The sequence below is a fragment of the Weissella oryzae SG25 genome, assembly GCF_000691805.2.
GTDB classification, from domain to species: domain Bacteria; phylum Bacillota; class Bacilli; order Lactobacillales; family Lactobacillaceae; genus Weissella; species Weissella oryzae.
In genome coordinates this window covers 1-87,060 of the sequence record NZ_DF820493.1, presented here as the reverse complement: position 1 = coordinate 87,060, position 87,060 = coordinate 1, and the positions used below count along the sequence as shown (strand labels likewise).

The 87,060-nt window shown below is 39.7% G+C and carries 85 protein-coding genes, 4 tRNA genes, 1 other RNA gene and 2 pseudogenes; 82 read left to right on the top strand and 10 right to left on the bottom strand.

The annotated features are described in order from the left end of the window. Nucleotides 1-281 (bottom strand): hypothetical protein (locus TT13_RS11540; protein ID WP_027699488.1); only part of this gene is annotated, 281 nt, incomplete at its 3' end. Between the two features lie 480 nt (nucleotides 282-761). Here TT13_RS11540 and arcA point away from each other — a divergent pair. From arcA to TT13_RS07930, 6 genes are all read left to right on the top strand, one after another. Beyond that, nucleotides 762-1,994, top strand: a complete 1,233-nt coding sequence (gene arcA, locus TT13_RS07955) for an arginine deiminase (protein ID WP_027699487.1) — start codon at nucleotides 762-764, stop codon at nucleotides 1,992-1,994. 58 nt (nucleotides 1,995-2,052) lie between these two features. Continuing rightward, the gene (gene argF, locus TT13_RS07950; protein ID WP_027699486.1) at nucleotides 2,053-3,093 is read left to right on the top strand and encodes an ornithine carbamoyltransferase; all 1,041 of its coding nucleotides are present in this window, start codon (nucleotides 2,053-2,055) and stop codon (nucleotides 3,091-3,093) included. Nucleotides 3,094-3,118: 25 nt separating this feature from the next. After that, nucleotides 3,119-4,597: a basic amino acid/polyamine antiporter gene (locus tag TT13_RS07945; protein ID WP_027699485.1), complete on the top strand. Its 1,479-nt coding sequence runs from the start codon at nucleotides 3,119-3,121 to the stop codon at nucleotides 4,595-4,597. A 31-nt stretch (nucleotides 4,598-4,628) separates the two neighbouring features. Further along, nucleotides 4,629-5,576: a carbamate kinase gene (arcC, locus tag TT13_RS07940; protein WP_027699484.1), complete on the top strand. Its 948-nt coding sequence runs from the start codon at nucleotides 4,629-4,631 to the stop codon at nucleotides 5,574-5,576. 100 nt (nucleotides 5,577-5,676) lie between these two features. Then, nucleotides 5,677-6,801 carry an aminotransferase gene (locus TT13_RS07935; RefSeq protein ID WP_027699483.1) on the top strand — a complete coding sequence of 375 codons (1,125 nt, stop codon included), beginning with the start codon at nucleotides 5,677-5,679 and terminating at the stop codon, nucleotides 6,799-6,801. Between the two features lie 106 nt (nucleotides 6,802-6,907). Next, complete coding sequence (locus TT13_RS07930; RefSeq protein ID WP_027699482.1) at nucleotides 6,908-7,399, top strand: YbaK/EbsC family protein; 492 nt, start codon at nucleotides 6,908-6,910, stop codon at nucleotides 7,397-7,399. A 146-nt stretch (nucleotides 7,400-7,545) separates the two neighbouring features. Here the strand turns inward: TT13_RS07930 and TT13_RS07925 are convergent. Both TT13_RS07925 and TT13_RS07920 read right to left on the bottom strand, forming a co-directional pair. Next, nucleotides 7,546-7,619, bottom strand: a tRNA-Arg gene (locus tag TT13_RS07925). Between the two features lie 63 nt (nucleotides 7,620-7,682). Continuing rightward, the gene (locus tag TT13_RS07920; protein ID WP_027699481.1) at nucleotides 7,683-8,315 is read right to left on the bottom strand and encodes a YigZ family protein; all 633 of its coding nucleotides are present in this window, start codon (nucleotides 8,313-8,315) and stop codon (nucleotides 7,683-7,685) included. Between the two features lie 265 nt (nucleotides 8,316-8,580). On the opposite strand from TT13_RS07920, the gene TT13_RS07915 reads away from it, so the two are divergent. The 8 genes from TT13_RS07915 to TT13_RS07880 all read left to right on the top strand — a co-directional run bounded on the left by TT13_RS07915 (nucleotide 8,581) and on the right by TT13_RS07880 (nucleotide 14,339). Then, complete coding sequence (locus tag TT13_RS07915; RefSeq protein ID WP_052348594.1) at nucleotides 8,581-9,651, top strand: helicase-related protein; 1,071 nt, start codon at nucleotides 8,581-8,583, stop codon at nucleotides 9,649-9,651. Between the two features lie 148 nt (nucleotides 9,652-9,799). Beyond that, the gene (locus TT13_RS07910) at nucleotides 9,800-10,321 is read left to right on the top strand and encodes a ComF family protein (protein WP_052348593.1); all 522 of its coding nucleotides are present in this window, start codon (nucleotides 9,800-9,802) and stop codon (nucleotides 10,319-10,321) included. Between the two features lie 147 nt (nucleotides 10,322-10,468). Beyond that, on the top strand, nucleotides 10,469-11,032 hold the full coding sequence (gene hpf, locus TT13_RS07905) for a ribosome hibernation-promoting factor, HPF/YfiA family (RefSeq protein ID WP_027699479.1): 564 nt from the start codon (nucleotides 10,469-10,471) through the stop codon (nucleotides 11,030-11,032). A 110-nt stretch (nucleotides 11,033-11,142) separates the two neighbouring features. Continuing rightward, nucleotides 11,143-11,586 (top strand): hypothetical protein, encoded by a 444-nt coding sequence (locus tag TT13_RS07900; RefSeq protein WP_027699478.1) that lies wholly within the window; start codon nucleotides 11,143-11,145, stop codon nucleotides 11,584-11,586. 3 nt (nucleotides 11,587-11,589) lie between these two features. Continuing rightward, nucleotides 11,590-13,770, top strand: a complete 2,181-nt coding sequence (locus TT13_RS07895; protein ID WP_045476986.1) for a Tex family protein — start codon at nucleotides 11,590-11,592, stop codon at nucleotides 13,768-13,770. 126 nt (nucleotides 13,771-13,896) lie between these two features. Continuing rightward, nucleotides 13,897-13,980: transfer RNA gene (locus TT13_RS07890), tRNA-Leu, on the top strand. 183 nt (nucleotides 13,981-14,163) lie between these two features. Beyond that, nucleotides 14,164-14,253 (top strand) — tRNA-Ser (locus TT13_RS07885). Nucleotides 14,254-14,265: 12 nt separating this feature from the next. Further along, a tRNA-Met gene (locus TT13_RS07880) sits at nucleotides 14,266-14,339 on the top strand. A 123-nt stretch (nucleotides 14,340-14,462) separates the two neighbouring features. Here the strand turns inward: TT13_RS07880 and TT13_RS07875 are convergent. Beyond that, nucleotides 14,463-15,667, bottom strand: a pseudogene (locus TT13_RS07875) (NADH-dependent flavin oxidoreductase). A 113-nt stretch (nucleotides 15,668-15,780) separates the two neighbouring features. On the opposite strand from TT13_RS07875, the gene TT13_RS07870 reads away from it, so the two are divergent. From TT13_RS07870 to ssrA, 10 genes are all read left to right on the top strand, one after another. Next, nucleotides 15,781-16,665 carry a LysR family transcriptional regulator gene (locus tag TT13_RS07870; protein ID WP_027699476.1) on the top strand — a complete coding sequence of 295 codons (885 nt, stop codon included), beginning with the start codon at nucleotides 15,781-15,783 and terminating at the stop codon, nucleotides 16,663-16,665. A gap of 96 nt (nucleotides 16,666-16,761) precedes the next feature. Beyond that, entirely contained in the window at nucleotides 16,762-18,357 is a 1,596-nt protein-coding gene (locus tag TT13_RS07865; RefSeq protein ID WP_027699475.1) for an HAD family hydrolase, read from the top strand. 192 nt (nucleotides 18,358-18,549) lie between these two features. Further along, the gene (gene rny / locus TT13_RS07860; RefSeq protein ID WP_027699474.1) at nucleotides 18,550-20,112 is read left to right on the top strand and encodes a ribonuclease Y; all 1,563 of its coding nucleotides are present in this window, start codon (nucleotides 18,550-18,552) and stop codon (nucleotides 20,110-20,112) included. 391 nt (nucleotides 20,113-20,503) lie between these two features. Beyond that, nucleotides 20,504-21,163, top strand: coding sequence for a uracil-DNA glycosylase (locus TT13_RS07855; protein WP_027699473.1), 660 nt, complete (start codon nucleotides 20,504-20,506; stop codon nucleotides 21,161-21,163). Nucleotides 21,164-21,238: 75 nt separating this feature from the next. Next, on the top strand, nucleotides 21,239-21,898 hold the full coding sequence (locus TT13_RS07850; RefSeq protein WP_027699472.1) for a GTP pyrophosphokinase: 660 nt from the start codon (nucleotides 21,239-21,241) through the stop codon (nucleotides 21,896-21,898). Then, entirely contained in the window at nucleotides 21,891-22,283 is a 393-nt protein-coding gene (locus TT13_RS07845; protein WP_082816210.1) for a response regulator transcription factor, read from the top strand. The genes TT13_RS07850 and TT13_RS07845 overlap by 8 nt, the downstream gene beginning before the upstream one ends. 20 nt (nucleotides 22,284-22,303) lie before the next feature. Beyond that, nucleotides 22,304-23,662: a sensor histidine kinase gene (locus TT13_RS07840; RefSeq protein ID WP_027699471.1), complete on the top strand. Its 1,359-nt coding sequence runs from the start codon at nucleotides 22,304-22,306 to the stop codon at nucleotides 23,660-23,662. A 51-nt stretch (nucleotides 23,663-23,713) separates the two neighbouring features. Continuing rightward, entirely contained in the window at nucleotides 23,714-23,851 is a 138-nt protein-coding gene (locus TT13_RS11330; RefSeq protein WP_190279647.1) for a hypothetical protein, read from the top strand. A gap of 372 nt (nucleotides 23,852-24,223) precedes the next feature. Continuing rightward, the gene (locus TT13_RS07835; RefSeq protein ID WP_027699470.1) at nucleotides 24,224-24,727 is read left to right on the top strand and encodes a hypothetical protein; all 504 of its coding nucleotides are present in this window, start codon (nucleotides 24,224-24,226) and stop codon (nucleotides 24,725-24,727) included. 168 nt (nucleotides 24,728-24,895) lie between these two features. Continuing rightward, nucleotides 24,896-25,262: a transfer-messenger RNA gene (gene ssrA / locus TT13_RS07830) on the top strand. A gap of 176 nt (nucleotides 25,263-25,438) precedes the next feature. Here ssrA and TT13_RS07825 read toward each other — a convergent pair. Further along, the gene (locus tag TT13_RS07825; RefSeq protein WP_027699469.1) at nucleotides 25,439-25,699 is read right to left on the bottom strand and encodes a zinc ribbon domain-containing protein; all 261 of its coding nucleotides are present in this window, start codon (nucleotides 25,697-25,699) and stop codon (nucleotides 25,439-25,441) included. A gap of 339 nt (nucleotides 25,700-26,038) precedes the next feature. On the opposite strand from TT13_RS07825, the gene TT13_RS07820 reads away from it, so the two are divergent. From TT13_RS07820 to TT13_RS07810, 3 genes are read left to right on the top strand one after another with little or no spacing between them, the layout of a single operon-like run. Then, on the top strand, nucleotides 26,039-26,317 hold the full coding sequence (locus tag TT13_RS07820; RefSeq protein WP_027699468.1) for a hypothetical protein: 279 nt from the start codon (nucleotides 26,039-26,041) through the stop codon (nucleotides 26,315-26,317). 17 nt (nucleotides 26,318-26,334) lie between these two features. Continuing rightward, a complete protein-coding gene (locus tag TT13_RS07815; protein ID WP_027699467.1) occupies nucleotides 26,335-26,934 on the top strand; it encodes a TrmH family RNA methyltransferase in 600 nt (199 codons plus the stop codon). A gap of 31 nt (nucleotides 26,935-26,965) precedes the next feature. After that, nucleotides 26,966-27,253, top strand: a complete 288-nt coding sequence (locus TT13_RS07810; protein WP_052348592.1) for a helix-turn-helix domain-containing protein — start codon at nucleotides 26,966-26,968, stop codon at nucleotides 27,251-27,253. A gap of 63 nt (nucleotides 27,254-27,316) precedes the next feature. Here the strand turns inward: TT13_RS07810 and codA are convergent, their stop codons facing one another. Next, a complete protein-coding gene (gene codA, locus TT13_RS07805; protein ID WP_027699466.1) occupies nucleotides 27,317-28,552 on the bottom strand; it encodes a cytosine deaminase in 1,236 nt (411 codons plus the stop codon). Between the two features lie 507 nt (nucleotides 28,553-29,059). Here codA and TT13_RS07800 point away from each other — a divergent pair. From TT13_RS07800 to TT13_RS11635, 14 genes and pseudogenes are all read left to right on the top strand, one after another. Continuing rightward, nucleotides 29,060-30,649, top strand: coding sequence for a bifunctional metallophosphatase/5'-nucleotidase (locus tag TT13_RS07800; protein ID WP_027699465.1), 1,590 nt, complete (start codon nucleotides 29,060-29,062; stop codon nucleotides 30,647-30,649). Nucleotides 30,650-30,841: 192 nt separating this feature from the next. Next, on the top strand, nucleotides 30,842-32,227 hold the full coding sequence (locus TT13_RS07795) for a cytosine permease (protein WP_027699464.1): 1,386 nt from the start codon (nucleotides 30,842-30,844) through the stop codon (nucleotides 32,225-32,227). A gap of 77 nt (nucleotides 32,228-32,304) precedes the next feature. Next, nucleotides 32,305-33,477, top strand: coding sequence for a DUF2075 domain-containing protein (locus tag TT13_RS07790; protein ID WP_027699463.1), 1,173 nt, complete (start codon nucleotides 32,305-32,307; stop codon nucleotides 33,475-33,477). Between the two features lie 329 nt (nucleotides 33,478-33,806). Further along, a complete protein-coding gene (locus TT13_RS11070) occupies nucleotides 33,807-34,661 on the top strand; it encodes a LysM peptidoglycan-binding domain-containing protein (RefSeq protein ID WP_027699462.1) in 855 nt (284 codons plus the stop codon). A gap of 264 nt (nucleotides 34,662-34,925) precedes the next feature. Continuing rightward, the gene (locus TT13_RS07780) at nucleotides 34,926-35,669 is read left to right on the top strand and encodes a response regulator transcription factor (protein WP_027699461.1); all 744 of its coding nucleotides are present in this window, start codon (nucleotides 34,926-34,928) and stop codon (nucleotides 35,667-35,669) included. A 59-nt stretch (nucleotides 35,670-35,728) separates the two neighbouring features. Beyond that, nucleotides 35,729-37,147, top strand: coding sequence for a sensor histidine kinase (locus tag TT13_RS07775; protein WP_027699460.1), 1,419 nt, complete (start codon nucleotides 35,729-35,731; stop codon nucleotides 37,145-37,147). Nucleotides 37,148-37,280: 133 nt separating this feature from the next. Beyond that, nucleotides 37,281-38,624 (top strand): glucose-6-phosphate isomerase, encoded by a 1,344-nt coding sequence (locus TT13_RS07770; protein WP_027699459.1) that lies wholly within the window; start codon nucleotides 37,281-37,283, stop codon nucleotides 38,622-38,624. A gap of 169 nt (nucleotides 38,625-38,793) precedes the next feature. After that, nucleotides 38,794-39,360 carry an elongation factor P gene (efp, locus tag TT13_RS07765; RefSeq protein WP_027699458.1) on the top strand — a complete coding sequence of 189 codons (567 nt, stop codon included), beginning with the start codon at nucleotides 38,794-38,796 and terminating at the stop codon, nucleotides 39,358-39,360. 98 nt (nucleotides 39,361-39,458) lie between these two features. After that, nucleotides 39,459-39,896, top strand: coding sequence for an Asp23/Gls24 family envelope stress response protein (locus TT13_RS07760; RefSeq protein WP_027699457.1), 438 nt, complete (start codon nucleotides 39,459-39,461; stop codon nucleotides 39,894-39,896). After that, a complete protein-coding gene (gene nusB / locus TT13_RS07755; RefSeq protein ID WP_027699456.1) occupies nucleotides 39,896-40,312 on the top strand; it encodes a transcription antitermination factor NusB in 417 nt (138 codons plus the stop codon). Before TT13_RS07760 ends, nusB begins: the two co-directional genes overlap by 1 nt. Nucleotides 40,313-40,487: 175 nt before the next feature. Then, nucleotides 40,488-41,021: a translation initiation factor IF-3 gene (infC, locus tag TT13_RS07750; RefSeq protein ID WP_082816211.1), complete on the top strand. Its 534-nt coding sequence runs from the start codon at nucleotides 40,488-40,490 to the stop codon at nucleotides 41,019-41,021. Nucleotides 41,022-41,047: 26 nt separating this feature from the next. After that, nucleotides 41,048-41,242, top strand: coding sequence for a 50S ribosomal protein L35 (gene rpmI / locus TT13_RS07745; RefSeq protein ID WP_027699454.1), 195 nt, complete (start codon nucleotides 41,048-41,050; stop codon nucleotides 41,240-41,242). Nucleotides 41,243-41,304: 62 nt separating this feature from the next. Beyond that, nucleotides 41,305-41,718, top strand: a pseudogene (gene rplT, locus TT13_RS07740) (50S ribosomal protein L20); the annotation flags it as partial. After that, nucleotides 41,707-41,862, top strand: a complete 156-nt coding sequence (locus tag TT13_RS11635; protein WP_278279343.1) for a HeH/LEM domain-containing protein — start codon at nucleotides 41,707-41,709, stop codon at nucleotides 41,860-41,862. The pseudogene rplT and the gene TT13_RS11635, both read left to right, overlap by 12 nt. A 41-nt stretch (nucleotides 41,863-41,903) precedes the next feature. On the opposite strand, the gene TT13_RS07735 is transcribed toward TT13_RS11635, so the two are convergent. Continuing rightward, nucleotides 41,904-42,281 (bottom strand): prepilin peptidase, encoded by a 378-nt coding sequence (locus TT13_RS07735; RefSeq protein WP_027699452.1) that lies wholly within the window; start codon nucleotides 42,279-42,281, stop codon nucleotides 41,904-41,906. Nucleotides 42,282-42,600: 319 nt separating this feature from the next. On the opposite strand from TT13_RS07735, the gene rpsL reads away from it, so the two are divergent. The 8 genes from rpsL to TT13_RS07695 all read left to right on the top strand — a co-directional run bounded on the left by rpsL (nucleotide 42,601) and on the right by TT13_RS07695 (nucleotide 50,011). Next, a complete protein-coding gene (gene rpsL, locus TT13_RS07730; RefSeq protein ID WP_027699451.1) occupies nucleotides 42,601-43,017 on the top strand; it encodes a 30S ribosomal protein S12 in 417 nt (138 codons plus the stop codon). A 19-nt stretch (nucleotides 43,018-43,036) separates the two neighbouring features. Further along, the gene (gene rpsG / locus TT13_RS07725; protein ID WP_027699450.1) at nucleotides 43,037-43,507 is read left to right on the top strand and encodes a 30S ribosomal protein S7; all 471 of its coding nucleotides are present in this window, start codon (nucleotides 43,037-43,039) and stop codon (nucleotides 43,505-43,507) included. Between the two features lie 112 nt (nucleotides 43,508-43,619). Beyond that, nucleotides 43,620-45,740 carry an elongation factor G gene (gene fusA, locus TT13_RS07720; RefSeq protein ID WP_027699449.1) on the top strand — a complete coding sequence of 707 codons (2,121 nt, stop codon included), beginning with the start codon at nucleotides 43,620-43,622 and terminating at the stop codon, nucleotides 45,738-45,740. 132 nt (nucleotides 45,741-45,872) lie between these two features. Continuing rightward, nucleotides 45,873-46,082, top strand: coding sequence for a hypothetical protein (locus TT13_RS07715; protein ID WP_027699448.1), 210 nt, complete (start codon nucleotides 45,873-45,875; stop codon nucleotides 46,080-46,082). Nucleotides 46,083-46,208: 126 nt separating this feature from the next. After that, nucleotides 46,209-47,315: an ABC transporter ATP-binding protein gene (locus TT13_RS07710; protein ID WP_027699447.1), complete on the top strand. Its 1,107-nt coding sequence runs from the start codon at nucleotides 46,209-46,211 to the stop codon at nucleotides 47,313-47,315. Next, entirely contained in the window at nucleotides 47,305-48,114 is an 810-nt protein-coding gene (locus TT13_RS07705) for an ABC transporter permease (protein WP_027699446.1), read from the top strand. Before TT13_RS07710 ends, TT13_RS07705 begins: the two co-directional genes overlap by 11 nt. After that, a complete protein-coding gene (locus tag TT13_RS07700; RefSeq protein WP_027699445.1) occupies nucleotides 48,114-48,926 on the top strand; it encodes an ABC transporter permease in 813 nt (270 codons plus the stop codon). The genes TT13_RS07705 and TT13_RS07700 overlap by 1 nt, the downstream gene beginning before the upstream one ends. Further along, nucleotides 48,926-50,011, top strand: a complete 1,086-nt coding sequence (locus tag TT13_RS07695; RefSeq protein WP_027699444.1) for an ABC transporter substrate-binding protein — start codon at nucleotides 48,926-48,928, stop codon at nucleotides 50,009-50,011. Before TT13_RS07700 ends, TT13_RS07695 begins: the two co-directional genes overlap by 1 nt. Nucleotides 50,012-50,135: 124 nt before the next feature. Here TT13_RS07695 and TT13_RS07690 read toward each other — a convergent pair whose 3' ends face one another. Both TT13_RS07690 and TT13_RS07685 read right to left on the bottom strand, forming a co-directional pair. Further along, nucleotides 50,136-50,954 carry a peptidylprolyl isomerase gene (locus tag TT13_RS07690; protein ID WP_027699443.1) on the bottom strand — a complete coding sequence of 273 codons (819 nt, stop codon included), beginning with the start codon at nucleotides 50,952-50,954 and terminating at the stop codon, nucleotides 50,136-50,138. 81 nt (nucleotides 50,955-51,035) lie between these two features. Then, on the bottom strand, nucleotides 51,036-51,485 hold the full coding sequence (locus TT13_RS07685) for a universal stress protein (protein ID WP_027699442.1): 450 nt from the start codon (nucleotides 51,483-51,485) through the stop codon (nucleotides 51,036-51,038). Between the two features lie 194 nt (nucleotides 51,486-51,679). Here TT13_RS07685 and TT13_RS07680 point away from each other — a divergent pair, with 194 nt between their 5' ends. The 19 genes from TT13_RS07680 (at nucleotide 51,680) to TT13_RS07590 (ending at nucleotide 71,212) form a co-directional block, all read left to right on the top strand. Beyond that, nucleotides 51,680-53,086 (top strand): MFS transporter, encoded by a 1,407-nt coding sequence (locus TT13_RS07680; RefSeq protein WP_082816207.1) that lies wholly within the window; start codon nucleotides 51,680-51,682, stop codon nucleotides 53,084-53,086. A 618-nt stretch (nucleotides 53,087-53,704) separates the two neighbouring features. Next, nucleotides 53,705-53,875: a type II toxin-antitoxin system RelB/DinJ family antitoxin gene (locus TT13_RS07675; protein WP_190279646.1), complete on the top strand. Its 171-nt coding sequence runs from the start codon at nucleotides 53,705-53,707 to the stop codon at nucleotides 53,873-53,875. A gap of 126 nt (nucleotides 53,876-54,001) precedes the next feature. Next, on the top strand, nucleotides 54,002-54,376 hold the full coding sequence (locus TT13_RS07670; RefSeq protein WP_190279645.1) for a phage holin family protein: 375 nt from the start codon (nucleotides 54,002-54,004) through the stop codon (nucleotides 54,374-54,376). A 14-nt stretch (nucleotides 54,377-54,390) separates the two neighbouring features. Next, entirely contained in the window at nucleotides 54,391-55,332 is a 942-nt protein-coding gene (gene hprK / locus TT13_RS07665; RefSeq protein WP_027699438.1) for an HPr(Ser) kinase/phosphatase, read from the top strand. Between the two features lie 121 nt (nucleotides 55,333-55,453). Continuing rightward, entirely contained in the window at nucleotides 55,454-56,473 is a 1,020-nt protein-coding gene (locus tag TT13_RS07660) for an NAD(P)H-dependent glycerol-3-phosphate dehydrogenase (protein ID WP_027699437.1), read from the top strand. Between the two features lie 7 nt (nucleotides 56,474-56,480). Then, nucleotides 56,481-57,356, top strand: coding sequence for a UTP--glucose-1-phosphate uridylyltransferase GalU (galU, locus tag TT13_RS07655; protein WP_027699436.1), 876 nt, complete (start codon nucleotides 56,481-56,483; stop codon nucleotides 57,354-57,356). A 167-nt stretch (nucleotides 57,357-57,523) separates the two neighbouring features. Continuing rightward, the gene (gene trxB / locus TT13_RS07650) at nucleotides 57,524-58,489 is read left to right on the top strand and encodes a thioredoxin-disulfide reductase (protein WP_027699435.1); all 966 of its coding nucleotides are present in this window, start codon (nucleotides 57,524-57,526) and stop codon (nucleotides 58,487-58,489) included. Nucleotides 58,490-58,511: 22 nt separating this feature from the next. Then, entirely contained in the window at nucleotides 58,512-59,483 is a 972-nt protein-coding gene (locus TT13_RS07645) for a beta-ketoacyl-ACP synthase III (RefSeq protein WP_027699434.1), read from the top strand. Between the two features lie 71 nt (nucleotides 59,484-59,554). Beyond that, a complete protein-coding gene (locus TT13_RS07640; RefSeq protein WP_027699433.1) occupies nucleotides 59,555-59,734 on the top strand; it encodes a hypothetical protein in 180 nt (59 codons plus the stop codon). A 155-nt stretch (nucleotides 59,735-59,889) separates the two neighbouring features. Next, entirely contained in the window at nucleotides 59,890-60,156 is a 267-nt protein-coding gene (locus TT13_RS07635; RefSeq protein ID WP_027699432.1) for a phosphocarrier protein HPr, read from the top strand. Nucleotides 60,157-60,181: 25 nt separating this feature from the next. Then, the gene (gene ptsP / locus TT13_RS07630) at nucleotides 60,182-61,906 is read left to right on the top strand and encodes a phosphoenolpyruvate--protein phosphotransferase (protein WP_027699431.1); all 1,725 of its coding nucleotides are present in this window, start codon (nucleotides 60,182-60,184) and stop codon (nucleotides 61,904-61,906) included. A 175-nt stretch (nucleotides 61,907-62,081) separates the two neighbouring features. After that, nucleotides 62,082-63,221, top strand: coding sequence for a polysaccharide pyruvyl transferase family protein (locus tag TT13_RS07625; RefSeq protein WP_045476979.1), 1,140 nt, complete (start codon nucleotides 62,082-62,084; stop codon nucleotides 63,219-63,221). A gap of 101 nt (nucleotides 63,222-63,322) precedes the next feature. Next, nucleotides 63,323-64,102, top strand: coding sequence for a triose-phosphate isomerase (gene tpiA / locus TT13_RS07620; RefSeq protein ID WP_027699429.1), 780 nt, complete (start codon nucleotides 63,323-63,325; stop codon nucleotides 64,100-64,102). 95 nt (nucleotides 64,103-64,197) lie between these two features. Then, nucleotides 64,198-65,553, top strand: coding sequence for a phosphopyruvate hydratase (gene eno, locus TT13_RS07615; protein WP_027699428.1), 1,356 nt, complete (start codon nucleotides 64,198-64,200; stop codon nucleotides 65,551-65,553). Between the two features lie 155 nt (nucleotides 65,554-65,708). After that, on the top strand, nucleotides 65,709-65,945 hold the full coding sequence (gene secG, locus TT13_RS07610) for a preprotein translocase subunit SecG (protein WP_027699427.1): 237 nt from the start codon (nucleotides 65,709-65,711) through the stop codon (nucleotides 65,943-65,945). Between the two features lie 76 nt (nucleotides 65,946-66,021). Further along, nucleotides 66,022-68,361, top strand: a complete 2,340-nt coding sequence (gene rnr / locus TT13_RS07605) for a ribonuclease R (RefSeq protein ID WP_027699426.1) — start codon at nucleotides 66,022-66,024, stop codon at nucleotides 68,359-68,361. A 14-nt stretch (nucleotides 68,362-68,375) separates the two neighbouring features. Next, on the top strand, nucleotides 68,376-68,849 hold the full coding sequence (gene smpB, locus TT13_RS07600) for an SsrA-binding protein SmpB (protein WP_027699425.1): 474 nt from the start codon (nucleotides 68,376-68,378) through the stop codon (nucleotides 68,847-68,849). 174 nt (nucleotides 68,850-69,023) lie between these two features. Then, a complete protein-coding gene (locus TT13_RS07595) occupies nucleotides 69,024-70,475 on the top strand; it encodes an ABC transporter substrate-binding protein/permease (RefSeq protein WP_027699424.1) in 1,452 nt (483 codons plus the stop codon). Further along, nucleotides 70,475-71,212, top strand: coding sequence for an amino acid ABC transporter ATP-binding protein (locus tag TT13_RS07590; protein ID WP_027699423.1), 738 nt, complete (start codon nucleotides 70,475-70,477; stop codon nucleotides 71,210-71,212). Before TT13_RS07595 ends, TT13_RS07590 begins: the two co-directional genes overlap by 1 nt. A 54-nt stretch (nucleotides 71,213-71,266) precedes the next feature. On the opposite strand, the gene TT13_RS07585 is transcribed toward TT13_RS07590, so the two are convergent. Continuing rightward, nucleotides 71,267-71,797: an LURP-one-related/scramblase family protein gene (locus tag TT13_RS07585; RefSeq protein ID WP_052348591.1), complete on the bottom strand. Its 531-nt coding sequence runs from the start codon at nucleotides 71,795-71,797 to the stop codon at nucleotides 71,267-71,269. Between the two features lie 220 nt (nucleotides 71,798-72,017). Here TT13_RS07585 and pta point away from each other — a divergent pair, with 220 nt between their 5' ends. The 14 genes from pta to TT13_RS07515 all read left to right on the top strand — a co-directional run bounded on the left by pta (nucleotide 72,018) and on the right by TT13_RS07515 (nucleotide 86,826). Further along, on the top strand, nucleotides 72,018-72,992 hold the full coding sequence (gene pta / locus TT13_RS07580) for a phosphate acetyltransferase (RefSeq protein WP_027699422.1): 975 nt from the start codon (nucleotides 72,018-72,020) through the stop codon (nucleotides 72,990-72,992). Nucleotides 72,993-73,146: 154 nt separating this feature from the next. Next, complete coding sequence (gene tsaE, locus TT13_RS07575) at nucleotides 73,147-73,629, top strand: tRNA (adenosine(37)-N6)-threonylcarbamoyltransferase complex ATPase subunit type 1 TsaE (RefSeq protein WP_190279644.1); 483 nt, start codon at nucleotides 73,147-73,149, stop codon at nucleotides 73,627-73,629. Further along, entirely contained in the window at nucleotides 73,619-74,140 is a 522-nt protein-coding gene (locus TT13_RS07570; RefSeq protein ID WP_027699420.1) for a GNAT family N-acetyltransferase, read from the top strand. Before tsaE ends, TT13_RS07570 begins: the two co-directional genes overlap by 11 nt. A 1-nt stretch (nucleotide 74,141) precedes the next feature. After that, nucleotides 74,142-74,675 carry a 3'-5' exonuclease gene (locus TT13_RS07565; RefSeq protein WP_027699419.1) on the top strand — a complete coding sequence of 178 codons (534 nt, stop codon included), beginning with the start codon at nucleotides 74,142-74,144 and terminating at the stop codon, nucleotides 74,673-74,675. Between the two features lie 13 nt (nucleotides 74,676-74,688). Next, nucleotides 74,689-75,585, top strand: coding sequence for a UDP-N-acetylmuramate dehydrogenase (gene murB, locus TT13_RS07560; RefSeq protein WP_027699418.1), 897 nt, complete (start codon nucleotides 74,689-74,691; stop codon nucleotides 75,583-75,585). 21 nt (nucleotides 75,586-75,606) lie between these two features. Continuing rightward, nucleotides 75,607-77,679, top strand: a complete 2,073-nt coding sequence (locus TT13_RS07555; RefSeq protein WP_027699417.1) for a Na+/H+ antiporter — start codon at nucleotides 75,607-75,609, stop codon at nucleotides 77,677-77,679. An 11-nt stretch (nucleotides 77,680-77,690) separates the two neighbouring features. Then, entirely contained in the window at nucleotides 77,691-78,506 is an 816-nt protein-coding gene (cdaA, locus tag TT13_RS07550) for a diadenylate cyclase CdaA (protein ID WP_027699416.1), read from the top strand. Nucleotides 78,507-78,508: 2 nt separating this feature from the next. Continuing rightward, nucleotides 78,509-79,477, top strand: coding sequence for a CdaR family protein (locus tag TT13_RS07545; protein ID WP_027699415.1), 969 nt, complete (start codon nucleotides 78,509-78,511; stop codon nucleotides 79,475-79,477). A 5-nt stretch (nucleotides 79,478-79,482) separates the two neighbouring features. After that, the gene (gene glmM, locus TT13_RS07540) at nucleotides 79,483-80,841 is read left to right on the top strand and encodes a phosphoglucosamine mutase (protein ID WP_027699414.1); all 1,359 of its coding nucleotides are present in this window, start codon (nucleotides 79,483-79,485) and stop codon (nucleotides 80,839-80,841) included. A gap of 95 nt (nucleotides 80,842-80,936) precedes the next feature. Next, nucleotides 80,937-81,248, top strand: coding sequence for a hypothetical protein (locus TT13_RS07535; protein ID WP_027699413.1), 312 nt, complete (start codon nucleotides 80,937-80,939; stop codon nucleotides 81,246-81,248). 95 nt (nucleotides 81,249-81,343) lie between these two features. Further along, nucleotides 81,344-82,591 (top strand): glycosyltransferase, encoded by a 1,248-nt coding sequence (locus TT13_RS07530; protein ID WP_027699412.1) that lies wholly within the window; start codon nucleotides 81,344-81,346, stop codon nucleotides 82,589-82,591. Beyond that, nucleotides 82,584-83,609 carry a glycosyltransferase family 4 protein gene (locus TT13_RS07525; protein WP_027699411.1) on the top strand — a complete coding sequence of 342 codons (1,026 nt, stop codon included), beginning with the start codon at nucleotides 82,584-82,586 and terminating at the stop codon, nucleotides 83,607-83,609. Before TT13_RS07530 ends, TT13_RS07525 begins: the two co-directional genes overlap by 8 nt. Before the next feature lie 4 nt (nucleotides 83,610-83,613). Then, nucleotides 83,614-84,612, top strand: coding sequence for a lysylphosphatidylglycerol synthase transmembrane domain-containing protein (locus tag TT13_RS07520; protein ID WP_027699410.1), 999 nt, complete (start codon nucleotides 83,614-83,616; stop codon nucleotides 84,610-84,612). An 84-nt stretch (nucleotides 84,613-84,696) separates the two neighbouring features. Continuing rightward, complete coding sequence (locus tag TT13_RS07515; RefSeq protein ID WP_027699409.1) at nucleotides 84,697-86,826, top strand: LTA synthase family protein; 2,130 nt, start codon at nucleotides 84,697-84,699, stop codon at nucleotides 86,824-86,826. Nucleotides 86,827-87,060: the final 234 nt, after the last annotated feature.

Genomic DNA, 87,060 nt, shown 5'->3' with positions numbered 1-87,060 from the left:
AAGCTCAGTAGCGCCAAAAGTAGTTGGAGGATCGCCTCCTGCGAGGATAGGACATCGCGATGCAAAGTAAAGGCACCCGCAAGGGTGTCTTTTTTTTGCGCTATTATAATTGTGTCGCCATTATAGTTATTTTTTCCAAGTAAGTGACTAAGATTTATTATACATTTATATTGACTTTGCCTAGTAATAATCACTAAAGTTAAAGTGGATAAAAATTGAATAAAATGAATAAGATAGACAACATCTGATTTTTGTAAAAACTTTTTGATAGCTATGCTCATAAATTAGGTCAACAATTTATTGAATCCTGTGTGAACTTAAAAAATAAGTCGAATTATCTTGAATAATAAAATTTAAAAATGATTAGTGATTTATTATAGAAAAATGATACACTGATGAAAGTTACATAAATTAAAAAAGTTAATTTAAGCTAGTGTTATCTAATGAAAACGAAAAAAACCTAATCTTTGAAAATTTAATAATTTGTGAAAATGAGAAGCATTGTTTTCTTAAATTTTGTCTTGAATTAATCAAGAGAAATTCAAAACACCTTGGCATAATAACCTTTGTACCCATAAATAAGTTTAATTGCATATTTGAAAATTTATGCAACTATCTATGATAAAGGTAAATCTATGAAAAGAGAGGTGTTGATTTTTGAAAGCATAATCCTATAATAATATCTGTAAGCGGTTACAGATGGCGATCACTTAACATACTACTTAATAATTAATTTTCATATTGAAAGGATGTACTAAATCATGGCTCAAGCAATTAACGTTAACTCAGAGATTGGTAAGTTGAAGTCAGTTCTTTTGCACCGTCCAGGAGCAGAAGTCGAGAACATCACACCTGATACAATGGAGTCATTGTTGTTCGATGATATTCCATTTTTGAAGATTGCACAAAAAGAACATGATTTCTTTGCCCAAACTCTTCGGGATAATGGAGCAGAAACGCTTTATATTGAGGATTTGGCAACAGATGTTTTTGCTAAGGATACCGCAGTTAAGGACGAATTCTTGACCCGTTTCCTTACTGAAGCAGGCTACAAGCATGGCCGTACTTTTGATAGTTTGAAAGAGTATCTAGAGGGTCTAGAGACTAAGGAGATGGTCGACAAGATTTATGCCGGAGTTCGTAAGAATGAACTTGATTTGCAACGTTCAGTTTTGTCAGACTTAGCTGGATCAGATGCAGCCAACCCATTCTACTTGAATCCACTACCAAACGCATACTTCACTCGTGACCCACAAGCATCTATGGGTGCTGGTATGACGATTAATCGTATGACATTCGCTGCTCGTCAGCCTGAGTCAATGATTACTGAATACATTATGAAGCACCATGAGCGCTTTGCTGGTACACCAATCTGGCGTGACCGTAACCACACAACGCGGATTGAAGGTGGTGACGAATTGATTTTGAGCAAGAACGTTGTTGCAATTGGAGTTTCACAACGTACTTCATCAAAGTCAATCCAAGCTTTGGCTAAGGAACTATTCAGTAACCCACTATCAACCTTTGACACAGTATTGGCAGTTGAGATTCCTCATAACCACGCAATGATGCACTTGGATACAGTGTTCACAATGATTAATTATGACCAGTTCACAGTCTTCCCAGGAATCTTCAGTCAAGATGGTAATATTAACGTCTTTGTCCTAAAGCAAGGTAAGGATGGCGAAGTTGAGATTAACCGGATGTCAGACCTTGGTAAGGCTTTGAAGCAAGTTTTGAATTTGTCAGAGCTTGATTTGATTGAGACTGGTGATGGTGATCCAATCGTTGCCCCACGTGAGCAATGGAACGATGGTTCAAACACATTAGCAATTGCTCCAGGTGAGATTGTAACTTACGATCGTAACTATGTATCAATTGAATTGTTGAAGCAACACGGTATCAAGGTTCACGAAATTCTTTCTTCAGAATTGGCTCGTGGTCGTGGTGGTGCTCGTTGCATGTCACAACCATTGTGGCGTGACGAAATCTAACCAGCTTAGTATTAGATAAATTTACCCAGATAAAACAAACAATAGGAGATATTTAAAAATGACAGAAGCAAAGATTAACTCAGTTTTCCAAGGTCGTAGTCTACTAGCAGAAAAGGATTTTACACCTTCTGAGATTCAATATTTGGTTGATTTTGGTCTTCATTTGAAGGCTTTGAAGCAAAACCACATTCCACACAAGTACCTTGAGGGTCAGAATATTGCTTTGCTTTTTGCTAAGACGTCAACGCGTACACGTTCAGCCTTTACAACTGCAGCAATTGATTTAGGTGCTCACCCTGAATACCTAGGTGCAAATGATATCCAACTTGGTAAGAAGGAATCAGTTGAAGATACTGCGATTGTTCTAGGTTCAATGTTTGATGCAATTGAATATCGTGGCTTTGCCCAAGAAACTGTTGAAGGTTTGGCAAAGCATGCTGGTGTACCAGTTTGGAATGGTTTGACTGATTTGTGGCACCCAACTCAAATGATTGCCGACTTTATGACAGTTAAGGAAAACTTTGGTCACTTAAAGGGTGTAACTTTGGTTTACGTAGGTGATGGTCGTAATAACATGGCTAATTCACTTTTGGTTACTGGTTCAATGTTGGGTGTAAACGTGCACATCGTTGCCCCAGATTCATTGCACCCAACTCAAGAAATCATGGATCTTGCTAACGGTTACGCAGAGAAGTCAGGCGCAAAGCCATTGGTTACATCTGATATTGCTGAGGGTGTTAAGAACGCCAACGTTATTTACACTGATGTTTGGGTATCAATGGGTGAGTCAAACTGGGAAGAACGTGTTGAGTTGTTGACACCATACCGTGTAACAATGGATATGTTGAAGTTGACAGGAACACCTGACGAAGACTTAATCTTTATGCACTGCTTGCCAGCCTTCCATGATACTGAGACTGAGTATGGTAAGGAAATCAAGGAGAAGTACGGTCTAACTGAGATGGAAGTTACTGATGAGGTCTTCCGTTCAAAGTACGCACGTCAATTTGAAGAGGCTGAGAACCGGATGCACTCAATTAAGGCAATCATGGCAGCAACCGCTGGAAACCTATTCATTCCAGCAGTTCCTGAAATCTAAAACAGCATAAGAATGGAGTAGGCAGATGGATACAGAGAACAAAAATGGTATTGGTCTCCTCTCCTTGGTAGCCCTGATTGTTTCAGGTGCTATTGGAGGTGGAGTATTTAATCTATCAAATGACTTGGCAACAGGTGCAACGCCGGGCGGTGTGATTATTTCTTGGATGTTCATTGGATTTGGGATTCTAATGTTAGTTTTGAGTTTGAATCACCTTGTTGTTAATAAGCCTGAATTATCAGGGGTGTCAGATTATGCGAGGGCAGGTTTCGGTGACTTCGTTGGATTCTTATCCGGTTGGGGTTACTGGCTATCAGCTTGGGCTGGAAATATTGCCTTTGCGGTCTTAATGATGACATCATTTAACTACTTTTTCCCTGGCATCTTTGCCAATTCAAATGGTAGTTTGACCTTGTTTGCCGTGGTCTTTGTATCGATTATCTCTTGGCTTTTGACAATCTTGGTTATCCAAGGAGTTGAATCAGCCGCAGTAATTAACGCAATCGTTTTGATTGCTAAGTTGATTCCATTAGTAGTCTTCATGATTACTGGAATTATCCTCTTTAAAGCCGGTGTTTTTGGCGCTCACTTCTGGCAGAACTTTAGCACAAACGTGAACGCTGATGGTGTGATTAAGAGTTTGTCATTTACTGGAATGACTGGTGGTGACTTATTCAAGCAAGTACAAAGTTCAACAATGGTAATGATTTGGGTCTTCGTTGGTATTGAAGGTGCTGCAATGATGGGTGACCGTGCAAAGCGTAAGTCTGATGCTGGAAAGGCAACAATCTTAGGCTTGGCTAGCTTGCTCTTCATCTATGTATTACTCTCACTACTACCATTTGGTTTCTTAGATCAAAAGGACTTGGCTAACATGGGTCAACCTGGTTTGGTTTATATTATGAAGTCAATGGTTGGTGGCTGGGGTGGTTCATTGATGGCCGTCGGGTTAATCATTTCATTGCTCGGGGCATGGCTATCATGGACAATGCTACCAGTTGAAGCAACTTCGCAATTAGCTGACCAAAAGCTACTACCAAAGTGGTTCGGTCAACTAAACAAAAACAATGCGCCAGCGCATTCATTGTGGTTGACTCAAGTTTTCGTTCAGATTTTCATCATTATTACCTACTTCGTTGCGGGTGCTTACAACGTCTTTGTATATCTATGTACAGCGGCGATTATGATCTGCTACGCCTTAGTTGGGGCGTATATGATGAAGGTGGGAGTTGAGGAACGCTCAACTTCACGGACTTTGATTGGATTCTTTGCTTTGGCCTTCCAAGTGCTTGCATTGTATCTATCAGGTTGGCAGTTTGTTTGGATGGCATCAATCCTTTACACGATTGGAATTGTCTTCTATTACCGGGCCAAAAAGGAAAATCAACGGACCATCTCACAAGGTGAATGGATTGCGATTGTGATTGTAATCATTTTAGCCTTAACAGCTTTGTATGGTTTGGTTGCTAACGAATTTGGTTTGCGAGCATTACTTGGTTTGTAAAAATTACTTTATAAATAGTAGGTGAATAATCATGGTTAGACGTATAGTTGTTGCCCTAGGTGGTAACGCGATTTTAACAGACGATCCTTCAGCAGTGGCACAAGAGCATGCTTTGGATTTGACAGCTGAGCAACTTATTCCATTAATCAAGAATAACGATGTTGAAATGGTTGTTACACATGGTAACGGTCCACAGGTTGGTAATTTGTTGCTACAACAATTAGCAGCTGACTCACCAAAGAATCCAGCGATGCCACTTGATACTGACGTTGCAATGACTGAGGGTCAAATTGGTTTCTGGATGAGCAATGCCTTTACTAAAGCATTGAACAAGAATGGTATGGGTCAAGTTCCAGTAGCTGCGGTCGTGACACGAGTAGTCGTCGATAAGAATGATCAGGCTTTCGAGAATCCAAGCAAGCCAATTGGTCCTTTCTATACGGAAGCTGAGGTAGCTGAGTTAAAGGCTGCGCATCCTGATTGGCAAATGGTTGAAGATGCAGGTCGTGGCTATCGACGTGTCGTTCCATCACCAAAGCCAGAACGGATTGTTGAGGCTGAGGCGATTAAGCCAATGATTGCTGCTGGAGTGTTGACGACAGTTTCTGGTGGCGGAGGAACACCTGTCATTGAAGTTGAAGACGGCTTTGCCGGTGTTGAAGCAGTTATTGATAAGGATTTCTCAGCAGCAAAGTTAGCTGAGTTGGTCGAAGCCGACGATCTTTTGATTCTAACTGCGGTAGATAATGTGTTTGTTAATTTCAACAAGCCAGATCAAAAGAAGCTCGAAAAGGTGACCATTGCCGAAGCTGAGGCGTACATTGCTGAGGGACAATTTGCTAAGGGTTCAATGTTGCCTAAGGTTCAAGCCGCAATTGAATTTGTAAAGCGTACGGGTAATCCAGCAACAATTACGTCTTTGGAAAATGTTGAAGACTTTATTGCTAACGGAACTGGTACACAAATTATTCCAGGCTAAGAGGAATACTAACATAAAGGTTGGGGTAAGACCCAACCTTTTTTGTATTATTATGATTTTTACTGTATATTTATACTAAATAACCGATTGGAGTAGTCTTATGGAAATTGCAGGTTTTGGTGTAGAAGAATGGTTGAATGTTTGGGAGAAGTCAGCAAAGTACGATATTGCACAATCGACAATCGCATCAATGAAATTGGCCGATATATTAGCTTTGGAGCCTGACCAAGGCGCAGCTTTCTTAGATAAAATGATGCAAACTAAATTTAACTATGGTTGGATTGAAGGGTCACCTGATTTTAAAACGGAAGTTGCAAAGTTATACAAAAAGATGCCAGCGGATAATATTTTAGCAACTAATGGTGCGACTGGTGCCAATCATTTGGTGTTATACAGTCTAATTGAGCCCGGTGACCATGTGATTGCTGAGTATCCTAGCTACCAACAACTCTATGATATTCCTAAGTCTTTGGGTGCAGAAGTGGACTACTGGAATATCTATGAAGAAAATGACTGGTATCCACGAATTGAAGAGTTAAAGGCGATGATTCGCCCTAACACAAAGATGATTACTTTGAATAATGCAAATAATCCAACCGGAACAATTCTAGATGCGGACTTCTTAAAAGAAGTGGTGGCGATTGCCCGCGAAGTTGGAGCATATGTGCTAGTTGATGAAGTCTACTTACCTTTGGAAGAAAACAGTAACTATCTACCAATTGTTGATCTTTATGAAAAGGGTATCTCAACTAATTCGATTTCAAAGACTTACTCAGTACCAGGAATCCGGTTAGGTTGGGTTGCTGCAAATGCTGAATTGGCTGATATATTCCGTAAGTATCGAGATTATACAATGATTTGTGCGGGGGTCTTTGATGATGCACTAGGTGCGTTAGTACTTAAGCACCGAGACCAAGTGTTGGAGCGTAATACGGCCCTAGTTAGCCACAACCTCGAAATCCTTAAAGAATGGGTTGAAAATGAGCCAGCAGTTTCAATGATTTATCCTAAGTCAGTTTCAACAAGCTTTGTAAAGTTTAATGATTTAGATCCAGATAAGACTGAGGACTTTGCAATTAAGTTGCTACAGGAAAAGGGTGTCCTAATTGTGCCAGGTAATCGCTTTGACCTGCCGGGACATGCGCGAATTGGCTATTGTACTGATGAAGCAACCTTGCGAAAGGGGCTTACTGCTTTATCAGAGTTTTTACATGAGTACAAGTAATTGCTGCGTATAATAATAAGAGGCGTAGCAGAAAAAAGTGTATAAAAATTAATTTATTTGTCCTTGGGTTTAGAAGTAGACAATAGTTTGAGAGGTTGAGGAACATATGCGTAGTTTTGCAGAGGTTGAAGCATTAATGGCAAAGCTGGAAATACCATATGAAATTGTGGAACATCCAGCTAGTCATTCAACAGCGGAGTCAGATTCATATATTGTAGGACATGAAGGATCGCGTTCAAAAAGTTTAGTTTTGGCTAATAAGAAGTCAACGCAATTTTATATGTTGATTATGGACGATGACCGTGAAGTAAACATGGAAGAAATGGGTGAGCGGTTGGACGTAAAGCGGCTCCACCTAGCTTCGGAACAACGATTACAGGACATGCTCGGCTTAACACCAGGGATTGTATCATTCTTTGGCCTTGCGGGCACTAACTATGATAATTTCCATATTTATTTTGATCGGTCAATGTTGGAGCAGAATAAGATTATAACGTTTCACCCAAATGATAATACCAAAACGATATTTTTTGCGATGGATGATTGCTTTAAAATCTTAGATGCTTTTGGATATGCTTACGAGATTATTGATTTTTAAGGTATAGCCAGCGGTAGCGATATGCTACCGCTGTTTTTATTTGGTTGAGTTTGTATTTATGTATAAAAATACGGTGAAGCGTTTGATATTTTAATTAGTTTAAATAAAAAAAGAGCCGACCAATTGGTCAGCTCTTTTCTATATTATGCACCTAGCAGGAGTCGAACCTGCAACCTTCTGATTCGTAGTCAGACACTCTATCCAATTGCGCTATAGGTGCAACACTTAACAACAGAATTAATTATACACGAGAAATGAATAATAACAAGTGTTTTTTGAAAATTTATTCATTATATGGTCGCTCAGCGAATATTTCATCGCCCAACGTGAATTTAATTTGTCCCTGTGTCAAATTGGTTAGAGCGTTTTGGACGGCCGCAACTTCACTATCGGTGACCGCAATTGTCAGCTCAACTTGATCAGTGTAATTGATTGTAGGGGTGCTTGGTTGATGTTCACTGAGCCAGTACTGTACTTTGTCGATAAGATTATAGCCAATCGTGAAGTGGAGCTCACGCTGTAAAATACGTTCAACTAACCCGACATTGGCAAGCGTATCAGCAGGCGCACCCGCGTAAGCGCGGATAAGCCCACCAGCACCAAGTTTAATCCCACCAAAATAGCGGGTAACAACGGCGACAACATCATGAACTTGATTCTTTTTAAGCACTTCTAAAATTGGAACGCCAGCGGTACCTGAAGGTTCGCCATCATCTGACATGCGCTGGATTTCATCGTTATCACCTAGCACGTAGGCAAAAACGTTGTGATTGGCACGGTAATGTTCTTTACGAATCTGAGCGATAAAGGCTTGGGCTTCTGCCTCATTATGGATGCGGGCAAGGTGCGTAATGAAACGGGATTTTTTGATAATTAGTTCTTGGGTAAATACGTTTTGGGAAATCGTTAGATACATTTTTAGCCTCTTTTTAGAAAATGGAGTCTTGTTAATTTGTGGAAGGGAGGTGGTGTCTTTGGACCGTCAATTATTATCGGGGCGTTTAGTTGCTGTTAATTCATTATACCTAAAAGCTTTGTTTGACCCAAATGTTGAAATTACACCTGCAATCAGGGGTGGGATTTGCCAGCGCTGTTGGACAAAATTAGACAAGGCTTGGTGTTTACCAACAAACATAAGTTATTGTTGAACTTGTGCTAATCTTGGTCGGCTCGATAGTACGATGTATTTATTACATCATGCAGAGTTACATGATTTTTCATCTGAACCAATTCTAAAGAATTGGTCAGGCCGGCTAACCGAACAGCAAGAACTTGCAAGTAAGCAATTGAGATTAGCAGTTAGTGAACAAAGAGCTAGCTTAGTAGAAGCAATTACTGGTGCCGGTAAGACTGAAATATTGTTTGAAAGTCTAGATTATAGTCTTAAAATTGGCTGGCGTATTGCACTACTATCACCAAGAATTGATGTTTTATGCGAATTAGCACCGCGATTACTGCAAGCCTTTAAAGGTCTTGATATTTGTTTATTACACGGTAAAAGTAGTCAGCCCTATCACTATAGTCAGTTATTATTAGCGACAACACATCAAATTTTACGTTTTAAAGCAGCATTTGACTTGATTATTATTGATGAAGCTGATGCCTTCCCATTGATAAATAATCAAACTTTATGGCGAGCGATTGAAAGGGCTAAATTGCTAGGTGCTTGTACGGTCTACCTCACGGCAACCCCTAATTGGCAGCTTAAACAAAGCGCTGATAGACGGATTAAACTTTTCCGGCGTTATCATGGATATCCATTAGTAAAGCTTGAAGTTTTTATTACTAGCGATTGGCGAAAGGCCCTGCCAGTTAAGCTAAAGGAATATTTAATTGATAACCAAGCAAGTGCACAGCAGCTATTACTATTTGTACCAACGATTGCGGATATTCGTTTGGTTTTAGAACAATTGAAGGAGCAATATGGTGAGCAGATAGTAGGTTTACATGCGGCTGATACAGAGCGGTTAGAAAAGGTTGCTGCCTTTCGATTAAAAGAAATAACCATATTAGTAACAACGACAGTGCTTGAAAGAGGGGTAAGTTTTTCAAATGTTGACGTTATAATTTTGGGTGCCGATGAAGCTGTATTTAATTCGGCAACCCTAATGCAGATTGTTGGTCGTGTCGGCCGGCATCAAGATTATCCCAATGGTCGTGCATGGGCTTTTGTTAAGGAACATACCTGGCGTTTAAAACAGGTATGCAACAAAATAAGAAGGATAAATCGAATTGGTCGGCAAAATCTGTGAGTTATGTAAGAATCCATTATTAATTGATTGGAATTTGACAGATTTTTTTAAATTAAAAGCCACTAAGTTACCGCTAATTTGCCAAACTTGTCAGCAAAGCTTTCAAAAAATCACACCACCATTTTGTGAATTTTGTAGGGGTCAATTAATGGCAGAACGGCAAGTCTGTCATGACTGTTTAATTTGGCAAAAGAAGGGTAGACAGTTATTTATAAATCATGCCTTATACCAGTACAATGAAACAATGCGCCAATATTTTCAATACTATAAGTTTCAAGGTGGGTATCATTTGAATCAAGTTTTTAAAAATGAGCTGCAGACCGTAGTTCAGACCATTGGCGCTGATTTGATTATTCCAATTCCAATAAGTGCAAACACCTATTTGCAAAGAGGTTTTAATCAAGTAATTGGTTTGTTAGCTGACCTTGAATTGCATGAGTATCTGCTATGTAAAGCAGATAAACAAACACAAGTACAAAAAAGTCGCATCGAGAGACTAAAAAGTTCACAACCTTTTTTTATAGTAGAAAGAGTAAAGAAACAACTTAGTGGCAAGAAAGTTTGCCTAGTTGACGATGTTTACACAACGGGAACCACTTTACATCATGCTGCTAAATTATTAGATTTAGCAGGAGCAAAGACTATCTACACAGTAACTTTAGCGCGTTAGTTTCTTTGAAAATAGTTGAAAAGGCTTTCAAGAGAAGCGAATTTGCCTTATAATATAGTTACAAAAGGAAGCAGATAGTACTTTTGAAAGCCGGCGGTATTATGTTATTTGTAGTAGCCCGGTAAAAAAATGACAGGAGAGAGTATTATGCTAGAATTTAAGGTACGCGGAGAAAACATTGAAATCACTGATGCAATCAATGATTATATCGTAAAGCGTTTGTCACGCTTGGAGCGTTATTTGAACGACGATGCTAACTACATCGCACGAGTAAATGTACGTTCATATAAGGAGCGGACATTTAAAATCGAGGTAACAATCCAATTACCTTACCTTTTGTTGCGTGCCGACGATACACAAACAGATTTGTATCAAGCAATTGACTTTGTACTTGATAAGTTGCAACGTCAAATTCGGAAGCATAAGACAAAGGTCAACCGTAAGTCACGTGAGAAGGGCTACAAGGGAATTGAGAGTGCTGTTTTCCCTGAGTTAGAAGATGACTCACCAGCAGAAGATGAGGATAATTTGGAAATTGTCCGGACCAAGCATATTGCGTTAAAGCCAATGGATGCTGAGGAAGCAGTTTTGCAAATGGAATTGCTAGGTCACAATTTCTTTATCTTTGAAGATGCTGAGAGCGGTTTGACCGAAGTTGTTTATAAGCGTCGCGATGGTAAGTATGCCTTGCTTGATACAAGCGCAGAATAATTAATCTTAAAAATTAAAGCCAGCCTAATTTTGGTTGGCTTTTTACTTTGTATTTATCGCTTAATGTATAATACTAATTGGACAAATTTTATTAATGAGGAATATAACAAATGGTTAAATCAAAGTTTTTATCAATGCAACAATATCTACAACAACTAACTGGCCTAGTTCAGGAGACAGAGAAAGCAGGAGAGCACGTTGCACCTTTCTTTGAAAAGCTTGATGCAGCGATTAAGGCAGATAGTCTTAGTGAAATGCCTGCAGCTGAATTTAAAGAAATCGCAGCTGAATTCGATGATGTAGTTGAGCTTTACCAAACAACTAGTCAGCAAATGGCTGCCTTAAAGGCGCCAGCACGTTTGTTGGGTAGCCATGCCAGTTTGACTAAAGTTTTTACACAGTATACCGCAGCTACAGAAATGATGGCAGCTGCTTTGGATGTAAAGGACCAAACCGTTGATATGTCAGCTTTTAATCAATCAGAAGCTGATCAAGATGCATTAATATCAAAGTTTTATGGGCAAGTGCAACGTTTAATGAGTACAGGAGTTTAAATTATGGTGGAAATCAATCAAGATTTAGTGATTGATGTCGTAAAAACAGTTGCGGCTGAATTGACTTTGCCATTTAAGTCAGTTGAAGCTACTAGTACAATGCTAGCTGATGGAAATACAGTGCCTTTTATTGCGCGTTATCGTAAAGAGGCAACTGGAAACTTAGATGAAGTACAGATTCGTGATATTCAACTGGTAACCAAACGATTGAATGAACTAGAAGCACGTAAACAAACCGTCTATCGAGCAATTGTCGAGCAAAATGCAGTTACACCAAGTTTAATGCAGGGCTTAATTGCAGCTAGTGATTTACAAACTGTTGAGGATTTATATTTACCCTACAAACAAAAACGGCGGACTAAAGCTACGATCGCTAAAGAAGCTGGTTTAATGGGCTTGGCAAACTTTATTCAACGTTTTCCAGCAAGTGGAATTGAGGCTGAGGCTGAGAAATATCTTAAGCCTGAGACAGATATTAATACAGTTGAAGATGCTTTAGCAGGCGTCCATGAGATTTTTGCAGAAGTAATTGGTGAAAATGCTGGGCTAAGGGATTGGGTCCGTAAATTTACACGTAATAACGGACGCTTAATTGCTAAGCAAAAGCGGGCGAGTGCGGATAAAGATCCACAAGCAATTTTTCAATTATATTATGACTTCAGTCAAACGATTAAGAATGTAGCTAATCACCAAGTCTTGGCGATTAATCGTGGCGAAAAAGAAGCGGTCCTTACAGGTAGTATTGATGTAGATAGTGATGCTATTTTACGCTACCTTAAGATGCGGCTTGTTGGTGTTAAGACTGGCCAAGCGGCTGATATTTTATTAGCGGCAGCTAAAGATGCTTATAAACGTTTTATTGGTCCCGCCATTGAACGGGAGCTCCGCAAGGAGTTACTAGAACGCGCCGAAGTTGATGCAATCAAGGTTTTTGGTAAAAACCTGTATCATTTGCTAATGGCGGCACCTTTACGTGGCCGTGTGGTCTTAGGCTTTGACCCAGGTATTCGTACTGGGTCAAAGTTAGCAGTTGTTGACCCGAACGGTAAGTTTTTAGCTAAGGCAACAATTTATCCACATAAGGCTCAAAAATATGATCCTAAGGCAGCCCGCCAAACGATTATTGATTTGGTCAATAAATATCAAGTTACCTTGGTAGCAATTGGTAATGGAACCGCTTCGCGTGAATCACAACAGTTTATCGCTGACATTATTCAGCATGATTTACCAAAGTTAAATTATGCAGTTGTCAATGAATCTGGTGCATCAGTTTATTCGGCATCTGATTTAGCACGGGCTGAATTTCCAGAACTTCAGGTGGAACAACGTTCAGCAATTTCAATTGCCCGCCGGCTACAAGATCCAATGGCTGAATTGATTAAAATTGATCCGCAGGCTGTTGGTGTAGGACAATATCAACACGATTTACCAGTAAAGGAATTGAGCACGGAGTTAGATGCTGTACTTGAAACAGCGGTAAATCAAGTTGGCGTTAATCTAAACACAGCTTCACCACAGTTATTGACACATATTGCTGGATTAACGAAGACTACTGCGGCTAATATTGTGGCTTATCGAGATGAACACGGCCAGTTTGACTCACGGGTGGAATTAAAAAAGGTTGCAAAATTGGGACCAAAGGCTTTTGAACAAGCCGCTGGCTTTTTGCGAATTCCAGACGGTAAAAATCCGTTAGACAACACGGATATTCACCCAGAGTCTTATCCAATTGCTAAGGCCTTGTTGGCAGAAGTGCAGGGTGATGTGAAGGCATTGAATCAATTAGTAACAGCTCAAAAAGCAGCTGAATTTGGCATTGGTTTGCCAACGCTAACGGATATTGTGCAATCACTAAATAATCCGGGCCGTGATTTACGGGATGCTGCGCCAGAAGTGATTTTGCGGTCAGATGTACTAACAATTGCTGATTTGAAGTTGGGGATGCAATTACAAGGAACAGTACGCAATGTTGTAGACTTTGGCGCCTTTGTTGATATTGGTGTGCATGAAGATGGGTTGGTACACATCTCAAAAATGCCGTTTGAAAAGAAGGCCGGACGTAACCGCCAAAAACTGGATCCACAGCAACTGGTAGCAGTTGGTGATATTGTAACTGTATGGGTTACCGAAATTGACCCACAACGTGGTCGGATTGGTCTATCAATGATTAAGCCTAAAGATTAGGCGCAAAGTATAAATTAAACCAGTTAGGCTTACAGTAATGTGTCTAGCTGGTTTTTTTAATAAAAAAGCTGATTGTCAAAGTTAAATAAATTTGATAAGATAATAGACGTGTTGTTAAGACATTTAGCGGACGTGGCGGAATTGGTAGACGCGCAGGATTAAGGATCCTGTGGTAGCAATACCGTGTGGGTTCGACTCCCACCGCCCGCATAAAGTTGACTCCTAGCTGACCTACGTTAGGAGTTTTTCTTTTGGGCTAGTATGAGAAGTTTACGAACGGGTTAGTAGCTAGTTACTTACCGATTAATATAATTATTTATGTTAGCAATTATTGATGTTGACAAGTAATCAATAAAACTGTATTATTAGTTTTGTTGGTTACGAAAAACTAATGGAGATATACCCAAGTCTGGCTGAAGGGAACGGTCTTGAAAACCGTCAGGTCGGGAAACCGGCGCGGGGGTTCGAATCCCTCTATCTCCTTTTCTTTATTATCGCGGGTTGGAGCAGTCTGGTAGCTCGTCGGGCCCATAACCCGAAGGTCGTAGGTTCAAATCCTACACCCGCAATCAGCAAGGACTATACATTTATGTATAGTCCTTTTTTATTTAAAACGAAAGGACGCATAATTGCTAGATCAAAATCTAACGATTATGCGCCCTTTATAGGTAATGAGCTTTTTGGCAGTTTAATTAGTCATTTCCTAAATATGTTTTACTGCGTTTAGTTGTTTCATAGGGTGCCATTGTTTTTGAATAGTCAGCCTGTTCTTTAGGGTCAGTTGAGATACGTAAAGCTTTACGGAAGCCAACTAATAAGAAGCGTAGGAAGGGTGACTGAATACCAACAACTCAGCATCAGCTAGTGAAAATTCATAGCGAATACTTTGCTCATCATTGGCAATCACCTTACGCACCCAATTAGGTTCACGAATCATTTCCAAGCCCATAACAGCGAAAGTGGCCCCATCTGCTAAAGCCCGGTCTGCATCGGCAGGAGTTACAATTTGACCAGCAATGAAAAGTGGCATCGCATCGCCAACTTGTTTAACAAACTTACTTAGAATGGTTTCTTGATCAGCCTGGTTAAGCAAAGAGGTCCGCCAAGCATAGCCAAGCGAAATACTTAGATAATCAAGGGGTAGTGCTTTTAACTTTTCGACCAAAGCAAAAGTGTCTTCTAAGGTGATGCCAGGCTCTTCAACCTCTTCAGGTGAAATTCGGTAACCCATGATAAAGGGACGGTCAGCCTTAGCTGCGATGACTGATTGTACTTCTGCAATTACAGCTAGTGGGAAGCGCATCCGGTTTTCTAGATTACCACCCCACTCATCATCACGTTGGTTTGAGTTAGGTGAAAAGAATTGTTGAATTAGGTAAGTATTGGCGCCATGAATTTCAACACCGTCCCATCCAGCTTCGATTGCCCGACGCGTTGCTTCACCAAAGTTTTTGATGGTCTCTAAAACTTCTTGTGCATCAAGTGCACGAGGAGTTTCATAGCCATCGCGAGGTGCACGATTGGCTGAGGCACTTACAATTGAACGACCACGAAGAATTTTAGTTGATGAAATTCGGCCAGCATCAAAAATTTGCAAGATGGCCTTTGAACCACGGCTCTTGATTGCGGCCGCTGCATCACGAAGGCTGGGGATAAAACGGTCATCATAAGCGCCAAACTCACCTTCAAAACCTTTTCCAAGTGCTGAAACATGTGAAGAACCAGTAATAATCATGCCAGCGTCGCCGGAATGAAGGCGATACCAGGCTAATTCAGCTGGTGAGACGGTTTCATCTTGATTACCCATTGTTTGGGTCAAGGGCGCCATTACGATTCGATTACTAACGGTTACGCCACTTTTGAAAGTGTAAGCCTTTAAAAAATTATGTTCGGTCATTGTCATAGTCCTTTTAAATTAATTTAACAATCATATTGTGCACTTTATCGCAAAATATGTGAAATTCCGAATTAGTTATATAATTATGCTATCTGAAACAGGAGGTTTAGCTGATGGATCAAGGACAGATGCGCCAAGTACTGACCTTAGTAAAAGAGGTTGGAAATTTATCAGTTGTAGCAGCACGTTTATATCTTACGCAGCCTTATATTACCCGTTCAATCCGGCAGGCTGAAGAACAGTTGGGTAATGAAATTTTGCAACGGACACATCAACCATTAACCTTAACTTACGCTGGTGAACAATATTTAGCGTATCTAATTGAGGCTGATCAACAAGCACACAACTTTACACTACGTATGCAGCAGTTAAATAGCAGGGCTAAGCAAGTTTTACGAATTGGCATGAATGAGGCCCTAGGTGAATTACTGCTACCTAAAGTGGTTGCAGATTTACGGACTAATTATGCGGGCTTACAGATTATTGTTGAAGAATTAACAACAAGACATGCACAAAATAAATTGTTAGCTGGTGAACTGGATATTTTTATTGGGATGCCAGTTGAAACGAATCAAAAGTTGGCTCAATTAAAGTTAATTGATGACCAAGTTTATTTTGTTGCTGCGCAAAAGTGGTTTTTAGACCATACGGTGAGAGATGCACGACTTTTTGAATTAGTTACCCTACCAAGCATAACTAATTATCAAAAAATTATTGATCGCTACTTAGCTGAGAAAGGGCAGTTACGCGTCAGTTTAATTGAGGTACCTAATTTTATAACTGCGGCAAAAGTTGTTATGGGTGGTACTGGCACAGCAATTTTACCAGGCATCTATATAAAGAACTTTGCTAGTCAATTAGCTGCCAATCAATTTAGCTTCCAAGCGTTTCCTGATTTTAAAATGCCATTAGGGTTAGCATATCAAGCAAATGCAATTCCCTTAGTTAAAGAATGGGCGCAAGCAATTCAAACAAGCTTAGTGCCAACAATTAAATAAAGTTTTGCCCCTGACGGCGGGCTTGATTTGGGGAATACTATTTTTTTTGGTATGCTTGTAATAATTAAAACTGGTTGGAACCAGAGGAGCACAATTATGAAACGAATAGGTCAAATTAAATTTATCTGGACGGCAGTTATTGCTATTATTTTAGCGATTGGTGCAGCCTTAGTTTTGCCATTATTGTTAAACCAAGCTCCTTTAATTCAACTTCCTTGGCCAAATACAAAGTATCTAGTCTTTGCTTTAGCTTTCATACTGAATTTGTATTTTGACTATGAATTATATAAGGCGGTTCGGGTACAACGCTCAGTTTTGGGCGGTACAAGTTTAATTGCAAGTTTAGTGTTACAATTTGCTTGGTTATTGGCAGTCGGCTACTTGTTGTTAGTTCAGCCAATGCGCCAATTTATTTTGGTAACGATGACCTTGCCACTTTACCTTCTAGGAATCTTTGTATTAGCGATTACCTTGGGGATTATGCAAAGCCAATTGGGACAGATTAAAATCACTTCCGCACAAACGCATTCTTTGCAACGGTGGAACTACATAATTATGTTGTTTTGCCTTTATGCACTAATATTTTTTGGCTTAACAACTAACTGGATTACGGGTGTAACAATTGCAATTGCCACTGGTTTAATTGTTGATCCGGCTTGGACTGCTCAAACAGCAGGGGCATACCGCCAATGGGTCTTTAATGGGCTTGCCCGTAAAGGCGTTGTTTTAAAGGATGATCAAGATTTAATTACCGACTTACGTAAGGTAAAAAATGTGGTCATTGAAAAATCGGGTCTTTTAACCTCACCAGGTGTGTTAATTCGAACCGTACAAAGTTATGATGACCGTTATTCCGATTTTGATATTTTAGGAATTGCTACAGGTCTAGTTAGTGATAAAAGAAATTATGATTATCGGTCGCCCCTAGCGATTGCAATTAAGGCTTATGCGGATGCTAAGGGAGTTTTTGCCAGCCAAGTTTCTGAGCCCGAGTACCTACCAGAAATTGGTGTAAGAGGAGTTATTAATAATCAGCGATTTGCTTTCGTATCAGCGACTTACGCCAAAGGACGTTATGATATTAATGAACGCCATTTTGGTCAGATTAACGCCTTGGGTAATTCAGTGAGTTATGTAATTGAAGGTGAGCGGGTAATTGGGGTAGTGGCCTTTCATGCACCAGCTAACTATTCAATTATGACTTTGGATAAATTTTTCTTGGCACGTGGAATGCAACTGCATGTAATTTCGGCGGATACACGTGGTTCAGTTGAAGAAGTTACCCAGATTATGAACTCTGTGGTTGAGGCGGAAGCCAATATGGCACCGGCAGATAAGCTTGCTAAGTATCAAGAATTGTTAGCTGTTGAGAATACAATTTTAATTACTAACCAAGAAACCACCGGTGATTTACCAAATGCTTTGGTAATTGGGGTTGGGGATGCACCACAAAAGCCAGATATTAAAATCTGGGCAATTGAAGATTTACCTAGTTTATGGGATGCCAGTGATCAATTGTTACGTGCTGATCGAACTGTTATGTATCGGGTAGCGGTATTAAACCTAGTGCTGTTAATTTTAGCGGCTGGCGTGGGTATCTTATTAGTCAATTGGTTCTTTATTGCGCCAATTGTTGCTGTAATCGTGCGCTTAATCATTACAATTTTTTGGCGATTAACTGCGAAAAAATAATTTAAAAATTAATAAAAGTAATATATGTCGTTAGACGGAGCAAAAGCCGATTTAACGGCATTTTTATATGTTCTTAAGCCTGTGTATAAGTTGACAGGACTATACTTTAAGCCTAAAATAAAATTTGTGTTAATAAGCGCAAAATTTATAAAATACATTTCATGATGACATGAGAATGACAGGAGCAAAATGATGGATATTTCATTTGTGATTCTGCTGTCGCTTGTCGCAATCGTAATCGGTGGGGTGCTTGGCGCACTTGTGACGAAAGTCCGCACAAACCATGCTTTGGAGCGTGCCCACCAAACTGCTTCAGATATCACGAGTCAAGCTGCATTAGATGCCGAAAACAGTAAAAAAACTGCTTTGGTTGAGGCGCGTGACGAAAGCCAACGTTACCAAGATCGCATTGAGCGTGAATTACAAGAACGCCGTAGTGAGGTGAAAGCCTCTGAAGAGCGCTTGGTAAGTCGTGAGTCTGTTTTAGATCGAAAAGATGCTTCGCTTCAAAAGCGTGAAGAAGTTATTTCCGCAAAAGAAGTGAAGCTAGATCAGCAACGGCAAAGCGTTACTGATCAACAAAAACATGCGGAAAAGTTAGTTGCTGAACGGGAAGAAACCTTGGTTAAGGTGGCAAGTATGTCACATGACGAGGCCCGTGAGCTAGTTTTGACAGAAACGCGCGATGCCTTGTTAAAGGAGCGTGCGGTTCTAATTAAAGAGAGCGAAGAGCAAGCTAGTGCAGAGGCGGAAAAGCGTGCAAAGAACCTTGTTGTGCAAGCAATTCAACGATCTGCAGCTGATATGGTTGCTGAAACAACCGTGTCTGTTGTTACTTTACCTAACGATGATATGAAGGGACGAATTATCGGCCGTGAAGGTCGAAATATTCGAGCGATTGAAACGGTTACTGGAATCGATTTGATTATCGATGATACGCCAGAGGCCGTGGTGTTGAGTGGATTTGATCCAGTCCGACGTGAAATTGCTAAGAACGCCTTGGAAAAATTGATTGCTGATGGACGGATTCATCCTGCTCGTATCGAAGAGATGGTTGAGAAGGCTCGTAAAGAGATGGATGAGCATATTCGTGAAGTCGGTGAACAGACAGTCTTTGACTTGGGCATTCATAATTTGCATCCGGACTTAATCAAAACCGTTGGTCGTATGAACTATCGAACTAGCTACGGTCAAAATGTGTTAGTTCACTCAATCGAAGTCGCAAAACTCACTGGCATGTTGGCTGCCGAGTTGGGCGAAGATGTTACGCTTGCTAAGCGCGCAGGATTATTACACGATATTGGAAAGGCGATTGACCATGAAGTTGATGGCTCGCACGTTGAACTTGGTGTCGAATTGGCTACTAAGTACGGCGAGCGACCTGTTATCATCAATACAATTGCATCGCACCATGGTGATGTTGAACCTGAGTCAGTAATCGCTGTCTTGGTTGCAGCAGCTGATTCGATTTCAGCAGCTCGACCAGGAGCACGTTCAGAGTCACTAGAAAATTACGTACAACGGCTACAACAACTTGAAACTATTGCTAATGGATTTAGTGGGGTCGAAAAGTCGTTTGCAATTCAGGCCGGACGTGAAGTACGCGTGATTGTTGAACCAGCAGCTGTTTCTGATTTGGAAACAACAGTAATTGCACGTGATATTAAGAATCAAATCGAACATGATCTTGATTATCCAGGTCATATTAAGGTTACAGTTATTCGCGAATCACGTTCAGTTGAATACGCTAAATAAATTTTAAGCTCTTAGTAGGTAGTTTAACTTACTAAGAGCTTTTTATTTTTAAAAGTTGTTTACAAATTTGTAGAAAGCGCTTACAATAATAAGTGTAATTTTATAGCACTTACAAATTAAGAATTGTCTTTAGACAAGCGTACAGTATATTGATTCTGTGAAACGAAATACTTCTCCTTCAGATCTGATTAACCGTGTATGGCGTATCAGAATCATATATCTCAGCTAAAAATATGACAGTTCACAAAAACATAGTAAACAACACTCTTTCACGTAATTTGTAAGATTATGGCTATTAAAATACTAAAGCGCCCGCAAAACATGTGGACGCTTTTTTTAGTATAATAGATAAAAGTATCATGGTCAGACGAGCATGAGTTAAGGGGTAATCATGGAAAAGTTAGACTGGACAGGTCCTTTGCGTGCAAAATTAGACGCAACGTATTTTGAAAAATTGGTGGAGTTTATTAATCAACTTTATCATAGTCAGAAAATAGTTTATCCAGCGGAACAAAATATATTTAAAGCAATTGAAATCACAGCCTTAGCTGATACGAAGGTGATAATTGTCGGCCAAGATCCGTATCATCAGGCTGGTCAAGCCCAAGGACTGGCTTTTTCAGTTCCAGACACAATGATCGCGCCACCTTCTTTACGCAATATTTTGACTGAATTAGCCAGTGATTTAGGACAGGAGCGTAATCATCATGATTTGACTCCTTGGGCCGAGGAGGGAGTCTTGCTTTTGAATACGGTTCTAACGGTTGAAGACTCTAAACCCAATATTCATCGTGGCAGGATATGGGAGCCGTTAACAGATGCGATTATTGAAGCTGCATCAGATGATGATAGACCAAAAGTCTTTATCTTATGGGGGCGACAAGCTCAAGATAAAGCACGGTTAATTAATCAACATAAACATCTAATTGTAAAATCGGCGCATCCATCGCCTTTGTCGGTATATCGTGGCTTTTGGGGCTCACAGCCTTTTTCAAAAACTAATCAGTTTTTACAAACGCATGGACAAAAGCCGATTGATTGGTTGCGATAAAAGCTAGAATTACAATTTATTTTAAGTTTTCTCTGGCAATATGAATAAAATGAAGTAGTTAAGAGATAGGATAATATGGAAAAAGAATACTTAAATGCACGTTTCAAACCGGAAGAATTTGAACGCTTGAAACGTGATATGGTCCAGTATGAGAGTGCCTTGGCGGTTGTTAAAACACAACTTGATAATATTAATGCTTATTATAATGCTTACGAAACAATTAATCCCATTGAACATATTAAGGCGCGAATCAAGGCGCCAGAATCAATTGCGGGTAAGTTAATGAAAAAAGGCTTACCAGTTACCGCTGATGCAGCGCAAGCAGAATTATCTGACATTGCTGGGATTCGGATTATTAGCTCATACGCTAAAAATATCTATGAAATTGCAGAAGTGATTAAAAACCAGCCTGATTTTACAGTTATTAGCGAAAAGGACTATGTGACTAACCCTAAACCAAGTGGTTATCGAAGTTATCATTTGATTGTTGAGGTGCAATTAGGCAGTCTCTTTAATAACCAACGGCGACGAGTTGAAATTCAATTGAGAACACAGGCAATGGATTTTTGGGCAACCTTGGAGCATAAAGCTCGGTATAAGTATCGGGGTGAAATGCCAGCGCCACTTGCTGAAGAATTACAAAATTCAGCTGGCCAAATTCATGAACTTGATGAGCGGATGTACTTAATCCATGAATTACTTGATTTGATTAATGAGGGAGAAAATAATGACTAAGAAAATTTATATTGCAGATGATGAAGACAATATTCGCTTAGCAATTAAAGCCTTTTTGGAAAAGGCTGACTTTGAAGTTATGGACTTTGCAACTGGGGATGCCCTGTTAGAACAATTTAAAGTCGAACCTAGTGATTTTGTGATTTTAGATGTGATGATGCCTGGCTCAAATGGCTTTACAATATTACGGGCTTTACGTGAACAATCAACAGTACCAATTATTATGCTAACAGCTCGCGATAGTGATTTAGATTATGCGACTGGGTTAGATTTGGGATCAGACGATTACTTTACAAAGCCTTTCAGTCCAATGGAGTTAGTAATGCGCGTAAAAGCAATTTTTAGACGCATTGAATTTGAGGAAGAGAAGCATAGTAAAGCTTAATTTAATGAAGCGAGGGAATTATGCCTAAGAGAAGAATTCAAAGCCTTAAAGCACGAATGCTAATGGTCAATATTGGTTTCGTGCTATTAGCGTTTGCGATTGTAATCGGCGCTTTTAATGTGGTCATGGATACTTATATTAAGAGTACAACGACCGAGCAACTTTTAACGGTGGTTAATTACGCAGATACTAGCACAACGGAAGCCCAGCCAAATCAAAATGTTGTAGATAATGCGCCACGTGGAATTTTTAATACACATCCCTCATCATTTACGATTAAGCAAGACAATACAGTTACGACTCCGACGGGAACTTCAAAATTGGACCAAACAATTTCAAAGCAAATTGCTGACGCTCTTGAGACGGATAATGTTAATTTGAATCATTTGCATAATTATCGTTTTGTAGTTAATAACCGGACTTTTTATCTTGAATCAAGTAAAACTACTAATAATGAGACCCTGATTGTATATCTTGATATTTCGGGAATCACTAACTTTTCAAGAATGGTCAACTTTATTTTGATTTCAGTTGCTGGTGTGGTAATTCTTTTGCTTTCCTTAGCAGTGACGTTAATTACTGGTAGAATTGTTAAGCCTTTGTCTGACTTGGCACAATTTGCTAGCCGAATTGGTAAGGGTGATTTTACCCCTCTAGATGAAAATTTTGATAGCCAAGAGTTAGCAACCTTGGCAACCGCTATGAACACGACGGCTAGCGAATTAAAAAATAGTGAACAAAATCAACGAACTTTTTTTCAAAATGCTTCTCATGAACTGCGCACGCCACTCATGGCAGTTAAAAGTTACGCCGAAGGTATTGCCTATGATGTAATGGAGCCTAAAATGGCGGCGAAGGTTATCATGACCGAAACTGATCACATGAGCGAATTAGTCGAGGATCTTTTGGCAAGTTCGCGACTAGCTGATTTAAGCCATGAGCAAAAAATGGTCATGACTGACTTACGTGAATTAGTTAAAGATGCAGTTATGGAACAACAACCAATTGCAGAGAAGGGAGCTTTGAAATTGGCTTTCAAGGTTCCTAATCGTGTAGTTAAGCTGCCAATTAATTATAAAGCGATGTATCGAGCTCTAAGTAATCTTCTATCAAATGCTCTGAGATATGCTGATACAACAATTGAGGTAACTTTACAGCAAACAAAAAAAGAAATTACGCTGTCAGTGGCCAATGATGGTGCAGCAATTGATCCAACTGAGTTGCCACATTTATTTGAGCGTTTTTATAAAGGCCGAGGTGGACTACATGGAATCGGGTTAGCAATGGTTAAGTCAATTGTTAATCAACATGCTGGTGAAATTACAATTGAACGTCATGATGACAAAACGTATTTTATAATGCACTTTAATCGTGACTAGCGAAATAATACAGGCACTTATGAACTGGCTTATAAAAGAAAGTGATGAAGAATGAAAGACCAACGTATAATGGATTGGCTAGCTGCAATTGAAAATCCTAAAAATCAAGCACATTTGAGTGAAATATTTACTTGGATTAATAAGAGCTATCCACAACTTGAAGATGCCTTTAAATGGCGAATGGCATAATTCCTTGACCATGGTGTTTTTATTATTGGTTTTGATTGTGCGAAAAATTGGCTGACGGTTTCATTAGAAGACGAGTTTGATCATTTTGCCCATGAAATTGACCAGTCTGGGTATCATCAGACGCCGAAATTAATGCGGATTGGTGCTGATGAACAAGTTGATTATCAACTCTTGGCTAAGATGATTGATTGGCAAATTGAGGGTAAAAAGGATATGCAGTCTTTTTGGCGACCAAAGCATTAAGGGAAGTTGTATCAGCTAGGTAGCTTGCTAAATTCTGATATTAGTCAATTTAAGTAAGAACTTTCGTTAGTAGTAAAACGAGTGTATAATTACGAAGTTTTTAAATCTACCTAGAGAAGAGTAATTTTTATGAATTTGAATAATGTTAGCCTAGCTAATTTATTTTTGGGTTTATTATTTCTATTATGGATGGTACGACGTCAGTTAACTGCCCAAATTTTAACTTTTAAAAGTCGAACATTCATTATTATCATGATTATTGGGGTCTATGAATTTCTCCAAGTGAAGCATTTGACGTTTAATCAGGGGTTTTATTGGTTTTTTGCACTATCGTTAGTTAATGTTATTGTTTTTGGCTTTCTTAGAGCGTTATCAACTCATTTTTGGATTAATGATGATGGTTTAATCATGCGCCAAGGTAACTGGATAACCCTAGTTTTGTGGATTTTAACGGTTACTGCACATCTGGGAATTGATCGATTATGGACTAGCAGCGGAACTACTGCTTTGATCTATTTGGGAGCAACCTTATTTGTTCAGCGTGGTGTCACTTGGCATCTCGCTAGCAATAAATACCCAGAATTGATTGAGAACAATCGGCAGTTCAATCACAAAAGTGAACCTGCTAAGTAGTAGTAATTACTAAAATAAGTGAATTATAAAAGGCTAGTTAGTGGAGTAATTACGCTAACTAGCCTTTACTATTTAAAAATACGTCAGCTAAATTGTCTGTAATTTCATTGGTGGAGAAAGTTCGCATGATTGTTAAAAATAAGTTATACTATTCAGTACGGTACTAACGGGGTCGTTACGGAATCGACTGGCATTGTTCGTGCTAAAATTGCGTTTAGGGGTTGTGGCCCTATAATCCACTCAGACAGAATAACTGCAAAAAATTCAAACAAAACTTACGCTTTCGCTGCTTAAAAACCAGCAAGTGTTGCCAAAGTTAAAGGTAATCGCCCTTTAATCTTGGTCTAAAATTTTGCGATTTGCGCAAAGTGGCCTTTTGTCTGGAGACACTTTGAAGAGGACAAGCAGACTAGCTAGTGCGATAGCCTTGTTTATCGGCGTACAAACTAGTGAATTTTAAATTGGTAGACTACGAACGTAGATGTTTTAGTTACGAGATGTTAGGACAGGGGTTCAACTCCCCTCGGCTCCATTTTCAAAGGTTTTAGATGTTGATAAATTAACATCTAGAGCCTTTTTTGTTGTTATATCAACGTTTATAGCTAGACAATCAATCAAAATCACCGGATTTCATGAATAAAACCGCCAACTCAAATGGCACTATAAGGTGTATCAATTAAAAAGGTCTAAATAAATTAGACCTCAATTTGCTTATTTGCTGAACCGGTCAGCTTTTTTCAGCATTGATGGATAAAACAGTTTCATGAAGAACTTTGATAATAAGTTTGAATCTGATTCATCAATTCCTTTTTTACCGAGAGCAACCATCTCATTAAAAGTGATATTCGGATTTGTAAATGCGCCTTTTTGGTAGCAAAGGTTGCAATATACAGTGCTCAGTGTTCCGTCTGCATCTGTTCCTTGATTTGTAGTTGATAGTGGCATTGCGCAACTTTGACAAAACTTATTCATAATGACCTCCTAATAGCTTTTAACGTGGTTCACAGTTTTGCACGTAGTAATCAAGGATGCAGACACCATAAAAAACCACCTATCATGCGCGTAATGATAGGTGGTCAAATAGCGCGTTAGTCTTAATTAACAATTATCTAATTACTCTAGCCCGCAGTATTTTGAATAACTCTATTATACCTAACTTTGGCTAAAATGTGGAATTTCCGCTCATTTAATAAATTGATAAAGTAAGCTAGTTGGTTTAAAGCTTATTTTCTAACTTGAAGTTAAACGTTTTTTCCGCTATGCTTACAGCTAGAGTTTTACTAGTATTTTGGCGATTTGTGAGGATCTAAAATGCCGATAACTGTTTTTGCTTTCAGTGTATTCTTAGCTGCTTGTGCAAATTTAATTTTATTCATTAACTTGCCATCCGACATGATGCGTTGGTACGGTTTCTTTGCACAATTAATTTTAATTATGACCGCATTGCTAGTTTTGATTAGCTCTCGTGATTTACCAAAGGTTAAACTAACGGGTGGAAAGCTGCAACGGTTAACTAAAAATGAATGGATTATTGTGATTGAACTGTTATTAACAGTTATAATTGCGCTTTGGATGTTTATTACGCTATAAGAGGAGATGAATAATTAATGGCTGATATTGACCTATCAAGAAGTAACGACTATCGTAATGTAACAGATGAATTTAAGTCCTTTGAAAATGATGAGATTCGGGCCGCTTTGGACGGGCGTCGTGGTAAATTAGTAACAATTTTACAAAATCTATCCCATGATTTTAACAAGGGAACGGCAATTCGAAATACAAACGCTTTTTCTGGTCGTAAGGTGATATTCCTTAATTCTGAAAATCGAACGGTGGTTGATAGTAAGGAGGGAGTCAAAAAATATGACACCCGTGGGGCTGTTGGTGCACATCACTATGAACATATCGAGCACCATGTAATTACGGATTTTCAAACAGTTTTTGATGAATTGCATGGCGAAGGATACACAATTTTTGCAGTCGATAATATACCAGAATACAATCCTGAAAATGTTTTTGATGTTGAATTTCCGGAGAAATCAGCATTTGTCTTTGGTGAGGAGCAGCTAGGGCTAGCGGATGATATTATCAAAGCAGCAGATCGGATGATTTATTTACCGCAGTCTGGTTCAGTCCGTTCGCTAAATGTATCAGTCGCACATGGAATCATCATGGCGTTTTACACTAAACAGCACCGCTATAATTAACAGTTATCACTTTTACTGTAAGGTAGGGAAAATGGCACGAACGTGGAATGAAATAACCGCTGATTACCGATCAAATGCAAATCCCGAAACGATGTTGATTGTTGATGCTTTGACGGAATTAGTGGTTAGAAGGATTGACCTAGGTTTGACCCAAGCTGAGGTTGCAAAGCGAGCAAACGTGCCGCAATCAACAATTGCGCGGATTGAATCATTAAATAAAGGCCTCCCCAGTTTAAAATCATTAGTTAAGTATGCTAATGCAGTTGAAATCGATCTTAGATTGGCTTTGATTCCCTTTGAGGATGAAGCAAAAAATTAAACTGATAATGAATAAAAGGCGGACACATGAATTATGTGTTCGCCTTTTTGCTATGTTCTAATTTTAGAAAAATAGTTGAGTCTGCTTAGGCTGACCTTCAACCAGAATATTACCTTGATGCACAGAGTATAAGAGCTCGGCACGTTCATTAAGCACGGTAAAGAAATTAGCTGCATCAAAAATCAGGAAATTAGCGGGCTTACCAACCTCTATACCATAGTGGTCTTCTATGTGCATTGCGATGGCACCATTATGACTAATAAAACGATATGAATTCATAATTTCACTAAAGCCCATTACTTGGGTTGCGTGTAGTCCCATATGTAAGACATCTAGCATATTTCCGTTTCCCATGGGATACCAAGGATCTTTAATATCATCTTCACCAAAGGCAACATTGATGCCAGCTGCATCAAGCTCTTTGACCCGGGTTAGACCACGACGCTTAGGATATGTGTCAAACCGACCACCCAAATACATATTAACAAGCGGATTAGCAATAAAATTAATTTTTGACATCTTTAATAGGCGCATTAATTTATAAACATAGGCATCATTATATGATCCCATTGCTGTGGTATGTGATGCAGTAACCTTATTACTTAAGCCAGTTTCTAAAGCTAGCGTGGCCATTGTTTCTAGTGACCGTGATTGCTCGTCATCAATTTCATCAGTATGCGCGTCAATTAATAGACCATATTTTTGTGCAACTTCAAAAACAAATTTCATAGATTCAACGGCGTATTCGCGCGTAAATTCAAAGTGTGGAATAGCACCAAGTGCATCAACACCGAGCTCGGCTGCCTGAATCAAAAGCTCCTTCCCCCCAGGAAAAGATAGAATCCCTTCTTGTGGGAAGGCAACTAGTTGAAGCTCCATCCAATCTTTGACCTCTTCACGCACCTCAATTAGCGCTTTTAATGCAACAAGGTCAGAATCGGTGACATCGACATGTGAGCGGACAAACTGAATCCCGTGAGCAGCTTGTAGCCGGAGAGCGCTCAAGGCACGCTCCTTTACATCAGCATGCGAAAGCTTTTGCTTACGAATTGACCAGATCCGAATACCGTCAAATAAAGTCCCAGATTCGTTATATTCTGGATCGCCAGCTGTCATGGTTGAATCAAGGTGCATATGTGGGTCAACGAAAGGTGGTAGCATGAGCTTTCCGGTTAAATCGTGGACAACTTCACCAGTTTTTGGTGTTAGATGCTGACCAATGGCAGTAAAAACACCATTTTCAAAACGTACGTCGGTTAATTCTGCGCTGTTTTCAATGACCAGATTTGTAAATAACATAGTATGATCTCCTGTATACTTTAATGTCGTTAGGCGCCAAATGTTATGGCGCTAAGGTTTATATAAGAATACTAGGGAAAATCTGTGGTGTAAAGATTAAAAAGCAATATACATATGCTGCTCACGTATGAATTACAACTAGTATTTTCTGTCAAAGATTTCTTTACCCAAGAGACGTTGTTGTATCGATAACGGGAAATAGAAGTAATGGCTTGGAATGAAACGGTTAAAAGTTGACTAAATAAATTAATATTCGCGGAATATTAGCATGGTTAAATTTTTTCAAAAATAACTTTTAAGCTAAACTGAACAAACTTATTGTTTTAATCGAATTATTTCTATAACTTTGCTTGGCATACGATATAAATATAACTTTCAAGTGATATATAGTTGGGAAAATACCGCTTAAATACGGATAAATTTAGAGAAAAATACTTTAGACAAAGGTTAATTAGTCAGGATAGAATGACATTATGGAAGAAGGTTATTAAAAGGAGTAGGTACCTTATGAAAGTTTCAATTATATCTTTGTCCGATGTACATGGGTATATTCGGGCAGATGACTTTAGAAAGCCAGTAGTTGCTAAAGATTTTGGTTTGAGTCGGGCAGCAAAAGCAATTAAAGAATACCAACAGGGAAGTAAAACGAATGAAGTATCATTTGTAATTGAAAATGGCGACTTTATCCAAGGATCGCCTTTTACAACTTATATAAAACAAGTGATGCCGGCAGAAGTACCAGTTTTCCAGAATTTTGCTAATGATGTGCAGGCAGATTTTCGGGTCTTAGGTAATCATGAATTTAACTTTGGTCGAGATTACCTTGAAACAGCTTATAAAAATGAAACACGTTTATTAAATGCTAATGTAATTGATCAAAAGACGGGCCAACCTTTTATTGGTAGACCATATCAAATTGTTGAACGCGCAGGTCTAAAGTTTGCCTTTATTGGTTTGACAACTAAATATGTTCCTAAATGGGAGTTAGCAGAGCATATTACTGATTTAACATTTTTGGACCCCGTGCAAGTGGCTCAAAAATTAGTTGATGAACTACGGCCAAAAGTAGATGCAATTATCGTTGCCTACCATGGCGGCTTTGCCGAAAATTTACAAAGTGGTTTAGCTGAGGAGCCATTGACTGGTGAAAATCAAGGTTATCAGCTATTACAAATAGCTGGGATTGATGCATTGATAACTGGGCATCAACATCGTGAAATTGCAACGGTCGTTAATCAAGTGGCAGTTACACAACCCGGCTATCGGGCTAGTCATGTGGGCTTAGTTCAGTTAGATTTTAATAACAAAATTAAAACAGCTGCTCATGCACAATTAATTAAGACAAGCGGTTTTAGCGAGGATGTTGCTGTACTTACTAATTATCAAAAATATCAAACTGGTTTGAATGAGTGGTTAGATCAGCCACTGGGGATCGTTGATGATAAGTTTGCAATTAAAAACCATTTTCTTGCGCGTATTAAGTCACATCCCTTTGTCGAATTTATTAACCAAGTGCAACTCTGGGCGCTTAGGAATAGTCCATATCATGACACTCAAATTGCTGGAACCGCAATCTTCAGTGATGAAATTCAAGGCTTAAGTGGTAGTGTGACATATCGCGATATTCTAACCAACTATCTGTTTTTAAATACAGTGGTCGTTGAACGTTTAACGGGGCTAGAGTTAAAGGCCGCCCTTGAACGCTCAGCTGAATATTTTGCTTTGCGGTCTGATGGTAAGGTTGTAGTTAGCCAAGACTTCTTAGAACCTAAAATTCAGCATTATAATTATGATATTTATAGTGGCATTGATTATACAATTGATTTAGCTAAGCAAAAACACAATCGAGTGACAATTAATCGGGTAGCGGGTCAAAATTTTGACCCAACAGCTAAATACTTAGTGGCTGTTAGTAATTATCGTGGTGTTGGTGCGGGTGAATATCCAATGTTTCAGGCTGATAAGATTTTATTTGAGTCAACTGCTGATATGCCAAGTCTAATTCGTGATTATATAAAAGAAACTGGTAGAATTACCGCTAAGCCGGTCACTAATTTAAAAGTTAAGGGCTACCTATGGACGGATTTTGAGAATTAAGATTAGTTTGATGAAGCAATTGCCTCTTGCGTAATGAGGGTTAATTCTGGTATTATCAAAAAAACCACTTTTTAAGACGGTCCGGAGAGGCCGACAAGAGCAGAAGCAAATGAAGAACAAAGTGGTTCTCGCATTTTTTATGCGGGAACTTTTCTTTTGTCAAAGTTCTTGGGGTGGCAAAGGAGAATTTTTATGGAAACTGATGCAAAAGCAACAAGTGTGAAAACATACGGTCATGTTGAGTCGATTCCCTTGCAGGATCGAAATGCGACTGGTTGGGATATGACAGCAACTTGGATTGGGGCCAACGCTAACAATGGAACCTGGTATATTGGTGGCGTTATTGCAGCTGCGGGAATGTATACAGCATCTACTACCTTGATTATCGTTGGAGTCTTATCTTATGTCTTTTTAGCCATGGCTGGCTTAATGGGTTACCGAACTGGTCTGCCAGCGATGGCACTGACTCGGGCTTCTTTCGGGTTACGCGGGTCATTTATTCCGTCAATAATTAACGTGGTTCAATTTATCGGTTGGGCAGCAGCCAATACTTTCATTGCTGCAATCTCAATTTCAACTATTTTTAATAGTATCTTGGGCTGGCCAGCCTATGGTACGGCTGGTGGTAATACTGGGCTAATGGTTGGAATTGTTATTATGTCAATGCTCCACTTAGCATCAATTTCGTTAGGCGAGCGGTCAATTCGGATGATTGAGCGTGTGGGAATTGTTTTAGTTATCATCTTTGTTGTTTGGGAGTCAGTTGTTGTATTCCGCAATGTCTCACTATCCCAAATTCTTGCTTGGCAGCCCCAAGCAGCAGTGCGCCTTTCATCAGGGTCGGTCGTTGATATTTTGGCAGCCTTCAACTTGGCTTGGGTAACGGCGGCATCTGATTTTACCCGTTTTGCCAAAAAAGAACGCTCAGCAACAGTAATGTCATTCTTGGGTGCTAATATTGGATTATTCTGGTTTGCTTTCATTGGTTTGACTGCAACAATCGCCACGGCAATTGCAATGCGGTCCTTTGATCCAAACGACTCAGATCCTTCAACCATTGCAGTTAAGCTTGGTTTGGGCACAATTGCCCTATTGGTTATTGTTATTACGTCAACCACCGCAAATGCTGTTAATTTAATGGCTGCCGGTTCAGCATTAACTAACATGTGGCATCACTTGAAGTTGAATGTGTCACTTTGGATTGTTACTTTGGCGGCAACTTTGGTATCATTTATTCCACTATGGTTTGCAAACTTTTTAACTGACTTTACAACCTTTTTGAATTTTATTGGGATGTTTCTTGGCCCTGAAATTGCAGTATTCCTAGTTGATTACTTTATCGTTCGTCATGGTAAGTATGATTTAGCAGAATTTGTAAAGATTGATGGTAAATACTGGTATAATGGAGGAGTTAATTGGCTGGCAATTCTAGCCTGGGCTCTAGGATTATTCTCGTATTGGGCCTTGGGCTATGTCGCTTTCATTCAGCAAACAATCGGGGTAACTTTTGTAGCGATGGCAATTGCCGCATTAAGCTACTATCTACTTACTTTGGCTAAAGGAAATAAAGCCAAGTAAGCAAAATTACTAATAATTTGTTTGATATGGGCCAGGGTGTTTAACACCTTGGTCTATTTTTTTAAGGAATAGTGTTAATGGAAAATAGTGCGAAAGAAAAATTTAATGTGACTGATTTAAGTTACGAACAGGTACAACAATTGCAAGCAATTGAACAATATGTATTAAAGGGCTTAACTAGCAGTATCGGGCCCAATGTGGCGGTGATTGAGGGAAGCGCAGGCGTTGGGAAGAGCGTAATTTTAACTAAGTTATTTCAGCGCTTAAAGCAACATCAACAGATAAATAGTATTTTTACGGTTAATCATCCAGATTTGTTGAAAGTATATCAAAGTTTGGCCAGCGATTTACCTGGGATTAAGCAGAAGGATTATGTACGACCAACTTCTTTGATTAATGCTGCACATAAAAATAATCAGCAGTATGACGTAATTTTGGTTGATGAGGGGCATTTACTATTGTCAAAAGCAGAACCATATATTCGGTTTAAGCAGGATAATCAGTTAGCTGAATTGATTAAATTAGCTAAAGTAGTGGTAGTGGTGTTTGATTTTCACCAAATGATTCAAACGAAGATGTTATGGACACCAACAATGTTAAAGCAGGTACTTGCACCATATACACATCAAACATTTAAATTGGATGTGCAATATCGAATGCAGGCCCCTCAAGCAGTCTTAACCTGGTTAAAAAACTTAGCGCAGGGAGCAATTAATCCATTCCCTGTTTTTGAAAATTATGATTTACGGATTTTTGACCGAGCAAGTGAGATGTATACCTTAATTAAACAGCGTAACCAAAGTGAAGGCTTAGCTCGGATGGTTGCTACAACCGGCTTTACTCGTCAGGCTGGGCGCCATAATGTGCACATGGATGATTTTGATTTGCCATGGGATGAGTATGACGGTCAAAAGACGCCTTGGGCTGAACGGTCAGATACAATTAATGAAGTTGGTTCGATTTATACGGTGCAAGGTTTTGACTTGAATTATGTTGGGGTAATTTTGGGGCCACCCTTTGAATATGATGCTAAAAATGATCGAATTACCGTAAACCCAGACAAGGTGACTCATCGGGAAATATATAAGAAGCATCCTGCAATTATGAATGAGCATGAATTTGCGGAAATTAAGCAGACTGTGATGTTTAATGCTTTGAACATCTTGTTGACTAGGGGGATTAAAGGGACTTATTTGACTGCAGCTGATGATAAGTTACGTGAGCGTCTATTGCAGTTAAATCATGGATAATTTACTTAAAAAAGAAAAGCTTATCAGCTAATGATGTGGTTAGTTAAGAGAAAGTTTAGGAATTTTCCCATTTTTTTAAAAGCTTATTTTTTGTTTTTTAATGGGACAGGAGATTGATAATACCAGTCTTGGGCTTAAATTATGTCGATAAAGTCAATTGATGTTTTGGGCAAAAAAACATTGATTTAATGATTTGTTACTGAATTGAAATATATAAATCTTTTGAACTGCTAAACTATAAGCATTAATGGGTGGAAGTCTTGACCCAAAATTTAAACGGTAAATTAACGTGAAGTAATGGACAGAAAAATAGGAGTGAAAGCAATCTTATGAATAAAGTAACACAAGCAGCATTAACGGTTGCCGGTATGGCAACCGTGGCAATTTCAACCCAAGTTTCCGCAAAAGCTGATACCTATAAGGTTAAGGCTGGCGATACTTTGTCAAAGATTGCCCAAGATAATAATACGACGGTAGCAAACTTGGTAACACTTAATAACATTAAGAATGCCAATTTGATTTTTGTTGACCAAGAAGTTGAAACAACTGGGACAGCCGCACCAGTAGTCGAGTCATCAGTCGCACCAGTAGTTGAGTCATCAGCTGCACCAGTAGTTGAGTCATCAGTTGCACCAGTAGTTGAGTCATCAGCTGCACCAGTAGTTGAATCATCAGTTGCACCAGTAGTTGAGTCATCAGCTGCACCAGTAGTTGAGTCATCAGCTGCACCAGTAGTTGAATCATCAGTTGCACCAGTAGTTGAGTCATCAGCTGCACCAGTAGTTGAGTCATCAGCTGCACCAGTAGTTGAGTCATCAGCTGCACCAGTAGTTGAGTCATCAGCTGCACCAGTAATTGAAACACCAGCCACATCAGTGGACACAACAAGTACAGACGTTAGCCAACCAACTGTTAATACAAACACAACGAACACGGGTTCAACTTACGATCAATTTATTAATGCCGGTGGTACGCCAGCATTGTGGAATAGTGTTGTAATGCCTGAATCAGGTGGTAATCCAAGTGCCTCAAATGGTATTTATCATGGTTTGGGACAAACAAATCAAGGTTGGGGTTATGGATCAGTTGCCAGTCAGACAGCTGGAATGATTAATTATGCAGTATCACGCTATGGGTCAATTGATGCTGCAATTGCCTTTAGAGCAGCTAATGGTTGGTGGTAATAAAAAGTTTAGGTTGAAAGCTAGGAATAATTCCTAGCTTTTTTTTAAGCTATTAATGCGTGAAAGCGCTAACGGTTGTATAATTAAAAGTATTAGGTAGTTATTAGCGAAAAATAAGTTTTTTTTTAGTCAATTTATAGCTTGATTCAAATTAAATATAACTATTATATATAAACTGTGTGAAATACGCCCGCAAAGCGACCTAAATCGGGTATTATATATCTATAAGAGATTGCTAAAGTCAAAATTGAGTGAGGAAAACAGATGAACATTTTAATGGTTGAAGATAACACATCAGTTTCAGAAATGATGGGGATGTTCTTTAAAAAAGAAGGCTGGGATGTTACTTTTGCATATGATGGCAATGATGCAGTGACAGAATTTACCAGTAAGCCAGAATTTTGGGATCTAATTATTTTAGATTTAAATTTGCCAGGCTTAGATGGAATGCAAGTTGCGGTCAAAATTCGCGAAATCACCAGTACTACGCCGATTATTATGTTGACCGCGCGGGATTCTGAGTCAGATCAAGTCTTAGGTCTTGAAATGGGAGCGGACGACTATGTAACGAAGCCATTTAGCCCAATTACTCTAATTGCTCGAATCAAGGCTTTACATCGTCGAGCCGAAGTAAGTGGTAGTGCAAGTAAGGGGAACGGTAACGCTGCTAATGATGCTCACGAAGAATTTGATGTGGTTACACGTACTTTCAAGCTCAATTCGAATACACGTGAAGCTTATTTAAACGATAAACTAATCAAAGATTTGACACCAAAAGAATTTGATTTACTAAAGGTATTGGCTAATAAACAACGACAGGTTTTCTCGCGGGAGCAACTGCTACAGTTAGTATGGGATTATGAATATTTTGGTGACGAGCGAACTGTCGATGCTCATGTTAAGAAGTTACGCCAAAAGATTGAAAAGGTTGGCCCTCAAGTTATCCAAACTGTTTGGGGTGTTGGATACAAGTTTGATGATTCAAGTGTTGTTGAGGAGCAGGCCTAGTTAGCTAGGAATTAGATGGGATGGGTTACACAGTCTGTGTAGCCTTTTTGGAATTAACAATGAAATTAATGTATCAACAGGTACTCGCCTTTTTAACTGTTACAATTACAGCTCTAGCAATTGTTGGGGTATTATTTACGCAGTTTACAACAAAAATGGTTGAAGATAATGCTTATTCACAGTTAAATCGTTTTGCAGTTGCTATTGCTGAAGAAACAATGCGCTTTGAAGAAGCAAGTGGCAATTTTGCCTATTTTGACACCAGTAACTTAAAGACTGAATCAACCTTATTAAAAGTGCAGGGAATTAGTTTTACTTTGTACGGAGCGGATCAGCGTACGATTTATCCAACTAAGGAACGAATAAATACAGTTAAAATCACAAATGATGAATGGCAGAGTCTAAAAAATCATAAAATTATTCAAAAGCAAAGTGCTGATGAACGTGGTGCGAGAACTTTGGATGTAATAAAACCTTTTTTTGACAAAAAAGATCGTTTGGTCGCTGTAGTGGTTGCACGTGAAGCAACATCGTCAGTTTCAGATAATTTGGTAATGTTACGAAAAAATCTTTTTGTAGCATTTCTGATTTCAACGATTGCAGTGATTATGCTGAGCTTTATTTTTTCACGTTTAATTGTTAATCGCTTACGCTTAATTCAAATTGTAACCCGCCGCGTTTCAGATGGTGACTATAGTGCACGTGCTCATTTGAAAGGACGCGATGAAGTTGTTGCCTTAGCCGATGATGTTAATTCGATGACGAGTTCTTTGCAGAGCCAAGCTGATGAGATTGAAGAGCAAGAAGAACGACGCAAAGAGTTTATGGCCAATGCTAGTCATGAGATGCGAACACCTTTGACCACAATTTCTGGAATTGTGGAAGGGTTGCAATATGATGTAATTCCAGAGGATGATAAACAACATTCTTATGACTTAATCAAGGCAGAGGCCGACCGTTTGGCACGGTTGGTCAAAGATAATTTGGATTATGAACGTTTACGTCAGAATAAAGTTGTTTTGAAAAAAGAACAATTTGATGCAGTCCAACTCCTACAACGTTTGATGGAGCAGTTACGTCGTAAAGCAAATCTTGCTGGTGATAAACTGATTTTTGAAGGGGAAATGGAAGTATTAACGTATGCTGACCGTGACCGGTTCACGCAAATTATTTTCAATATTATCAATAATGCAATCCAATTTACTGAAAATGGAGAGATAACAGTTAAGGCTCAACGTGAAAATGGGCAAGCTGTGTTTACGATTACCGATACAGGAATCGGAATGAGTGAAGACCAGGTTTCAAAAATTTGGGAACGCTACTATAAAGCGGATGAATCACGGACAAAGCGGGGCGAAACCGGCCTAGGAATGGCGATTATTCGTCAATTAGTAGAAGTGCATGAAGGAACCATCACTGTTAAGTCGGTGCTTGGAAAGGGAACAACCTTCACGGTGACGATACCAGATAAAAAATAATGCATTAAAAAACCAGTTAGCTTTCTTCTTAATGGAAACTAGCTGGTTTTTACTTTATTATGAAGGAGGGCTTTATTTATTATTTATTACAGGTTATAATTGGTCTATACCAAAAATAAAAGGGGTTCAAAAAATGACAACGTTGACGTTCGATACTTCCAAGTTGAAAGATTTTGTACGTGATTATGAACTAGCAATGATGCAACCGATGGTTACCACTGCAGACAAGATGTTGCGTGAGGGAACTGGTGCTGGTAGTGAATATAGCGACTGGCTACATTTACCATCAAATTATGATCGTAAAGAATTTGCGCGGATTCAAAAAGCGGCCAAACAAATTCAAAGTGATTCTAAGGTGTTAGTTGTAATCGGTATTGGCGGATCATACCTCGGAGCCCGTGCGGCGACGGACTTTTTGAATGATTACTTTAGTAATATGTATCCTGAGGATCAACGTGAATTCCCACAAGTTTTATTTGCCGGAAATTCAATTTCACCTCAATATCTAAACTCTTTGATTAAGGTGATTGGTGATCGAGACTTTTCAGTAAATATTATTTCAAAATCAGGTACGACAACAGAGCCAGCGATTGCTTTCCGTATTTTCAAAGCGATGTTGGAGAAAAAATATGGTCAGGCCGGAGCACGTCAACGCATTTATGCAACAACTGATGCTAAGCGGGGCGCTTTAAAGTCATTGGCTGATGCAGAAGGCTATGAAGAATTTGTTGTGCCAGATGGTGTCGGCGGCCGTTTTTCAGTCTTAACAGCGGTTGGCCTATTACCAATCGCAGCTTCTGGTGCGGATATTGAACAATTGATGGCCGGTGCAGCGGCTGGTGAAGCAGCTTACGCATCAGCTGATTTGAATGAGAACCTAGCTTATCAGTATGCGGCTTATCGTAACATCCTTTACCGGAAGGGTTACACAACTGAGCTATTAATTAACTATGAACCAACCTTAGTTCAATTCGGTGAGTGGTGGAAGCAACTACAAGGCGAATCTGAGGGTAAAGATGGTAAGGGGATTTTCCCAGCCACTGGTAATTTCTCAACTGATTTGCATTCCTTTGGTCAATATATCCAAGATGGTCGACGGAATTTGTTTGAGACCTTGGTGCGCGTAACAGAGCCACTATCAGATGTAGTGATTCCAGAGGCCGATGCCGATGATGGCTTGGCCTACTTAGAAGATAAGACGATGAGTTATGTTAACCGTCGCGCCTCTGAAGGAACTATGTTGGCCCACGTCGATGGTGGGGTGCCAAATATGATTGTTGAACTTGACCAACAAAACGAATTTGCCTTGGGACAAATGATTTACTTCTTTGAGGCAGCTGTAGCAATCTCAGGTTATTTGAATGGTATTAATCCTTTTGATCAACCAGGGGTTGAAGGTTACAAGCGGAATATGTTTGGTTTGCTTGGTAAGCCAGGCTATGAAGAATTAACAACTGAACTTGAATCACGGTTATAATGTAAGTGTGGATGGAGGCTTTTGCTAACCTTTAGTTGGCTAAAAGCCTTTTTGTTTGTTATTCACTGCCAAACGATAAATATAACTTTTCAATTTAGAATACTAGTAAGTCAACCTTTATTCTGGTATGATTATTTGAAGAAGATTAAGCATTAGGAGAATTAGATTCATGGCTACTATTGGTATGAACGATTTAAAGACTGGTTTGACAATTTTGTATAACCAATCAATCTGGCGTGTATTGGAATTCCAACACGTTAAGCCAGGTAAGGGAGCTGCCTTTGTGCGCTCAAAGTTGAAGAACTTACGTACAGGTGCGGTTAACGAAATTACTTTCCGACCTGGTGACAAGTTTGAGACAGCAAACATTGCACAAACAACGATGCAATATTTGTATGAAGATGCTGGTAACCACGTATTCATGGATACGGAGACATACGATCAAGTTGAAATCCCAGGAGATAAGATCCAAGGTGCCTTGAAGTTCTTGTTGGAAAACATGGAAGTTAAGATCACAACCTACGAGGGTGAGATTTTAGACGTTGAAGTGCCAAAAACAGTTACGCTAACAGTTACTGAGACACAACCTGGTATTAAGGGTGCTACCGCTAACGGTGGTGGAAAGCCAGCCACAATGGAGACTGGCTTGGTCGTTACTGTGCCAGACTTTATCAACGCTGGTGATAAGCTAATCATCAATACTGATGATGGTGGTTCGTACACTTCACGTGCCTAGTAGCAAAGAATGATTAGATGGAGCGTCGACCGGCTACCGGCCGGCGCTCTTTGAATAAGCACTCTATATACAGAGCGAAGTATAGGAGGACATTTAAGATGGCTGAAGAAACAATCGTTTTGAATCACGAAAGTAATATTGCAGGGGAGACCCGGATTAATTTGCGCGTACTTGAATTGATTGCCGCCCTAGCAACTAGCGAAGTTGAGGGGGTTGCTCGTTTAAGAGAATCATTAACAAATTGGGCACAAGAAGCTTTAGGGCATAAAGTGCACGGTAAGGGCGTCGATTTAAAGCAAACAGAGCATGGTTTAGAAGCTGATGTGTATGTTTTTTTGAATTATGGTGTTAGTGTACCTAAGGTTGCTCGTAATATCCAAGAGCATGTCGCTAATCAGATTGCAGCTATGACCGGTCTTGAATTGGTATTAGTTAATGTCCATGTTCAAGGGATTATATCTAACAAGCCAGCCCTAGCTGTTGATCCAAAGAATCTATTTGGTGAAACTGGGGAGCAAAAAGGAGCAGAGAAATAATGGTAGAACTTAACCGGCATCAAACACGGCAGGCTGCGTTTCAAACGTTGTTTGGCCTATCGGCTAATCCTGATGTCCAAACTGAGGTTTTAGCAGCGCAAGTCTTGGCCGGTGATCCGGAACTTACTTGGGAAGGTGAGTTGCCAAGTGATTTATTGGCCTTGGTTAACGGGGTAACTGAACACTTAGATGAATTAGACTTAACAATCAGTGGCTATCTACAAAGCGGTTGGACGATTGACCGCATTAGTCAACCAGACCTAGGGTTAATTCGCCTAGCATTATACGAAGCCAAGTATGGTAATATTGACGCAAAGATTGCGGTCAATGAGGCCATGGAATTGGCAAAGAATTTTACAGATGATAAGGGACGTAAGTTTATCAACGGGCTTTTAAATAAAGCCTTGACCTTTTAATAATTTATCTGTATAATTTTTATTTGTTAGAGATTTAAGTAATGGCCCCCGCCATTCACCTTAGCGATTTTAATTGCTGGGTAAATAACATTTACATTTATTGTTAAATGGCGGGTTCACGTGTGTCGCGTGGAGCCGTCATTATTTTTTTCAAGTTTTATCGGAGGTAAGGACCATAGCAAACGCGCGCCAACCACAACAACAACAAGATTTGATTAATGATCGTATTCGTGCTCACGAAGTTCGTTTGATAACTGAAGACGGCGATCGTGGCATTATGTCTAAGGCTGATGCCCAACACATTGCTGATGAAGCAGAGTTGGATTTGGTCTTGGTCCAGGCAAATGCTAAGCCACCCGTTGCCAAGATTATGGACTATGGTAAGTTCAAGTTTGATAATCAAAAGAAGCAACGTGAGCAACGTAAGAATCAAAAGATTGTAAGCATCAAAGAAATTCGTTTGAGCCCAACAATTGATGACAACGACTTTAATACTAAAAAGAACAATGCAATTAAGTTCTTAGAAAAGGGTAATAAAGTCAAAGTTTCGATTCGTTTCCGTGGACGTGCTATTACGCACAAGGAAATCGGGCGAGAAGTAATGGACCGCTTAGCAACAGATCTAGAAGAAATCGCTAAGATTGAAGCTAGAGCTAAGATGGAGGGTCGCAGCATGTTTATGGTGCTTGCACCCAAAGAAACTAAGTAATTAAATCAGTTTGGGAGGATATATCAATGCCAAAGTTTAAGACACACCGTGCTTCAGCAAAGCGTTTTAAGAAGACTGCTAATGGTGGTTTGAAGTCAGGTAATGCCTACACTTCACACCGTTTCCATGGTAAGACTAAGAAGCAACGTCGCCAATTGCGTGGAACTTCAATGATGAACAACACGACTTTGAAGACTTACATTCACATGTTGAGCCGTTAATTCAAGTTAACGTTAACTAACAAGTCTCAAATTTACAAAAAGAATTATTGGAGGATTAACCCATGCGAGTAAAGGGTACTAACACTACACGCGCGCGTCGCAAGAAGATGATTAAGTTGGCCAAGGGATACCGTGGACAACGTCACATTAACTATAAGGTTGCTAAGCAACAAGTTTGGAAGTCATGGTTCTATGCTTTCCGTGACCGTAAGACGACTAAGCGTAACTTCCGTAAGTTGTGGATTGCACGTATCAACGCTGCTGCCCGGATGAACGGTTTGTCATATTCACGCTTCATGAACGGTCTTGCATTGATGGGTTCAACTTTGAACCGTAAGATGCTAGCTGACCTTGCAATTTCTGATGCAAGTGCTTTTGCTTCTTTGGCAGAGGCTGCTAAGAAGGCTTTGGCTGATAACGGTCAAATCGTTCACGAAATTACACCTGCTACAACTGAGAAGGAAATCAAAATCAACGTTGTTGAAAAGGCTGTAAAGGTTGCTTCATCTGAGAAGCCAACTGATAAGAACACTGTTGCTGAAATTAAAGCATATTTGTCAGAAAACAACATTGAATTTGCTGCTTCTGCAAAGAAGGCTGATTTGTTGGCATTGGTATAATTCCATATAAAAACCGGGCACTCTGTGTTCGGTTTTTTTGTTTAAACAAAGCGGACTAGTAAATATGCGATCATTAGAAATGGAACAAAAGGAAGGGTTCTTTGTTGGGTGATTTTTCCGAAAAGTATGGCGATTAAGCAAGCAATTAATAGGCAGTAGATCCATTGCTGGTAATTTAAAAAGAGGGTTAAAAGGTAAATGACATCTAAATCACCATTACCAATTTGCGCTTCATGAAAAAATTGATTTACTATTAGACAGCTTAAGTAGATGATGAAGGGGAGGAAATCAAAATTTGTGCTTAAGACTTGAATTGACCATGGAATGATTAATAGATAGGCTGAAATTAATTTTTTTTGCACATCTTCAAACGATAAAAGGTTTAATAAACATAGAAATACACACTCAGCGAGGGTCATAATCCTGCACCTCCTTAGTTTAAACAGAAGCGCGGTTAACTTTAAAGAGGCTAATTTTCGTTAATGATACGCCCGGAATTGTTTGCAGAAAGTTAGCGATTAAATCAGGCTTTATCTTGATGAAAGGCTTGCGCTAAGATAATAATCCTGCTATACTATTCTTTGTGCTTTTGGAGAGCAACTGTTTGTATGATTCATACGACGTGCTGAACTGCGAACCTGAGTGCCAAAACGACGGTTACATTTTGGGTGTTAAATGACACACCTGGATATGTGGACTAAAATAAACTATCGAAATTTGAAAGGAGACTCTTAGACAATGCCTACTATTAACCAATTGGTTCGTAAGCCACGTAAGTCAAAGAGCACGAAGTCAAAGTCACCAGCCTTGAACTTCGGATATAACTCACAATCAAAGCAGACGACTAACTTGTCATCACCACAAAAGCGTGGTGTTGCAACTCGTGTCGGAACTATGACACCAAAGAAGCCTAACTCTGCTTTGCGTAAGTATGCCCGTGTACGTTTGTCAAACTTGATTGAAGTTACAGCATACATTCCTGGAATCGGTCACAACCTTCAAGAACACTCAGTTGTTTTGATCCGTGGTGGACGTGTTAAGGATTTGCCTGGTGTGCGTTACCACATCATCCGTGGTGCTTTGGATACTGCCGGTGTTGATGGCCGTATGCAATCACGTTCAAAGTATGGTGCAAAGCGCCCTAAGAAGAAGTAATTAAGGGAGGACATTAAGAATGCCACGTAAGGGTTATACTAAACAGGCTGAAGTTCTGCCTGATCCAATTTACAACTCAAAGCTAGTTTCACGTTTGATCAACCGCTTGATGCTTGATGGAAAGCGCGGAACTGCTTCAACAATCTTGTACGATGCTTTTGATCGTATCAAGGAGAGCACTGGTCAAGAGCCATTGACAGTTTTCGAAGAGGCATTGAACAACATCATGCCTGTTTTGGAAGTACGCGCACGTCGTGTCGGTGGTTCTAACTACCAAGTTCCTGTCGAAGTTCGTCCAGAGCGTCGTGTTACTTTGGGATTGCGCTGGTTGGTGCAATACTCACGTCAACGCGGTGAGCACACAATGAACGAGCGTTTGGCTAAGGAAATCATGGATGCAGCCAATAACACTGGTGCAGCTGTGAAGAAGCGTGAAGACACACACAAGATGGCAGAAGCCAACCGTGCCTTTGCACATTACCGCTGGTAATAAGAGTAGTGGCTATTGCATGTTTGCACTAGCCACTTTTCTGTAATATACGGTATAATTATTTGTAGCACAGTCTTTTATAGACTGAAATATATTCAAGGAGAAAATTCACATGGCTAACAAGCGTGAATACCCATTGAACCGTACTCGTAACATTGGTATTATGGCGCACATCGATGCTGGTAAGACAACAACGACTGAGCGTATCTTGTACTACACGGGTAAGATTCACAAGATTGGTGAGACTCACGACGGTGCTTCTCAAATGGACTTTATGGATCAAGAAAAGGAACGTGGAATCACGATCCAATCAGCCGCTACTACAGCGGTTTGGCATGGTTTCCATGACCAGTTTGAAAAAGAGCCATACCGTGTTAACATCATCGATACACCAGGGCACGTGGACTTCACAATCGAAGTTGAACGTTCATTGCGTGTTTTGGATGGTGCCGTTGCCGTTTTGGATGGTGCAGCCGGTGTTGAGCCACAAACAGAAACTGTTTGGCGTCAAGCTGAAACTTATGAAGTTCCCCGTATCGTCTTTGTTAACAAGATGGACAAGATGGGAGCTGACTTCCAAATGTCAGTTGACTCAATGAAGTCACGTTTGGCTGCTAATGCTAAGGCTATTCAATGGCCAATTGGTGCTGAAGATGATTTCGAAGCTGTTATTGATTTGATTACTAAGGAAGCTTTGTACCCAGTTGATGCTTTGGGTGAGAAGTGGGAGCCTCGTGAGATTCCTGCTGATTATGCTGATTTGGTTGAAGAAAAGTACAACGAATTGGTTGAAGCTATCGCTGATGTTGATGATGAAATCATGGACAAGTACTTGGGTGGTGAAGAAATCACACAAGCTGAGTTGAAAGCTGCTATCCGTCGTGCAACAATTTCATTGCAATTCTATCCTGTTCTAGCTGGTTCAGCTTACAAGGATAAGGGTGTGCAAATGATGTTGGATGCCGTTGTTGACTACCTACCATCACCTTTGGATGTTAAGCCTTATGTTGCAACAGATCCAGATACTGATGAAGAAGTTGACTTGATGGCTGATGACGAGAAGCCTTTCGCAGCCTTGGCCTTCAAGGTTATGACTGATCCTTTCGTTGGACGTTTGACATTTATGCGTGTATATACTGGTACTTTGGAAGCCGGTTCATACGTTTTGAACACTTCACGTGGTAAGCGTGAGCGTGTTGGACGTTTGCTACAAATGCACGCAACTAACCGTACTGAAATCGAAGAAGTATTCTCAGGTGATATCGCTGCTGCGATCGGTTTGAAGGATACAACTACTGGTGATTCATTGACTGACGTTGATCACCCATTGATTTTGGAGTCTATGGAGTTCCCTGAGCCAGTTATCCAATTGGCTATCGAGCCTAAGACTAAGGCTGACCAAGACAAGATGTCTACAGCTTTGCAAAAGCTAGCTGAAGAAGATCCTTCATTCCGTGCCGAGACAAACCCTGAAACTGGTGATACTTTGATCTCTGGTATGGGTGAGTTGCACTTGGATATCATCGTTGACCGTTTGCGTCGTGAGTTTAACGTTGATGCTTCTGTTGGAGCACCACAAGTTGCTTACCGTGAAGCATTCACTAAGACTGTTCAAGCTCGTGGATACTTCAAGCGTCAATCTGGTGGTAAGGGTCAATATGGTGATGTTTGGATTGAATTCTCACCTAATGAAGAGGGTGCTGGATACGAATTCGAAGATGCCATCGTTGGTGGTGTTGTTCCTCGTGAGTACATTCCTTCAGTTGATGCTGGATTGAAAGACTCAATGAACGCTGGTCCTTTGGCTGGCTTCCCATTGGTTGACTTGAAGGCTAAGTTGTATGATGGATCATACCACGATGTCGATTCTTCTGAAGCTGCCTTTAAGATTGCCGCTTCATTAGCTTTGCGTGAGGCTGCTAAGACTGCTGGTGCAGTTATCTTAGAGCCAATCATGAAGGTTGATATCGTTGTTCCTGAGGATAACTTGGGTGATGTTATGGGGCACGTATCTGCTCGTCGTGGTTTGCTAGAAGGCCAAGAGCAACGTGGAAATGCCATGATGGTTCACGCCAAGGTACCTCTATCAGAAATGTTTGGATATGCAACAACTTTGCGTTCATCAACGCAAGGACGTGGTACTTTCCAAATGGCTTTCGATCACTATGAGGCCGTTCCTAAGAACGTTCAAGAAGAGATTGTTAAGAAGTATGGTAAGGGCGACGCTGAATAAGCTTAAGCTAAGAAAAATAGAGAAGCGTATTACTATTATTAGTAATACGCTTTTTTATTGCTATTTAATAAAAGCGCTTTCATCACTCGATAAGTTGTTTTATACTAAAAGCACGAAAGGCGGTTATTAATAATGGCAGAATATTATCTCGAATTTATTGAAAATGGAGAAATTCCATTAGAAACTAAACCAGCTTATTTTGCTGGCTTTAATGTTTATCACCGTTTAAATATGACGTCAGAAATTGATGAGGCGTTAAAGTATTCTGATAAGAACGAAATTGAGACTCTACAAACACAATTAAATGAGGTCGGCTTTACTGTAAAAATTCTTAATTATTAATCTTCTCTATGATTCTTAAGTGAGTGCATTTAAAAATTGATTGCTTGATAGTAAAGGACCTGTCTTTATTTTATAAGCGAATAATTATATAATTAAAGTCACTGTTAAGAAAGGTGGTATCTATGATTGACACAGCCAATTATTGAATTTAAGCATGTTGCCAAAAGCTTTGGTGATACTTTAGTCTTAAAAAATGTAGATTTTGAAATTGAAGCAGGTAAGTTCTATACCCTTTTGGGACCATCTGGTTCTGGTAAAACAACTATTTTACGTCTGATTTCCGGTATGATTGATGCGACTGAAGGCGATATTATTTTTGAAGGAAAACGAATTAACGATATTCCTGCCGAGAAAAGACCAGTTAATACTGTCTTCCAGAATTATGCTCTTTTCCCAAATATGAATGTATTTGAGAACGTGGCTTTTGGAATGACAATTAAGGGGAAACCCCAGAATGAAATTACGGCTAAAGTGACGGAAATGCTTGGTTTAGTAAAGTTGTCAGGTCTAGAAAACCGTGAAATTAGTGAGCTATCAGGTGGTCAACAGCAGCGTGTTGCAATTGCGCGAGCACTGGCAAATGAACCAAAGGTTTTATTGCTGGATGAACCCCTGTCAGCCCTTGATTATAAGTTGCGTAAGCAGATGCAATATGAATTGCGTGAAATTCAACAAAGGCTGGGGATTACGTTTATCTTTGTAACCCACGACCAAGAAGAAGCCTTGGCAATGTCAGATTGGATCTTTTTAACTAATGATGGCGAAATTGTTCAAAATGGTACGCCAGTTGATATTTATGATGAGCCAATTAACCGATTTGTGGCTGACTTTATTGGTGAATCAAATATTATTCCTGGAATCATGAAGGAAGACTATTTGGTACATTTTGTCGGTAAGGACTTCGAAAATGTTGACGGTGGTATGCGACCAAATGAAGCCGTTGATGTTGTTTTGCGACCAGAAGATTTGGATTTGGTCGATGAAGGGCAAGGTAAATTAGTAGTTACGATTGATGATCAGTCATTTAGAGGTGATTACTATGAAATTACCGCCCATGATGATGATCAAAATGAGTGGAAAGTCCAGGCAACGAATGCCGCTGTCTTAGGGGAACGGCGAGGTCTTTTTTTCGATCCAGAAGATATTCATATTATGCGTTTGAACGAATCAGAAGATGATTTTGATGCTCGTTTGGAGAAATATGAGGAGGAGGAAGAAGAGAATGCGGACTAAAAGGCTTTCGACTTATACTCTTCCATACTATCTATGGATTCTTTTATTTGTGATTTCTCCGCTAATTTTATTACTAGTGCAAAGTTTTAAAAATTACAGTGGTAATTTTACAATTAGTAACTATTTTAATTTCTTTGATTCTTGGACATATATTCGTATGACGTTAAATTCGCTTTGGATTGCGGCTGTGGTTACTGCGGTGACCCTGCTAATCTCATATCCGATGGCTTATTTTTTGACACGGTTAAAGAATCGACAGTTTTGGTTATTATTAGTTATTTTGCCAACGTGGGTTAATTTATTATTAAAGACTTATGCTTTTATTGGCCTATTTGCGCAAGATGGTTCAGTGAATAACTTTTTAGCTTTTATCGGCTTAGGTCGGCAACAATTACTATTTACTAATACATCTTTTATTTTAGTGGCGGCCTATATTCAAATTCCCTTTATGATTATGCCGATTTTTAATGCCTTAATTGACTTAAATCCTAGTTTGGTTAATGCTGCTCGTGATTTAGGAGCCACACCTTGGCAAGCCCTAAGACGAGTGATTTTCCCGTTGACTTGGAGTGGTGTTCGCGCGGGAATTCAAGCAGTCTTTATTCCAACACTATCACTCTTCATGGTGACCCGTTTGATTGGTGGAAATAAGGTTATTAACTTAGGAACGGCGGTTGAGGAACACTTCTTAGTAACACAAAATTGGGGTATGGGTTCTACCATTGGAATTGTTTTGATTATTGCGATGGGCTTGACGATGTATGTGACCCGTGATCGGAAACGGCGGGGTGATCGCTAATGCAAACAACAGTAAAGCAATCAAAATGGGCCAACGGTTACCTGATTTTTGTATTTATTTTGATGTATGCGCCTATTTTCTATCTAATTTTTTATTCTTTCAATGCTGGGGACTACATGCATAATTTTTCAGGCTTTTCCTTGAGTCATTATGCAGACATGTTTGCTGATTTACGGTTGATGGATATCTTAGTAAATACCTTTATTGTGGCACTCTTATCAGCGTTACTAGCAACGCTGATTGGTACCTTTGGGGCCTTGGGAATTTATAATGCTAAGCGCCGAAGTCTCAAGACAACCCTATTATCATTGAATAACATCTTAATGGTTTCACCTGATGTTATCATTGGGGCTTCGTTTTTGATTCTATTTACGCTTCTGGGTGTAAAACTAGGTTTTATTACAGTATTACTCTCCCATGTGGCCTTTTCGGTTCCAATCGTCGTTTTGATGGTATTACCACGGCTAGAAGAGATGAACCGTGACTTAATCACGGCGGCCCATGACTTAGGGGCTAATAGCCAACAAGTTTTGAGTCGAATCATTTTGCCTTATGCTTGGCCAGGAATTTTGGCTGGCTTCTTTATGGCGATTACCTACTCCTTGGATGACTTCGCAGTAACGTTTTTCGTTACTGGTTCGGATTTTTCAACGCTATCAGTTGAAATTTACTCGCGAGCACGAACTGGAATTGACCTATCAATTAATGCCTTGTCAGCCTTAATGTTTGTAATTTCATTGTTACTGGTTGTAATTTATTATTTCATATCAGTACGCGGAATTCGTAGCAAGCGTGCGGGGGTGATTAAATAATGAAACGCCTAGGTATTTTTTCAGCAATTATTACAATTGTGGTTGTAATCTTAGCAGCGCTTAGCTTTCAATTAATGCGAGCACAACAGCCGGTTCATCGCGCTTCACGAACTAATAACGTTTTGACAATTTATAATTGGGGTGAGTATATCGACCCGAGTCTGGTTAAGAAGTTCGAAAAGCAAACTGGTTACCAAGTGAACTATGTTACTTTTGATTCAAATGAAGCAATGTATACTAAAGTCAAGCAGGGTGGTACAGCGTATGATATTGCTGTGCCTTCCGATTATATGGTTGATAAGATGCGGCAGGAAGGGTTATTAGAACCCCTAGATTTAAATAAAATTCCAAACGTTAAATATTATGATCCAGAATATATGAACTTGGCTTTTGACCCTAATAACCATTATTCACTACCTTATTTCTGGGGTACGCTAGGGATTGCTTATAATGATCAACGCGTTAAGCGCAGTGAAATCCAAGAGTGGAATGATTTATGGTCAGATAAGTGGAATGGTAAAATTATGCTGACTGATTCTGCCCGTGATATGTTGGGTGTTGCTTTGGCTTCGGATAATCAATCAGTCAATACAACCAGTAGCATGGCTTTGAATGTTGCTGCCAAGAAGTTGATGGCACTAGCACCCAATACCCAAGCAATTTTAGCTGATGAGATTATGAATTATATGGTTAGTGGCGAAAGCAGTTTGGCTGTTGTTTATTCAGGTCAAGCAGCCGAGATGGCGGCACAAAATCCACATATTAAATACGTGATTCCAAAGGGGATTGGGAATATGTGGGTTGATAACCTCGTAATCCCAAAGACGGTAGCGAACAAACCGGCAGCTTATGCCTTCTTAAACTTCATGTCAGATCCACGCAATGCGGCACAAAATGCTGAATGGGTAGGATATTCAACGCCAAATAAGGGAGCATTGAAGTACTTGCCTAAATCGCTAACCCAAGACCGTGAGTGGTATCCAACGAGTGAGCAGCTAAAGGGTAAAGAAGTTTATCGTAACCTATCACCTTACTGGACGCAGCAATATAATGATTTATGGTTACAAGTAAAGATGCACCAATAAAATTAAAAATCTTCCATTAAAGATTTACTTTTTAAGTTGGGGCACAATAAAACAGCCTGAGTTAGTGATGTATAAGCGTCACTAACTCAGGCTGTTTTTCGTTGATATTAAAAGTTTTAATTAATTATTGAGCATCGGCGGGTAGGTTAAGCGGTGCTTCTGTAGTAACTTGAATCTCAGAAATTTGAATTGCGGTTTTGGGTTTGTCATTGCTATCGACTTTGCTCTTGGCAATTTTATCAACAACGTCCATACCACTGATTACTTGACCAAAGACAGTGTAGCTACCGTCAAGGCCAGGGTTACCACCGTTTTTGTAGGCCTTGTAGATTTTACTTGGATAAGCACTCTTATCAATGTTGCCAGTCTGGTCAACTGGGTTTTGATTAATAAAGAATTGCGAACCATTCGAATCTTTTTGACCAGTATTAGCCATTGCAAGTGCGCCACGGATATTGTAAAGCGAAGAAGATGTTTCATTTTTAAAGCCAGAACCGCTATCAATCTTGCTATTGTTACCTTGCCAAATTGAATTACCACCAGTTCCGTTACCCTTTGGGTCACCACCTTGAATCATAAAATTATTGATAACACGATGAAAAATTGTGTTGTTATAATAACCGGCCTTAGCATGCGTGATAAAATTATCGACGGCCAAGGGCGCGTAGGTATTGAAAAGCTTAATCTTAATATCACCCATTGAGGTTTTGATTAAGACAACACTTTCATCTGAAGCAACTGCTTTTGAAAGCTGTGGTAAGGCCAATTGATTTAATTGACTTTGACTTTTGCCATCATTTTGGCTAGCAGTTAATTTTGAAGAACTGTTGGCTGCGTTGTTGTCAGAAGCGGTGTTGGGTTTGTTCAATGCAAAAATGACTGCACCAATAATTGCGATACTTACAACACCCAAGGCCCAGGCTTGAATTGGAATTTTTTTCATTTGATCCCCTTACTTATAATTTATAAAAAAAACGATACCTCAATTATAAGGTATCGCTGCTGATTAATATAGTAGTATAGCCTATTGAACAATCAAAACGTCAACTGTAGCATTTTGGATAACAAAGGCGGTAACTGATCCAACTAGCAAGCGCTCAAGCGCGTTTAAGCCAGATTTACCAAGCATGATTAGTTCAGTGTCATGGTCGGCTGGAAAGTCACGGGCAATAACAGTCTTAGGAGAACCAAAACGAACGTGAATATCAACATCTGAAACGCCTTCTTTACTGGCTAATGCTTTATATTCAGCTAACTTTTCTTCAGCATCTTGGACAAGTTGGTAGACTACGTCGCCAGAAATTGACATACCAGCAAGACCGGAAAGTGAGTTAGTGTCAATTACGTAAAGTAGGTCTAAACGTGTATTGTTACGCACAGCCACAGCTGAGGCCTTTTCAACGATGCGCTTTGAGATGTCTGACCCATCAACGGGGGCCAAAATGTTCTTGTAGTTCATGCTTTCTGTTGCCATGGAAAAATACCGTCCTTTTTCAAATCTGTCTGATATATATATTATACCGCATGAAATAATAAATGAAAGCGGTTTAGAATAGAAAGGATAATGAATAATCTTTAAAAAAATTGTTATAATGTTACAACACACAAAAGATATATGAGGTATGCAGGTTAGTGGAGAATAAAAGTAGTAAACATTTATGGTTGACGATGACGGCTTTAGGACTATTTACTTTCATGTCAACTTTAGATGCATCAATTGTTAATATCGCTTTACCTATCATGTCGCGGGATCTATCAGTTCCAATGAATCAGGCGACCTGGACGGTATCAATTTACTTAATTGTTATTTCAGGACTCTTAACTTTTTTTGGTCGGTTGGGGGATCAAGTTGGCAAGATTCGTGTTTTTAAGTGGGGAACTTATATTTTCACCTTGGGTTCTTTATTGGCCGGCTTTAATTTTGGTTTGGGATTTCTACTTTTTGCTCGGGTTATACAAGCGTTAGGCGCTTCTATGACAATGAGTAATTCATTTGGGATTACAACTGATGTTGCGCCACTCGCTATGCGGGCACGGGCCATGTCCTTTAATGCATTATTTGTTTCATTAGGTTCAATTGCTGGGCCGGCATTAGGTGGAATCATTTTGCAATATCTACCTTGGTCATATATATTTTGGATTAATGTTCCAGTTGGAATCCTGGCAATTATCGCAGGAAATTACTTCTTTCCTAAGAATCAACAACCAAGCCGGTCAATCAAGATTGATTGGTTTGGTGCAGGATTGTTCTTTAGTTTCATAACAGTCTTTTTCCTAGGGATTAACTTAGCCCAAATGATCGGGTTCACAGCGCCATTATCGCTATTATTAGATGCAATTTCTTTGCTTTTGTTGGGAACCTTTATAATTTGGGAGCGTCGAGTGGCTGAACCTTTATTGGATTTGACGATTTTTAAAACGGGATTGTTTACGCTGTCGTTAATTGCTTCATTATTGGTGTTTACAACTAATTTCTTCTCAAATGTTTTATTACCATTCTATCTTGAAAATTTGCGTGGCTTTTCAACCGGAAGGTCAGGCTTATATATGATGACGATTCCAGTTGCGATGATGATAGGGGCACCTTTAGCAGGAATGATTGCTGATAAATATGACCGTGAATATGTTACTTTGTTTGCACTTAGTGGATTAGTCTTGGCGATGTTTGGTTGGCGGGTAATTGATGCAAATTCAGCCATGGGCTTTGTTGTTTTATTGATGGCTCTTGCTGGTTTAGGAACCGCCTTCTTCCAAACGCCTAATAATGCTTTGATAATGACGGCGGCACCAAGTAATCAACTCGGTGTAGCGGGGGCCTTAAATGCCTTGGCACGTAATTTGGGCATGATTATTGGGACATCAGCAGTGACAACGGCCTTATATTTTTCAATGAGTAATAGTATGGGTAAAAAAGTTGTTGCTTATCCGCAAGGACACGATTTGGTTTTCGTAAAAGGGATGCAGAGTGCCTTTACTTTAGGGGCAATATTGGTGTTAATCGCTTGGTTAATAACTTTTATTCGCTTAGTAATGCGGATTAGAACTAAAAGAAGTAAGAATCGGCTTGCTAGATAGACTAAGAGCTGTTATAATTTCTTACATGCGATGAGTCGAGAGATTTCAATTTATTTGAAATTTTTTAGCCACCTCTCATTAACGACCGCATATGTCGGAGAGGGTAGTTAGTGTTTGTGGAAATACTACTGCTGCAGATGACTACTACAAGGGAAACCTTGTAACTGTATGGTGACTGATGGGTAACCATCACCGGAGCTATTGCCGGTCTTACAATAGCATGCCAAATTAAAAACCGTTGATTCTTTGAATCAACGGTTTTTTCTATTATATTAAGCGAATTTAAGAAGAAAATTATGCCTATTAGCATAAAAGTTAATTGAGTAAGATACTTGCAAGCCCAAAATGCTATAATATTGCTAATTTAAAGCTTTTAGTAATATAACTGTTTGTAAAAACGAACTTTTGTTCTCAAATATTTAGCGAATTATCATTACCTAAATAATATAAGGCCATTGAAAACAAAAATGCTTTAAAATGAAAGAATGTCAGATTAAAAAATGACTATTTATATGTGTATGACTATGAATATTCCGCTTACAAAAATAACTATATCATTTTTTGATAATGTAGTTTATAATTACTTTTATAATAAATTTGACTGAGAGAATGCGCATAATGGAAAAGTTAATTCAAATTCGTATTGAAGACGATGTAAAGCAACGTGTTGATAGTGTTTTCCGTAATGAAGGATTATCATCACAACAAGCAGTTAAGATGTTTTTGACGCAAGTCGCTAATACTGGACACTCACCATTTGAAGGTATGTTTGGTCCTCGTAACAAATAAAAGCTAGTTCTTAAAGTATTTTCGTCCTTGCGATGGAAATGCTTTTTTTATGCAATAATGGGTTTTAAAGGAAACGGTTTCTTTGTTATACTTAGCCTGAGCACTAATTGAAAGGCTTAGAGATAAATGAAAGAAATAAAATTTAAACGAATGCACTTTCTACAACGCTTGGTAATTAATGCAATAACTTTGTTAGCCTTGGCGGGTTTTTTCTCACAAGGGCTCCATATTGATTCGATTTTTACTGCTTTTATTGCAGCTTTGATTCTGGGAGTGCTGAATGCTTTGGTACGACCAGTCTTACAGCTACTTGCTTTGCCGTTGACAATTCTAACCTTCGGTTTATTTGGTTTAATTGTAAATGGAACTGTTTTATGGTTGACAGCAGCAATTGTTGGTAAGGGGTTTCAATTTACTTCGTTTGGCTGGGCAGTGTTAATTTCGATTATTATGTGGCTAGTTAATTTGGTTGTTTCAAATTATTTAGCTCGCAATGACTAAGAAGGAATAATAAAATGGCAAATTCGGTAATTACGGTTCGCGATTTACTGGCGCGGACACATTTAAGTTTATTAACTGGTGAAGACTATTTAGATCGGCAGATTACTACTCCGGATATTTCACGTCCTGGGCTTGAAATGACTGGATATTTTAATTATTATGCTCCTGAACGTGTCCAATTATTGGGAATCACTGAAACCTCCTTTATGGAGCGGATGAACCATGATGAGCTAATGCTTGTGGCGCGTAAGATGATGACTGACCGAACGCCTGCAATGGTTGTTTCAACTGGGCGCAAGTTAAAACCAGAATTTATGGATGTTGCAGCTGAAAAACAGGTGCCAGTTTTAACGACTGATTTGACTTCTTCACGGATTCTATCAAATATGACCTATTTTCTTGGTGGCGCCCTGGCTGAGCGCGAGTCAGTCCATGGCGTATTGGTCGATATTTTCGGCTTAGGGGTTTTGATTACTGGTGATTCAGGCGTTGGTAAGTCAGAAACGGCTTTGGAATTAATTCAACGTGGTCACCGCTTGATTGCTGATGATCGAGTTGACATTTACGCGCAAGATGAAGAACATTTAGTTGGTGAAGCACCAGCAATCCTACGTAATCTGATGGAATTACGTGGAGTTGGTATTATTGATGTTTTGAATCTTTTTGGCGCTGGAGCTGTGCGATCTCATGCAACGATTTCCTTCAATTTACATCTTCAAAAATGGGAAGATGGACAACAAATTGACCGTCTAGGTAATAGTGAAGATGCCTTGGTAATTGAAAATGTAGAACTACCACGCCTAGTATTACCCGTACAGACTGGACGGAATTTGGCTGTTTTGATTGAAACAGCAGCTAAGAATTTCCGTGCCAAGAAGATGGGCTTTGATGCAACCGAGACTTTTAACCGTAATTTGAACAATTTAATTGCAAAGAATTCAACGGAAAGTGAATAATTCGAATAGAATGATGATTAAATAATATATTAAGCTTGCTCGTTATTTGCAATTATCTATGGTAGTATACTCATATTGTCTGATTTTAACTATCTAACAATTCGAAATGGAGAACAATATTGTGGGAAAAGAAGTTATTGCAGTGCTTGGCGCCGGTTCGTGGGGAACGGCATTAGCGCATGTGGCAGCTGAGAACGGCCATGATGTTCGTCTATGGACATATAAACCAACACAAGTTAATGAAATTAATGAGCTACACCGTAATCACCAATACTTAGGAGATAATCCGATTCATCCTGCAGTTGTAGCAACTGCTGACATGCAGACAGCTGTGCGGGGTGCGACGATGGTATTAACGGTGGTTCCGACTAAGGCAACTAGGCAAGTAGCACGTCAATTAGCGGCGGTGTTAGTTGCACTAGACCAACAAGTTACTTTAGTTGCAGCGACTAAAGGGATTGAAGCAAATACTTATAAACGTCCGTCTGAGATGTTGGCAGAAGAAATTCCGCAAGCAAATCGATTGGGCATAGGTATTATTGCCGGACCGTCACATGCTGAAGGTGTCATCAAACATGATCCTACTTTGGTAACGATGGCTGCTGAAGATTTACAAATTGCTAAACAGATGCAGGCGGCATTCTCAAACCAATTTTTCAGGGCATACACTAACACTGACCTAGTTGGTTCTGAATTTGGTGGTGCTTTAAAAAACGTGATTGCGATTGGTGCAGGTGCAATTGAAGCCTTAGGCTTTGATGCAAATGCTAAAGCAGCGCTATTTACGCGGGGGTTGGCAGAGATGAGCCGCCTAGGGCAAGCTTTTGGCGCTAATCCATTAACCTTTATGGGTTTGGCGGGTGTTGGCGACCTCTTTGTGACAGCGACGTCGGTACATTCACGTAACTTTAGAGCAGGTCTTGAATTAGGTAAAAACAAGTCGGTAGATGAAGTCGTATCTGAAATGGGTATGGTCATTGAAGGAATTTCAACGACTAAGGTGGTACATGAGCTAGGCCGGCTTAAACATGTACCGATGCCGATTACTGATGCAATTTATAGTGTTTTATACGAAGGAAAAAATACAAAAGAAGTAGTCACGGCACTAATGGAACGTGAACTGCAACAAGAAGGGAATTAAAATTATTATGAAACCAGTACGTAAAGCAATTATTCCAGCCGCAGGACTTGGAACTCGTTTCTTGCCAGCTACTAAAGCATTAGCTAAGGAAATGTTACCTATTGTCGATAAGCCAACTATTCAATTTATTATTGAGGAAGCTTTGGCTTCAGGAATCGAAGATATCGTCATTGTTGATGGTAAGTCAAAGCGTTCAATTGAAGATCATTTTGATTCTAATCCTGAACTAGAGAATAACTTGCGGGATAAGGGTAAGGATGAATTACTTAAGATTGTTGAAGAAACAACTGACATTAATTTGTACTTCATTCGCCAATCACACCCACGTGGCCTTGGTGATGCCGTTTTGACTGCCAAGACATTTATTGGTGATGAGCCCTTTGTGGTAATGCTTGGTGATGATTTGATGACCGATGAAGTGCCATTGACTAAGCAGTTGATTGAGCGCTATGAGAAGACTGGCGAGTCAACGTTAGCTGTTATGGAAGTGCCACATGATCAAGTTTCTGAGTATGGGGTGATTGCACCTGAGATGGAACTTGAAGATGGTTTGTACCAAGTAAATTCTTTCGTTGAAAAGCCTAAGCCTGAAGATGCACCTTCAAACTTGGCAATTATTGGTCGCTATCTTTTGACGCCTGAAATTTTTGAAGAATTGGAGCAGACTGCACCAGGTAAGGGAAATGAAATTCAACTTACTGATGCAATCGATTCACTAAACAAGCGCCAACACGTTTATGCTCATAATTTTAAGGGTCGCCGTTTTGATGTCGGCTCAAAGATTGGTTTCTTGACAACTAATATCGAGTTTGGGTTAGAGCACCCACAGACAAAAGATAAGTTGCGAGCATATTTGAAAGATTTGGCTAAAGACTTAGATTAATTTAGCTAAAAAGGAAACGGGTGACTGGTCAAAGCGATCAAGCAGCCGTTTTTATTTTGACTGACTTATTTGGTTTAAGGTTAATGACTGGAAAAAAGCTAGGTAAGCGGGTAAAATATTATATTGAAGCTAACAAATAGTTAGTGTTATGTACGGAGGAAAACAATATGAAGCACTACGATACAATTATTATTGGGGCTGGCCCTGGTGGTATGACGGCTGCTACTTATACTTCGCGTGCTAATATGTCGGTCTTAATGATCGACCGGGGAATATATGGCGGTCAAATGAACAATACAGCTGAAATTGAAAACTATCCCGGGTTTGAATTAGTGTTGGGGCCTGACCTTTCTGAAAAAATGTACGCTTCAGCGACAAAATTTGGTGCTGAATATGCATTTGGTACGGTACAACACATTGAAACGCTACCAGATAAGACATGGCAGGTTGTTACTGATGTGGATCAATATATTACGAATACAGTAATTCTTGCTACCGGTGCTGCTTATAAAAAGCTGGGTGTACCTGGTGAAGAAACATTTACAGGACGAGGTGTTTCTTACTGTGCCGTTTGTGATGGTGGCTTTTTCCGTAACCAAGAAGTTGTTGTGATTGGCGGCGGGGATTCAGCAATCGAAGAAGCAACTTATTTAGCGGGGATTGTTGACCATGTGACGGTTATTCATCGTCGTGATAGTTTACGAGCACAAAAGATTTTGCAAGACCGCGCTTTTGCTAATGAAAAAATTGATTTTGTTTGGGATACAGTTGTTGAAGAGATTACAGGAGCTGACAATCGGGTTAGCGGTGTTAATGTGCGTAATGTAAAAACACAGGAACAAAGCTTTATTCCTGCTGCTGGCGTCTTTATCTACGTTGGAGTTCTTCCGGTATCAGAAGCTTTTACTGATTTAGGGGTGACGAACGAGCAAGGTTGGGTAGTAACTGACGATGCAATGCAGACAAAGCAGGCGGGAATTTTTGCAATTGGCGATGTTCGTGAGAAAACTTTACGGCAAATCACTACGGCCGTTGGTGATGGTGCAATTGCTGGCCAAAATGCCTTCAATTACAATGAGAACTTTAAAATTACGCAAGCTAATATGGAGAATGCGAACTCAGTAGCTGAGTAAGCATTAATAACGAGGACGTAACATGACGCAAGGTAGTAGAATTTTAGCATCAGCGCATTATGTACCTAACAATGTTATCGATAACGATGAATTGGCACAAATAATGCCAACCAGTGATGCCTGGATTCAAAAGCATACCGGAATTAAGACACGACATATTTCACTAGAAGGTGAAAATACATCTGATTTAGCAACTAAAGCGGCGCAAAAAGCCTTGATACAAGCCGGTCTATCGGCTAATGATATAGACTTAATCATTGTTGCGACCTTTACGCCCGATGGATTAGCGCCTTCAACGGCGGCATTGGTTCAGCGTAATATTGGTGCAAGTAAGGCTTTTGCCTATGATATATCAACCGCCTGTGCGGGCTTTATCTTCGCACTAAGCACGGCTGACAAGTTTTTACAAACAGCAAATTATGATAGAGTCTTAGTGATTGCAGCTGAGGTTAATTCGAAGATGATGGATTTTACAGACCGAACTTCAGCCGTTTTTTTTGGTGATGGCGCAGCGGCTTTTGTTTTAGGAGCCAGCGAAGATGGCGTTTTAGCGGCAGAATCGCTCCATACCATTGGCAATGACCGGGTTGTTCAGTCTGGTAAAATTCCACCCCTCAAGGAGCTGAAAGCGGACAACTATCCAGAGATAACGGCCTTTCATCAAGAAGGGCGTGAGGTCTTTAGTGAAGTGTTACGTTTGATTCCAACGCATATCAAGACCTTCTTGGCCGATAATGCGCTAGTGCCAGCTGATATTGACTATTTTGTTTTGCATCAAGCCAATCTAAGAATCATTGAAGCCTTGGCTGACGAACTCGGGCAACCGCTAGAAAAATTTGCGCAAAATGTAATTAAATATGGCAATACTTCGGCAGCAGGAATTGCGATTGGGTTAGATGAGTATCGGACTAATAATGATTTAACTGGTAAGCGGATTTTGTTGACCGGTTTTGGTGCTGGTTTTACTTATGGCTCAATTTTGCTAACGTTTTAGTTTGTGTTTAAGAAAATTCTTTTATCGCTGGGATAGTGGTAAAATTGTAGTTAGTTCATGGGAGGTTTAATATGGATTTTAAAGCGCTTTTAGCTGACTTACACAATGGTGAGATTGATAGTTTTCAAGTTACCAAAGATAATTATTTAGATTTTTATAATATTTGGCGCAATTATCCTTATCAGAATACAGTTCGTGGGATTGCTGATTTAGACGGGGTTGTAACTTATGTGCGAGAGTTAGAAAATTAATTATAAAAAAATAAAATATACTTTGAAAATTAGATGAAAGCGCTTGCGAATGCCTTACAAACCTGCTAGAATGGTTGATGTAGTCAAATCTATATTTATTGTGGATTTTTGACCTTTATAAAAAAGAGAAAAACAGATCTAAGGAGATTTTTATCATGGAATCACGCGAATTTCACATTGTAGCCGAAACAGGTATCCACGCTCGTCCAGCAACTTTGTTGGTTCAAGCTGCTTCAAAGTTCTCATCAAGTGTTACTTTGTCATACCAAGGTAAAGATGTAAATTTGAAGTCAATTATGGGTGTTATGTCACTTGGTGTTGGTCAAGGTGCTGAAGTTAAGATTACTGCTGAGGGTGAAGATGAAACAGAAGCACTTGATGCAATTGCTAACACTATGTCAGCTGAAGGTTTAGTTGACTAAAAGACAACTCATTGAGGGATAAACGATGGCAGATGAAATTAGGGGGATTGCTGCATCAAACGGTGTTGCAATTGCGAAAGCATACAAGCTCGTTGATCCTGATTTGTCTTTTGAACAACGTACAATTGATAACGTTGAAGCAGAAAAAGGCCGCCTTAGAGCGGCCTTTGATGCATCAAAGGCAGATTTGGAACAAATTAAAGCTAAAGCACTAGTAAGCATGGGCGAAGCAGAGTCTGAAGTCTTTACTGCACATATTATGGTTCTTGAAGACCCAGAGTTATCGGCGGGAATCGAAGGGCAGATTACAACGGATAAAGTAAATGCTGAAGCAGCGCTTACAGCAATTACAGATACTTACATTGCAATGTTTGAAGGCATGGCAGATGATAATCCTTATATGGCTGAACGGGCGGCTGATATTCGTGACGTGACCAAACGTGTTTTGGCACATCTATTGAATAAGCAGTTGCCAAATCCGGCTTTGATTGATGAAGAAGTTATCATTGTTGCTAATGATATGACACCATCAGATACAGCTCAATTGGACCGTAATTTTGTTAAGGGTTTCATCACTAATATTGGTGGTCGAACTGCGCATGCAGCCATTATGGCACGGACTTTAGAGATTCCCGCAATTGTGGGTTCTGAAGTTGCTACGCAAAAAATTGCTGATGGTCAGATGATGATTCTGGATGGCTTAGACGGACTTGCAATTGTTGAACCAAGCGGTGAGCAAATAAGTGCCTATCAGACTAAGGGAAACCAATATCTTGCTCAAAAGGCTGAATGGGCCAAGTTGAAGGATAAGGAATCAGTAACAGCTGATGGTAAAGTCTTCATGATTGGTGCAAATATTGGGACGCCTAAAGACTTAGCAGGTGTACTTGATAATGGTGGAGAAGGCGTTGGCCTTTATCGTACCGAATTCCTCTATATGGATTCAAAAGAGTTACCAACTGAAGAAGAGCAGTTTACTGCCTATAAGGCTGTTTTAGAAGGCATGGCAGGCAAGACTGTTACTGTTCGAACAATGGACATCGGTGGTGATAAAAACTTACCATATCTACCTTTACCTAAAGAAGAAAATCCTTTCTTGGGTTACCGTGCAATTCGTATTTCCTTGGATCGCGATGATATCTTCCGCACACAGCTACGGGCTCTACTACGGGCATCGGTTTATGGTAACTTATGGATTATGTTCCCAATGGTAGCCACCTTACCAGAATTCCGAGCTGCGCGAAAAATTTTCGACGAGGAAAAGGCTAAGTTAGAAGCGCAAGGGATTTTAGTTGCTGAAGACATTAAATTAGGAATTATGATTGAAGTGCCAGCAGCTGCAATCTTAGCTGATAAGTTTGCAGCAGAAGTGGATTTCTTTTCAATTGGAACTAACGATTTGATTGGATATTCAATGGCTGCTGATCGTGGTAATGATAAGATTTCATATCTTTACCAGCCCTATAATCCATCGATTTTGCGTTTGATTAAGAATGTGATTGATGCGGCGCATGATCATGGTAAGTTTGCTGCCATGTGTGGCGAGATGGCTGGGGATCCGATTGCACTACCACTTTTAGTTGGTATGGGCTTGGATGAGTTCTCGATGTCAGCAACCTCAATGCTTCAAGCGCGTTCATTGATGAAGAAGCTAGACACGACAGCAATGCAAGCATTGGCTGAACAGGCTTTGGATATGGACACAAATGATGAAGTAAAGGCTTTGGTTGAGTCGTCCATTAATAATTAAGTAGATGAGTAAAAACAGGTTCCTTTATTGGCGATACTTTAATTCAAAAGTTAGCCAGCTAAGAAGGAACCTGTTATTTTATTTAATAATAAAATAGTAATTTTGAGAAAAACGAATGGTTGCTAAATGCTATGGGGAGTAATGCAATATTGATAATATGGAGGAAGCTTTAATAATGGAATACTACTTAATATCAACAGCTGGCTACCCTAATTTTGGCGATGAAATGATTGTTAGAACTTGGCTGAAGTATTTTAAGATCCACCACCCTGAGGCTAAAGTAACCTTGGATGTACCCTTCCCGGCCCGAGCTCAGTTTTTATTTGCAAATGATTTTGAAAATATTATTTTTGTTGACACTGTTTGGAATGCAATTTATAAGGCTGAGAGTGATGGAGCAAGTTTAACCAACCCCGAGAAGTTATTTGAAGCGTTAGAAGGGAATGATCCGCGAAATAGTGCGGGTATTAATCACTTGATGAATGCACAATCAATTCATCTATTAGGTGGTGGGTATTTTTCAGTTGATCAAGATGTTTTTACTAGAACCTATCTTTTTTTCCCGCTACTAAAATATGTTAAGGATCATAATCCACAAGTGAAATTGTTTGCTACTGGACTAGGCTTAACGCCAATTTCATCATTATATGCTGATTGTTTAGCAGAAAAATATGTGCCAGTTTTTGACTATTTTGGAGTTCGTGACCAAGAGAGCGCTAAGATTAATGGCACCCAGTATGAAGTTGATGATGTTTTTATGGCAAAAAAGTTAGATGCATTGAAACTTAATGTTAGTGATGACAATCCGGATATATTACTATCGATTAGTTCGTTTAGCTCAATGGATGATGAACAGAATTTTATTGCTAAGTTAATTAAATTTTTGGAGCGACCGGAAAATCAAACTAAAAAAATTGGGGTTTTGGAAGCAATGATTCCAGATGATAATTGGCTATTTTTCTCTGATGTTTGGAATGATTTTCCTGATATTAAAGCGCGGCTAAAATTTTATGGTTTTTGGGATATTTGGCAAAAGGGTATTCCCTATAAAAAGGATCAGCTTTGGGTAACTACGCGCTTTCACTATCATCTCGTAGGGGCGCTTCTGGGCGTTAAAGGAACAGCTGTTTTGCTTGGTGATGATTACTATGCTACAAAACATAATTCCTTAAGTAAAATTGGGACTGGCTGGCAAATTTTAGCCTTAGATTCGCAGACTGACATTAAACCTACGAGTTCTAAAATGGGATTAAAGTTATTACAATTAAAAATAGATGCTAAGATGCGACGGATTGATAATCTTTTTATTGATTAACCTTAAAGCAGCTTTGCACTTTTATTGCTTTATCCTATACTTAAGATTGTTATAATGAGCATTACAGCTAGATTTTAACCAAAGTTTTGGAGGCAAATAAAATGGCACGACGACCAATTGTGATTGCCAACTGGAAAATGAATAAATTACCAGGCGAAGTTACAGCTTATATTAAAGATGTTGCAAAGCAATTAGTAAAATATCCAGAAGTCGATACTGTATTGGCGGGACAAGATGTATTACTAACGTCAATGGTTCATGCGGCAAAGGGAAGCCCAATTTTAATTGGTGCTGAAAATGTTTACTGGGAAGATCGGGGTGCTTATACCGGAGAAACTAGCCCAGCAGCGCTGGCTGATCTAGGGGTTAGTTATGTGATTATTGGTCATTCAGAACGACGTAATTATTTTCGTGAAACAGATGAGATGGTTAATTTAAAGGTTTTAGCGGCACTACGAAATGGCTTGTTACCAATTATTGCGATTGATGAAAATATCCAATTGGTTTCAAACGATGACCATATGCACTGGGTTGTAAATCAAGTGATTGAGTCATTAAAAGGGATTCCAGCAAAAACAGCGGCGCAACTAATGTTGGCTTATGAACCAACCCAAGCAATCGGTTCAGGCCAAGCAATGAATGCAGAAAGTGTTCAAAAAAGCTTGCATATTATGCGGGCAACCTTAGCGGATATGTACGGTCAAGCAATTGCCGCCCAAATTCGGATTCTTTATGGTGGTTCGGTTCGCCCTAATAATGCCTTTGAACTAATGAATCAACCAGATGTAGATGGTGTGTTAGTTGGTGATGCGGCATTAGATGCAACTACTTTTATTGAACTGGTTCAATTAGCCGAACAAGCAAAACGTTTTGCTGAATAAAAAAACGTGCAATGCTTCGCAAGACCGTTAAATATGTTACAATTGTTTGCAAGGGAATTACCCAAAATTTTAGAGTCATGTAAGGAGAAGGCAAGATGTCTGCAATTACTGATATTTATGCACGTGAGGTTTTGGACTCACGTGGTAACCCCACAGTTGAAGTTGAGGTTTACACAGAGCTAGGTGGTTTCGGCCGCGGTATCGTCCCTTCAGGGGCTTCTACTGGTGTTAATGAAGCCGTAGAGCTACGTGATGGTGACAAAGACCGTTTCCTAGGTAAGGGAGTCTTGAAGGCTGTTGACAATGTCAACAAGATCATCAAGGACAAGTTGATTGGTATGGACGTTACTGACCAAGTTTTGTTGGATCGTACAATGATTGCATTGGACGGTACACCAAACAAGGGTAAGTTGGGTGCTAACGCCATTCTAGGTGTTTCAATTGCCGCTGCCCGTGCAGCTGCTGACGAGTTAGGTACACCATTGTACAACTACCTAGGTGGATTTAACGCCAAGGTTTTGCCAACACCAATGATGAACGTTATCAATGGTGGAGCTCACGCTGATAACTCAGTTGACTTCCAAGAGTTCATGATTATGCCTGTTGGTGCTAAGTCTGTTGCAGAAGCTATTCGAATGGGTTCAGAAACATTCCATGCTTTGCAAAAGTTGTTGAAGGCATCTGGACATTCAACTGCTGTTGGGGATGAAGGTGGATTTGCTCCTAACTTCGCTTCAAATGCAGAGCCATTTGAATACTTGTTGAAGGCTATCGAGGCAGCTGGTTACAAGCCTGGTAAGGATATTGCTATTGCCTTTGACGTTGCTTCATCAGAGTTCTTTGATGCTAAGACTGGTATTTACACACTTGCTGGTGAGCCAGATAAGCAAGAGTACACGACTGACGAGTTCATCGAGTACCTATCTGACTTGGTTGCGAAGTATCCAGTTGTTTCAATCGAGGATCCATTGGCTGAAGCTGCTGACTTGGATGACGAAGCACAATGGGATGCTTGGGCTAAGTTGACTGCTAAGTTGGGCAAGAAGGTTCAACTTGTTGGTGATGACTTCTTCGTTACAAATACTACTTTCTTGAAGAAGGGTATTGAGAAGAAGGCTGCTAACGCAATCTTGATCAAGGTTAACCAAATTGGTACTTTGACTGAGACAATGGAAGCAATTGAAATGGCTAAAGAAGCTGGTTACACAGCTATCGTGTCACACCGTTCAGGTGAGACTGAAGACACAACAATTGCTGACTTGGTTGTCGCAACTAATGCCGGCCAAATCAAGACAGGTTCAATGTCACGTACTGACCGGATTGCTAAGTATAACCAATTGATGCGTATTGAAGACTTGTTGACAGACAAGGTTGCTGAATACAAGGGTATTCACAGCTTCTACAACATCGATAAGGAAGCTCGCGAAGCAATTCTTAACTTCGAAGCATAATTAGTAAGTTAGTAAGATAAAAAGCAGGTGCATAATTGCACCTGCTTTTTATTTTTGAAAAATCAATTGCTTACTTAAAGCAGACAAATTTGAAAATATAAAATGGCTATGCTAAAATAATACAGTACTTGTGTAATGAATAGAGGAGGCGCCCCATGTATAATATTTTGTTAACAGCGATGATTGTGATTGGGCTTTTGATTATTATTGCGGTTCTAATGCAACCATCAAAACAACAAGATGCGTTGTCTGCTTTGTCAGGTGGCGGTGGGGATTTATTCGCCACACAAAAATCACGTGGCTTTGAAGCTGTTATGCAACGAATCACGGCGATTTTAGGAGCTATATGGTTTATCATTGGCTTGGCCTTGGTTTACGTTGGTTCACATTAATAATTTAGAGTACTATAGTCCCTCTCGTGACCTTAAGTCTGCGAGGGGGTTTTTTAGAAAAGAAATGGAAGAAAAAATGGAAGAAAATACATTACAAGACCAATTATTTGGTTTTTTAAAAGCAAATTCCACGCAAGCTTTTTCAGCCCAAAATTTAACGGATGGGTTACATTTAGCTGATAGTCAAGCTTTTACTAAAGTCGTACAGGCTTTAGCTGCGCTGGAACGGGCACGTAAAGTTCGTGTTACACAAGCCGGCGATTTTCAATATAACGCTGATAGTGAAGGAGTCATTGGTATTTTTAAGGCTAATGATAAGGGCTTCGGTTTTGTCCATTATGATGAACAGGCAGAAGATATCTTTATTAATCCAGATAATACGTTATTAGCCCAACAGGGTGATGAAGTTCGGGTTAAATTAATTACTAAGCCGGATAGTGCTAATGGTCGCGGACCAGAAGGCCGTGTAATGGAGATTATTACGCGGCATTTTACCCAATTGGTGGGTGCGTTTAAGCTCGGTTCAGAATATGCTGGTTATATTGGTTCGGTTCGTTTAACAGACAAGAAACTAGCAGCTCATCAATTACTGATTAAAGATGGCGGTTTAAAGCCTAATGATGGTGAAGTTGTTGTAGTATCAATTGATGAGTATCCAAGTTTGGCAGCGCCAAAGCGCTTTACCGGTGTCGTAACTGAGACAATTGGTTACAAAGATGAACCTGGTGTGGACATTTTACAAGTTGTTTATCAACACGAAGTGCCACATGTTTTCCCAGCCGATGTTTTGGAACAGGCCGAAAAGATTCCCGCAGAAGTACAAGCTGCTGAACGCGAAGGTCGTGAAGATATTACTGACCAACCATTAGTGACTATTGATTCAATTGAATCAAAGGATTTGGATGATGCAGTTGTCGTTTGGCGCTTAGCAAACGGTAATTTTCATTTAGGTGTGCATATTGCCGATGTTTCACATTATGTCGTTGAAGGTACTCCTTTGGATCGTGAAGCTTATAAGCGGGGGACCTCAGTTTATTTGACCGATCGGGTAATCCCAATGTTGCCAAGAAACATCTCTAATGGAATTGCATCACTTAATCCTGGTGTTGACCGGCTAGCAATGTCAGCTGAAATGGAGTTTACGCCAGATGGTCGCTTGGTAAATCATCGGCTACATACGTCAGTCATGCGGTCACATGCCCGTATGACTTATAAGGCTGTTAATGCGATTTTGGCTGGTGATGCAGAAACTCGCGATGAATACCGCGAATTAGTGCCAATGTTTGAAGAGATGGCTTTGTTACATGAGGCTTTGGCTAATCGCCGTACAGAGCGTGGGGCAATTGAGTTTGATGCACCTGAGGCAAAAATTATCGTCGATGAAAATGGTAAGCCAACGGACATTCAACTACGGGAACGTGGTTTGTCAGAACGGATTATTGAGTCATTTATGTTGGCTGCCAACGAAGCAGTAGCCATGCACTTTGATCAAGCCAAAGTACCGTTCCTATATCGGATTCACGAATCACCAGACTTAGATCGGGTAACCAAGTTCTTTGAATTTGTGAAAGCCCTTGGCGCACCAGTCTACGCTGATCCAAATAAAGTCCAGTCAAGTGATTTGCAGACAATTCACAACTATTTTGCTGATCGCCCAGAAGAGCAGATGGTTTCAACCATGATGTTACGGACGATGAAGCAGGCGAAGTATTCAGATGAGCCATTAGGACACTTTGGAATTGGGGCGCAATACTACACGCACTTTACATCGCCAATTCGGCGTTATCCTGATTTGACGGTACATCGTTTGATTAAGTGGTACGCAAGTGCTGGCCTTGATGAGCAGGCACAAGCCAAGTATCGTGATCAACTTGCCCAGATTGGTGCTGATACATCAACCCGTGAGCGTCGGGCAATTGATACCGAGCGTGATACTGATGCAATGAAGAAGGCTGAGTTTATGGAAGATCGCCTTGGTGAAGAATTTGATGCGGTTGTAAACGGCGTTTTGAAGTTCGGAATGTTTGTATCACTTGAAAATACAGTTGAAGGTTTGATTCATACTTCTAATTTGACTGATGATAATTATTATTTTGATGAGGGACATTTGGCCTTGATTGGCCGGCGTTCACACCATATTTATCAAATTGGTCAAACGGTTAAAGTCCGCTTGATTCGCGTTGATAAGGAGCAATCAGCTCTTGATTTTGTCTTGGTTGACCCAGAAGCCGCACCGGTTACAGACATTAAAGTGCCTGAAGAACGCCATGGTCGTGGCAATTTTGCGAGCCGTAATCGGAATGAGCGTCGTCACAACGACAAAGATGCTAAGAAAAATAATCAAGGGTATAAAGCTGGTGGAGCAAAGAGTCCAAAGCAAAGTACCAATGGTGGATCACACCGGCAGCACAACTAAATTAGGAGGTAGTTATGGCGAAGAAAAAAGCACATGACAACAACTATTTAGCAACTAATAATAAGGCCCGCTATAACTATGCCATTGGTGAGACCTTTGAGGCTGGCATTGAGCTAACAGGTACTGAAATTAAATCAGTTCGCGCTAGTCAAATCAATATTGCAGATGGCTTTGTACAGATTCGAAATGGACAAGCTTGGCTCGATAATGTGCATATTAGTTTATTTGCACAGGGTAATCAGTTTAACCATGAACCATTACGTTCACGGCGCCTACTATTGCATAAGCAAGAGATAAAAAAGTTGGCTGACCAGTCAGCGCAAGCGGGAAAAACAATCTTGCCGCTAAAAGTTTATTTAAAACGTGGTTTTGCCAAAGTTTTGATTGGTGTCGGAACTGGTAAGCACAGTTTTGATAAGCGTGAGACAATTAAGCGGCGTGATCAAGAACGTGACTTGCGCCGAATAACTAAATTAAAAAATCGTTAAGCGGCTCTGATTGCCTAGATAGAGGAATCGCTAAGAAAATGTAAGCGAACGAAATAAAAAACAATGTCAGGAAATCTGACATTGTTTTTTATTTTAGTGATTTCCTGCTGTATTATAAAAAACATAAAGTGTCTCAACACAAAAAATAATTTTACAGGTTTGAGGAGGAGTGTTATGCGTAAGTGGCTATTGGGGCTGATTATTGCAGCTGCAGCGATTGTTACAGGCTTTGGAGGCTTTAACTCGGTTCAAGCAGCAAGCAAACCACACTATACGATTACAACTGATACAACATATCCTCCCTTTGAATTTCAAACGGCCAACGGTCAATTCAAAGGGATTGATATGGACTTATTAAAAGCAATCGCAAAGCGAGAAGGCTTTACCTACACTTTGAAACCAATGAGTTTTAATTCAGGGGTACAATCTGTTCAGGCTGGTCAAGCTGATGCAATTATCGCCGGTATGACAATTACAGATGAACGTCGGCAAACTTTTGATTTCTCTGATCCTTACTACAAGTCAGGAATTGTAATTGCAGCAAATGAGAAGAATAAAAAGGTTAATTCACTAGCTGACTTAAAGGGACAAAAAGTTGCCGTCAAAACTGGTACAGCTGGTGCTGAATACGCAATGTCTTTAGCTAAAAAGTATGATCTAAAAATTGTGTCATTTAATGATTCAAACACAATGTATGCCGATGTTATGGTTGGTAATGAAGCAGCCGCTTTTGAAGACCAACCGGTAATGGCTTATGCAATCGCACAGGGCACAAAGATGAAAATTATCTCTAAGCCAGCGCAAGCCGGTGATTACGGCTTTGCTGTTAAGAAGGGTGCTAACGCTGCTTTGCTGGATAAGTTTAACCAAGGTTATGCCAGCTTGGTGGCTGATGGTACTTACGATAAAATTGTGCAAAGCTATCTAGGTAAGCACGGTTATAACTACCAAAAGAATGCCGCCGCTAGTGCCGATAACAACTCTTATCTTGGCATTTTGAAGCAAAACAAGGATGCCATTCTAACTGGTTTGTGGATGACAATTAAGTTAACGGTTGTCGGAATTGTATTAGCTTCAATCTATGGCTTAATCTTAGCCATCTTGGGTGTATCACCTTATGCTTGGGTTCGGGCAATTTCAACGTTCTTTATCTACGTATTCCGTGGAATGCCAATGCTAGTTTTGGCATTCTTCATCTATATTGGTTTGCCAAACTTAACTGGCGTTAAAATTCCAGCCTTTACAGCCGGGGTAATTACGCTGATTCTAAATGAAGGTGCATATATTGGTTCCTTTGTTAAGGGTGGCTTCTTATCAGTTGATGGTGGTCAAATGGAGGCAGCCCGTTCGCTTGGTTTGCCTTATGGTAAGGCAATGCGACGGATTATCATGCCACAAGGAATTCGCTTGACCGTACCATCATTTATCAATCAGTTTATTATTACATTGAAAGACACATCAATTTTGTCAGTAATTGGGTTGGTCGAATTAACCCAAACTGGTACATTGATTATTGCTAGAAATCTACAAGGCTTTAAGGTTTGGTTGATGATTGCAGGAATGTATTTGATTGTAATCACATTATTAACTTGGGTATCAAATATCGTGGAAAAGAGGATTAAGTAATGGCTGCAATCGTTGAAGTAAATAATGTACACAAGAGTTTCGGTCAAAACGAGGTTCTAAAGGGAATTGATTTACATGTTGAAGAGGGCGAGTTAGTTGTAATGATTGGCCCTTCAGGATCTGGTAAGTCAACCTTTCTTCGGACACTGAATCAGCTAGAAACAATTGATGAAGGACAAATCATTATCGCTGGTCGTGATTTAAGTGATGCAAAAACTAATATCAATAAGACTCGGGAAAACATTGGCATGGTTTTTCAACATTTTAACTTGTTTCCACACCTAACGGTAATTGAAAATATGATGTTGGCACCAGTTGAACTTGGTAAGGAAGATAAGGCAACCGCTAAGGAAACGGCCTATAAACTTTTGGACCGAGTGGGACTACGTGATAAGGCTGATGCACGTCCTGCAACCTTATCTGGGGGGCAAAAGCAACGAGTTGCGATTGCACGCGCCTTACAGATGAATCCTAAAATTATGCTTTTCGATGAACCAACATCAGCTTTGGATCCAGAAATGGTTGGGGATGTCTTAGATGTTATGAAACAATTATCGACTGAAGGAATGACGATGATTGTGGTAACGCATGAGATGGGCTTTGCCCGGCAAGTTGCGGACCGTGTCGTATTCTTTGCTGATGGTTACATTCGCGAGGCTGGCAAGCCAGATGAGATTTTTGGTAACCCACAAGATCCACGTTTACAAGACTTTTTGAATAAGGTCTTGCACGCTTAAAAATAAAAAGGTACTTTAGCATGCTGACAGCTAGTCAGGTGCTAGAGTACCTTTTTATTTGGATAGATTTAATTTAGTTGCATATTGACGTGAATTAATCGCTAAGTGATTACGTAGATGCTGGGTCGAATGGTCAAGGCGCCAACGAATCAAAAAAGCAATTGTTAGCAAAAGAGCTTGGGTATCTTCATCATCATAAATCTGTACGGCATAGCGAATATTTTGTTCAGGACGAGCAAAAGCTAACTGGTGTTGAATGTTACGAATTTGAATCGTATTGGAAAGTGCATTAACCCAGGTTAACCAATTGGCGCCAGTAATATAGATGATAGCATCAGTGTACAGGGATAAGCCAAAAGAACCAAAGTGTTGATTGTTTTGATGCAGGGCAAAGCGTGGAAATAGCCCTAGTGACGTTTGAACAAGTGAACAGTATTCGTGTCCTTGACGATCCATCAAGCGAAACTTAGCCCCAATAAAACCGGTTGTACCAAGGATATGGTAAGTAAATTCCCCTAAATAATTAGTTATAATCATCGAGGAACCCGGCCGTGTACCGATTTGTTTAATATAAAATTGTTTCATTTGCAAAACCTCAATAAAAAACTAAAGCGACCTTTCCTACAATTTTAGCATTTTTTTAGTTAAACGTCTGTTGGGCGTTGCTTTTATCCTAATTAGCAAGGTATAATCAAGTGAAAAACATCACATTTATTGGTGTCAACAATGTTATTGTAAACGATATTGATTAGTCTTATGATTAGAGCAAGTTGAGTTTATTAGGATTTTATGGAGGTTTTGATAGATGGAGCTTTTTGAACAATTATCAGCAAAAATTTTGAATCAGGGTAAAATTTTAGTTTTTCCCGAAGGTGAGGATGTACGAATCCAAGGGGCAGCGATTCGTTTAGCTGCCAATGGGTTGGTTAAACCAATATTATTGGGGGTAGCAAGTGAAATTGCTGCTACAGCTGCTAGTCATGGGTTTGATCTTTCATCTATTGAAATTATTGATCCAGCCCAATATCCAAGTGATAAGTTTGAAGCCATGGTTGAGGCTTTAGTTGAACGTCGAAATGGAAAGACTGATGCGGTTACCGCAGCTAAGTGGTTAAAAGATGTGAACTATTTTGGTACGATGTTAGTTTATTTGGGTCAAGCGGATGGAATGGTTTCAGGTGCAACTCATCCAACTGGTGATACAGTTCGGCCAGCACTCCAAATTGTTAAGACTAAGCCTGGTTCATCACGTATCTCTGGTGCTTTTGTGATGCAAAAAGCTGACCAACGTTATATCTTTGCAGATGCTGCAATTAATATTGATATTGATGCCCAAACAATGGCAGAAATTGCAGTTCAATCGGCACAAACTGCCAAGGTATTCGGAATTGATCCTAAAGTTGCTATGCTTAGTTTTTCAACTAAGGGCTCAGCTAAGGCGCCACAAGTTGATAAGGTAGCTGAAGCAACTAAACTTGCGCAAGTAGCAGCACCAGAACTATTAATTGATGGTGAATTGCAATTTGATGCGGCCTTTGTTGAATCGGTAGCAGCGGCTAAGGCACCTAATTCAAAGGTAGCTGGTCAAGCAAATGTTTTTGTTTTCCCAGACCTACAATCAGGAAACATCGGTTATAAGATTGCACAACGCTTGGGCGGTTTTGAAGCGATTGGTCCAGTTCTACAAGGACTAGCTAAGCCAATTTCTGACCTTTCACGTGGGGCAAATGAAGAAGACGTTTATAAAGTTGCAATAATTACAGCAGCGCAGGCACTATAACTGATACTAAGTAAGTGTTTAGTAATGCTTGGTTAGTGGCTTATTGAGCTTACATTGTAATAGTTTGAAAAGCATTGCCATCGTTGATGGTGATGCTTTTTATTGTTTTAAGATGACAAGGTGGCACAAGTTAAAGCATGGTATACTTATGTTTATGAGAATAATAGTAAATAATTTGATAGAAACTCAAAATATTGCGGCTCAATTAGCAAGATTGATTCAACCGGGCGATACGGTCCTACTTGACGGTGAGCTTGGGGCTGGGAAAACGACCTTTACGCAGGGCTTTGCTCGAGAGCTTGGAATCAAGCGACCTTTGAAGAGTCCGACTTTCACCTTAGTACGAGAATATACAACAAGTGCTTTTCGACTTTATCACTTAGATGTTTATCGGTTAGGTGAATCAAGTGATGATGAGCTTGGCTTAGAGGATTATTTCACGCCAGATAGTGTTGCGTTCGTAGAATGGTCTCAGTACATTAGTTCAATTTTACCGCAAGATGCGTTGCGAATAACCTTGCGGCGCTTGGATAACGATTTAGATGCTAATAAGCGCATGATTGAGTTTGAAGCCACTGGAATACGGTCTGTGGCATTGTTAGCAGAGCTTAAAGGAATAATTAGCAATGGAAATTGAAATTCGATTAGCAGAGGATGAAGACACAGTTAATTTATTGATACTAATGCAAAAACTCATGGATGAGTCGGATACCTTTACCTTGGAACAAGATTTAACGAGTTTACAAGTAGAGCAAACAGCTGACAATATTGAGCGATTGAATAGTACGGCGAATAATATCTTGTTAGTAGCTGCTGGTGATAATCAAGAATTATTTGGTGTGATTTCAGCGGCAGCGTTACCTGGTCACCCACGAATTGCTGAAGTTGGCATGGCAGTTTTAAAAAAAGTACAAGGCCATGGACTGGCCCAGGCTTTGTTAGCTGAGGTAATAGATTGGGCAAACGACTATAGTAGCGTCGACCAATTGTTCTTAACAGTTCAAAGTCACAATCAAAGGGCAATTCATATTTATGAGAAGATGGGCTTTCAAAAAATCACCGATTCAAACCGTACGCTAGTTAATAGTCGAGGCCTTGAAGTTAGGGCTTTTGATATGGTTTTACCAATTGAAGAGTTAGGAGTTTAGGATGAATTTTATAGCAATGGATTTTGAAACAGCCAGTGCGGAGCGGCACAGTGCTGTTTCGATGGCGATTGTTGTCGTACGTGATAACCAATTAGTTGATGAATTTTACACTTTAATTCAGCCCGAGTCGCGCTTTGACCAACGTAATATCGCAATTCATGGCATTCATCCAGCCGATGTGGCTGCAGCACCTAAATTTCCGGATGTCTGGCCTGTAATTAAGCAGTTTTATACCGCTAATCAGCTTGTGATTGCACATAATGCCCCCTTTGATAATGGGGTTTTAAAGGCAACTTTAAACCACTATCAAATGGCAACACCACATTATTTATCGTTAGATACAGTTAGAACTTCGCGTAAATTGTATCCGCAATTACCAAATCATCGTTTAAATACAGTCGCAGAGGCCTTAGGAATCGATTTAGAACATCACCACAATGCTTTAGATGATACCGTAGCAGCGGCTAAAATTTTGGTAACGCAGGCGGAACAATTTGGGGTGGACCCTTTGAAAGCATTTGTAAAATCAATCTAGGGGAATTTCAATGATGGAAAAAAAGACAATTTTGGAAGCTTTTCCAACTTATAAGATAAAAAAAGATGAACAACTAGCTAAACATACTAATACGCGCGTTGGTGGGCCAGCTGATTATGCTTTTTGGCCGCAATCACTTGCTGAATTAAGTGCAGTGGTTGATTACGCTCGTCAAATGAATTTAAGCATCACAGTTTTAGGTAATGCTTCAAATTTAATTATTACTGATGAAGGTTTACGGGGTCTAGTAATATTTTTGGCAGAACTAAAGCAGATCACGGTTAATGAACATGAAATTCGTGCCGAAGCGGGTGCAATGATTATTGATTTAGCGCAGGTTGCTCAAGAACACGCCCTTAGCGGTTTAGAATGGGCTGCTGGGATTCCAGGTTCAGTTGGTGGCGCAGTTTACATGAATGCTGGGGCTTATGGTGGACAAATTGACGGTTGTTTGACAACGGCTGAAATTTTAACTCGGGATGGACAGATTCAGACTCTAACAAATGCTGAATTGGATTTTGGCTATCGCCATAGCTCTGTGCAAGATACTGGGGCGATTTTACTAGCGGCAACCTTTACTTTGCGGCCAGCTAAGTCTGAACAAATTTTAGCGCAAATGGAAGATTTTAATGAGCGACGAGCAAGTCGTCAGCCTTTAGAATTCCCTTCTTGTGGTTCGGTTTTTAAACGACCGGTTGGACATTTTGCTGGCAAATTAATTATGGATGCCGGTTTGCAAGGCTATCAGATTGGTGGCGCACAAGTCTCAACCAAGCATGCAGGTTTTATTATTAATGTTGGACAAGCTAGTGGGGCTGACTATGTTGCAGTGATTAAGCACGTACAAGCTGTCGTACAGGCTAAGTTCGGTGTGAATTTAGAAACAGAAGTTCGCATACTTGGGGAATAAGGCTGGAATGGAATAGGCTATATGAACTTATTAGATACGATTATTGGATTGATTTTTTTAATCATTTTAAGTAACATTCTCTCGCATTTTATCAGGCAGATTCCAGTCTCTCTGATTCAGATTGCCCTAGGCTTAGTTGCAGCGCTATTTTTCCACGTTGAAATTGATTTACATACCGAGTGGTTCTTGTTACTCTTCGTAGCACCCTTAATTTACTCGGATGCTTGGCGTTTTCCAAAAAAGGAGTTATGGGAGTTGCGAGGCCCTATTTTTGGAAACGCAATTTTGTTGGTTTTCATTACAACAATTGTCGGTGGTTACTTAATTACCTGGATGATTCCGCAAGTTCCACTGGTCGTTGGGTTTGCCATCGCTGCGATTTTGTCACCAACTGACCCGGTCGCAGTACAATCGATCGCTAAGCAAACAGCATTACCCAAACGGATTTTACATGTTGTTTCTGGTGAGAGTTTAATCAATGATGCAAGTGGACTGGTTGGCTTCAATGTTGCCGTAGTTGCTGCAACAGTTGGAACCTTTTCTTTGTTTGAAGCCGCGGGCGAGTTCTTTTATGAATCAATTATGGGGGCGATTGTTGGATTGGTTGTCGGTTATTTGATTAACTGGCTGACCGATTTATTGGTTAATCGTGGCAATAAAGATATTGTTTTTCAGGTAGCGATGCAGTTAGCATCACCATTTTTAATCTACATGATTGCTGAGTCGGTACACGCTTCTGGGGTGATTGCAGTTGTAACTGGGGCGATTATTGCTAATTTACGCTCTAAAAATGACCTGAATTTTGCTGATGAACTCTTAGTTCTCGGTTGGAACACTTGGTCAGTTTTTGCTTATTTCTTAAATGGTTTTCTATTTTTGATTTTAGGTATTGAATTACCAGTTGCACTGCCCCTTCATGGTGAGAGTGGCCCAATCAGTGTTGGCATGATGGTTTTATTTGCTTTTGGCACTTGGATAATTTTATTTTTAATTCGTTTCATTTGGTTGTATTTGAACCAATGGTTCTATCAGCGCCGTAATGATGAAAATAAGCCAGTTTCACTACGTGTGATTTTGATTTCAACCTTATCTGGAGTGCGTGGGGCCATTACAATGGCCGGAGTTATGTCAGTTCCTTTGGTAACAAATGCTGGTGTTCCTTTTCCACAAAGAAGATTGATGTTATTTATCGCAGCAGTAGTGATTATTATTTCATTGGTAGTGGCAATCATTTTCCTACCTCTGGTCGCTGGATATAAAGTATCATTGGCTAATGATGTTGATGCAGGTGAAACTAACAAGCAAAATCCACGAATTGCGCAGCATATGACAGAAGATCGCGCACAGATTTATGCCCTACAGTCGGCTATGCGTGAGATTGAAAATCAACGTTACGAAGCTAATCAAGTTCAAGTTTACGAGCTAATTACACGTTATCAAGCACAAATTAGGCGGATTCAGCTTGAAAATTTGCACTCTGACCGTCTGTCGGCAATGTTGAAGGCTGAATATGATGTACGTGAATTAACATTAAAAACTGAGCGGCGCGTTTTACGGCAATTATTTAATGAACATAAAATTGCATCTTTGGTCTATCAAAGTGAGAGCCGGCGTTTGGATCGAATTGAGAATAATTTGCAAGATTTAATTTCTAAAGAACAGAGTTGGTCGAAAGCTAGTTTACGACGTGCAATTGTTTATATTTTTAGAAACATTCGGGTTTGGCTTAGCGATGAAGATTCTAATCAACTACGGGCACAGTATCAACTAGCACGTAAGGTTACAGCCGAAGCGGTAATCGAGACGTTAAATTTGTTTTTAAACAATCGAGAGCATCAGCTAACGCGGTTTGAACAGCAAGCGGCGTACAGTATTTTAATTTCATATCAGTTACGTTTAGAAGATGACGATGCTGATACTGATAGTATTGAGGTTTTGGCTGCAACAACCGACTTGGAATTAGCTGGGTTGAATGCGCAACGAGCAGCGGTACAAGATTTGTACGATGCACATTTTATTGACTATCAAACTAGTCTAAAAATTCGTCAAACAATTAATTTTGCTGAAGCAGCTTTGTTAGCAGATGAAGAATAGGAGGGCTGAGCATGAATCTTGAATTGTTTTTGCGGCAGATTAATATTATGCGCATAATCGATGTTTTGATTGTGTGGTGGATTATCTATCGTTTGCTTGTATTAATTAAGGGGACTAAAGCCGTTACCATCCTAAGAGGAATTGGGATTTTAGTGGTGGTTAAATTAGGATCATGGTACTTAGGCCTTTCGACAATATCTTGGTTGACAGATCAAATTATTAATTGGGGAGTTGTGGCCTTAGTAGTAATTTTTCAGCCAGAAATTCGACGCGGTTTAGAACATCTAGGTCGCTCGTCACTTTTTAAACGGCAGTATGCTTATGAGGCAGAAAATCGCTTAGTCGACGAATTAGATAATGCCATTCAGTATATGTCTAAGCGTCATATTGGTGCTTTGATTACAATTCAACAGGAAACTGGGTTAGAAGAGTATATTGAGACTGGAATTTCAATTGATGCTTTAGTATCTAGTCAATTGTTGATTAATACTTTTATTCCCAATACGCCCTTACATGACGGAGCGGTAATTATTCGCGATAATCGCTTAGCGGTGGCTGCGGCTTACTTACCATTATCAGAAAACCCAACAATTCCTAAGGAATTAGGAACAAGGCATCGTGCTGCGGTGGGAATTTCAGAGGTAACAGATGCACTAACGATTGTTGTATCTGAAGAAACCGGTGGTGTAACAATTACTCGAAACTCTGAGTTGATGGTTGATTTAACGCGAGAAGATTATCGAAATTATTTGGTTAAACAATTAGTGCCAACTGAGGAAGATGATTCTCTATCTCACCGAATTCGTCGTTTGCTAAGGAGGAAGTAGCCATGAAATTTTCTTGGGAAAAACTATTTTATCTGCTTGGTTCACTGATAATGGCAATTTTACTAAGTGTGTACACCACAGGACGTAGTGATTCTTATGGTATGCGTAATAGCAGCAGTACTACTACTAGTCAAAATACATTGTTTACAAATAACGAGACGGCCAAAATTTCGGTGCCTGTTCAAATCACGGGTATTGATACGAACAAGTATTTAGTCGAAGGAGTCCCAGATGATATTGACGTTAAGATTACTGGATCAACGGCCTTAGTGACAGCAGTCAAGAATACAAAGAATTTTACAGTTTATATTGATTTGAACGCTTTGAACGAAGGTAATCATACAGTTCCATTGAAGGTACAAGGTTTGAACCGTAGCTTGACTTACGAACTAAGCAAGCAGCATCTAAACATTGCAATCCATAGACGTTCGGTTGCTTACTATACGGTTGAACCTGTTTATAATGAAGACGCCATTGCATCTGGTTATAATGCTGGTACACCAACATCGTCAGTGACAAATGTTGAAATTATGGGGCGCGCTAATCTAGTTGATGAGGTTTCGCGAGTAGTAGCAAATGTACAATTGCCAAGGTCAACGACAAGCACGACTTCACATACAGTTGAGTTAAAGGCATTAGACAATAAAGGTAATCCTGTTGACGTAACGATTTCACCAGCAGTAACAACGGTCAGAATACCAGTAAAAGCTGGGACGGGCGATAAGACGGTACCAGTGAAATTTAATACTAAAAACGGCAATGCCAATGATTTTGATATTACAGCTGATGTTAATGAGTTTACGGTTCATGGTAATATGGCGGTGCTTAATAAGCTTAACAATATTGAAGTGCCGGTTGACTTGAAGAATATAACTTCAACTCAACAAATTTCAGTTGAAGTTAAAAACCCAGATGGGGCAGAAAGTATTACACCTAATACGATTAACGTGACAATTACACCAAAGGAGTAGGATTAATGGTAGAGTTACACTATTTTGGAACGGATGGAGTTCGTGGAATTGCAAATAAAGAACTAACTCCTGAGTTAGCATTTCGACTTGGTCGCATGGGGGGAGCTGTTTTGACGCAGCACGCTGAAGGACGCCGACCACGAGTTTTAGTGGGGCGCGACACAAGAATCTCAGGTCAAATGTTAGAGCATGCTTTAATTGCGGGACTTTTGTCAGTTGGAATTGAAATTTTACGCTTAGGGGTGATTTCGACACCAGGTGTTGCATACTTAGTCCGGGCCCAACAAGCTGACGCAGGTGCACAGATTACTGCCAGTCATAATCCAGCAGAAGATAATGGAATTAAATTCTTTGGTGCCGACGGTTTCAAATTATCAGATGCCTTGGAGGCTGAAATTGAAACATTGCTTGACAAAGCAACAGACAATTTACCGCGTCCAGCGGCTGAAGGTTTAGGTACAGTAACGGATTTTCCAGAGGGTAGTTCAAAGTACCTTAAGTTCCTTCAAACGACAACGCCGGTCGATTTTGCCGGTATGTCAATCGCTATTGATGCAGCGAATGGGGCCACATCTAATTTAGTGGCTAGTCTTTTCGCTGACATGGGGGCTGATTTTGTTACAATGGCCACCAGTCCTAATGGGTTAAATATCAATGAAGGTGTGGGGTCAACTCATCCCCAAGCATTAGCCGACTTAGTGGTTGAGAGCAAGTCAGAGTTAGGCTTGGCCTTTGACGGTGATGGTGACCGACTAATCGCAGTTGATGAACTAGGTAATATTATTGATGGTGATCAAATTATGTTCATTGTCGGTAAGTACTTATCAGAGCGTGGCCGTTTGAAACAGGAAACAATTGTCACGACAGTTATGTCAAACATTGGTATGTATAAGGCAATGGCCGAAAACGGACTGGCTTCCGTTAAGACTGCCGTTGGGGATCGTTATGTCGTTGAAGAGATGGTCAAGTCAGGTTATAACCTTGGTGGTGAGCAATCTGGCCACGTTGTTTTCTTAGATTGGGCAACTACTGGTGATGGCATGCTAACAGCCCTACAATTACTAACAGTAATTAAAGAAACTGGTAAGACATTGTCAGAATTGGCGGGCGAAATGACGATTTATCCTCAAAAGTTGGTGAATGTTAAGGTTGAAGATAAAAAGGCGGCTTTAAATAACCCGATTATTAAGGATGTAATCGCGACTGTTGAGGCTGAGATGGGCGATGATGGACGGGTCTTAGTGCGACCATCAGGGACGCAAAATCTACTAAGAATCATGGCTGAAGCACCAACTGAAGAATTAGTTAATGAATATGTTCAGCGAATTGTTAATGTTGTCGTGCATGAGGTTGGTGTAGAATAGAATATAGTTCCTAGCTGGATGAAGCTCCTTAATACTGGATTTCACCAGCTTTTTTTGTACTGGGTGTTTAGATAGGCTAACGGAGGAGGATATAAATGGCAGAGTGGCAGACATTAGATATCATTGAGGAAATTACGCGTAATGACGGAACAACTTATCGAGAAATAGGTAATTTACTTAATAATGGACAGGCTGAATATGCAGTTGAACAAGGAATGATTAAAGAAGTTCGAATTATGAAAATTAATATTCCACACTCTTCAAATGTTGAAAAATATGAAAAATACGTCAATAATAAATATGAAATTCCCACCAAAGTTGCAATTGATAAATGGGTTGAATGGGAAAAGACAGCTGAACTAGCTGCATTAGTTGAAGCTATTCTTAATGAGAATCAGTTAAGCTAAGCAATTAAGACAATAAATTTGGCTTAGCAAGTTGCCTGCTTAACCTAAAAGTTGGTAAAATAATTGTTAAGTCTGTTATATAGAGAGGGATAAGGATGAATATTGGTTTTTTCACAGATACATATTTCCCACAAGTTTCTGGTGTGGCGACATCGATTCAAACATTGCGTCGTCAATTAGAGGCACAGGGACACCAGGTCTATATTTTTACATCAACTGACCCTAAGGTGAAGAAAGGTACGTTGGAAGCTAATATTTATCGCTTTTCAAGTCTCCCTTTTGCCGGTTTTAAGGACCGACGAATTGCCTTTCGTGGAGCAATCCAAGCTTTACAATTGGCAAAACAATTTGATTTAGATATTGTGCATACACAGACAGAATTTTCTTTAGGCTTAATGGGCAAATTTGTTGCGCGTCAATTGAAGATTCCGGCAGTACATACTTATCACACAAATTATCAAGATTACTTACATTACATTGCGAATGGCAAGATTATCCGTCCAAGTGGTGTTGCTTTGATGGCACGTGGTTTTATGGCGGGGATGACTGGTGTAATTTCACCATCTAAGCAAACTTTTGACGTCTTAACTGAGTATCGTGTTGAATCACCAATTGAAGTGATACCAACTGGCGTTAAGGTTCGTCATCCTAGCAGCGAGGATCATAGTGCAGCTCTACGGGAAAAATTAGACTTAGACTCAGACGTACCAGTTGTTATCTCGATTGGGCGGATTGCCTTTGAAAAGAACTTAGAAGATGCGTTATCAGCCTTTGCAGCTGTTTTGGAAGATATTCCAAGCGCACGTTTTATCATTGTTGGTGGTGGACCGGCAATGTCATCACTACAAGAACACGTGCAAGCTTTAGAAATTGAAGCTGCTGTGACCTTTGTTGGTGAAGTGGATCATCGCGATATCTATTCTTATTATCGGTTGGGAGATGTTTTCCTTTCAGCATCGACATCTGAAACGCAAGGATTAACCTTCATTGAAGCGATTACAGCAAAAACACCAGTTGTAGCAATCAAGAGTCCTTATCTTGAAACTGTAGTCATTGATCCAGCAATTGGTACTTTAGTTGATGAACCAGAAGAGCTATATGAGCCGCTTAAGGCATATTTGGAAGCTAAGCTCACTGATACCCCCCTTGGTGATGAAAATGCGCGTAAACAAGTTCTACATGAAATTGATGAACGGACTTTTGGTGAACGCGTTTTGAATTTTTACCATGAAGCGATTTCTATTTACCATGAAGAAGAAGACACTGATGCAGCAGACGCTAAGGATGAAGAGTATGCGCGGTCTTTCTTGAGAAACCCATTCAGAAAAGAGAATCATGATTAGAATTAATATGTTTTCATCGGCCGAATCAGTTCCGGGTCAGGGGGTTGGTTCCGCCTACCGGGAATTAATCAATCTATTGAAATCCCATTTTGCAAAAACAATGGACATTCGAATTAATAAATTAAGTCGGTCAGATATTAGTCACTACCATACAATTGATTTTTGGTTTTATTTATCAACTTTCTTACCCGGTCGTGGCCGTAAAATTGGGTATGTCCATTTTTTACCAGAAACTTTAGATGGTTCAATCTTGTTACACTGGCCGGTAAAAAATATTTTTTATTGGTATGTGATGGCTTTTTATAAGCGGATGGATCATTTAGTAGTTGTTAATCCAACTTTTATTGATAAGTTAGTTGCTCTAGGGGTAAAGCGTGAGAATGTTACCTATATTCCCAATTTTGTGACCAAAGAGCAATTTTATCCTTTACCAGTCGTACAGCAGGCTAGTTTGCGTGAAAAGTATGGATTTGACCAAAAAGCCTATATTATTCTTGGCGTAGGACAAATTCAGGAACGTAAAGGCGTTTTTGACTTTATTGAATTAGCAAAGGCTAATCCACAGTGGTCTTTCGTTTGGGTGGGGGGATTCTCCTTTGGCTCAATTACGGCAGGCTATGAGGAATTAAAAAAAGTTGTTGAGAATCCACCTACTAACTTATCTTTTCCGGGGATTGTTGATCGAAAAATTATCAATGAGTACTATAATCTAGCAGATGTGTTCTTATTACCCAGCTTTGCTGAATTATTCCCAATGTCAGCGTTAGAAGCTTTTAGTGCAGGAACACCGACTATTTTACGTGACTTAGAATTATACCAAGCAATCATCACTGGCTATTATTTGCCAGCAGCAGACTTGCCAGCGATGCAGAGTGCTTTGACGCGGATTGCTAAGGATTCAACTTTAAAAACTGAATTAAGTAAAGAAGCACTGGCAGCCTCAAAACGGTATTCAGCGGATAATGTGGCTAAGATTTGGGATGAGTTTTATCACAAACAAGTTCAAAAAGAGGGGTGATGGGATGTCAAGACGAAATCGCTACGTCTTTATTGTCATGTTGCTTATTGGATTAGGTATCTTTTATTGGTCGTTTAGGACTGTTAATTTAAAGCAGGCGTGGCTAACGATTGAACATGCAAATTGGGGATGGTTATCAGTTGCGATTTTGGCAATGATAATCTATTTGTTAATGGAAGCAGTAGTTGTAAAGGTTTTTGTGGATACACAGCACGCAAAACTTTCTTGGCTACAAGCAATTCGGGTACCTTTAGTTGAGCAGTTTGGTAATGGAATAACGCCATTTTCAACTGGTGGACAACCAATGCAATTAATTGCATTAACCCAAGCTGGTGTTGATGCAGGACGAGCTAGTTCAATCTTATTGATGAAATTTGTGGTATATCAAGGGATGATTGTAGTCAATTTTATTTTGGCTTTGATTGTTGGTTACCAATATGTACAAGATAAATTACATGCTTGGTCAATTTTTATTTTATTTGGCTTTTTGGTTCATTTATTTGTAATCTTAACTTTATTATTGGTAATGTATTGGCCGGCCTTTACACGCAGTATCTTACTAGGTATTTTGTTACCGGTTAAGTGGATTAATAAAAAAACATATCTACGTTGGAAGCAAGTACTTGCTGAGAAAATCGACAACTTTCATGAAGAGAGTCGACGCATCTCACGTGATTGGCTTGCCTTAACTAAGACGATTGGTTTGACCTTTTTACAGCTTTTTTTCTATAACTTAATTCCTTACTTCATTTTGTTGGGTTTGGGAGCAACACAAGCACATATTATCTTGGTGACGGCGTTAAATATCATAATTGTAATGATTATTTCACTATTTCCGATTCCTGGTGGCGCTGGTGGCGCTGAAATTGGGTTTGGACTGCTTTTTAGTCCATTTCTCTCGCCAGCTGTGCTAATCTTAGCAATGATGATTTGGCGTTTAATTACTTACTATTTCGGCATGTTTGCTGGAATTATTGCCTTTGGATTTGATGGCAAAAAATAGTAAGCTTAATGGAGATTTATGTTACCTTTCAGAAACATTAGTATAATTTAATTGACACATAATAATTTATTTAGGGGTAAGAGCATGAAACGAGTGTTGTCGGCCATGAAAAATTGGCGGCCAAGATTAAACTTGAACTCTACAATTGGTTTTTTCCTTCTATCAGTTGCCCTGGTTTGGTTAAAAACCTATTGGGCCTATAACACTAAATTTAATTTAGGCGTTTCTGGTGGTATCCAAGAGTTCCTACTATTTTTCAATCCAATTCCAACGGCATTAATTCTTTTGGGAATTGCTTTATATTTCCGTGGCCGGGTTGCGTATTATTTGATGCTTTTGATTAACTTGATTCAATCAATCTGGTTATTCGCTAATATTCTTTATTATCGCGAGTTTTCGGATTTCTTGTCATTTTCAATTATGGGATCAGGAAGCTCAGTTGATAATAATCTTTCAAAGGCAATTGCTGGAATTATCACACCAAGCGATTTCTTAGTCTTCGCCGATATTATTATCTTGGTAATTTTGTTAGCCACTAGGGTTATTAAAATTGATAAGCGAGCTGTAGCTAAACGCATAGCTTTACTAACAACTGTACTTGGTGCAGTTTTGGTCTTGGTTGGTTATGGTGTCGCAAGTTCTGATCGATCAGGTTTATTAACACGAACGTTTGATAATAATTACATTGTTAAATATCTGGGGCTTAATGAATATGCAGCCTACAATGCAATCAAAACTAAGCAAACGGCTGATGAACGTGCGAATGCCAGTGTGGCAGATTTGGCGCCAATCGAAAAGTTTGTTAAACAACAAAATACAACCCCAAACCCAGCTTATTATGGAGCGTTGAAGGGGAAGAATATCATCATGATTCACTTAGAATCGTTCCAACAGTTCTTAATTGACTATAAGGTAGATGGTAAAGAAGTTACACCAAACATTAATAAGTTCTATCATGAGCAAAATACACTTGGCTTTAGTAACTTTTATAACCAAGTTGGCCAAGGAAAAACATCAGATGCTGAAATGATGTTAGATAATTCTTTGTATGGAACGGCCTCTGGTTCAGCAATGACCAACTATGGGGCAACTAATACTTTCCAGTCAATGGAAGGCTATCTTGACCAAGATGGTTATACAACGGCTGCCTTCCACGGCGATGTACCGTCATTTTGGAACCGTGAGGCAACGTATAAGTCTTGGGGCTTTGATTACTTCTTCAGTAAGGCTTATTACAAAGATGCAGATAATCCGGCCTACAATGTTGGTTATGGTCTAAAAGATAAAATCTTTATGAAGGATACAGCCAACTATCTACAACAATTACCACAGCCTTATTTTGCTAAGGTGATTACTCTAACGAATCACTATCCTTATACGCTTGATAAGGAAAATATTGATTTCCCAGCAACAAAGACTGGGGATAAGACAGTTGATGGTTACGTGCAGACGGCTCATTATCTTGACGAGTCCTTTGGTGAGTTGATGGCTTACTTACAGAAGTCCGGCATGGATAAAAATACCGCAGTTATTTTGTACGGTGATCATTATGGTATTTCTGAAAATCATAAACCAGCCATTGCTAAGTTATTAGGCAAAACTTCCGTTACCAATTACGATTTGGCTAACTGGGAAAAGGTACCATTCATGATTAATGCGCCTGGTTTGAAGGGGGGCATTAATAACACCTATGGTGGTGAAATTGATGTGATGCCAACCTTGATGGATTTGTTAGGGATTTCAGATACAAATACAATTCACTTTGGAACCGACCTATTAGCGGCAGCACACAAACAGATTGTTGCTTTCCGTAATGGAGATTGGGTTACAAATGAATATATGAAACACAATGGTCAGTATTTTGTGACTGCAACGGGAACGTTGATTAGTCCTAAAGCTGATCCAAGAGTTGAGCAAATTGTTAAACAAACGCAAAGCTATGTTAATACCTCGTTGAGTTATTCTGACAAAGTAATTACGGGGGATTTATTGCGCTTCTTTAAGACCAATACTGATTTTAAGAAGATTAATCGTAAAGACTATTCGTATAATAAGGGCACTTCACTTAAGAAGTTGAAAGCAGAGCAAAAGCTTGGGACTTCTTTGATGGCGCAGAATAATAATCAAACAACCATTGGTGATTATGAAACGAATGCACCGGAGTTAACTGATAACAGTAATGCAAGTTCTAATAGTGATCAAAGCACTAACTAAATTAACATAAAAAGCAGCCGGCTTATTTTAAAATAAGCCGGCTGCTTTTTTATTGATGATAAAAGGCTTGACGACTGACCATTTTATCTGTAATATAGTTTAAGTTGTCACGGCGGTTAGGCCGCTAAACAACAAGGTAATCATACTTAAATTTAAAAATAAGTTCTTGACTTATGATGCTAATTTAGATATGATATAAAAGTTGTCGCAAGGCAATGTAGATCATTGAAAACT

Bases quoted from the DNA above. Each gene is read 5' to 3' on its own strand.
- arcA (WP_027699487.1), top strand. From the start codon at position 762: ATGGCTCAAGCAATTAACGTTAACTCAGAGATTGGTAAGTTGAAGTCA.
- argF (WP_027699486.1), top strand. From the start codon at position 2,053: ATGACAGAAGCAAAGATTAACTCAGTTTTCCAAGGTCGTAGTCTACTA.
- TT13_RS07945 (WP_027699485.1), top strand. From the start codon at position 3,119: ATGGATACAGAGAACAAAAATGGTATTGGTCTCCTCTCCTTGGTAGCC.
- arcC (WP_027699484.1), top strand. From the start codon at position 4,629: ATGGTTAGACGTATAGTTGTTGCCCTAGGTGGTAACGCGATTTTAACA.
- TT13_RS07935 (WP_027699483.1), top strand. From the start codon at position 5,677: ATGGAAATTGCAGGTTTTGGTGTAGAAGAATGGTTGAATGTTTGGGAG.
- TT13_RS07930 (WP_027699482.1), top strand. From the start codon at position 6,908: ATGCGTAGTTTTGCAGAGGTTGAAGCATTAATGGCAAAGCTGGAAATA.
- TT13_RS07920 (WP_027699481.1), bottom strand. From the start codon at position 8,315: ATGTATCTAACGATTTCCCAAAACGTATTTACCCAAGAACTAATTATC.
- TT13_RS07915 (WP_052348594.1), top strand. From the start codon at position 8,581: ATGTATTTATTACATCATGCAGAGTTACATGATTTTTCATCTGAACCA.
- TT13_RS07910 (WP_052348593.1), top strand. From the start codon at position 9,800: ATGGCAGAACGGCAAGTCTGTCATGACTGTTTAATTTGGCAAAAGAAG.
- hpf (WP_027699479.1), top strand. From the start codon at position 10,469: ATGCTAGAATTTAAGGTACGCGGAGAAAACATTGAAATCACTGATGCA.
- TT13_RS07900 (WP_027699478.1), top strand. From the start codon at position 11,143: ATGGTTAAATCAAAGTTTTTATCAATGCAACAATATCTACAACAACTA.
- TT13_RS07895 (WP_045476986.1), top strand. From the start codon at position 11,590: ATGGTGGAAATCAATCAAGATTTAGTGATTGATGTCGTAAAAACAGTT.
- TT13_RS07870 (WP_027699476.1), top strand. From the start codon at position 15,781: ATGGATCAAGGACAGATGCGCCAAGTACTGACCTTAGTAAAAGAGGTT.
- TT13_RS07865 (WP_027699475.1), top strand. From the start codon at position 16,762: ATGAAACGAATAGGTCAAATTAAATTTATCTGGACGGCAGTTATTGCT.
- rny (WP_027699474.1), top strand. From the start codon at position 18,550: ATGGATATTTCATTTGTGATTCTGCTGTCGCTTGTCGCAATCGTAATC.
- TT13_RS07855 (WP_027699473.1), top strand. From the start codon at position 20,504: ATGGAAAAGTTAGACTGGACAGGTCCTTTGCGTGCAAAATTAGACGCA.
- TT13_RS07850 (WP_027699472.1), top strand. From the start codon at position 21,239: ATGGAAAAAGAATACTTAAATGCACGTTTCAAACCGGAAGAATTTGAA.
- TT13_RS07845 (WP_082816210.1), top strand. From the start codon at position 21,891: ATGACTAAGAAAATTTATATTGCAGATGATGAAGACAATATTCGCTTA.
- TT13_RS07840 (WP_027699471.1), top strand. From the start codon at position 22,304: ATGCCTAAGAGAAGAATTCAAAGCCTTAAAGCACGAATGCTAATGGTC.
- TT13_RS11330 (WP_190279647.1), top strand. From the start codon at position 23,714: ATGAAAGACCAACGTATAATGGATTGGCTAGCTGCAATTGAAAATCCT.
- TT13_RS07835 (WP_027699470.1), top strand. From the start codon at position 24,224: ATGAATTTGAATAATGTTAGCCTAGCTAATTTATTTTTGGGTTTATTA.
- TT13_RS07825 (WP_027699469.1), bottom strand. From the start codon at position 25,699: ATGAATAAGTTTTGTCAAAGTTGCGCAATGCCACTATCAACTACAAAT.
- TT13_RS07820 (WP_027699468.1), top strand. From the start codon at position 26,039: ATGCCGATAACTGTTTTTGCTTTCAGTGTATTCTTAGCTGCTTGTGCA.
- TT13_RS07815 (WP_027699467.1), top strand. From the start codon at position 26,335: ATGGCTGATATTGACCTATCAAGAAGTAACGACTATCGTAATGTAACA.
- TT13_RS07810 (WP_052348592.1), top strand. From the start codon at position 26,966: ATGGCACGAACGTGGAATGAAATAACCGCTGATTACCGATCAAATGCA.
- codA (WP_027699466.1), bottom strand. From the start codon at position 28,552: ATGTTATTTACAAATCTGGTCATTGAAAACAGCGCAGAATTAACCGAC.
- TT13_RS07800 (WP_027699465.1), top strand. From the start codon at position 29,060: ATGAAAGTTTCAATTATATCTTTGTCCGATGTACATGGGTATATTCGG.
- TT13_RS07795 (WP_027699464.1), top strand. From the start codon at position 30,842: ATGGAAACTGATGCAAAAGCAACAAGTGTGAAAACATACGGTCATGTT.
- TT13_RS07790 (WP_027699463.1), top strand. From the start codon at position 32,305: ATGGAAAATAGTGCGAAAGAAAAATTTAATGTGACTGATTTAAGTTAC.
- TT13_RS11070 (WP_027699462.1), top strand. From the start codon at position 33,807: ATGAATAAAGTAACACAAGCAGCATTAACGGTTGCCGGTATGGCAACC.
- TT13_RS07780 (WP_027699461.1), top strand. From the start codon at position 34,926: ATGAACATTTTAATGGTTGAAGATAACACATCAGTTTCAGAAATGATG.
- TT13_RS07775 (WP_027699460.1), top strand. From the start codon at position 35,729: ATGAAATTAATGTATCAACAGGTACTCGCCTTTTTAACTGTTACAATT.
- TT13_RS07770 (WP_027699459.1), top strand. From the start codon at position 37,281: ATGACAACGTTGACGTTCGATACTTCCAAGTTGAAAGATTTTGTACGT.
- efp (WP_027699458.1), top strand. From the start codon at position 38,794: ATGGCTACTATTGGTATGAACGATTTAAAGACTGGTTTGACAATTTTG.
- TT13_RS07760 (WP_027699457.1), top strand. From the start codon at position 39,459: ATGGCTGAAGAAACAATCGTTTTGAATCACGAAAGTAATATTGCAGGG.
- nusB (WP_027699456.1), top strand. From the start codon at position 39,896: ATGGTAGAACTTAACCGGCATCAAACACGGCAGGCTGCGTTTCAAACG.
- rpmI (WP_027699454.1), top strand. From the start codon at position 41,048: ATGCCAAAGTTTAAGACACACCGTGCTTCAGCAAAGCGTTTTAAGAAG.
- TT13_RS07735 (WP_027699452.1), bottom strand. From the start codon at position 42,281: ATGACCCTCGCTGAGTGTGTATTTCTATGTTTATTAAACCTTTTATCG.
- rpsL (WP_027699451.1), top strand. From the start codon at position 42,601: ATGCCTACTATTAACCAATTGGTTCGTAAGCCACGTAAGTCAAAGAGC.
- rpsG (WP_027699450.1), top strand. From the start codon at position 43,037: ATGCCACGTAAGGGTTATACTAAACAGGCTGAAGTTCTGCCTGATCCA.
- fusA (WP_027699449.1), top strand. From the start codon at position 43,620: ATGGCTAACAAGCGTGAATACCCATTGAACCGTACTCGTAACATTGGT.
- TT13_RS07715 (WP_027699448.1), top strand. From the start codon at position 45,873: ATGGCAGAATATTATCTCGAATTTATTGAAAATGGAGAAATTCCATTA.
- TT13_RS07705 (WP_027699446.1), top strand. From the start codon at position 47,305: ATGCGGACTAAAAGGCTTTCGACTTATACTCTTCCATACTATCTATGG.
- TT13_RS07700 (WP_027699445.1), top strand. From the start codon at position 48,114: ATGCAAACAACAGTAAAGCAATCAAAATGGGCCAACGGTTACCTGATT.
- TT13_RS07695 (WP_027699444.1), top strand. From the start codon at position 48,926: ATGAAACGCCTAGGTATTTTTTCAGCAATTATTACAATTGTGGTTGTA.
- TT13_RS07690 (WP_027699443.1), bottom strand. From the start codon at position 50,954: ATGAAAAAAATTCCAATTCAAGCCTGGGCCTTGGGTGTTGTAAGTATC.
- TT13_RS07685 (WP_027699442.1), bottom strand. From the start codon at position 51,485: ATGGCAACAGAAAGCATGAACTACAAGAACATTTTGGCCCCCGTTGAT.
- TT13_RS07680 (WP_082816207.1), top strand. From the start codon at position 51,680: ATGACGGCTTTAGGACTATTTACTTTCATGTCAACTTTAGATGCATCA.
- TT13_RS07675 (WP_190279646.1), top strand. From the start codon at position 53,705: ATGGAAAAGTTAATTCAAATTCGTATTGAAGACGATGTAAAGCAACGT.
- TT13_RS07670 (WP_190279645.1), top strand. From the start codon at position 54,002: ATGAAAGAAATAAAATTTAAACGAATGCACTTTCTACAACGCTTGGTA.
- hprK (WP_027699438.1), top strand. From the start codon at position 54,391: ATGGCAAATTCGGTAATTACGGTTCGCGATTTACTGGCGCGGACACAT.
- galU (WP_027699436.1), top strand. From the start codon at position 56,481: ATGAAACCAGTACGTAAAGCAATTATTCCAGCCGCAGGACTTGGAACT.
- trxB (WP_027699435.1), top strand. From the start codon at position 57,524: ATGAAGCACTACGATACAATTATTATTGGGGCTGGCCCTGGTGGTATG.
- TT13_RS07645 (WP_027699434.1), top strand. From the start codon at position 58,512: ATGACGCAAGGTAGTAGAATTTTAGCATCAGCGCATTATGTACCTAAC.
- TT13_RS07640 (WP_027699433.1), top strand. From the start codon at position 59,555: ATGGATTTTAAAGCGCTTTTAGCTGACTTACACAATGGTGAGATTGAT.
- TT13_RS07635 (WP_027699432.1), top strand. From the start codon at position 59,890: ATGGAATCACGCGAATTTCACATTGTAGCCGAAACAGGTATCCACGCT.
- ptsP (WP_027699431.1), top strand. From the start codon at position 60,182: ATGGCAGATGAAATTAGGGGGATTGCTGCATCAAACGGTGTTGCAATT.
- TT13_RS07625 (WP_045476979.1), top strand. From the start codon at position 62,082: ATGGAATACTACTTAATATCAACAGCTGGCTACCCTAATTTTGGCGAT.
- tpiA (WP_027699429.1), top strand. From the start codon at position 63,323: ATGGCACGACGACCAATTGTGATTGCCAACTGGAAAATGAATAAATTA.
- eno (WP_027699428.1), top strand. From the start codon at position 64,198: ATGTCTGCAATTACTGATATTTATGCACGTGAGGTTTTGGACTCACGT.
- secG (WP_027699427.1), top strand. From the start codon at position 65,709: ATGTATAATATTTTGTTAACAGCGATGATTGTGATTGGGCTTTTGATT.
- rnr (WP_027699426.1), top strand. From the start codon at position 66,022: ATGGAAGAAAATACATTACAAGACCAATTATTTGGTTTTTTAAAAGCA.
- smpB (WP_027699425.1), top strand. From the start codon at position 68,376: ATGGCGAAGAAAAAAGCACATGACAACAACTATTTAGCAACTAATAAT.
- TT13_RS07595 (WP_027699424.1), top strand. From the start codon at position 69,024: ATGCGTAAGTGGCTATTGGGGCTGATTATTGCAGCTGCAGCGATTGTT.
- TT13_RS07590 (WP_027699423.1), top strand. From the start codon at position 70,475: ATGGCTGCAATCGTTGAAGTAAATAATGTACACAAGAGTTTCGGTCAA.
- TT13_RS07585 (WP_052348591.1), bottom strand. From the start codon at position 71,797: ATGAAACAATTTTATATTAAACAAATCGGTACACGGCCGGGTTCCTCG.
- pta (WP_027699422.1), top strand. From the start codon at position 72,018: ATGGAGCTTTTTGAACAATTATCAGCAAAAATTTTGAATCAGGGTAAA.
- tsaE (WP_190279644.1), top strand. From the start codon at position 73,147: ATGAGAATAATAGTAAATAATTTGATAGAAACTCAAAATATTGCGGCT.
- TT13_RS07570 (WP_027699420.1), top strand. From the start codon at position 73,619: ATGGAAATTGAAATTCGATTAGCAGAGGATGAAGACACAGTTAATTTA.
- TT13_RS07565 (WP_027699419.1), top strand. From the start codon at position 74,142: ATGAATTTTATAGCAATGGATTTTGAAACAGCCAGTGCGGAGCGGCAC.
- murB (WP_027699418.1), top strand. From the start codon at position 74,689: ATGGAAAAAAAGACAATTTTGGAAGCTTTTCCAACTTATAAGATAAAA.
- TT13_RS07555 (WP_027699417.1), top strand. From the start codon at position 75,607: ATGAACTTATTAGATACGATTATTGGATTGATTTTTTTAATCATTTTA.
- cdaA (WP_027699416.1), top strand. From the start codon at position 77,691: ATGAATCTTGAATTGTTTTTGCGGCAGATTAATATTATGCGCATAATC.
- TT13_RS07545 (WP_027699415.1), top strand. From the start codon at position 78,509: ATGAAATTTTCTTGGGAAAAACTATTTTATCTGCTTGGTTCACTGATA.
- glmM (WP_027699414.1), top strand. From the start codon at position 79,483: ATGGTAGAGTTACACTATTTTGGAACGGATGGAGTTCGTGGAATTGCA.
- TT13_RS07535 (WP_027699413.1), top strand. From the start codon at position 80,937: ATGGCAGAGTGGCAGACATTAGATATCATTGAGGAAATTACGCGTAAT.
- TT13_RS07530 (WP_027699412.1), top strand. From the start codon at position 81,344: ATGAATATTGGTTTTTTCACAGATACATATTTCCCACAAGTTTCTGGT.
- TT13_RS07525 (WP_027699411.1), top strand. From the start codon at position 82,584: ATGATTAGAATTAATATGTTTTCATCGGCCGAATCAGTTCCGGGTCAG.
- TT13_RS07520 (WP_027699410.1), top strand. From the start codon at position 83,614: ATGTCAAGACGAAATCGCTACGTCTTTATTGTCATGTTGCTTATTGGA.
- TT13_RS07515 (WP_027699409.1), top strand. From the start codon at position 84,697: ATGAAACGAGTGTTGTCGGCCATGAAAAATTGGCGGCCAAGATTAAAC.